103 protein-coding genes and 2 tRNA genes (2 of these 105 cut by a window edge) are annotated in these 115,343 nt (G+C 67.6%); 69 read left to right on the forward strand and 36 right to left on the reverse strand.

Translation table 11 applies throughout. From position 1 onward, the window contains the following. The 10 genes from AC1DF4_RS12185 to AC1DF4_RS12230 all read left to right on the forward strand — a co-directional run. Positions 1-81, forward strand: partial view of a bifunctional methylenetetrahydrofolate dehydrogenase/methenyltetrahydrofolate cyclohydrolase gene (locus AC1DF4_RS12185; protein WP_476913140.1) — the final stretch only. 864 nt of this gene lie to the left of the window's left edge; only the last 81 of its 945 coding nucleotides appear in the window; the start codon falls outside the window, past its left edge; the stop codon is at positions 79-81. A 216-nt stretch (positions 82-297) separates the two neighbouring features. Beyond that, complete coding sequence (locus tag AC1DF4_RS12190; protein ID WP_476913141.1) at positions 298-1,248, forward strand: ABC transporter ATP-binding protein; 951 nt, start codon at positions 298-300, stop codon at positions 1,246-1,248. A gap of 10 nt (positions 1,249-1,258) precedes the next feature. Then, the gene (locus tag AC1DF4_RS12195; RefSeq protein WP_476913142.1) at positions 1,259-2,122 is read left to right on the forward strand and encodes an ABC transporter permease; all 864 of its coding nucleotides are present in this window, start codon (positions 1,259-1,261) and stop codon (positions 2,120-2,122) included. After that, positions 2,119-2,952: an ABC transporter permease gene (locus AC1DF4_RS12200; RefSeq protein ID WP_476913143.1), complete on the forward strand. Its 834-nt coding sequence runs from the start codon at positions 2,119-2,121 to the stop codon at positions 2,950-2,952. Before AC1DF4_RS12195 ends, AC1DF4_RS12200 begins: the two co-directional genes overlap by 4 nt. Before the next feature lie 25 nt (positions 2,953-2,977). Beyond that, positions 2,978-3,334: a VOC family protein gene (locus tag AC1DF4_RS12205; protein WP_476913144.1), complete on the forward strand. Its 357-nt coding sequence runs from the start codon at positions 2,978-2,980 to the stop codon at positions 3,332-3,334. A gap of 114 nt (positions 3,335-3,448) precedes the next feature. Beyond that, positions 3,449-4,024, forward strand: a complete 576-nt coding sequence (locus tag AC1DF4_RS12210) for a hypothetical protein (protein WP_476913145.1) — start codon at positions 3,449-3,451, stop codon at positions 4,022-4,024. A 10-nt stretch (positions 4,025-4,034) separates the two neighbouring features. Continuing rightward, entirely contained in the window at positions 4,035-4,868 is an 834-nt protein-coding gene (locus AC1DF4_RS12215) for an exodeoxyribonuclease III (protein ID WP_476913146.1), read from the forward strand. Between the two features lie 19 nt (positions 4,869-4,887). Next, the gene (gene trpS, locus AC1DF4_RS12220) at positions 4,888-5,931 is read left to right on the forward strand and encodes a tryptophan--tRNA ligase (RefSeq protein WP_476913147.1); all 1,044 of its coding nucleotides are present in this window, start codon (positions 4,888-4,890) and stop codon (positions 5,929-5,931) included. 4 nt (positions 5,932-5,935) lie between these two features. Further along, a complete protein-coding gene (locus tag AC1DF4_RS12225; protein WP_476913148.1) occupies positions 5,936-6,601 on the forward strand; it encodes a 2'-5' RNA ligase family protein in 666 nt (221 codons plus the stop codon). Then, entirely contained in the window at positions 6,546-7,712 is a 1,167-nt protein-coding gene (locus AC1DF4_RS12230) for a YihY/virulence factor BrkB family protein (RefSeq protein ID WP_476913149.1), read from the forward strand. Before AC1DF4_RS12225 ends, AC1DF4_RS12230 begins: the two co-directional genes overlap by 56 nt. Here AC1DF4_RS12230 and AC1DF4_RS12235 read toward each other — a convergent pair. From AC1DF4_RS12235 to sdhC, 5 genes are all read right to left on the reverse strand, one after another. Continuing rightward, positions 7,675-8,439, reverse strand: coding sequence for an alpha/beta hydrolase family protein (locus AC1DF4_RS12235; protein ID WP_476913150.1), 765 nt, complete (start codon positions 8,437-8,439; stop codon positions 7,675-7,677). The genes AC1DF4_RS12230 and AC1DF4_RS12235 overlap by 38 nt on opposite strands. 100 nt (positions 8,440-8,539) lie before the next feature. After that, the gene (locus AC1DF4_RS12240; protein ID WP_056433008.1) at positions 8,540-9,322 is read right to left on the reverse strand and encodes a succinate dehydrogenase iron-sulfur subunit; all 783 of its coding nucleotides are present in this window, start codon (positions 9,320-9,322) and stop codon (positions 8,540-8,542) included. A gap of 1 nt (position 9,323) precedes the next feature. Next, a complete protein-coding gene (sdhA, locus tag AC1DF4_RS12245; protein ID WP_441405733.1) occupies positions 9,324-11,123 on the reverse strand; it encodes a succinate dehydrogenase flavoprotein subunit in 1,800 nt (599 codons plus the stop codon). A gap of 126 nt (positions 11,124-11,249) precedes the next feature. After that, positions 11,250-11,747: a succinate dehydrogenase hydrophobic membrane anchor subunit gene (locus AC1DF4_RS12250; protein ID WP_476913151.1), complete on the reverse strand. Its 498-nt coding sequence runs from the start codon at positions 11,745-11,747 to the stop codon at positions 11,250-11,252. Between the two features lie 2 nt (positions 11,748-11,749). After that, a complete protein-coding gene (gene sdhC / locus AC1DF4_RS12255) occupies positions 11,750-12,130 on the reverse strand; it encodes a succinate dehydrogenase, cytochrome b556 subunit (protein WP_082492811.1) in 381 nt (126 codons plus the stop codon). Positions 12,131-12,447: 317 nt separating this feature from the next. Between sdhC and AC1DF4_RS12260 the strand changes: the two genes are divergently transcribed. The 24 genes from AC1DF4_RS12260 to AC1DF4_RS12375 all read left to right on the forward strand — a co-directional run bounded on the left by AC1DF4_RS12260 (position 12,448) and on the right by AC1DF4_RS12375 (position 38,529). Next, positions 12,448-13,605, forward strand: coding sequence for a mannose-1-phosphate guanylyltransferase (locus AC1DF4_RS12260; RefSeq protein ID WP_476913152.1), 1,158 nt, complete (start codon positions 12,448-12,450; stop codon positions 13,603-13,605). 134 nt (positions 13,606-13,739) lie between these two features. Next, positions 13,740-14,939: an amidohydrolase gene (locus AC1DF4_RS12265; RefSeq protein ID WP_476913153.1), complete on the forward strand. Its 1,200-nt coding sequence runs from the start codon at positions 13,740-13,742 to the stop codon at positions 14,937-14,939. A 306-nt stretch (positions 14,940-15,245) separates the two neighbouring features. Next, complete coding sequence (locus tag AC1DF4_RS12270) at positions 15,246-15,710, forward strand: MarR family winged helix-turn-helix transcriptional regulator (protein ID WP_476913154.1); 465 nt, start codon at positions 15,246-15,248, stop codon at positions 15,708-15,710. Between the two features lie 119 nt (positions 15,711-15,829). After that, entirely contained in the window at positions 15,830-16,261 is a 432-nt protein-coding gene (locus tag AC1DF4_RS12275; protein ID WP_476913155.1) for an organic hydroperoxide resistance protein, read from the forward strand. Continuing rightward, positions 16,258-17,289 (forward strand): NADP-dependent oxidoreductase, encoded by a 1,032-nt coding sequence (locus AC1DF4_RS12280; RefSeq protein ID WP_476913156.1) that lies wholly within the window; start codon positions 16,258-16,260, stop codon positions 17,287-17,289. The genes AC1DF4_RS12275 and AC1DF4_RS12280 overlap by 4 nt, the downstream gene beginning before the upstream one ends. A gap of 270 nt (positions 17,290-17,559) precedes the next feature. Next, positions 17,560-18,669 carry a BMP family lipoprotein gene (locus AC1DF4_RS12285; protein WP_476913157.1) on the forward strand — a complete coding sequence of 370 codons (1,110 nt, stop codon included), beginning with the start codon at positions 17,560-17,562 and terminating at the stop codon, positions 18,667-18,669. Between the two features lie 168 nt (positions 18,670-18,837). Continuing rightward, positions 18,838-20,517 carry an ABC transporter ATP-binding protein gene (locus AC1DF4_RS12290; protein WP_476913158.1) on the forward strand — a complete coding sequence of 560 codons (1,680 nt, stop codon included), beginning with the start codon at positions 18,838-18,840 and terminating at the stop codon, positions 20,515-20,517. Beyond that, positions 20,510-21,913: an ABC transporter permease gene (locus AC1DF4_RS12295; RefSeq protein WP_476913159.1), complete on the forward strand. Its 1,404-nt coding sequence runs from the start codon at positions 20,510-20,512 to the stop codon at positions 21,911-21,913. Before AC1DF4_RS12290 ends, AC1DF4_RS12295 begins: the two co-directional genes overlap by 8 nt. Then, positions 21,910-23,238, forward strand: coding sequence for an ABC transporter permease (locus tag AC1DF4_RS12300; RefSeq protein ID WP_476913160.1), 1,329 nt, complete (start codon positions 21,910-21,912; stop codon positions 23,236-23,238). The genes AC1DF4_RS12295 and AC1DF4_RS12300 overlap by 4 nt, the downstream gene beginning before the upstream one ends. A 2-nt stretch (positions 23,239-23,240) precedes the next feature. After that, a complete protein-coding gene (locus AC1DF4_RS12305) occupies positions 23,241-23,645 on the forward strand; it encodes a cytidine deaminase (RefSeq protein ID WP_476913161.1) in 405 nt (134 codons plus the stop codon). Continuing rightward, a complete protein-coding gene (locus tag AC1DF4_RS12310; RefSeq protein ID WP_476913162.1) occupies positions 23,642-24,964 on the forward strand; it encodes a thymidine phosphorylase in 1,323 nt (440 codons plus the stop codon). The genes AC1DF4_RS12305 and AC1DF4_RS12310 overlap by 4 nt, the downstream gene beginning before the upstream one ends. 232 nt (positions 24,965-25,196) lie before the next feature. After that, positions 25,197-25,832 carry a DedA family protein gene (locus AC1DF4_RS12315; protein ID WP_476913163.1) on the forward strand — a complete coding sequence of 212 codons (636 nt, stop codon included), beginning with the start codon at positions 25,197-25,199 and terminating at the stop codon, positions 25,830-25,832. Between the two features lie 115 nt (positions 25,833-25,947). Further along, entirely contained in the window at positions 25,948-26,694 is a 747-nt protein-coding gene (locus AC1DF4_RS12320) for a DedA family protein (protein ID WP_476913164.1), read from the forward strand. Between the two features lie 114 nt (positions 26,695-26,808). Next, positions 26,809-27,963 (forward strand): adenosine deaminase, encoded by a 1,155-nt coding sequence (locus AC1DF4_RS12325; RefSeq protein ID WP_476913165.1) that lies wholly within the window; start codon positions 26,809-26,811, stop codon positions 27,961-27,963. Between the two features lie 67 nt (positions 27,964-28,030). Next, a complete protein-coding gene (locus AC1DF4_RS12330) occupies positions 28,031-28,654 on the forward strand; it encodes a MazG nucleotide pyrophosphohydrolase domain-containing protein (RefSeq protein WP_476913274.1) in 624 nt (207 codons plus the stop codon). A gap of 158 nt (positions 28,655-28,812) precedes the next feature. Then, a complete protein-coding gene (gene eno / locus AC1DF4_RS12335) occupies positions 28,813-30,093 on the forward strand; it encodes a phosphopyruvate hydratase (RefSeq protein ID WP_224048898.1) in 1,281 nt (426 codons plus the stop codon). 204 nt (positions 30,094-30,297) lie between these two features. After that, positions 30,298-30,987, forward strand: coding sequence for an FtsB family cell division protein (locus AC1DF4_RS12340; protein ID WP_476913166.1), 690 nt, complete (start codon positions 30,298-30,300; stop codon positions 30,985-30,987). Positions 30,988-31,088: 101 nt separating this feature from the next. Next, positions 31,089-31,814, forward strand: coding sequence for a DUF501 domain-containing protein (locus AC1DF4_RS12345; RefSeq protein WP_476913275.1), 726 nt, complete (start codon positions 31,089-31,091; stop codon positions 31,812-31,814). Further along, positions 31,811-32,758, forward strand: a complete 948-nt coding sequence (locus AC1DF4_RS12350; protein WP_476913167.1) for a Ppx/GppA phosphatase family protein — start codon at positions 31,811-31,813, stop codon at positions 32,756-32,758. The genes AC1DF4_RS12345 and AC1DF4_RS12350 overlap by 4 nt, the downstream gene beginning before the upstream one ends. A gap of 174 nt (positions 32,759-32,932) precedes the next feature. Beyond that, entirely contained in the window at positions 32,933-34,321 is a 1,389-nt protein-coding gene (locus AC1DF4_RS12355; RefSeq protein ID WP_476913168.1) for a S8 family serine peptidase, read from the forward strand. A gap of 38 nt (positions 34,322-34,359) precedes the next feature. After that, entirely contained in the window at positions 34,360-35,829 is a 1,470-nt protein-coding gene (locus AC1DF4_RS12360) for an NAD(P)/FAD-dependent oxidoreductase (RefSeq protein ID WP_476913169.1), read from the forward strand. 110 nt (positions 35,830-35,939) lie between these two features. After that, positions 35,940-36,887 (forward strand): N-acetyltransferase, encoded by a 948-nt coding sequence (locus AC1DF4_RS12365; RefSeq protein ID WP_476913170.1) that lies wholly within the window; start codon positions 35,940-35,942, stop codon positions 36,885-36,887. A gap of 32 nt (positions 36,888-36,919) precedes the next feature. Beyond that, positions 36,920-36,993: transfer RNA gene (locus tag AC1DF4_RS12370), tRNA-Leu, on the forward strand. A 177-nt stretch (positions 36,994-37,170) separates the two neighbouring features. Next, positions 37,171-38,529 (forward strand): ABC transporter substrate-binding protein, encoded by a 1,359-nt coding sequence (locus AC1DF4_RS12375; RefSeq protein WP_476913171.1) that lies wholly within the window; start codon positions 37,171-37,173, stop codon positions 38,527-38,529. 602 nt (positions 38,530-39,131) lie between these two features. Here AC1DF4_RS12375 and AC1DF4_RS12380 read toward each other — a convergent pair. From AC1DF4_RS12380 to AC1DF4_RS12395, 4 genes are read right to left on the reverse strand one after another with little or no spacing between them, the layout of a single operon-like run. Continuing rightward, entirely contained in the window at positions 39,132-39,905 is a 774-nt protein-coding gene (locus tag AC1DF4_RS12380; RefSeq protein ID WP_476913172.1) for an ABC transporter ATP-binding protein, read from the reverse strand. Next, positions 39,902-41,005 (reverse strand): ABC transporter ATP-binding protein, encoded by a 1,104-nt coding sequence (locus AC1DF4_RS12385; RefSeq protein WP_476913173.1) that lies wholly within the window; start codon positions 41,003-41,005, stop codon positions 39,902-39,904. Before AC1DF4_RS12385 ends, AC1DF4_RS12380 begins: the two co-directional genes overlap by 4 nt. Further along, complete coding sequence (locus tag AC1DF4_RS12390) at positions 41,002-41,970, reverse strand: branched-chain amino acid ABC transporter permease (RefSeq protein WP_476913174.1); 969 nt, start codon at positions 41,968-41,970, stop codon at positions 41,002-41,004. The genes AC1DF4_RS12385 and AC1DF4_RS12390 overlap by 4 nt, the downstream gene beginning before the upstream one ends. Before the next feature lie 9 nt (positions 41,971-41,979). Beyond that, positions 41,980-43,263 (reverse strand): branched-chain amino acid ABC transporter permease, encoded by a 1,284-nt coding sequence (locus AC1DF4_RS12395; RefSeq protein ID WP_476913175.1) that lies wholly within the window; start codon positions 43,261-43,263, stop codon positions 41,980-41,982. Positions 43,264-43,782: 519 nt separating this feature from the next. Between AC1DF4_RS12395 and AC1DF4_RS12400 the strand changes: the two genes are divergently transcribed. Further along, positions 43,783-44,706 carry a Bax inhibitor-1/YccA family protein gene (locus AC1DF4_RS12400; RefSeq protein ID WP_476913176.1) on the forward strand — a complete coding sequence of 308 codons (924 nt, stop codon included), beginning with the start codon at positions 43,783-43,785 and terminating at the stop codon, positions 44,704-44,706. Between the two features lie 109 nt (positions 44,707-44,815). Here the strand turns inward: AC1DF4_RS12400 and AC1DF4_RS12405 are convergent, their stop codons facing one another. Beyond that, positions 44,816-46,054, reverse strand: coding sequence for an acetyl-CoA C-acetyltransferase (locus AC1DF4_RS12405; RefSeq protein ID WP_476913177.1), 1,239 nt, complete (start codon positions 46,052-46,054; stop codon positions 44,816-44,818). Positions 46,055-46,074: 20 nt separating this feature from the next. Next, on the reverse strand, positions 46,075-47,235 hold the full coding sequence (gene galK, locus AC1DF4_RS12410) for a galactokinase (protein WP_476913178.1): 1,161 nt from the start codon (positions 47,233-47,235) through the stop codon (positions 46,075-46,077). A gap of 88 nt (positions 47,236-47,323) precedes the next feature. Here galK and AC1DF4_RS12415 point away from each other — a divergent pair, with 88 nt between their 5' ends. The 4 genes from AC1DF4_RS12415 (at position 47,324) to AC1DF4_RS12430 (ending at position 51,554) form a co-directional block, all read left to right on the forward strand. Then, entirely contained in the window at positions 47,324-48,313 is a 990-nt protein-coding gene (locus AC1DF4_RS12415) for an aldose 1-epimerase family protein (protein ID WP_476913179.1), read from the forward strand. A gap of 61 nt (positions 48,314-48,374) precedes the next feature. Further along, entirely contained in the window at positions 48,375-49,649 is a 1,275-nt protein-coding gene (locus AC1DF4_RS12420; protein ID WP_476913180.1) for an AI-2E family transporter, read from the forward strand. Between the two features lie 33 nt (positions 49,650-49,682). After that, a complete protein-coding gene (ilvA, locus tag AC1DF4_RS12425) occupies positions 49,683-50,921 on the forward strand; it encodes a threonine ammonia-lyase (RefSeq protein WP_441405764.1) in 1,239 nt (412 codons plus the stop codon). Positions 50,922-50,930: 9 nt separating this feature from the next. Further along, positions 50,931-51,554 (forward strand): rhomboid family intramembrane serine protease, encoded by a 624-nt coding sequence (locus AC1DF4_RS12430; protein WP_476913181.1) that lies wholly within the window; start codon positions 50,931-50,933, stop codon positions 51,552-51,554. Between the two features lie 133 nt (positions 51,555-51,687). Here AC1DF4_RS12430 and greA read toward each other — a convergent pair whose 3' ends face one another. Together greA and AC1DF4_RS12440 are read right to left on the reverse strand one after the other, a co-directional pair. Continuing rightward, positions 51,688-52,182, reverse strand: coding sequence for a transcription elongation factor GreA (gene greA / locus AC1DF4_RS12435; protein ID WP_346924763.1), 495 nt, complete (start codon positions 52,180-52,182; stop codon positions 51,688-51,690). Positions 52,183-52,347: 165 nt separating this feature from the next. Then, positions 52,348-52,725, reverse strand: a complete 378-nt coding sequence (locus AC1DF4_RS12440; RefSeq protein ID WP_476913276.1) for a DUF4307 domain-containing protein — start codon at positions 52,723-52,725, stop codon at positions 52,348-52,350. Between the two features lie 202 nt (positions 52,726-52,927). On the opposite strand from AC1DF4_RS12440, the gene mca reads away from it, so the two are divergent. From mca to AC1DF4_RS12455, 3 genes are all read left to right on the forward strand, one after another. Continuing rightward, positions 52,928-53,833 carry a mycothiol conjugate amidase Mca gene (gene mca / locus AC1DF4_RS12445; RefSeq protein ID WP_476913182.1) on the forward strand — a complete coding sequence of 302 codons (906 nt, stop codon included), beginning with the start codon at positions 52,928-52,930 and terminating at the stop codon, positions 53,831-53,833. A gap of 110 nt (positions 53,834-53,943) precedes the next feature. Further along, positions 53,944-54,276, forward strand: coding sequence for a hypothetical protein (locus AC1DF4_RS12450; RefSeq protein WP_476913183.1), 333 nt, complete (start codon positions 53,944-53,946; stop codon positions 54,274-54,276). Next, positions 54,254-56,461, forward strand: a complete 2,208-nt coding sequence (locus tag AC1DF4_RS12455; RefSeq protein ID WP_476913184.1) for a thioredoxin domain-containing protein — start codon at positions 54,254-54,256, stop codon at positions 56,459-56,461. Before AC1DF4_RS12450 ends, AC1DF4_RS12455 begins: the two co-directional genes overlap by 23 nt. Positions 56,462-56,471: 10 nt before the next feature. Here the strand turns inward: AC1DF4_RS12455 and AC1DF4_RS12460 are convergent, their stop codons facing one another. Beyond that, positions 56,472-57,044, reverse strand: coding sequence for an alpha/beta fold hydrolase (locus AC1DF4_RS12460; RefSeq protein WP_476913185.1), 573 nt, complete (start codon positions 57,042-57,044; stop codon positions 56,472-56,474). Between the two features lie 122 nt (positions 57,045-57,166). Here AC1DF4_RS12460 and AC1DF4_RS12465 point away from each other — a divergent pair, with 122 nt between their 5' ends. Next, positions 57,167-57,835 carry an HAD family hydrolase gene (locus AC1DF4_RS12465; protein ID WP_476913186.1) on the forward strand — a complete coding sequence of 223 codons (669 nt, stop codon included), beginning with the start codon at positions 57,167-57,169 and terminating at the stop codon, positions 57,833-57,835. A 135-nt stretch (positions 57,836-57,970) separates the two neighbouring features. Here the strand turns inward: AC1DF4_RS12465 and trhA are convergent, their stop codons facing one another. Further along, on the reverse strand, positions 57,971-58,693 hold the full coding sequence (trhA, locus tag AC1DF4_RS12470; RefSeq protein ID WP_476913187.1) for a PAQR family membrane homeostasis protein TrhA: 723 nt from the start codon (positions 58,691-58,693) through the stop codon (positions 57,971-57,973). Positions 58,694-58,845: 152 nt separating this feature from the next. Here trhA and AC1DF4_RS12475 point away from each other — a divergent pair, with 152 nt between their 5' ends. After that, positions 58,846-59,607, forward strand: a complete 762-nt coding sequence (locus AC1DF4_RS12475; RefSeq protein WP_476913188.1) for an isoprenyl transferase — start codon at positions 58,846-58,848, stop codon at positions 59,605-59,607. Between the two features lie 233 nt (positions 59,608-59,840). Then, entirely contained in the window at positions 59,841-61,283 is a 1,443-nt protein-coding gene (locus AC1DF4_RS12480; RefSeq protein WP_476913189.1) for a PhoH family protein, read from the forward strand. Positions 61,284-61,611: 328 nt separating this feature from the next. Here AC1DF4_RS12480 and lepB read toward each other — a convergent pair whose 3' ends face one another. The 5 genes from lepB to AC1DF4_RS12505 all read right to left on the reverse strand — a co-directional run bounded on the left by lepB (position 61,612) and on the right by AC1DF4_RS12505 (position 65,954). After that, positions 61,612-62,094, reverse strand: a complete 483-nt coding sequence (gene lepB / locus AC1DF4_RS12485; protein WP_476913190.1) for a signal peptidase I — start codon at positions 62,092-62,094, stop codon at positions 61,612-61,614. A gap of 4 nt (positions 62,095-62,098) precedes the next feature. Then, on the reverse strand, positions 62,099-63,703 hold the full coding sequence (locus AC1DF4_RS12490; protein WP_476913191.1) for a multicopper oxidase family protein: 1,605 nt from the start codon (positions 63,701-63,703) through the stop codon (positions 62,099-62,101). A gap of 145 nt (positions 63,704-63,848) precedes the next feature. Continuing rightward, positions 63,849-64,379, reverse strand: coding sequence for a hypothetical protein (locus AC1DF4_RS12495; RefSeq protein WP_476913192.1), 531 nt, complete (start codon positions 64,377-64,379; stop codon positions 63,849-63,851). A 48-nt stretch (positions 64,380-64,427) separates the two neighbouring features. Further along, positions 64,428-65,078: a GNAT family N-acetyltransferase gene (locus AC1DF4_RS12500; protein ID WP_476913193.1), complete on the reverse strand. Its 651-nt coding sequence runs from the start codon at positions 65,076-65,078 to the stop codon at positions 64,428-64,430. 48 nt (positions 65,079-65,126) lie between these two features. Next, the gene (locus AC1DF4_RS12505) at positions 65,127-65,954 is read right to left on the reverse strand and encodes a hypothetical protein (protein ID WP_476913194.1); all 828 of its coding nucleotides are present in this window, start codon (positions 65,952-65,954) and stop codon (positions 65,127-65,129) included. A gap of 59 nt (positions 65,955-66,013) precedes the next feature. Here AC1DF4_RS12505 and AC1DF4_RS12510 point away from each other — a divergent pair, with 59 nt between their 5' ends. The 3 genes from AC1DF4_RS12510 (at position 66,014) to AC1DF4_RS12520 (ending at position 67,873) form a co-directional block, all read left to right on the forward strand. Continuing rightward, a complete protein-coding gene (locus AC1DF4_RS12510) occupies positions 66,014-66,577 on the forward strand; it encodes a prepilin peptidase (RefSeq protein WP_476913195.1) in 564 nt (187 codons plus the stop codon). A 41-nt stretch (positions 66,578-66,618) separates the two neighbouring features. Beyond that, positions 66,619-67,089, forward strand: coding sequence for an NUDIX hydrolase (locus tag AC1DF4_RS12515; protein ID WP_476913196.1), 471 nt, complete (start codon positions 66,619-66,621; stop codon positions 67,087-67,089). Between the two features lie 115 nt (positions 67,090-67,204). Then, a complete protein-coding gene (locus AC1DF4_RS12520) occupies positions 67,205-67,873 on the forward strand; it encodes a vWA domain-containing protein (RefSeq protein WP_476913197.1) in 669 nt (222 codons plus the stop codon). A gap of 115 nt (positions 67,874-67,988) precedes the next feature. Here AC1DF4_RS12520 and AC1DF4_RS12525 read toward each other — a convergent pair whose 3' ends face one another. From AC1DF4_RS12525 to AC1DF4_RS12535, 3 genes are all read right to left on the reverse strand, one after another. Next, the gene (locus AC1DF4_RS12525; RefSeq protein ID WP_441405783.1) at positions 67,989-69,425 is read right to left on the reverse strand and encodes a class II fumarate hydratase; all 1,437 of its coding nucleotides are present in this window, start codon (positions 69,423-69,425) and stop codon (positions 67,989-67,991) included. Positions 69,426-69,511: 86 nt separating this feature from the next. Continuing rightward, the gene (locus AC1DF4_RS12530) at positions 69,512-70,126 is read right to left on the reverse strand and encodes a carbonic anhydrase (protein ID WP_476913198.1); all 615 of its coding nucleotides are present in this window, start codon (positions 70,124-70,126) and stop codon (positions 69,512-69,514) included. A 9-nt stretch (positions 70,127-70,135) separates the two neighbouring features. Continuing rightward, positions 70,136-70,882 carry a DUF4245 domain-containing protein gene (locus AC1DF4_RS12535; RefSeq protein WP_476913199.1) on the reverse strand — a complete coding sequence of 249 codons (747 nt, stop codon included), beginning with the start codon at positions 70,880-70,882 and terminating at the stop codon, positions 70,136-70,138. A 206-nt stretch (positions 70,883-71,088) separates the two neighbouring features. Between AC1DF4_RS12535 and glpX the strand changes: the two genes are divergently transcribed. Continuing rightward, on the forward strand, positions 71,089-72,111 hold the full coding sequence (glpX, locus tag AC1DF4_RS12540; protein ID WP_186329239.1) for a class II fructose-bisphosphatase: 1,023 nt from the start codon (positions 71,089-71,091) through the stop codon (positions 72,109-72,111). A 489-nt stretch (positions 72,112-72,600) separates the two neighbouring features. Here glpX and AC1DF4_RS12545 read toward each other — a convergent pair whose 3' ends face one another. From AC1DF4_RS12545 to AC1DF4_RS12565, 5 genes are all read right to left on the reverse strand, one after another. Then, positions 72,601-73,593, reverse strand: coding sequence for a lipid II:glycine glycyltransferase FemX (locus AC1DF4_RS12545; RefSeq protein ID WP_476913200.1), 993 nt, complete (start codon positions 73,591-73,593; stop codon positions 72,601-72,603). 4 nt (positions 73,594-73,597) lie between these two features. Beyond that, positions 73,598-74,884, reverse strand: coding sequence for a mannose-6-phosphate isomerase, class I (gene manA, locus AC1DF4_RS12550; protein WP_476913201.1), 1,287 nt, complete (start codon positions 74,882-74,884; stop codon positions 73,598-73,600). A 56-nt stretch (positions 74,885-74,940) separates the two neighbouring features. Further along, entirely contained in the window at positions 74,941-76,590 is a 1,650-nt protein-coding gene (locus tag AC1DF4_RS12555) for an LCP family protein (protein ID WP_476913202.1), read from the reverse strand. A 10-nt stretch (positions 76,591-76,600) separates the two neighbouring features. Continuing rightward, positions 76,601-77,125 (reverse strand): 5-(carboxyamino)imidazole ribonucleotide mutase, encoded by a 525-nt coding sequence (purE, locus tag AC1DF4_RS12560; protein WP_476913277.1) that lies wholly within the window; start codon positions 77,123-77,125, stop codon positions 76,601-76,603. Between the two features lie 92 nt (positions 77,126-77,217). Next, a complete protein-coding gene (locus AC1DF4_RS12565; RefSeq protein ID WP_476913278.1) occupies positions 77,218-78,366 on the reverse strand; it encodes a 5-(carboxyamino)imidazole ribonucleotide synthase in 1,149 nt (382 codons plus the stop codon). Positions 78,367-78,689: 323 nt separating this feature from the next. Between AC1DF4_RS12565 and AC1DF4_RS12570 the strand changes: the two genes are divergently transcribed. After that, positions 78,690-79,253 carry a GtrA family protein gene (locus AC1DF4_RS12570; RefSeq protein ID WP_476913203.1) on the forward strand — a complete coding sequence of 188 codons (564 nt, stop codon included), beginning with the start codon at positions 78,690-78,692 and terminating at the stop codon, positions 79,251-79,253. A 34-nt stretch (positions 79,254-79,287) separates the two neighbouring features. On the opposite strand, the gene AC1DF4_RS12575 is transcribed toward AC1DF4_RS12570, so the two are convergent. Next, positions 79,288-79,992, reverse strand: coding sequence for a TIGR03089 family protein (locus AC1DF4_RS12575; RefSeq protein ID WP_476913204.1), 705 nt, complete (start codon positions 79,990-79,992; stop codon positions 79,288-79,290). 350 nt (positions 79,993-80,342) lie between these two features. On the opposite strand from AC1DF4_RS12575, the gene AC1DF4_RS12580 reads away from it, so the two are divergent. The 3 genes from AC1DF4_RS12580 to AC1DF4_RS12590 are packed head-to-tail and all read left to right on the forward strand — an operon-like array spanning position 80,343 to position 86,087. After that, positions 80,343-80,885 carry a WhiB family transcriptional regulator gene (locus AC1DF4_RS12580; protein WP_476913205.1) on the forward strand — a complete coding sequence of 181 codons (543 nt, stop codon included), beginning with the start codon at positions 80,343-80,345 and terminating at the stop codon, positions 80,883-80,885. A 29-nt stretch (positions 80,886-80,914) separates the two neighbouring features. After that, positions 80,915-84,337: a glycosyltransferase family 2 protein gene (locus AC1DF4_RS12585; RefSeq protein ID WP_476913206.1), complete on the forward strand. Its 3,423-nt coding sequence runs from the start codon at positions 80,915-80,917 to the stop codon at positions 84,335-84,337. After that, positions 84,324-86,087, forward strand: coding sequence for a DUF5719 family protein (locus tag AC1DF4_RS12590; protein ID WP_476913207.1), 1,764 nt, complete (start codon positions 84,324-84,326; stop codon positions 86,085-86,087). The genes AC1DF4_RS12585 and AC1DF4_RS12590 overlap by 14 nt, the downstream gene beginning before the upstream one ends. A 48-nt stretch (positions 86,088-86,135) precedes the next feature. Here the strand turns inward: AC1DF4_RS12590 and AC1DF4_RS12595 are convergent, their stop codons facing one another. Further along, positions 86,136-86,672: a metallopeptidase family protein gene (locus AC1DF4_RS12595; protein ID WP_476913208.1), complete on the reverse strand. Its 537-nt coding sequence runs from the start codon at positions 86,670-86,672 to the stop codon at positions 86,136-86,138. Positions 86,673-86,778: 106 nt separating this feature from the next. On the opposite strand from AC1DF4_RS12595, the gene AC1DF4_RS12600 reads away from it, so the two are divergent. The 6 genes from AC1DF4_RS12600 to AC1DF4_RS12625 all read left to right on the forward strand — a co-directional run bounded on the left by AC1DF4_RS12600 (position 86,779) and on the right by AC1DF4_RS12625 (position 93,349). Then, positions 86,779-87,168: a DUF3499 domain-containing protein gene (locus AC1DF4_RS12600; protein ID WP_441405798.1), complete on the forward strand. Its 390-nt coding sequence runs from the start codon at positions 86,779-86,781 to the stop codon at positions 87,166-87,168. Positions 87,169-87,250: 82 nt separating this feature from the next. Then, positions 87,251-87,481 (forward strand): Trm112 family protein, encoded by a 231-nt coding sequence (locus tag AC1DF4_RS12605; RefSeq protein ID WP_476913209.1) that lies wholly within the window; start codon positions 87,251-87,253, stop codon positions 87,479-87,481. Between the two features lie 114 nt (positions 87,482-87,595). Beyond that, positions 87,596-89,083: an adenosylhomocysteinase gene (gene ahcY / locus AC1DF4_RS12610; protein ID WP_476913210.1), complete on the forward strand. Its 1,488-nt coding sequence runs from the start codon at positions 87,596-87,598 to the stop codon at positions 89,081-89,083. A 127-nt stretch (positions 89,084-89,210) separates the two neighbouring features. Then, the gene (locus tag AC1DF4_RS12615; protein WP_476913279.1) at positions 89,211-90,443 is read left to right on the forward strand and encodes a L,D-transpeptidase; all 1,233 of its coding nucleotides are present in this window, start codon (positions 89,211-89,213) and stop codon (positions 90,441-90,443) included. A gap of 139 nt (positions 90,444-90,582) precedes the next feature. Beyond that, positions 90,583-91,782: a L,D-transpeptidase gene (locus AC1DF4_RS12620; protein WP_476913211.1), complete on the forward strand. Its 1,200-nt coding sequence runs from the start codon at positions 90,583-90,585 to the stop codon at positions 91,780-91,782. 157 nt (positions 91,783-91,939) lie between these two features. Continuing rightward, positions 91,940-93,349, forward strand: a complete 1,410-nt coding sequence (locus tag AC1DF4_RS12625; RefSeq protein WP_476913212.1) for a TIGR01906 family membrane protein — start codon at positions 91,940-91,942, stop codon at positions 93,347-93,349. Between the two features lie 97 nt (positions 93,350-93,446). On the opposite strand, the gene AC1DF4_RS12630 is transcribed toward AC1DF4_RS12625, so the two are convergent. Both AC1DF4_RS12630 and AC1DF4_RS12635 read right to left on the reverse strand, forming a co-directional pair. Then, positions 93,447-95,276: an AMP-dependent synthetase/ligase gene (locus AC1DF4_RS12630; RefSeq protein ID WP_476913213.1), complete on the reverse strand. Its 1,830-nt coding sequence runs from the start codon at positions 95,274-95,276 to the stop codon at positions 93,447-93,449. 57 nt (positions 95,277-95,333) lie between these two features. Continuing rightward, positions 95,334-97,046, reverse strand: a complete 1,713-nt coding sequence (locus tag AC1DF4_RS12635; RefSeq protein ID WP_476913214.1) for a dolichyl-phosphate-mannose--protein mannosyltransferase — start codon at positions 97,044-97,046, stop codon at positions 95,334-95,336. 245 nt (positions 97,047-97,291) lie between these two features. On the opposite strand from AC1DF4_RS12635, the gene rsmI reads away from it, so the two are divergent. Both rsmI and AC1DF4_RS12645 read left to right on the forward strand, forming a co-directional pair. Then, a complete protein-coding gene (gene rsmI, locus AC1DF4_RS12640) occupies positions 97,292-98,113 on the forward strand; it encodes a 16S rRNA (cytidine(1402)-2'-O)-methyltransferase (protein ID WP_476913280.1) in 822 nt (273 codons plus the stop codon). 191 nt (positions 98,114-98,304) lie between these two features. After that, positions 98,305-99,804 (forward strand): NAD-dependent succinate-semialdehyde dehydrogenase, encoded by a 1,500-nt coding sequence (locus tag AC1DF4_RS12645; protein ID WP_476913215.1) that lies wholly within the window; start codon positions 98,305-98,307, stop codon positions 99,802-99,804. A 24-nt stretch (positions 99,805-99,828) separates the two neighbouring features. On the opposite strand, the gene AC1DF4_RS12650 is transcribed toward AC1DF4_RS12645, so the two are convergent. The 3 genes from AC1DF4_RS12650 to AC1DF4_RS12660 are packed head-to-tail and all read right to left on the reverse strand — an operon-like array spanning position 99,829 to position 105,025. After that, positions 99,829-102,351: a transglutaminase TgpA family protein gene (locus AC1DF4_RS12650; protein WP_476913216.1), complete on the reverse strand. Its 2,523-nt coding sequence runs from the start codon at positions 102,349-102,351 to the stop codon at positions 99,829-99,831. Further along, on the reverse strand, positions 102,348-103,856 hold the full coding sequence (locus tag AC1DF4_RS12655) for a DUF58 domain-containing protein (RefSeq protein ID WP_476913217.1): 1,509 nt from the start codon (positions 103,854-103,856) through the stop codon (positions 102,348-102,350). The genes AC1DF4_RS12650 and AC1DF4_RS12655 overlap by 4 nt, the downstream gene beginning before the upstream one ends. A gap of 11 nt (positions 103,857-103,867) precedes the next feature. Beyond that, positions 103,868-105,025 (reverse strand): AAA family ATPase, encoded by a 1,158-nt coding sequence (locus AC1DF4_RS12660; protein ID WP_476913218.1) that lies wholly within the window; start codon positions 105,023-105,025, stop codon positions 103,868-103,870. 335 nt (positions 105,026-105,360) lie between these two features. On the opposite strand from AC1DF4_RS12660, the gene AC1DF4_RS12665 reads away from it, so the two are divergent. From AC1DF4_RS12665 to AC1DF4_RS12685, 5 genes are all read left to right on the forward strand, one after another. Further along, on the forward strand, positions 105,361-106,248 hold the full coding sequence (locus AC1DF4_RS12665) for a TatD family hydrolase (RefSeq protein ID WP_476913219.1): 888 nt from the start codon (positions 105,361-105,363) through the stop codon (positions 106,246-106,248). A gap of 281 nt (positions 106,249-106,529) precedes the next feature. Next, positions 106,530-107,711, forward strand: coding sequence for a transglycosylase family protein (locus tag AC1DF4_RS12670; RefSeq protein WP_476913220.1), 1,182 nt, complete (start codon positions 106,530-106,532; stop codon positions 107,709-107,711). Between the two features lie 161 nt (positions 107,712-107,872). After that, positions 107,873-108,784 (forward strand): 16S rRNA (adenine(1518)-N(6)/adenine(1519)-N(6))-dimethyltransferase RsmA, encoded by a 912-nt coding sequence (gene rsmA, locus AC1DF4_RS12675; protein ID WP_476913221.1) that lies wholly within the window; start codon positions 107,873-107,875, stop codon positions 108,782-108,784. An 81-nt stretch (positions 108,785-108,865) separates the two neighbouring features. Continuing rightward, complete coding sequence (locus AC1DF4_RS12680; protein WP_476913222.1) at positions 108,866-109,828, forward strand: 4-(cytidine 5'-diphospho)-2-C-methyl-D-erythritol kinase; 963 nt, start codon at positions 108,866-108,868, stop codon at positions 109,826-109,828. A 106-nt stretch (positions 109,829-109,934) separates the two neighbouring features. Continuing rightward, positions 109,935-111,761 carry an ABC-F family ATP-binding cassette domain-containing protein gene (locus AC1DF4_RS12685; RefSeq protein ID WP_476913223.1) on the forward strand — a complete coding sequence of 609 codons (1,827 nt, stop codon included), beginning with the start codon at positions 109,935-109,937 and terminating at the stop codon, positions 111,759-111,761. 446 nt (positions 111,762-112,207) lie between these two features. Here AC1DF4_RS12685 and AC1DF4_RS12690 read toward each other — a convergent pair whose 3' ends face one another. Next, positions 112,208-112,807: a TetR/AcrR family transcriptional regulator gene (locus tag AC1DF4_RS12690; protein ID WP_476913281.1), complete on the reverse strand. Its 600-nt coding sequence runs from the start codon at positions 112,805-112,807 to the stop codon at positions 112,208-112,210. A gap of 214 nt (positions 112,808-113,021) precedes the next feature. Here AC1DF4_RS12690 and AC1DF4_RS12695 point away from each other — a divergent pair. The 3 genes from AC1DF4_RS12695 to AC1DF4_RS12705 form a co-directional block, all read left to right on the forward strand. Continuing rightward, positions 113,022-113,093: transfer RNA gene (locus AC1DF4_RS12695), tRNA-Gln, on the forward strand. A gap of 211 nt (positions 113,094-113,304) precedes the next feature. Continuing rightward, positions 113,305-114,795, forward strand: coding sequence for a bifunctional UDP-N-acetylglucosamine diphosphorylase/glucosamine-1-phosphate N-acetyltransferase GlmU (glmU, locus tag AC1DF4_RS12700; RefSeq protein ID WP_476913224.1), 1,491 nt, complete (start codon positions 113,305-113,307; stop codon positions 114,793-114,795). A gap of 5 nt (positions 114,796-114,800) precedes the next feature. Beyond that, positions 114,801-115,343, forward strand: the 5' portion of a protein-coding gene (locus AC1DF4_RS12705) for a ribose-phosphate diphosphokinase (protein WP_056433181.1). 438 nt of this gene lie beyond the right edge of the window; the window shows 543 of its 981 coding nt (coding positions 1-543); it begins with the start codon at positions 114,801-114,803; its stop codon lies beyond the right edge, outside the window.

Below are 115,343 nucleotides of genomic sequence, written 5' to 3' on the forward strand. Positions count from 1 at the left end.
CTGCTGGCCAACGTGGTGGAAACCGCGGAACGCCATGCTGCCGCAGGCAGCACCTCCGACGGTACCGCCGGCCACGCCTAGTCCCGGAACCTGAACGTCCTGGACCGCAGGGCGCCCCTTCTTCGAGGAGGCGGCGCCCTGCGGCGTTTAAGCACCGGAGATAACGGAACGGCAAACGTCCGGATTTTTTACGAAAAGACTCTTTCATAGTTCGGCCGTTTCCATTACCGTGTTCGGGTGCCTGAACTCGTCTCGAAGCAAACCCCACCCACGGAAGCCTCCTCAAAGGACGCCCCATTGAGCAGCCCCTCCACTACCGGCGCTCCGCAGTACGTCATCACTGCCGAAAACCTGACCAAACGCTACGGCGACGTCGTCGCCGTCGACGGCATCTCCTTCTCGGTGCCAGCCGGAGAGGCGTTCGGCCTGCTTGGCCCCAACGGTGCCGGCAAATCCACCACCATGAAGATGATCGGCGGGGTGTCCCAGCGGACCTCCGGAAGCCTCAGCATCATGGGCCTGGATCCCGACCAGAACGGCCCGGAAGTGCGCGCGCACCTGGGCGTCGTCCCGCAGCAGGACAACCTGGACGAGGAACTTAAAGTCCGGGACAACCTGCTGGTCTACGGCCGGTACTTCGGCCTGCCCATGAGCTACCTCAAGCCCAAGGCCGACGAGCTGCTGGAGTTCGCCCAGCTCACGGACAAGGCCAAATCCAAGGTCGATGCGCTCTCCGGCGGCATGAAGCGCCGGCTCACGATCGCGCGCTCCCTCATCAACGAACCCCGGATCCTGCTGCTGGACGAACCCACCACCGGGCTGGACCCGCAGGCCCGCCACATCCTCTGGGACCGGCTGTTCCGGCTCAAGGAGCAGGGCGTCACCCTGATCCTCACTACCCACTACATGGACGAGGCGGAGCAGCTCTGTGACCGGCTGATCGTGGTGGACAAGGGCAGGATCATGGCCGAGGGCTCGCCCGCCAGCCTGATCCGCGAGTATTCCACCCGCGAGGTCCTGGAACTGCGCTTCGGCTCGGAACGCAACGCCACGGTCGGCACCGAACTGGAGGGCATCGGCGAACGGTTGGAAACCCTGCCGGACCGCGTCCTGATCTACGCGCACGACGGCGAGGCCGCACTCGAAGAGGTCTCCGCCCGCGGACTCCGCCCCGTGACCTCGCTGGTGCGCAGGTCTTCGCTCGAGGATGTCTTCCTGCGCCTGACGGGCAGGAGCCTCGTTGACTAAGAAAGCAGAGTTGACCGCATCAACTCAGGCGGCCGGCACGACGGCGGCCCCCGCACTGCGCGCGCATTCGCCGGAGATCTCCGCGGCGAAGGCCCGGAAGTGGGGCGCCTTCTACTACGCCGAGCAGGTCCTGCGGGTGATGAAGGGCTACGGCTGGACGATCGTCATGTACGGCGTCGGGCAGCCCGTTGCCTACCTCTTTGCGATGGGCGTCGGCCTCGCCACCCTCGTGGACACCAACAGCACGGCGGCCTTCGGCGGGGTCAGCTACCTCGTGTTCATTGCCCCGGCCCTGTTGATCTCGGCCGCCGTCATGACCGCCGCGAACGAGTTCACCTTCCCGGTGATGGACGGCTTCAAATGGCGCCGGGTCTACTACGGACCGCACGCCTCGCCGCTGACGCCGGAGCAGATTGCGCTCGGACAGATCATCGCCGTCACGGTGCGCCTGCTGCTGCAGTCGGCCATCTACTTCGGCGTGGTCGCGTTGTTCGGAGCCTCGCCGAGCGCCTGGGGCTGGGCCTCCATCCTGGTGGCAACGCTCGCCGGGCTCTCCTTCGGCCTCCCGCTGATGGCCTACGCGGCCTCCATCAAGGAAGACAAGGGCCAGTTCGCCATGGTGATGCGCTTCATCGTGATGCCGCTGTTCCTGTTCTCCGGCACCTTTTTCCCGCTGGACACCCTGCCCCTTGCAGTGCGCTGGATCGGCTGGATCTCCCCGATCTGGCACGGCACCGAGCTGGGCCGGGTGCTCAGCTACGGCTACCAGGAACCCCCGCTGCTGACCATCGCGCATGTCGTGTTCCTGCTGGCGCTGTGCGTCGTCGGCTGGGTTCTGACCAAGCGCCAGTTCGTGAACAGGATGGGCGGATGAGCGCCGTCATTACCAGCCACAGCGTCACCGAGGCGGCCCGCAACCGGCACTTCGGGTCGCTCTACTCCCGCAACGTCCGCGCCGTCGTCGCCCGCGGGCTGATGGCCACCAAGAGCAGTAACTGGATGGTCATGCTCTCGGGCTTCTTCGAGCCGGTGCTGTACCTCATCTCGATGGGTGTGGGCCTGGGCGCGATCGTCGGCTCGGTGCAGGGGCCCGGGGGCGGGGAAATCTCCTACGCCGCGTACATCGCCCCGGCACTGCTGGCCGTGTCCGCGATGAACGGTGCAGTCTACGATTCCACCTGGAACGTGTTCTTCAAGATGAACTTCGCCAAGCTGTACCAGGGCATGCTGTACACCTCCCTGGGTCCGCTGGACGTTGCCATGGGCGAGATCTTCCTGGCCCTGCTCCGCGGCCTGATGTACGCCACCGGTTTCACCGCGGTGATGGGCCTGATGGGTCTGATCACCACCCCGTGGGCCATCCTGATGATCCCGGCCGCGGTGCTGATCGCCTTCGGCTTCGCCAGCTTCGGGATGGGCATCACGAGCTTCATGAAGACGTTCCAGCAGATGGACTGGATCAACTTCGTAATGCTGCCGATGTTCTTGTTCAGCGCCACCTTCTACCCGCTGAGTGTCTACCCGCAGTACATCCAGTGGCTCATCCAAGCCATGCCGCTGTGGCACGGAGTGGAGCTGCTGCGGCAGATCAGCGTGGGCGTCTTCACCCCGGCTACGGCCGTCCACATCGGCTACTACCTCGTAATGATCGTGCTGGGCGTGCTGCTCACCACCGGCCGGCTGCGCAAGCTGTTCCTCAAATAGCGTTCCTTCGGAAAAGGAGAACCCCGTGATCGGAAAACTGCGGGCACTCGTGATCGACTGCGAGGACCCTGACGCCCTGGCCGGCTTCTACCAGGAGATGCTGGGCATGGTCCGGGTGCACGAGGAAGACGGTTTCATCTCGATTGGCGACGCCGCCGGCCTGCCGTCCGTGGACTTCCAGAGGGTGGACCGGCTGGTCCGTCCGCAGTGGCCCGACGCCGACCACCCGCAGCAGATGCACGTGGACGTGCTCGTCGAGGACCTCGACGCCGCCGAGGCGGCGGTCCTCCGGCTCGGGGCCACAAGCCTCAACGCCGGCACGGAGACCTTCCGGGTCTTCACGGACCCCAGCGGCCACCCGTTCTGCCTGGTCTTGTCGTAGGGCGCCGTGTTTTCCTGAAACCGGTGTTGTCGTAAAACCTGTCTTGTTCAAGGCGCCCGTTCGCCCCGGGTGGAAGCGGCCCGGGGCGTCCCGGCGGTTTGCGATAATAGGCACATGCAATCTCTGGGCAACTCCGAGTCTTCCAAGCCGTCCGCGTACAACTCCGCCACCGGCAAGTTCTCCCTGTTCCGCATCAGTGGACCCGGGATGATGGTGTTCATCATCGCCTTCGTCGTCGCGGTCATCTTTGCCGCGAACCAGAACGACGTCGTCGGCTGGATCGTGGCGATCATCGCCGGCTTCTGGCTTGCCCTGGCCTCCTTTGTGGTCTTCAGCATCCAGAAGGCGGCCAAGAAGGCCGGCGCCAAGCTCACCGAAGCACAGAACGCCTTCAACGCGGCGGCCGGCCGGGCGCCGTCGTCGGGCAGTGTTGACCACGGCAGCACCCGCGTTGTGGAGGTCCGCCGCGAAGCGGACGAAGTGCGGGACCTGAAGCTGGACCACTCGTTCAAGATTGTGCAGGTGCAGGTCCGCGTCGTCGAGCAGGAGCGGGCGAAGGGCGCCGCCTCGGACGAGGACACCATCCGCCGGGCCCTTGAGACCATCGAGATCACCGCCACCAACGCCCGGGACATGATCAAGTCTTCCGGCGGTGCGGACGAGCCCGTCTCCGGAACCATTGTCGACTAGAGTGGATCGGGTGAGTTCGGCATTGAAGAAGGACAACCTTCGCATCGCGTCAGTCAACGTCAACGGCCTTCGCGCTGCCTACAAGAAGGGCATGGCGGAGTGGCTTGAGCCCCGCGAAGTGGACATCCTCTGCCTGCAGGAGGTCCGCGCGCCCGACGCGATCGTCCACGAGCTGCTCGGCGAGGGCTGGTACATCCTGCACGCTGAAGCCGAGGCCAAGGGCCGCGCCGGTGTCGCCATCGCCTCCCGCGCCGAACCACTCCAGACCCGCGTCGGCATCGACGACGACTACTTCGCCACCTCGGGCCGCTGGGTCGAGGCTGACTACATCGTCCGCAATGCGGAGGGGGAAGCCTCCCAGCTGACCGTCGTCAGCGCCTATGTGCACTCCGGCGAGGCGGGCACCCCGAAGCAGGACGACAAGTTCCGCTTCCTCGACGTGATGGTTGACCGGCTGCCCGAGCTGGCCAAGCACAGCGACCACGCCCTCGTGGTGGGCGACCTCAACGTTGGCCACACGGAACTGGACATCAGGAACTGGAAGGGCAACGTCAAACGTGCCGGCTTCCTGCCGGAGGAGCGCGCGTACTTCGACCGCTTCTTCGGCGAGGAGATCGGCTGGAAGGATGTTCACAGGGGCCTGGCGGGCAACGTCGACGGCCCCTACACTTGGTGGTCGCAACGGGGACAGGCCTTCGACAACGACACCGGCTGGCGCATTGACTACCACATGGCCACGCCCGCCCTCGCTGCTGCCGCAGTCTCAGCCGTTGTTGACCGGGCACCGTCCTGGGACACCCGCTTCTCCGACCACGCCCCGCTGGTAGTGGACTACCGGCTCTAAGTCCGAAGGTTTTATCAACATGACTAGCTCAACCGTTGCTGCCGCAAAGAAGCGCATCCTCTCCGGCGCCAAACCCACCGCGGATTCCCTCCACCTGGGCAATTACATCGGTGCCGTGCGCAACTGGGTGGACATGCAGTCCGAATACGATGCGGTGTTCTTCATTCCGGACCTGCACGCCATCACGGTCGACTTTGAGCCCTCCGAGCTGGCCAAGCGGACCCGTGTGGTGGCGGCTCAGTACATCGCGGCGGGGATCGATCCCGACAAGTCCATCTTCTTCGTGCAGTCACATGTTCCCGAACATGCGCAGCTGGCTTGGGCGCTGAACTGCATCACGGGCTTCGGCGAAGCATCCCGCATGACGCAGTTCAAGGACAAGACACAGAAGTCCGGAGCGGAAGCGGCGACTCTGGGCCTCTTCGCGTATCCGACCCTGATGGCCGCCGACATCCTGCTGTACCAGACTGACCTGGTGCCGGTAGGCGAGGACCAGCGTCAGCACCTTGAGCTGACACGCAACCTGGCGCAGCGCTTCAACACGCGCTACGGGGAAACGTTCACGGTACCTGAGGCAACCATCCTCAAAGCCAGCGCGAAGATCTACGATCTCCAAAACCCCGCCGCCAAAATGTCCAAGACGGGCGAGTCTCCTAACGGATCCATCCAGTTGCTCGAAGACCCCAAGATCGCGGCCAAGCGCATCAAGTCCGCCGTGACGGATGCCGGGACGGACATCCGTTTCGACCCGGAAGGGAAGCCGGGCGTTTCGAACCTGCTGACCATCTATTCGACGTTGACCGGCAAGACCGTTGCAGAGCTGGAAGCCGAGTACCAAGGCAAGATGTACGGCCACCTGAAGACGGATCTGGCCGAGGTCATGGTCGACTTCATCACGCCGCTGCGGAACCGCACCAACGAGTTGATGGCCGATCCGGCAGAGCTGGACAGGCTGCTGGCCCAAGGTGCGGAGCGTGCGCGCGAGATCGCCTCGGTGACGCTGGCGCGGGTCTACGAGCGCATGGGCTTCCTGCCCTCCCTCAGCTTGGCCGGAGTCCGCTAGGCCGATGTCCTCCGTCAGCAAAGTCACCGCTAACGAGCCGAAACGCGCCACCGCGCGTGCCGTCAGCAGCGCTGCTCCGGACGTCCAGGACACGCAGGACAACGGACACCGCAGCGAAGGCATCAGCATCGGCGTGATCCTGGGATTCCCGGCGGAGATTGCCGAGGAGCTCCAGCGCTGGCGTGCCTCTTTCGGTGATCCCATGGCAGGGGTCATCCCGGCGCACATCACGCTGGTGACGACCACCATGACGCAGGACTGGGAAGCGACCCGCAGCCACGTGCGTGACATCGCGGGCCGGCAGGAGCCCTTCAACGTGACCATCGCGGGGACGGGATCGTTCCGGCCAGTGTCCCCGGTGGTTTTCCTGAACGTCGAGGACGGCTTCGGGGACTGTGTGAGCCTGCACCGGCAGCTGCAGTCCGGTCCGCTGGAGCGCGAGCTGCCGTTCGACTACCACCCGCACGTCACGGTGGCCCACGACGTCGCCCCGGAAAGCCTCGATGAGGCTGAAGCGGTCCTCAAGGATTACAGGGCCACGTTCCCGGTGGCTAGCATGGGACTCTACGAGCACGACGACAACGGCATTTGGCAGCTACGGGAAGAGCTTGATTTTGGGACCAAACTTGACCACGACAGAGGCCCGGACGGCACCGCAGACGCCCGATAAGCCGCCGCTTCCCACCGATCTGGCCGGGCTGAAACTGGAAGTCATCCGCAAGAGGGTCGAATGGGGCAAGGTTCGGCGCTCCGGCGGCGGGACAGTCGCGGCCCTGACGGCGCTGATGATGTGGCTCCTGGCCAAGCTCAACATGCTCCTGCCAATGCGCGCATACTCGCACTACCTCCGCCAGCGCGGCCCCCTGTTGAGTGCCGGCATCGGTTTCCGGATGTTTTTCTCCATCACAGGCCTGTTGGCCACCGGCTTGTCCCTGGCCGGCTTGGTCCTCAGCGACCGTCCGGCCCTGCTGGACCAGGTCATCAAGAGTGTGGCCGCCGCCGCGCCGGGCCTGCTGCAGGTCAACGGCAGCGAGGGGCTGGTTGATCCCTATGAACTGCTGAACCCCACCAGCCTGGGCTGGGCCGCCGGGATCGCCGCCCTGGTTACGGTGTTCACGTCGCTGGGCTGGATCAGCGGCATCCGCGACGGTACGCGGAGCATGATGCAGCTCGGACCTCTGGTGATGAATCCGATCCTGCAGATCCTCAAGGACATCGGCACGCTGCTATTGCTGGGGGTGGCCCTGGTGGTCAGCTCCGCAGCCTCGCTGATCTTCGGCACGGCCGCCGGATGGGTGACCGAGCAGTTGGGCCTCGATCCGATAGTGGCCGGGCCGCTGACGACCTCCGTCACTATCCTCGTGCCGCTGCTGCTCGGCTGGGGCACGGCCCTGATTATGTACCGGGTGGCTGCGGGGCTGAAGCCGGCCTGGCGCTCCCTGCTGGAGGGGACCACCCTCGCCGCGGTGGGCACCACGATTCTGCAGATCTTCAGCACCCAGCTGCTGGCCAGCGCGGGCAAGAACCCCATTCTGGCCCCTTTCGCTATCATCATCGGCCTGCTGATCTGGTTCAACCTGGTCAGCCAGGTTTACGTGATCTGCGCCGCGTGGGTGGCGATCCGGGAGGAAGACCTCAAGGCCGGGCCCGCCGCCGCGACCACCGGGTGGGGGGCCCGGCGCGTCCAGCCGGGCAAGACGCCGGTGGAACCCCGGGGCCGCCGCAGGTCGCTGGCCGCCGCGTTCAGGCGTCGAGGTACTGGTCGGCCCACGCCGAAATAATCTTCGCGGCCCTGGCCGCCTGGCCCTTGGCCGTCAACAGGTGGTCGCTGCCCTCGAGGGACACGAAGCTGCGCGGATGCCGCGCCGTCTGGAAAATCGTGCTGGCGTTCTCGATTCCCACGGTGTTGTCCGTGGGGGAGTGCAGCACCAGGAGCGGCTTCCCGAGCCGCCGGATGCAGTCCGTGAGGTCCGCATTCTCAAGGTCCTCCACGAAGTGTCGGCGGATCTCCACCCTTTTGCCGCCCAGATCCACTTCCGCGCTTCCCTCACTGAGGATCCGGTCCAGGGCGGCGTCGAAGACGTGCGCCACGTGCTTGGGCGAGAACGGCGCCCCTACCGTCGCAACGGCGTCGAGCTCCGGGATCGCGCCGGCGGCGGCCAGGACGGCGGCCCCGCCGAAGGAGTGCCCGACGAGCAGCGAGACGGGCCGGCCGGTCTCCCGCATGAATTCGGCCGCCTTGACGGTGTCGGCCACCTTGTGGCTGAAGGACCCCTCGGACCACAGGCCCGCGGATTCGCCGAGGCCCAAGTTGTCGAACCGGAGCATGCCCACCCCGTTGTCCGCCAGGGCCTTGCACATCCGCGACGCCGAGGGACTGTCCTTGCCCAGGGTGAAGCCGTGCGAGAACACGCCCCAGCCCTTCACCGGGCCCTCCGGGACATCGACGATGCCGGAGAGCAGTTCGCCGGTGGAACCCTGGAACGAGACTTTTTCGGAGCGGGACATACTGTCCCCTTTCGTTGAGTGGGGGAACGACGACGGCGCCCCCACCCAAAAGGTGAGAGGCGCCGTCGTCTGTTGCTTTTTGGTTCTTGTAGAGCTAACGCTAGATCTTGCGGGACAGGATGGCCTGCTTGACCTCGGCGATGGCCTGCGTGACCTGAATACCGCGGGGGCATGCCTCGGTGCAGTTGAAGGTGGTGCGGCAGCGCCACACGCCTTCCTTGTCGTTGAGGATCTCCAGGCGCATGTCGCCGGCATCGTCGCGGGAATCGAAGATGAACCGGTGGGCGTTGACGATCGCGGCCGGGCCGAAGTACTGGCCGTCGGTCCAGAACACCGGGCAGGACGAGGTGCACGCGGCGCAGAGGATGCACTTGGTGGTGTCGTCGAACCGTTCGCGGTCCTCGGCGGACTGCAGGCGTTCCTTGGTGGGCTCGTGGCCCCGGTTGATGAGGAAGGGCATGACCTCACGGAAGGACTGGAAGAACGGCTCCATGTCCACGATCAGGTCCTTCTCCACCGGGAGGCCCTTGATCGGCTCGACCGTGATGGGCTTGGACGTGTCCAGGTCCTTCAGCAGGGTCTTGCAGGCGAGGCGGTTGCGGCCGTTGATGCGCATGGCATCGGAGCCGCAGACGCCGTGGGCACAGGAACGGCGGAAGGAGACGCTGCCGTCCATCTCCCACTTGATCTTGTGCAGGGCGTCGAGGACGCGGTCGGTGCCGTACATGGTGACCTTGAAGTCATCCCACGTGGCGTCCTCGGAGACCTCGGGGTTGTAGCGGCGCACGCGCAGCGTGACGTCGAAGGACGGGATCTCCCCGCCGCCACCGATGTGGGCGGGCAGTTCGATCTTGGAGGCTGGCTCAGCGAGTTCAGCGGTCATCTTAGTACTTCCTCACCATCGGCTCGTAACGCGTAAAGACCACCGGTTTGGTGGCAAGCCGGATGCCGGCAATGGCCTCCGCGGAGCCATCCGCCGGAGCATGCTCATCCTTGTACGCCATGGAGTGCTTCATGAATTTTTCGTCGTCGCGCTCGGGGAAGTCCTCGCGGAAGTGTCCGCCGCGGGATTCCTCGCGGTGCAGGGCCGCCACGGTCATGACCTTGGCGAGTTCCAGCAGGAAGCCCAGTTCCACGGCCTCCAGGAGATCCAGGTTGAAGCGCTTGCCCTTGTCCTGGACGCTGATGCGCTGGTACCGCTCCTCGAAGGAGGCGATGTCCGTCAGGACCTGGTTCAGCGTCTCGGCAGTGCGGAACACCTGCATGTTGGCGTCCATGGTGTCCTGCAGTTCCTTGCGGATCGCAGCGACCTTCTCGGTGCCGTCAGAGGTGCGGACGTGGTTCAGCAGGTCCAGCGTGTAGGCTTCCGGGTCACCTGGGAGTTCCACGAAATCGGCGGTCTTGGCGTACTCCGCGGCGGCGATGCCGGCGCGCTTGCCGAAGACGTTGATGTCCAGCAGCGAGTTGGTGCCCAGGCGGTTGGAGCCGTGCACGGAGACGCAGGCAACCTCACCGGCGGCGTAGAGGCCCGGGACGACGGTGTCGTTGTCCTGGAGCACCTCGGCGCTGATGTTGGTGGGGATGCCGCCCATGGCGTAGTGCGCGGTCGGGAAGACCGGAACCGGCTCCGTGTACGGCTCGACACCCAGGTAGGTGCGGGCGAACTCGGTGATGTCCGGCAGCTTGGCGTCGATGTGCGCCGGCTCAAGGTGCGTCAGGTCCAGGAGGACGTAGTCCTTGTTCGGGCCGCAGCCGCGTCCCTCACGGACTTCGTTGGCCATGGAGCGGGCCACGATGTCGCGGGGGGCGAGGTCCTTGATGGTCGGGGCGTAGCGCTCCATGAAGCGCTCACCCTCGGAGTTACGCAGGATCGCGCCTTCGCCGCGGGCAGCCTCGGAGAGGAGGATGCCCAGGCCTGCGAGGCCTGTCGGGTGGAACTGGAAGAACTCCATGTCCTCGAGGGGGATGCCGCGGCGGAACGCGATGCCCATGCCGTCGCCGGTCAGGGTGTGTGCGTTGGACGTCGTCTTGAAGACCTTGCCGGCGCCGCCGGAGGCGAACACCACGGACTTGGCCTGGAAGACGTGCAGCTCGCCGGAGGCGAGGTCATAGGACACGACGCCGGCAACGCGCTTCTGCTTGTACGGGGTGCCGTCCTCGCGGACCGCGTCTTCCTCGACGGTCAGCAGGTCAAGGACGTAGTACTCGTTGTAGAACTCGACGTTGTGCTTGACGCAGTTTTGGTACAGGGTCTGCAGGATCATGTGGCCGGTGCGGTCGGCGGCGTAGCAGGCACGGCGGACCGGGGCCTTGCCGTGGTCGCGGGTGTGGCCGCCGAAGCGGCGCTGGTCGATCCTGCCCTCGGGCGTGCGGTTGAACGGCAGGCCCATCTTCTCCAGGTCCAGGACGGCGTCGATCGCTTCCTTCGCCATGACCTCGGCTGCGTCCTGGTCAACCAGGTAGTCGCCGCCCTTGATGGTGTCGAAGGTGTGCCACTCCCAGTTGTCTTCCTCGACGTTGGCCAGGGCTGCACACATGCCGCCCTGCGCCGCGCCGGTGTGGGAGCGGGTGGGGTACAGCTTGGTCAGTACTGCTGTTCGGGCGCGCTGACCGGATTCGATCGCCGCGCGCATCCCGGCGCCACCGGCACCGACGATGACGACGTCGTACTTATGGACCTGCATACCAGACGCTCTTTCTCTCAAAATTCGCTAACAACACCGGCAGGCGGAGCCTGCCCGGTGAAATCTCGTGGAAATCCGTGGCCTGCACGGGGCAGGCAGGGATCGGTTGCCTCAAGGGCTGCGCCGCTACGGCGCGGGGCAGAACCCGCCGGGCAGCTGGACGCCGTTGACCACGGGGCACGGGTCAAAGGTGAAGATGACCAGGGTGCCGAGGATGATGATGACGGTGGTGGCTGCGTAGAGCACGATCTTCAGCCACAGACGCGTGGCGTCCTTTTCGGCGTAGTCGTTGATGATGGTGCGGACACCGTTGGTGCCGTGCAGCATTGCGAGCCACAGCATGGCCAGGTCCCAGATCTGCCAGAACGGGTCGGCCCACTTGCCGGCCACGAAACCGAAGTCGATCGCGTGGATGCCTTCGCCCACCAGCAGGTTGACGGTCAGGTGTCCGAAGATAAGGACCACGAGGACGACGCCGGAAAGCCGCATGAAGAGCCATGCGAGCATTTCGAAGTTCCCTTTGGAACTGCCGTTGCGGCGGTACTGCGGTGCAATCCGGTTGCTGCCTACCTTTGCGCTGGGCGCCTTTGCACTGCGCGGGCTCTGAATTTCAGTTGCACTCATGGCTAGTGACCTCCAAGGGCGAGGGAAAGGTGGCGGATGGAGAAGCCCACCATGACGACTGCCCAGAGAATCAGCACCGTCCACAGCATCTGGCGCTGGTACTTAGCGCCCTTCTTCCAGAAGTCGACGGCGATGATCCGCAGGCCGTTAAAGGCGTGGAACACGATCGCTGCGACAAGGCCCGTTTCACCCAGGGCCATCAGGGGGTTCTTGTAGGCGCCGATCACGGCGGTGTAGGCCTCGGGGGACACACGCACCAATGAGGTGTCCAGCACGTGGACCAACAAGAAGAAAAAGATCACTACACCGGTAATGCGATGTCCAACCCAGGACCACATGCCTTCACGGCCGCGGTACAAGGTGCCAGCTGGTTTTGTCGGCACTGAATAAACCTCCCTGCAACACAGCGGCGCTGGCATGGGATCCACGCGGGGGGAACGCCTGCTGCGAGAGCACTCGTAAGCTCAAGCCTAAATCTAGGCTTCGCTTACAGCTTATTCAATTCAGCCACCGGTCGGTGACGGCGCCCCGGCGGGGTTTTGCCCGAGTTTTGAGACTAACGCCACATTCCGTAGTCGCCCGGCGGCCTCCCCTGGGCTGGGGTGCACCCGCCCGGTTGCCCTGTCGGGTTACACGTTCCGGTGCGGCGTACGCCACTGAATCAAGGACGGGTGCACCACGTTCGGCTAAAGTAGCGGTGATGACTACAGACAAAGTGACACGCCAGGACTCTCCGCAGCATTCGGCCCAAGGCTCGGCCCTGGACCGGTTTATTGCGGTGATTCCGGCCGGCGGCGTGGGGACCCGCCTTTGGCCTCTGTCGCGGGCAGCAGCCCCCAAGTTCCTTCACGACCTCACGGGCTCGGGCAGCACCCTGCTGAGGTCCACCTACGACCGGCTCGAGCCGCTCGCCGGCAAACACATGCTCGTAGTGACGGGCATGGCCCACCGCGACGCGGTCTGCCGCCAGCTTCCGGAGATTGACGAAGCGGACCTGGTGCTGGAGAGCGAGCCCAAGGACTCCGGCGCAGCCATCGGTTTGGCCGCGGCCATCCTGCACGAGCGCGATCCGGACACCATCATGGGCTCCTTCGCGGCGGACCAGGTGATCAGCCCCGACGGACTCTTCCATGACGCCGTCCGGGAGGCCATCCACGCGGCCGCGGCCGGCAAGATCGTCACGATCGGCATCAAGCCCACGCACCCCTCCACCGGCTTCGGCTACATCCGGGCCGGGAAGAACCTCGGCGTGGGCGGAGCGCCCAGCGCCCAGGCTGTCGTCGAATTTGTGGAGAAGCCCAGCGAAGAGGTCGCCCAGGAGTACCTCGATAGTGGCGAATACGTCTGGAACGCCGGCATGTTCGTGGCTCCCGTCTCGCTGATGCTCAAGCACCTCGAAGCCAACCAGCCCGAGCTCTTCGCCGGGGTCCAGGAGATCGCCCGGGCTTGGGACACCCCGCAGCGCGACGAGGTCAAGGCCCGCGTCTGGCCCACCCTGCCCAAGATCGCGATTGACTACGCCGTGGCCGAACCCGCCGCCGCCGCCGGCGACGTCGCCGTCGTGCCCGGCACCTTCCGCTGGGACGACGTCGGGGACTTCGCCTCGGTAGGCCGGCTCAACAGCGCCAAGGAAGTCAAGGACGTCACCGTGATCGGCGACGGCGCACGCGTCTTCACCGAGGACGCCAGCGGGGTGGTGGTCTCCGACACCAAGCGCGTGATTGCGCTGATCGGGATCAAAGACGTGGTCGTGGTGGACACTCCCGATGCCTTGCTCGTAATGCACAAGGAACACTCCCAGCGCGTGAAGCAGGCCGTTGATGCCCTGAAGGCCAGCGGCGACACGGACGTCCTCTAGTTATTTTGACGTCCGCTCGTTTTCCGGCGTCCTCCGGGCCCTTCGGCCCTACCGGGGGCGCCGGAAGTGTTTCGCGATCCGTAACGCGCCGTACGCGATGCCGCTATTTTTTCTGCGCTCGCTAGAGTTATTCTGTGCGCAACTACTCAACTGAAGCTGAGCCCACCACGCTGGTGGGACCGTGGCTCGAGCCCCTGCTGCCGGAGCTGATCGCTTTCCGGCGGGACCTGCACGCACACCCGGAACTCTCCTTCAAGGAATTCCGGACCACGGACAAACTCGCAAAGCGCCTCGAGGACGCGGGTCTCAAACCCCGGCGCCTCGAAGGGACGGGCCTGACAGTCGACATCGGGGATGGTCCGATCGCCACCGCCCTGCGCGGCGATATTGACGCCCTGCCCATCATCGAGGAAACCGGCCTGCCGTTCGCTTCGAAGAACCACGGTGTCACCCACGCCTGCGGCCACGACGTGCACACGGCGACCATGCTCGGCGCCGCCCTGGTCCTGCAGAGGATGCACGAGGTGTCGCCGCTGCGCGGTTCCGTCCGGATCATCTTCCAGCCGGCCGAGGAAACCATGCCCGGCGGAGCCCAGAGCTGCATCGAGCAGGGCGTCCTTGAGGGTGTTCCCCGGATCCTGGCACTGCACTGCGACCCCCGGATCGACGTGGGCAAGATCGGTACCCGGATCGGTGCCATCACCTCGGCGTCGGACACCATCAAAATCGAACTGACCGGCCGCGGCGGCCACACCTCACGCCCCCACCTGACCGAAGAGCTCGTATTCGCCCTGGCACAGATCGCTGTTAACGTTCCGGCGGTACTGTCCCGCCGCGTCGACGTCCGCAGCGGCGTCTCGGTGGTCTGGGGCCACATCTCCGCCGGCTCCGCCCCCAACGCCATCCCGGCCAGCGGCTACATGGCAGGGACCATGCGCTGCCTGGACCGCGACGCCTGGCACAGCGCCGGCAAGATCCTCGACGAAGTGGTGCAGCAGATCGCGGCACCCTACGGCGTCGACGTGCACCTGGAACACACCCGCGGCGTGCCTCCCGTGGTGAATTCAGAACACGAGACCGCCCTGATCGAAGCCGCGGCCCGCGCCGAAATCGGCGAGAGTTCAGTGGTCCTGACGCCGCAGTCCATGGGCGGCGAGGACTTCGCCTGGTTCCTCGCGGACCTCCCCGGCGCCATGATGCGCCTCGGCACCAAGACCCCCGGCGGCGAGGAGTACGACCTGCACCGCGGCGACTACATCCTGGACGAACGCGCCCTTGGCCTCGGCATCCAGGTCCTCACCGCCGCAGCCCTTCGCACCATCCGCGACCTCTAGCTCCTGCAGCTACCCGCGACTCTGGCCTCCGCGGGCCGCCGATGTATCGGCTCCGAGTGTTCCTTCTGCTCACTCCTCCACTCCGGGGCAGGCCGCCGCGCTGAGCTTCCCCGCCTTTGCCGGCACGACGCCGGGACGCGCCGGCGGTGCGGGCGGACACGCCGTCGGCGCCTTGCGAACCTGGGGAAGTCCGGCGGGGGCCTGCGGCATTAGCCCCTTGCACGTCGGAGGCGAGGCTACAGGTTGGGCTATTAGGTTGTGCACAACTGAATTGTGCACAATTCAGTTGTGCGGTACGCTGGGTCCATGACCACGCAAGAAGGAGCCAGCCCTGCCGGCCCCGGGGCCCCGCGCCTGAACAGGCAGCTGTGCTTCGCGATGTACTCCGCCTCACGGGCCGCCACCGCCGCCTACCGGCCGATGCTTGACGAGCTGGGCCTGACCTACCCGCAGTACCTGGTGATGCTGGTGCTCTGGGAGGAGGATCCGCGCAGCGTCCGCGAACTGGGGGAGGAGCTGGGCCTCGACTCCGGCACGCTCTCCCCGCTGCTCAAGCGGCTGGAAGCGCTGGGCTTCGTGGAGCGGCGTCGGTCTGCCGCGGACGAGCGCCGGGTGGAGGTCTCCCTCACCGAGGCCGGGAAAGCGTTGAGCGCACGGGCCACGGGCATCCCGCAACGGCTCGCCGACGCGGCCGGGCTTTCGCCCGCAGAACTCGACCAGCTGCGCGAGACCCTCGGTCGGCTCGCCGCCGCGCTGCACACCCCCCGCTAGAGCCCCCATTCAAGCCTCGCGCCGCCCGCTCCCTGCGCCGCAAGCCGCCGACGTCGAAATCGCCGGAGGCGCGCGAGCTCGCCGCCGGCCACCAGATTTTCCCAACAGATTGGATCCCCATGAAGACTCTCTACACAGCCGAGGCCCTAGCCTCGGGCGACGGCCGCGACGGCACCGCCGTCACCAAGGACGGAAAGCTCAACGTGGCCCTGGCCAGCCCGGTGGAACTCGGCGGCGACGGCGCAGGCACCAACCCGGAGCAGCTCTTCGCCGCCGGGTACGCGGCCTGTTTCCACTCGGCCCTGCGCCTGGTCGGACGCCAGGCGAAGGCAGACCTGACGGATTCCGCCGTCGCCGCCCGGATCCACCTTGGCGCCCTCGGCGACGGATCCGGCTACGGCATCGCCGCCGAACTCGAGATTGCACTGCCCGCCGTGGACCGAAAGACGGCGGAGGCCCTCGTGGCCAGGGCACACGAAGTCTGCCCCTATTCCAATGCCACCCGAGGCAACATCACTGTCGACATCAAGATCCTGGAGGTCGCCGCATGAGCGCCAGCACCGAAACCACCGCCCTTCCCGCCGCCACCCGCGAAATCCAGCTGGCGTCCCGCCCGCACGGCCGCCCCGTGCCGGAGAACTTCCGCCTGGCCGAAACCGCGCTGCCCGAACTCCAGGACGGGCAGGTCCTGGTCCGCAACCTTTTCATGTCCGTGGACCCCTACATGCGCGGCCGGATGAACGACGTCAAGTCCTACTCGCAGCCGTTTGCCCTGGACACCGCTCTCGACGGCGGCGCCGTCGGCGAGGTCATCGCGTCCCGGTCCGCGGACCGTAAGGTGGGCGACGCCGTCGTCCATTCCCTGGGCTGGCGGAACTACGCCGTGCTCGACGCCGGAGCAACCACTCCCGCCCGCACCGACCTGGCCCCCGCGCAGGCCTTCCTGGGCGCACTGGGCATGACCGGCCTGACCGCCTACGCAGGCCTCCTGAAAGTCGCGGAGTTCAAGGCCGGCGAAGTCGTCTTCGTCTCCGGCGCGGCCGGTGCAGTCGGCTCGCTGGTGGGGCAGATCGCCAAGGCCATGGGGGCGTCCCGTGTCATCGGCAGCGCCGGCTCCCCGGAAAAGGTGGCACGGCTGCTGGAGCTCGGCTTCGACGCGGCCTTCAACTACCACGACGGCCCGGTGGGCGCGCAGCTCGCCGAGGCCGCCGGCGAACGCGGGATCGACGTGTACTTCGACAACGTCGGCGGGGAACACCTGGAAGCCGCACTGTCGGCTCTCACCGTGGGCGGCCGTGTGGCCATGTGCGGCGCCATCTCGCAGTACAACTCGACCGAGCCCACCCCGGCACCGCGGAACCTCATGCAAGCCATCGGCAAGCAGCTGACCCTCAAGGGATTCCTGGTCGGCGGCTACTGGCAGCACATGGCCGAGTTCGTCGGGACCATGTCCGGCTGGCTCGCCGACGGCACCGTGCGCTACGACGAGACCATCGTGGACGGACTGGAAAACGCCCCGCAGGCCTTCATGGATCTCCTCGACGGCGCCAACACCGGCAAGATGCTGGTCCGCCTCTAGCCCTGTCCGCACACAGCAAAGCCCGCACCGGAATTGCCGGTGCGGGCTTTGCTGTCTGTACTGCTTGGTAACAAGTTCTCAACAATCTGGGGAATCACTGTGAACTGTGCTACCTCGACGTGTCACAGGACACTAAAGTGGCTTGCATCAGTGCGCCTCGGCGCAGTGCTGCGAAATCCATCAGTGAAAACAGCGTTTCAGCGGCAATCCCGCCAACAGACACTCATTGAGCTCCCGTCGTAGCGCCTACTCTTTCTTCCTGGAGGAAAATTGAAGAACTCTCTGCGTGCAACCTTTAAGCGCGGTTCAATGGCCGGAGTCGCCACCGCCGGCGCGGCTGCACTTCTGCTGACCGGTTGCGGGGCCGCCCCGACGGCCAGCAGCACCGCGTCTGCCACGGCCAGCAACTACACAGGCTGCATCGTCTCCGACTCGGGTGGATTCGACGACCAGTCGTTCAACCAGTCCTCCTACGAAGGGCTGAAGAAGGCGGAGAAGGACCTGGGCATCAAGGTCAACCAGGCCGAGTCCAAGACCAACAACGACTTCGAGCCGAACCTCCGCGCCATGGTCACCGCCGGCTGCAACCTGACCGTCACGGTCGGCTTCCTGCTCGGCGACGCCACCAAGTCCCAGGCCACGGCCAACCCGAACAGCCACTTCGCCATCATCGACTTCGGCTACGAGACCCCGATCAGCAACGTCAAGCCGATCATCTACGACACGGCCCAGGCTGCCTTCCTGGCGGGCTACCTCGCAGCAGGCACCACCAAGACCGGAACGGTCGCCACCTTCGGCGGCATCAAGATCCCCACCGTCACCATCTTCATGGACGGCTACGCCGACGGTGTCAAGTACTACAACGAGAAGAACGGCAAGGACGTCAAGGTTCTTGGCTGGGACAAGGCCAAGCAGGACGGCTCCTTCACGGGTGACTTCGAAAAGCAGGACAAGGGCAAGCAGTTCACCCAGAACTTCCTGGACCAGGGCGCGGACATCGTGATGCCCGTCGCAGGACCGGTCGGCAAGGGCGCCGGCGCGGCCCTGAAGGAAGCCAAGGCAGCAGGCAAGGACGTCAAGCTCATCTGGGTTGACTCCGACGGCTTCCTCACGGCACCGGACTACAAGGACATCATGCTCTCCTCCGTCATGAAGCTGATGGGCGAAGCCGTCGAGACCGTTGTGAAGGAAGACACGGAAGGCAAGTTCAGCAACACTCCGTACGTTGGCACCCTCGCGAACGACGGCGTGCAGCTGGCTCCGTTCCACGACCTCGACTCCCAGGTCCCGGCCCAGCTCAAGTCTGACCTGGACCAGATCAAGAAGGACATTGCCTCCGGCAAGCTGAAGGTTGAATCCGCAGCCAGCCCGAAGGTCTAACCTCCTTTAGCTAAGCGCCACGGCCCGTACGGTCATCCACCGCACGGGCTGTGGCGCTTTTCGTTGAGCGGACTGACTCCGCTTCCGGCTGCAGGCACTACGCTGGTTCTGCAGCCCCATCATCCGTCCGGGCTCCAACCGCCGGACACTTCGAGATTGGTCAGAGTTTTGAAACTTGAACTCAAGGGGATCACCAAACGCTTCGGCTCCCTGGTAGCCAACGATCACATTGATGTGGTTGTTGAACCCGGGCAGATTCACTGTCTGCTCGGCGAGAACGGCGCGGGCAAGTCCACGCTGATGAACGTCCTGTATGGACTGTACGAGCCCACTGAGGGCCAGATCCTCATCGACGACAAACCCGTCACCTTCCGCGGCCCGGGCGACGCCATGGCGGCGGGCATTGGCATGGTGCACCAGCACTTCATGCTGGTCCCGGTTTTCACAGTTGCCGAAAACGTCGCCCTCGGCGCGGAAACCACCAAGGCCGGCGGATTCCTGAACCTGGACGACACCCGCCGAAAGATCAAGGAGATCTCCGACCGGTACGGCTTCGACGTCGACCCGGACGCCCTGGTCGAGGACCTTCCTGTCGGCGTGCAGCAGCGCGTCGAAATCATCAAAGCCCTGGTCCGCGACGCCAAGGTGCTCATCCTCGATGAGCCCACCGCCGTGCTGACCCCGCAGGACACCGATGAGCTGCTGGACATCATGCGCCAGCTCAAAAGCCACGGCACCTCAATCGTCTTCATTTCGCACAAGCTCCGTGAGGTCAAGGCCGTCTCCGACACCATCACGGTGATCCGCCGCGGCAAAGTGGTCGGCAGCGCCGACCCGGGCGCCTCGACGACGGAACTGGCCTCCCTGATGGTGGGCCGCGCCGTGAACCTGACCCTGGACAAGGCCCCCGCCAAGCCGCAGGAAACCACCTTCCAGGTCAAGGAACTCACCGTGATCGCCCCCAGCGGCCAGCATGTTGTGGACGGCATCAGCTTCGACATCGCACGCGGCGAGATCCTCGCCGTCGCCGGCGTCCAGGGCAACGGCCAGACGGAACTGACAGAGGCCATCCTGGGCCTCCAGGAACGCGCGCACGGCTCCATCCTGCTGGACGGCGAGGAACTGCTGGGCCGCAGCGTTAAGGACGTGCTGAACTCCGGCGTCGGCTTCGTGCCCGAAGACCGCTCGGTCGACGGCCTGATCGGCACCTTCTCGATCGCCGAAAACCTGATTCTGGACCGCTACGACAAGGCTCCGTTCGCCAAGGGCATCAGCATGAGCCCGGCCAAGGTCCTGGAGAACGCCAAGACCCGCATCGACGAGTTCGACGTGCGCACGCCGTCGGGTTCGCTGGCGGCCGGCACCCTCTCCGGCGGCAACCAGCAGAAGGTCGTGATGGCCCGGGAGCTCTCCCGGCCGCTGCGGCTCTTTATCGCCTCCCAGCCCACCCGCGGCGTGGACGTCGGATCCATCGAGTTCCTGCACAAGCGCATCGTCGCGGAGCGTGACCACGGCACCCCCGTGATGATCGTGTCCACAGAACTGGACGAGGTGATCGAACTCGCCGACCGGATCGCAGTGCTCTACAAGGGCAAGCTGGTCGGGATCGTCCCGGCAGGCACAGGACGCGACGTCCTCGGCCTCATGATGGCGGGCCTGTCCCCGCAGGACGCCCTCGCCGACGCCGCGAGCAAGCAGGCAGCCTCCCATCCCGGAGAAGTTCCCGCTGAGCAACCGGCCGAAAATGCCGCCGAGAACGCGGCCGACCCCGAAGCAACGAACCAGGCGCCCGCCGCCCAGCCCGTGCAGGAGCCCCGCTCCGGCGCCGTAGGAGACGACCATGAGTGAGAACAACGAGCCGCGACACTCGGCTGAACCGGATCCGGACCGGATTCCCAAAACCCAGTCCCCGGCCGGGGAGCCCCAGGACCCCCTGGAGGACGACGCCGATTTCGTCACCACGCTGGACACCGCCGGCGGGGCGATGCGGCCGTCGGCTGTCCCGGTCTCTGCCCAGAGCGGAACGCTGCCGGGGGCGGAAGAACCGGACTCGGTGCTGCGCAAGATCTTCACCGGCAACGGCATTGTGACCATCCTGGCCGTCCTCCTAGCCCTGATCCTCGGCGGGCTGCTCATTGCCAGCACGGACAAGGTCGTGGCGGCCACGTCGTCGTACTTCTTTGCCCGGCCCACAGACTTCCTCGCCGCCGTCTGGTCAGCCGCCACCGGCTCCTACGTCGCGCTTTTCCAGGGCTCGGTGTTCAACCCGCGGGGGAGTGGCGTCGGCGGACAGTTCGCTCCGCTGATGGAGACCCTCACCATCGCCACCCCGCTGATTACCGCCGGCCTCGGCGTCGCCCTGGCCTTCCGTGCGGGCCTGTTCAACATCGGTGCCCAGGGCCAGATCATCATGGCCGGCATCCTCGCCGCCTGGGTGGGCTTCGCGCTGCACCTGCCGGTGGGGCTGCACCTGTTGCTCGTCCTGCTCGCCGGCGTCGTCGGCGGTGCCATCTGGGGCGGACTCGTCGGTGTGCTCAAGGCGAAAACCGGAGCGCATGAGGTCATTGTGACCATCATGTTCAACTACATCGCCCTCTATTTCCTGCGCTACCTGCTGGACACGGATCTGTTCCAGCGGCCGGGAGAGACCACCCCGATTTCCCCGATCCTGGACCCGTCCGCGGTGTACCCGCAGATCTTCGGCAGCCAGTACCGGCTGCACCTTGGCTTCCTGCTGGCCATCGCGGCCACAGTGTTCGTCTCGTGGCTGCTGAACCGGTCAACGATCGGCTTCGAATTCCGCGCCGTCGGCGCCAACCCCAAGGCGGCACTGACCGCCGGAATCAACGTCCCCCGCGCCACCATCCTGGTGATGACCCTGGCCGGTGGCCTGGCCGGACTGGCCGGCGTCGCGCAGGTGGCGGGCACCGAAAAGGTCCTGACCGACGGTGTTGCGGCAACGTACGGCTTTGATGCCATCACCGTCGCACTGCTGGGACGTTCGACGCCGTGGGGCACGTTCGCCGCCGGCATCCTGTTCGGTGCCTTCCGCGCCGGTGCGGTCCAGATGCAGATCCAGACCGGCACCCCGATCGACATCGTCCTGGTGGTCCAGTCGCTCATCGTGCTGTTCATCGCGGCGCCGCCGCTGATCCGGGCGATCTTCGGAATGAACCCGCGCAAGAAGAAGGCCGCAACCGCCGGCAAGACCCAGAAGGCAGCAACCACCGGAGGTGCAGCATGAGCACAACAGCAACAGCGCCCGTCCCGGGTGGCCCGCAGGGAAAGCCGGAGCAGGCAAAGGAACCTAAGCAGACAGTGTCCGCCAAACCCGTCACCTGGAAGCTGCCGGTCACGCTGTCGGTGCTGGCCGTGCTCGCTTTCATCTTCTTTGGCTTGCTGGGCCCGCAGGCAACCGCCAAGTTCGGGGTTTCCTCCGGTGGCGACTTCTTCCAGCTCCCGGCGATCGAACTACCCGCGTTCCTGTCCGGGATCGTCCTCTCCTTGATCCTGGTGGGCCTCGCCGGCTACGCCCTGGTCCTGAAGGCTAGAGCGAACCGGCGGCCTCCGCGCTGGCTGCCGGTGGTGTTCACCGTAGTTTTCGTCGTTGCCTTCCTGATCTGGGTCGTCGGCGGCGCAAGGACTCCCAGCATCTCGCTGGCCGGCCTCATCGCCGGGTCCGTGACCCTCGCCGTGCCGATTGTCTTCGGTTCCCTCTCCGGTGTCCTGTGCGAACGCGCCGGCGTCGTGAACATCGCCATCGAAGGCCAGCTCCTGGGCGGTGCCTTCACCGCCGCGATCGTCGCCAGCATGACCGACAACCCCTATCTGGGCCTGCTTGCCGCCGCTGTGGCCGGGGCACTCGTGTCGATGGTCCTGGCGGTCTTCAGCATCAAGTACGTGGTCAACCAGATCATCGTCGGTGTGGTGCTGAACGTGCTGATCTCGGGCCTCACCGGCTTCCTGTTCAGCACCGTGATGCAGGCGAACAAGGAAATGTTCAACTCGCCCGGCCGGCTTCCCATCATCGAGATCCCGGTCCTGTCCAGCATCCCGGTCCTCGGCCCCATCCTCTTCAAGCAGTCCGTCGTGGGCTACCTGATGTACGTGGCCGTGATTGTCGTGTGGATCGGGCTGTTCAAGACGAAGTGGGGCCTCCGGGTCCGCTCCGTCGGTGAACACCCGCAGGCCGCCGACACGCTGGGCATCAAGGTCAACGCCACCCGCTTCTGGAACGTCACGCTCGGCGGCGCCGTCGCCGGAATCGGCGGATCGTTCTTCACCCTCGTGGCGATCGACAGCTTCACGAAGGAGATTTCGGGCGGCCGCGGCTTCATCGCCCTCGCCGCGATGATCTTGGGCCGCTGGAACCCGATCGGGGCGTTCTTCGCCGCGCTGCTGTTCGGCTTCGCCGACAACCTGCAAAGCATCGTGACGATCATCGGCACCCCGGTGCCGAGCCAGTTCATGGCCATGCTGCCGTACCTCGTGACCGTGTTCGCCGTCGCCGGACTCGTCGGCCGGTCGCGGCCGCCGGCCGCGAGCGGCATACCGTACGTCAAGGGTTGACCATGGACAGCGCCGACGTCGACTGGGCGGCCCTCGAGGCCGCCGCGGTCGCCGCTATGAAGAACGCCTATGCGCCGTATTCGAAGTTCGCGGTGGGGGCAGCAGCCCTCACCGCGGACGGCCGGATCGTCAGCGGCTGCAACGTCGAAAACGCCAGCTACGGACTGACCCTGTGCGCCGAATGCGCCCTCGTGGGCAATCTGCACATGACCGGAGGCGGCCTGCTCCGCGCCTTCTACTGCGTGGATGCCGGCGGCAACGTCCTTATGCCCTGCGGACGCTGCCGGCAGCTGCTCTACGAATTCCGGGCTCCCGACATGGAGCTCATGACCACCCAGGGAATCAAGACCATGGACCAGGTCCTTCCCGATGCCTTTGGCCCCCAACACCTGGAGGAACCCCGGTGACACCAACTCCCAAGACGACCGAAGCTTTCGACGCCGTCGACATCATCCGCATCAAGCGGGACAAGGGTGTGCTCAGCCCGGCCCAGATCGACTGGACGATTGACGCGTACACCCGTGGCGCCATCGCCGACGAGCAGATGGCAGCCCTGAACATGGCCATCCTGCTCAACGGCATGGACCGGGCCGAGATCTCCCGCTGGACGGCGGCCATGATCGCCTCCGGCGAGCGGATGGACTTTTCCAGCCTGCGGCGGCCCGACGGCGGCATGAAGGCGACGTCGGACAAGCACTCCACGGGAGGTGTCGGGGACAAGATCACCCTGCCGCTGGCACCCCTGGTCGCGGTCTTCGGCGTGGCGGTGCCGCAGCTGTCGGGCCGCGGCCTGGGCCACACCGGCGGCACCCTGGACAAGCTCGAAGCCATCCCGGGCTGGCGCGCGGACCTCAGCAATGAGGAAATGATGGCCCAGCTCCAGGATGTCGGCGCGGTCATCTGCGCGGCCGGCGCCGGACTGGCCCCGGCCGACAAGAAGCTCTACGCGCTCCGCGACGTCACCGGGACCGTCGAGGCGATCCCGCTGATCGCATCCTCGATCATGAGCAAGAAGATCGCCGAAGGCACCGGCTCGCTGGTGCTGGACGTCAAGGTCGGCAGTGGAGCCTTTATGAAGGACGAGGCGCGCGCCCGGGAACTCGCCGAGACCATGGTCGCATTGGGCAAGGACGCCGGCGTCAACACCGTCGCGCTGCTGACCAACATGAACACGCCCCTGGGCCTCACCGCGGGTAACGCGATCGAAGTTCAGGAATCCGGCGAGGTCCTTGCCGGCGGCGGTCCGGAAGACGTCGTCGAACTCACGGTCCGGCTCGCGGAGGAAATGCTGGCGTGCGCCGGCGTCCGCGACGCCGATCCCCGGGCTGCCCTGCGCGACGGCCGGGCCATGGACGTCTGGAACCGGATGATCGAGGCGCAGGGCGGCGACCCGCGGGCCAAACTTCCGGTCGCCAAGGAATCCGAGGTCATTTACGCCGCGGCCGACGGCGTCCTGGTGGAGCTCGACGCGATGGCCGTCGGTGTGGCAGCCTGGCGCCTCGGCGCCGGACGCGCCCGCAAGGAGGACCAGGTCCAGGCCGGAGCCGGGGTGCGGATGCACGCCAAGCCCGGCGCCACGGTCAAGGCGGGGGAGCCGCTCATGACGCTTCTGACAGACACCCCGGAGAAGTTCGAGCGCGCCAAGGAAGCACTAGAACACGCCGCAGTGATCGCTCCCGAGGGCTCCCGGCCCGCGCAGAAGCTCATCATCGACCGCATCGCCTAACCCCGGCTGACCACCGCCGCACCCGCGTTGCCCTATCACCTACGGTCCCTGTGCATCAGGTTTGGCCGCCACAAGTGATAGGGCGACGGGTGTGTCCGTAAGGCAACAGGGGCCGGCGGTACACTAACCCCACAGCAGTACCCTTGAAGCGCAGGCCCGGCTCCGGCCGAGCCTGCGCTTGAAGTATCTCTACTCGACGGACCTATCTGGCCCCGCCGGGCGTTAGGAAACTGTGCAGGCAATCAACGACTTCATCCTGGCCGCCGCGGGGCAACCCTGGGTGCTCTTCCTCGTGTTCGCGTGCTGTGTGATAGACGGCTTCTTCCCGCCCATTCCGAGCGAATCGGTCGTCGTGGGGCTCGCCGCGGTGGCCGCCACCGCCGACGTCCCCAACCCGGCGTTCCTGGCCGCGACAGCCGCCGCCGGCGCCTTTCTCGGCGACAACATCGCCTACGTGATCGGGCGCCGGACAGGAACGCAGCGCTGGGCCTGGATGCGCGGCCCCCGGATGCAGAGGGCATTCCGGTGGGCCGGCACCGAGTTGCGCAAACGTCCCGCCTCGCTGATCCTCGTGGCGCGCTTCGTGCCGATCGGCCGCGTCGCCGTCAACCTGACGGCCGGCGCCACCCACTTCCCGCGGTCACGCTTTATCGGGCTGACGGTGCTCTCCGCGGTGCTCTGGGCGTCGTATTCCGTCGCCATCGGCCTTTTCTTCGGCCAGTGGTTTGAAGAAAACCACTTGCTTGGGGTCATCGTCGCCGTGATCTGCGCGATCGGTCTGGGGATCCTGGTGGACCTGGTCATCAGCAGGCTGCGCGGGACGCTTCCCGAAGACGCCGGGCAGCCGGTCCCTCCGGCAGAGCCTTAGAAGGCGCAAAGCCCGAAACTGAGAAGATTTGTCCCGGCCGAAACGTAGCGCATCCTTGCCGGTCATGGGACACTGAAGAGCGCTTTTTCGTCACTTTCCTAGGAGCAACGCCCGCGTGGAATTTATCAATGAGGCTATACTCCATGCCGCGGGACAGTGGTGGATTTACCCGATTCTTACGCTCTTCTGCTTCATCGACGGTTTCGTTCCGATTCTGCCGAGTGAAACCCTGATCGTCGCCTTGGGTGCCCTCTCTGTCACGTCCGGCCAGCCGAATATGTGGTGGGTTATGGCCGCGGCCGCCGTCGGGGCCATTGCCGGCGACAACATGGCCTATCTCCTCGGCCGCCATGTTGGCGTCGAGCGCTTCCGGTGGATGCGCAAACCCAAGGTCCAGCGCGCCCTTGCCTGGGCGCGCTATGAACTCGACAAGCGCGGCGCCATGCTGATCTTCACGGCGCGCTACATCCCGGTGGGACGCGTGGCCGTCAACTGGATCGCCGGCACCACGGCCTACCCCCGCCGCCGGTTCGTCATCCTCGACGTCTTTGCCTCCATCACGTGGGTGGCCTACTCGGCGGGCATCGGCATCATTGCGGGCAACTGGGTCCACGAACACCCGCTGCTGGGGGTCGGGATCGCCATCGCCTTCGCGATCGTGCTGGGCATCGTGATCGACCACCTGCTGACCTGGCTGCACCGCTGGCGCGACACGAGGGGGGCTGCCGCGGCGGCCAGCCGGGCGGCGGGCCTCGCAGCCGATGCCAAGGCGGCACACGCCAAGACTGCGCAGACCATGACCACGCATACCGCGCCCGCTGCGCCCGCGCCGCTGGCGGCACCGGCCGACGTCGAGGCCTGATTCCGGCGGTCGGCCGCGGGCACAGGCTTGCCGGTTGCCCGGCCAGCTGACGGTTCGCCGCGCGCACGGCACCACCGGCTGGTGTTGCCCGGCGTCCGACCCTAAGGTTGGAACGTGACTGAGATAATTCTTGACGCTGCCCCTGACCTCGAATTCGACCTGAAGGGCCTCCCCAAGGTTTCCCTTCACGACCACCTGGATGGCGGACTCCGTCCGGCCACCATCATTGAACTTGCCGAGGCCGTGGGACACACGCTGCCCTCCACCGATCCCGTCGCCCTGGGGGAGTGGTTCCGCGAATCCGCCGACTCCGGCTCGCTGGTCCGCTACCTCGAGACGTTCGACCACACCGTTGCCGTGATGCAGACCAAGGAAGGTCTCTTCCGCGTCGCCAAGGAATTCGTCGAAGACCTCGCCGACGACGGCGTCGTCTACGGTGAAGTGCGCTGGGCACCCGAACAGCACCTGGCGAAGGGCCTGAGCCTGGACGAGGTCGTCGAGGCTGTGCAGGCCGGCCTCGACGCCGGTGTCGACGCCGTCGCCGAGACCGGCCGCGACATCCAGGTCGGCCAGCTGATCACCGCCATGCGCCATGCCGACCGCGGCCAGGAAATCGCCGAGCTCGCCGTCCGCCACCGCAACAACGGCGCCGTCGGCTTCGACATTGCCGGCGCCGAGGACGGCTTCCTGCCGTCCCGCTTCAAGGACGCCTTCACGTACCTGGCCCAGCACAACTTCCCGGTCACGGTCCATGCCGGTGAAGCTGCCGGACTCGAGAGCATCCAGTCCGCCCTGGTCGACGGGCGCGCCCTGCGCCTGGGCCACGGCGTCCGCATCGCCGAGGATGTCACCGTTGAATTCGAAGAGGACGAGGACGCCGCCGGCAGCGACCAGCTCGACGACAACATCGGCATGGTCACGCTCGGTGAGCTCGCCAGCTGGGTCCGCGACCGCGGCATCGCACTGGAGATCTGCCCCTCCTCCAACCTGCAGACTGGAGCCATCGCCGGCTTCGGCGAGGGAATCGAAAGCCACCCGCTGGACATGCTCTACCAGCTCGGCTTCAACGTCACGATCAACACCGACAACCGGCTCATGAGCGGCGTGACCCTCACGGACGAGTTCGAACTGCTGGTCGAGACGTTCGACTACGACCTCGACGACCTGCTCGAGCTCACGCTGAACGCGGCCGAGGCCGCATTCCTGCCGCTGGAAGAGAAGGAAGCCCTCGTCGAATACATCAACGAGGCCTACGCCGACCTTGGCTAACGAAAAATCCACCGCGGTGGGCGCGCTGGCCGGCTGCATCGCCGAACTGCGCGCCCACTGCCCCTGGATGGGTGCACTCACCCACGAATCCCTTGTGGAGTACCTCCTCGAGGAGGCCTACGAGGTGGCGGAAACCATCGAAACGGACGGCGGCGACGCCGAGTTGAAGGCCGAACTGGGCGACGTTCTGCTCCAGGTGGTCCTGCACGCCCGGCTCGCGCAGGAACGCAACTCCTTCGACCTCGACGACGTCGCCCGCGGCCTCACCGCCAAAATGATCCGCCGCAACCCGCATGTGTTCCGTCCTGACGGATCCCTGCAGGAGTCCTTCCCGGCGACGGTGGAGGAAATCGTCCGGACGTGGGACGCCGTCAAACGCTCGGAGCAGGTCCTGCACTCCGGGTCAGCACACTCCGGCGCTGGACCTTCCCGCGGACCCCTCGACGGCGTTCCCGGTGCCCTGCCGGCGTTGGCCCGGGCCCAGAAACTCCTGGACCGCGCCGAGCGGGCCGGCTCCGTTGTCCCGCTGTCCACGGCGCCGGTTGACGTCCCGGCGTCGGAGGAGGATCTCGGGGACCTGCTCTTCGCCATCGCGGCCAGCGCGCGTGCCCGGGGACTCGACGCCGAACGCGCCCTCCGCGGCGCGAACCGCCGCTTCCAGGTGAGCCGGCCACCGCCGCCGTCCCCGTAGACCGCCAAAATGACGTCCGGGGAATGGATAGGTTTCTGTAACTTATGCCACTCTCGACTAGGCTGTGTAACGACGAGGACGTCGGTTTTTCAGCTTGATTCCCAGCTTGATTTCCCATCAGATTCCCAGCAGATCGCTTCACCCAAAGGAGCCTATCCATGGCGCTTATCGATGCCATCCACGCCCGCGAGATCCTCGATTCCCGTGGCAACCCCACCGTAGAAGTTGAAGTCCTGCTTTCGGACGGCCAGATCGGCCGCGCGGCAGTTCCCTCCGGCGCCTCCACCGGCGAGCACGAGGCCGTGGAGCTCCGCGACGGCGACAAGGGCCGTTACCTCGGCAAGGGCGTCCAGAAGGCCGTTGACGCCGTCATCGACCAGATCGCCCCGGCACTCATCGGTTTCGACGCCACCGACCAGCGCAGCATCGACCAGTCGATGATCGACCTGGACGGCACCGCCAACAAGAGCAAGCTCGGCGCCAACGCCATCCTCGGCGTCTCCCTGGCCGTCGCCAACGCAGCCGCGGCCTCCGCCGACCTGCCGCTCTACAAGTACCTCGGCGGACCGAACGCGCACGTCCTTCCCGTGCCGCTGATGAACATCCTCAACGGCGGCTCGCACGCCGACTCCGACGTCGACATCCAGGAATTCATGGTTGTCCCGCTGGGTGCCGAGACCTTCTCCGAGGGCCTGCGCTGGGGTGTTGAGGTCTACCACGCCCTCAAGGCTGTCCTGCAGGCCAAGGGCCTGTCCACCGGCCTCGGCGACGAGGGCGGCTTCGCGCCGAACCTGCCGTCCAACCGCGCAGCCCTGGACCTCATCCAGGAAGCCATCCGGAACGCCGGCTACACCCCGGGCCAGGATATTGCCCTCGCCCTGGACGTGGCCTCCTCCGAGTTCTTCAAGGACGGTGCCTACCAGTTCGAAGGCAAGTCCCTCAGCTCCTCCGAGATGAGCGCCTACTACGCCGAGCTCGTTGCCGACTACCCGCTGGTTTCCATCGAGGATCCGCTGGACGAAAACGACTGGGAAGGCTGGAAGACCCTCACCGACGCCATCGGCGACAAGGTCCAGATCGTGGGTGACGATCTCTTCGTCACGAACCCGGAACGCCTGCAGACCGGTATCGATTCGAAGACCGCCAACTCGCTGCTGGTGAAGGTCAACCAGATCGGTTCCCTGACCGAGACCCTGGATGCCGTCTCCCTCGCCCAGCGCGCCGGTTACACCACCATCACCTCGCACCGCTCCGGCGAGACCGAGGACACCACCATTGCCGACATCTCCGTTGCCACCAACGCGGGCCAGATCAAGACCGGTGCCCCGGCCCGCTCCGAGCGCGTTGCCAAGTACAACCAGCTGCTGCGCATCGAAGAGGAACTCGACGACGCCGCACGCTACGCCGGCCGGAGCGCTTTCCCGCGTTTCAACGGCTAGTAACCGCACGAACCGTGAACCGGTGGCTATGGTTGAAAGACCATGGCCGCCGGTTCTTTTTTGGCATCTGGTTCCGTGTCGGTGCCCGGCCCGGGCCACGGCGACCAGCACTGAGCAGCCCGATCAACACTGATCAGAACCGAACAGCACTGAACCAGCAAGCCGCAAGCCGGCCCGGTGGGCACCGGGCATTACAGGAGTGACATGGCTACCCGCCGACCCAAGGTTCCCCGGGCCACGCCTGCGGCCCCGAAGTCTCCGGACACTGGCGACGGCGGCGACGTCATCCAGGCTGATTTCGGCAGTTCCCGCGGTATCCAGCAGGAACCGGCCGGTGGGGCCGCCCCAAACTCCCGGACCGGCAACGCCGTCGCCGCCCGTCCGTCAGCAGCGCCGTCCGCCGCAACGCCGCCGGGCGGTCCCGGTCAGGCGAAAGCAAAGCAACACCCGAGCAGGAACGGCACGGGTGCGGGGGACAGCGCTGCGCCAGCCGAAGAGCACCCCGTTCCCGCCAAGGCCTTCTCGGGCCGCATGCTGGCGCTGCTCGTCGTCATGATTGCCATCACCATCATGCTGGCGCCCACGGTCAAGATCTTCTTCGAGAAGCGTGCCGAAATCGCCGCGCTTCAGGCGGACATTGCCGCTAAGCAGTCCCAGCAGGATGATCTCCGGCGGCAGGTCTCCCGGTGGCAGGATCCGAACTACGTGAAGCAACAGGCCCGCGACCGCATTAACATGGTTATGCCCGGCGAAACGGGCTACTGGGTTTTCGGCAGCGATCTACCTGCCGGATCGTCCGGTGGCGCTGCCGGTGCAGGATCAGCCCAAGACCCGGCCGAGCTGCCCTGGGTGGACTCCCTTTGGGAATCCATCCGGCGCTCGGCAACAGACTAAGCAGCGGCGCCCGCCGCAGGATTGTCCGCCGGACAAACCAGACAGGGCAGGAAGGTGCCGCCCCCGTGGACGAGAACCGAGTGGACGAGACCCCCACGTCAGTGGACCGGAGCACAGAGACCCCGGGCACCCCGGATCCCTCCCGCTCCCCGGGGGAATCCCGCAGGCCTTCGTCCCGCGACCTCGATGTCCTGAGCCGGCAGCTGGGGCGCCCGGTGCGCGACGTCGTCGAGATCCCTGCCCGCTGCGTCTGCGGCAATCCGCTCGTGGCGGCCACCTCCCCGCGGCTGAGCAACGGCACACCGTTCCCCACCACCTTCTACCTCACGCACCCCGTCATCACCTCGGCGGTGTCGCGGCTGGAGGCGGCGGGCCTGATGAACGAGATGAACGAACGGCTCGGAGGAGACGGCACCCTGGCCGCGGACTACCGCTCCGCCCACGAGGCTTACCTGGCGTCCCGCGCTGAGATCGGCGCCCGGTCCGGGATCGGAGCCGTGCCCGAAATTGACGGCATCTCCGCCGGCGGAATGCCTACGCGCGTCAAATGCCTGCACGTCCTGGTGGGCCATTCGCTCGCCGCCGGACCGGGCGTGAACCCGCTCGGCGACGAGGCCATCGCAGCCATCAGAGAGTGGTGGACCCAGGACAGGTGTTACTGCGACGGCGCATGGGACACCGGCGGCGAAGCCCCCTCGCAGGACCTCAGCAGGCACGGCCCGCAGGGTCTTCCGGAGATCGTGGGCAGGCCGGCCCCGGTCCGGAAGCCGCGCACCGAAGACCCCGGCAGCACGACCGACGTCGGCGGCAGCGGGGCCGGCCAGTGACCCGGGTGGCCGCCGTCGACTGCGGCACCAACTCGATCCGCCTGCTCATCGCCGACGCGGATACGGACGGCGCGACGCCCCGGCTGGCCGACGTCGTGCGCGAAATGCTCGTCGTCCGGCTCGGCCAGGGTGTGGACGCCACGGGCGAACTCGCCCAGGAGGCCCTGGACCGGACCTTCGCAGCCGCCGCGGACTACGCCGGGCAGATCCGCCGGCACGGGGCCGCCAAAGTGCGCTTCGTCGCGACCTCCGCCACCCGCGACGCCGGCAACCGCCGGGTTTTCGTCGACGGCATCCGCGAGATCCTCGGCGTGGAACCCGAAGTCATCACCGGGGACGAGGAAGCCGCGCTGTCCTTCGCCGGCGCCAGCAGCGTCCTGCCCTCCCGGGGCGAGGATCCCGTCCTCGTGGTCGATCTCGGCGGCGGCAGCACGGAGTTCGTACTGGGTAACGCCGACGGCGTCATCGCCGCCAGGAGCGTCGACATGGGCTGTGTCCGGATGACGGAACGCCACCTGCGCAGCGACCCGCCGACGGCGGAGCAGATCGCCGCGGCGGAGGCCGACGTCGACGCCGCCATTGATGAGGCGGCACGCACCGTCCCGCTGGACCGCAGCGCCGCCGTCGTCGGGGTGGCCGGTTCCATCACCACCATTACGGCCCACGCTCTGCGGCTGCCGGAATACTCCGCTAAGGCCATCCACGGTACTGAACTTTCGCTGGATGACGTGCGCAGGGCTTGCTCCGAGCTGCTCGCGATGTCACACGCAGAACGGGCCGCGCTGCCCTACATGCATCCCGGCCGGGTGGACGTGATTGGGGCAGGCGCACTCGTCTGGCGGCGCGTCCTGGAGCGGCTGGCCGAAGCCACGGACGGCAGGGTCGTTACGGCGGTCACCAGTGAACACGATATTCTTGACGGAATTGCCCTGAGTATCAGCTAGGCAGCAGGGCATCAGCTTGGCCTCAGGCCGGCTGGACTGCGTGCCCGGCGGACGCCCGGCCAGCCAGCGCCCATTCCCGAACCTCGCCCAGATCCCTCCGCGTTCCGCAGCGCCACCGTAACCGCAGCGCACTCTTACCGCAGCGCCACCAGCTGTCCGGCCGATAGGACCCGAATGACCAGAGCAACAGACCGGCGCCGCCGGGCCGCCTCCGCGTTGATGGCCTTGGCCCTTGCGGGCGGCACCCTGACGGCCGCTTTGACCGGAGCCCCCGCTGCGCACGCCGACGATTGGCGGGACAAGGAATACTGGCTTGCCGAGTCCGGCATTACCAAGGCCTGGGAGGTCTCCAAGGGCGCCAACGTCAAGGTCGCTGTGATCGACAGCGGCGTGGACGGCAAGCACCCTGACCTGGCCGGCGTGCTGGCCGGGGGCGTCGATGTGTCCGGTGCAGGGACCGCGGACGGCCAGAAGAGCATCGGGGCAAAGCCCGAGCACGGAACCCTTGTTGCCACCATGCTGGCGGGCCGCGGGCACCAGCCCGAGGGGTCGACGGCAAAGCCCAGCCCGAGTGCCGGACCGACAGTCGGTCCGGACGGAATCGTCGGCGTCGCCCCCGAGGCGCAGCTGTTGTCCGTCTCAACCTGGCTCGGGTCGCCGAACCCCGGCGGCAAGAGCGACCAGGACCAGATACCCCAGGCTGTCCGTTGGGCCGTCGACAACGGCGCCCGCGTCATCAACATCTCGCTCGGCAGCACCTCACCGGAATGGCCGCAGAGCTGGGACGCGGCGTTCCTGTACGCCGAGCAGAACGACGTTGTGATCGTCGCCGCCGCGGGCAACCGCGGGGGCGGCAACGTCCAGGTCGGGGCCCCCGCCACCATTCCCGGCGTGCTGACCGTCGCAGGGCTGGACCGCAAAGGAACCGCCAGTATCGATTCCTCGTCCCAGGGCATCAGCATCGGCGTCGCGGCCCCGGCGGAGAATCTGATCGGCGGGCTCCCCGGCGGCGGCTACGCGGAATGGGCCGGGACCTCGGGTGCCACCCCCATCGTCGCCGGAGTCGCTGCCCTGATCCGCTCCAAATGGCCCGAAATGACGGCCAGCCAGGTCATCAACAGAATCGTCAGCACCGCGAAGGACGCCGGCGCCCCGGGCAAGGACCCGCTGTACGGCTTCGGGATCCTCAACGCCGAGGCGGCGCTCAAGGCCGACGTCCCCGAAACCCGGATCAACCCGCTGGGTTCGATTTCGGACTGGATCCGGGTCCACCGGCGGGGCAACCTCGCCACCACACCGCCCGCCACGTCGGCGGTTCCGTCCAGCGCGGCGCCCACCCTGCCGGAGGCCACAGTCCCGGTCGCGGAGCCCCCGTCCGGGCTGGACAGCGCCGTGCCGGCCATGGTGGTGCTCGGCTTTGGCGGACTGTTCCTGTGCATCGTGGGAGCCGCGGTCTTCCAGCTGCGCCGCGCGGTGCGGACGAACCCCAAGGGAGGCCCCGACGGACCCGGAAACCCGGAAACCGGAGTGCTCGATTCGGTGGATTCCACCCCGAAACCGTAGTTAGTGAAGTTTTTCACAAAGTACGGTATTCTTGGGGAATGGCATCCTCCCCTCAGCTCCAGGACCGTCCCAGGGTACTCGTCGTCGGCGGCGGGTACGTCGGCCTGTACGTAGCCCTCAAACTGCAGAAGAAGATCGCGAATGCCGGTGGCATCGTCACCCTCGTTGATCCCCTGCCCTACATGACCTACCAGCCCTTCCTCCCCGAAGTTGCCGGCGGCAACATCGAGGCACGCCACGCCGTCGTCTCGCACCGCAAGCACCTCAAGCAGACCGAGCTCATCCAGGGCCGCGTCACCTCGATCGACCACGCCAACCGCACCGCCGTGGTTGCCCCGGCCGACGGCGGCGCGACCTTCGAGGTTCCGTACTTCGACGTCGTGGTGGCCGCAGGCGCAATCACCCGCACGTTCCCGATCAAGGGACTCGCTGACAAGGGCATCGGCCTGAAGACCATCGAGGAAGCCGTTGCCCTCCGCAACGGCGTGCTCGAGCGGATCGAAGCCGGCTCGCTCATGACCGACCCGGTGGAGCGCGCCCGCGCACTGACCTTCGTCGTCGTCGGCGGCGGCTTCGCCGGTATCGAATGCATCACCGAGATGGAAGACCTGGCCCGTGCCGCGGTCAAGAACAACCCGCGCATCAAGCAGGAGGAAGTCCGCTTCGTCCTGGTCGAGGCCATGGGCCGGATCATGCCCGAGGTCACGGCCAGCCAGGCCGAATGGGTTGTGGAACACCTCCGCAGCCGCGGCATCGAAGTCCTGCTCAACACCTCGCTGGACAACGCCGAAGGCTCCCTGAAGCTCATCAACCTCCCGGACAAGACGCCGGCGCAGGAATTCGAGTCGGACACCCTGGTCTGGACTGCCGGCGTGCAGGCCAACCCGATGATCCGCTCCACCGATTTCCCGCTGGAGCCCCGCGGCCGCGTCCGCGTCCTCCCGGACCTGCGCATCGCAGGCGACGAGGGTATCATCGACAACGCCTGGGCAGCCGGCGACATTGCGGCCGTGCCGGACCTCACGGGCAGCGGCCTGCCGGACGGCACCTGCGTCCCGAACGCCCAGCACGCGCTGCGCCAGGCCAAGCGCCTCGCCAAGAACCTGTGGGCCTCCCGCTGGGACAAGCCGCTCAAGGACTACAAGCACAAGAACCTGGGCGCCGTCGCCGGCTTCGGCGAGTGGAAGGGTGTGGCCAACCTCAACATCGTGGGCCGGATCGGCCTCAAGGGCCCGCTCGCCTGGCTGGCACACCGTGGCTACCACGGCCTGGCCATGCCGACCGTGGAGCGCAAGCTCCGCGTGATCTTTGGTTGGATCCTGGCGTTCTTCGTTGGCCGCGACACCACCCAGCTGGTCGACCTGGATAACCCGCGCGGCGCTTTCGTGGCCGCCGCAACGCCGGCCCCCAAGCCGGCTGAGGCTCCGCCTGCGGCTCCGGCTGAGAAGCCGGCGGCAGATGCCGGCAAGCCTGCCAACAAGGAAGCGGTTTCGGCCGACTCCAAGTAGCCGCAGCAGCATTCGACGGCGGCCGTTCCCTTGCGGGGGAGCGGCCGCCGTCGCCGTTAACCCGTCATCCGCCGCCCGGGACCCGGGCGGGCCGAGCCTAGACTGGCTCCATGACCGCTGAAAAGGACCTCCATACCCTGCTGGCCACGATGCACCCGGAACTCCGCGAGGGGGAGTTCGTTTACGTCCTCTGGCCGCACGGCAGGCCCCTGGCCGGCGCGGTCGCCGCTGCCGTCCGTGAGGCGGAAGGCCTGACCGTCGTGCTGCCGCGGGCCGAAGCCGACAGCCTGGGACTGCCTTACGACTTTGTCGGTGCCTGGATCACCCTTCAAGTGCGCTCCTCGCTCGAAGCCATTGGCCTGACAGCAGCCGTAAGCGCTGCCCTGACCGAGGCAAAGATCAGCTGCAACGTCCTCGCTGGCTTCCACCATGACCACATCCTGGTCCCGGTGGCGGACGCTGACCGGGCTCTCGAGGTGCTGCACGAACTGGTCGCCGCCAGCGGGGAACAGAAGCCGGCCCCTGAGCTGGTGCTGCGCAGCGAGCAGCCCGCGGACCGGCCCGCCATCCTCGCCCTCACCGCCGCGGCGTTTGCTGTTTCCCCGGTCACTGGGCTGCCGGTCGAGGGTGAACCCGAAGAGGTGGAACTCCTGCGTGCGCTCTTCGACTGTGAGGAATACCTGCCGGATTTCAGCATCGTCGCGGTGCAGGGCGGCGAGGTCGTCGGGCATGTGATCAGCACCCGTGGCCGGGCGGGGGAGCTGGCGCTCCTGGGCCTGGGCCCCATCGGCGTCGTGCCGCGCGTGCAGCGCCACGGCATCGGCAGCGCTCTCATGAAGGAAACGATCGCCCGGGCCAACGCCGCGGGGGAGCGCGGCATCGCGCTGCTGGGCGACCCGGAGTACTACTCGCGCTTCGGCTTCGTGACGTCGACCTCGCTTGGCGTGGAGGCCCCCGATCCGGCCTGGGGTGTGCACTTCCAGCTGCTCCCGCTGGCCCTCTGGCCGGGCGGCGTGAGCGGAACATTCCGCTATGCCAAGCCGTTTGGCAGCGCCTAGCCAACGGCCCGGCGGGATACCATGGACCGGGCGCCCCAGTAGCCCAATTGGCAGAGGCAGCGGACTTAAAATCCGCGTGTTGTGGGTTCGAGTCCCACCTGGGGCACGCTTCTTGGCGCGCCCGGGTCCGGCGGCCAGATTTCCTCTATGCAACGAGTGTTATAAGGATGTGACCGTAGTCACTTTGGTTCGGGCCGAAATTGCATTAGCTTGAAGTTAAATCAGGAACACCTGATCTTTCGCATCAAAGGCCGTTCGCACCTTTAGATCGAGGAGATTGTAAATGACTTCACTCCCCCAGGTGGCGCCGCGCATCGCTAAGCTCACCGCGCTTAGCATCGGCGTCGCCCTTCTGGCTACGGCTTGTGGTGGCACATCCACGCCGTCGTCGACCGGAACCGGAACCGCTAGCGCCAACGCCGCCGGCATCGCTTGCCCGGCACCCAGCGCTGGAGCTGGTGCCGGTACAACAGCCGCGACCAACACCGGACCGGTTCCCGCAGCAACCACCACCACCGACACCGCCCTGAAGATCGGCTCGCTCCTGCCGACCACCGGTTCGCTGGCCTTCCTCGGCCCGCCCGAAATCGCGGGTGTCAACCTTGGCATCAAGGAAATCAATGATGCCGGCGGCGTGATGGGCAAGCCTGTAGAGGTCATCCACCGCGACTCCGGTGACACCAAGACCGATATCGCCACGCAGTCCACCACGGCTCTGCTGGGCCAGGGTGTCAGTGCGATCGTCGGTGCTGCATCCTCCGGCGTTTCCAAGACCGTGATCAACCAGATCACCGGCGCGGGCGTCATCCAGTTCTCCCCGGCCAACACCTCGCCGGACTTCACCGCCTGGGACGACAAGGGCCTCTACTGGCGCACCGCCCCCTCGGACGTGCTCCAGGGTAAGGTCCTCGGCAACTACATGGCCACCTGTGGCGCACAGACCGTAGGCATGATCGTATTGAACGACGCTTACGGAACCGGCCTTGCGAAGAACGTGAAGTCGGCGTTCGAGGCGGCAGGCGGCAAGGTCGTTGCAGAAGAACTGTTCAACGAAGGCGATTCCCAGTTCAGCAGCCAGGTGGACAAGGTCCTGGCCGCGAAGCCGGATGCCATCGCCCTGATCACCTTCGACCAGGCCAAGAGCATCGTTCCGCTGATGACCGGCAAGGGCGTCAAGCCAACCCAGATGTTCCTCGTCGACGGCAACATGTCCGACTACAGCAAGGACTTCCAAGCGGGCACGCTGAAGGGCGCCCAGGGCACCATCCCGGGTACCTTCGCCAAGGACGACTTCAAGAAGAAGCTGCTGGCCATCGATCCGGCGCTGAAGGATTACAGCTACGCAGGTGAGTCCTACGACGCCGTGAACCTGATCGCACTGGCCTCCGAAGCCGCCAAGAGCACGAAGGGCGTCGACATCGCCGCCCAGCTCAAGGCAGTCTCCGAAGGCGGCGAAAAGTGCAGCGACTTCCCGTCCTGCATCACCCTGCTCCGCAACGGCAAGGACATCGACTACGACGGCCAGTCCGGCCCCGTAACGTTCTCCGAAGCCGGGGACCCGACGGAAGCCTACATCGGCATCTACGAGTTCCAGGATGACAACACCTACAAGGCATCCAAGGAAGAGTTCGGCAAGCTCTAAGCCCGACTTTCCCTAGCCGCAGAAGACCCCCGTCCACCGGACGGGGGTCTTCTGCGTTGCCGGGGCGGTGGGAAAGGCTGCGTCACGTACGGCAGGCTTTCGCCCGGCCTTGGAAGGCCCGACGGCGGGAATCCAGCGCTGCGTCCAGGCAACCCGGCCAAAAGACTGCGCCGCGTGACGCCGTCGTCGTTTCCCAGGGACTGGCGGGGCGGTGGGGGAGGCGTCACTCAGGGCAGGCTTTCGCCCGGCCTTGGACGGCCCGACGCCGGGAATCCGCTTCTGTGTCCCGGCAACCTGGCCAAAAGGCTGCGCCGCGTGACGCCGTCGTCGATCTGGAGGGAGAGCGGCAGGTGAGACAACCGCTGAGGGCGACGGAGGCAGGTGCTTGTGAAAGCGCCGTTGTTGGTGGGCCCACGGTGGTAGGGTTCCCTGCCCGAGCTTGCGAGGGGAGGGGCCGCCGGGGAGGAACGAGCGCAGGCGCCGAGCAAGTGGCTGCGGAGGCGCCCGGAGCCTCCACAGGCGGCTTAGTCCGGAACCAAACGCGCCAGGCACGCAGAAGGGCCGCCACCGGCTGGTGACGGCCCTTCTGCGGGGATGAAACGCTAGTCGACTGTGTCGGCGAGGGTACCCAGGTACAGCTGGATGACCTTCGGGTCCTTCATGAGCTCCCTGCCCGTGCCTGTGTATGCGTCCTTGCCCTGATCCAGGACATAGCCGCGGTCACAGATCTGCAGGCAGCGTCGCGCGTTCTGCTCCACCATGATGACCGAGACGCCGGCGCGGTTGATCTCGTGGACCCGGAGGAAGGTCTCGTCCTGCTTGACAGGGGAGAGGCCCGCGGACGGCTCGTCGAGCAACAACACGGCGGGATCCATCATGAGGGCCCGTCCCATCGCCACCATCTGGCGTTCGCCGCCGGAGAGGGAGCCGGCGCGCTGGGCACGCCGCTTGCCGAGTTCCGGGAACAGGCTGGTGACGAAGTCGAAGCGCTCGGAGAAGTCCTTCGGCCGCTGGAACATGCCCATCTGGAGGTTCTCCTCGATGGTCAGCGCCGCGAACACGTTGTTGTTCTGCGGGACGAAGCCGATGCCGCGGCTGACCAGCTTGTTGGCCTTGAGCCCGGTGATGTCCTGGCCGCGGACCACAACGGAACCCGAGTGGACCTTGACCAGGCCGAACATCGCCTTCAGCAACGTCGACTTGCCGGCACCGTTAGGGCCGATGATGCCGATCAGCTCACCCTTGCGGGCTTCGATGCTGCAGCCGTTGAGGATGTTGACGCCCGGGATGTAGCCTGCCACCAGATTGGTGACCTTGACGACCGAATCCTGGTCCTGCACGGGCTTTGCGGCGGCTGCCGCGCTGGTGGCGCTCATTCTGTGTCCTTCTCTGTGCGGGTCGGCTCCTCGGCACTGCGCCGGCCGCGCGCCGGACCGCTGGTGTCCGGGGCAGCGGGCGAGTCCGTTTCACCGGCGACGACGTCGAGCGAAATGATGCCGGCGTTTTCGGTGCCGACAATCGATTCCTCATCGGCGACCAGTTCGGCGGCAAGCTCCTTGATGCCTTCCGAGTCACCGAGATCCACGTCGTGGTGGGCGCCCAGGTAGGCGTCGATCACGGCCGGGTTCTTCATGACCTCGCCGGGCGGGCCTTCGGCCACAATCTTGCCTTCGGCCATGACCACGACCCAGTCGGCGATGTGCCGGACCATGTGCATGTCGTGCTCGACGAACAGCACGGTCATGCCCTCGGCCTTGAGGTTCTTGATGTGGTCCAGGAGTGACTGCGTCAGCGCCGGGTTGACGCCGGCCATCGGCTCGTCGAGCATGACCAGCTTGGGCCGGACCATCAGCGAGCGTGCCATTTCCAGCAGCTTGCGCTGGCCGCCGGAGAGGGACGCTGCGTAGTCGTCCTTCTTGGCATCCAGCTTGAATTTCTCCAGCAGCACGTTGGCTTCTGCAGTGATCTTCTTTTCCTGGCCGCCCCAGATGCCCTTGAACAGTGCCTTGGAGAGCCGCTCGCCGGACTGGTGGGAGGCGCCGAGGCGCATGTTCTCCATCACCGTGAGCTTGCCCATGACCTTGGTCAGCTGGAACGTGCGGACCATGCCCATCCGGGCCACCTTGTACGAGGAGACCCCGGCGAGGCTGTTGCCCTCGAACTGCCACTTGCCGGTGTTCGGAGTGTCGAAGCCGGTCAGCAGGTTGAACAGGGTGGTCTTGCCGGCGCCGTTGGGGCCGATCAGCGCCGTGATCTTGTGCCGCGGGATCTCGAGGTATTCGACGTCGACGGCGTTGATGCCGCCGAAGCTGCGGGTGACGTTCTCCGCCACCACGATCGGGTCACGCTTCTTGCAGCCGGGCGCAGTCTCCCCGGCGGCGATCGGACGCGTATCCGTCATGTAGTCAATATTCTCCGGGTTTCCCGGATTTCCCGGATTTTCCGACTGCCGTGGTTCTTCGCTTTGCGTGCTCATGCGAACGCCAGCTCCTTCTTATTGCCGAGGACACCCTGGGGCCTGAAGATCATCAGCAGCATCAGTGCGACACCCACCAGGATGTAGCGCAGCTGGCCGGCCTGGACTGTGTTCAGCCACGTGATAGTGCCGGATTCGATCAGGCCGTACAGGATGCCTTGAGTAAGGGACAGCACCACCCAGAAGATCATGGCGCCGACGACCGGCCCCAGCACCGTGCCCAGGCCGCCGAGCAGCAGACAGGTGTAGAGGAAGAACGTCAGTTCTGTGCCGTAGTTCGCCGGCTGGACAGCGCCGCGGGGGAGCGTGAAGATCATGCCTGCGAGGGCGCCGAGGACACCACCGATGATCAGGGCCTGCATTTTGTAGGCGTAAACGTTCTTGCCGAGCGAACGGACGGCGTTTTCGTCCTCCCGGATGCCCTTGAGAACACGTCCCCAGGGGCTGCGCATCAGCAGCCACACCAGGGTGCAGAACAGGGCCACGACAGCCCAGGCGACGATCCGGATGAAGAAGTCGCGGTTGTTCATGCCCATGTAGGAACCCGGAGGGAACGGGTTCATGGCGTAGAAGTCACCTTCGAATGCGGCCAGGCCGTTGGCCGAACCGGTGATGGCGGTCAGCTGGTTGGTCGTGACGATGTAGCGCACGATTTCCGCCGCCGCGATCGTCACGATGGCCAGGTAGTCGGCCCGGAGCCGGAGGGTGGGAATACCCAGCAGCAAAGCAAAGATGGCCGAGCAGACCACCGCGACCAGCAGGCCCACGAAGAATGGAACGCCGAACGTGAGGGTAGAGATGGCGAAGCCGTAGGCCCCCACCGCCATGAAGCCGGCCTGGCCGAAGTTCAGCAGGCCCGAGTAGCCGAAGTGAACCGCCAGGCCGAGGGTGGCAAGCGCGTACGCCGCCGTCGTCGGGCTGAACAATTCACCGGCAGCACTGGAAAAAATGAATCCGAAATCCATGGCTGTCTCCTAACCCACGCGCTCGCGCCGGCCCAAGATGCCTTGGGGCCGGATCAGAAGGACAATAATCATGATGAACAGTGCTCCAACGTATTTGAGGTCGGCGGCGAGGCCGAACACGGTGGTCAGCTCCACGAAGATACCGACGATGATGGATCCGATCAGGGCACCCCATACTGTGCCGAGACCACCCAGGGTGACGCCGGCGAAGATGAGCAGCAGGATCTGCGACCCCATATCGAAGGTGACGCCGGGACGGTAGTACGCCCACAGGATGCCGCCGAGCGAGGCGAGCATGCCGCCGGTGACCCAGACAATCCGGATCACGGAGTCGACGTCGATGCCGGAGGCAGCCGCCAGTGCCGGGTTGTCGGCGACCGCGCGGGTGGCCTTTCCGAGCCGGGTCTTGAGCAGGATGATGCCGAGCAGGGCAATGACAACGGCGCTGATCACGAGGGACCACAAGTTGTTGGGGGAGATGGAGATCGGACCGATCAGGATCTCCGCGCTCTGCGCGAACGGCAGCTGCTGGGTTGCGCCGCCGAAGAAGAACTGGATCACATACCGGACAGCCAGGGCGAGGCCGATGCTGACGATCATCATGGGAACCAGGCCGGTCCCGCGGCGCCGCAACGGCTTCCACAGGCCCGCGTCCTGTACGTAGCCGAATAGACCACCGCCGAGGAGGGCAAGCAGGATGGCCAGCCAGAACGGCAGGTTCATGGCGTTGAAAGCGAAGACCAGGACCGCGCCGAGGGTCACCATCTCACCATGGGCGAAGTTGGTCAGCCCGGTGGTGCCGAAGATCAGCGAGAGCCCCACGGAGGCGAGGGCGAGCAGAAGCCCGAAGCTCAGGCCGGCCACCAGACGGTTGATCAGGTTCTGGCCGAAGTCCTGCTGCTGCACGACGATGCCTTCGCCGAAGGCGAAGATCACCGAGAGGTTGGAGGTCTGGCTGAACGTGACCTGGCGGGGGTTTTCCTGGCCGTCGGCGAGCTTGATGCCTTCCGGGAGTGTGGATTCATCCAACTCGACCTCGTAGGTTCCCTGGGTGGGCACCCCGATGGTCCAGGAGCCGTTGGCGCCCGACTTGGCCGTTCCGGTGAAGTCGCCGCCCTTGGCGGTAATGGTGACGTCAGCGATCGGCGCGCGGTCATCGCCGCGCAGGAAGCCGCTGATGCTGTTCTGGAACGTGGTTGCCGACGGGGATGGTGTCGGAGAGGGGCTCGTGGCCTGTGATGCCGGCGCGACGATCAGCAGTAGCGCGGCTACGGCGGCAAAAACGGCCCCCACAGCTTTCAGCAGTCTGCCGCGCCGTCTCTGCGACAGGCCTCTCGGTGTGCTTCTCAAAATGAAAACCTCCACATGGGGGTGGTGTGGGTTGCGCCATTGCAACCGCTGCGAACAGTCAGGGCGACGGGGTGGTGCGTGGTGCGATGCGGTGGAGCGGTCGGGCTTGTGATGTCCGTCACCCTATTTGGCCCATGTTACAGCCCGTTCGGGTCAAAGAATGCCGTCGCGAGCAGGCAGAACGTCGCGATCGGGTAACAACCGTGAAGCCCGCGAGGTGGGGTGATTTACCTGTCCTAAAGTAAACTTTTGTTGATCAGGAGTACGCCTAAACAGTCGGTCCACGCCCTGCAGGAAAGGGGTGCGGGAAGGCGGCCCCGAGGTCACGGTTGGGTTGCGGCGAGAGCCGCCCGGGAACTAACACAGCACGTCGGCTGTTGGAATTGGTAGCGTGTTGTAACCGGGTACCGACGGTTCACACCACCGGCTCATCATTCACCCCCTATTTGGAGGACACCCGCAATGGCACTTGGCGGAAACCCAGTCTTCAACGGAAAGAACTTCCGTGGAGCAATCCAGGCACCGCCTGCCCCGCAGGCTTACGGACAGGGCCCCTACGGCCAAAACACCCACGGCCAGGGTCAGTATGGCCAGGCCCAGTATGGCCAGACCCAGACCGGTTGGAACCCTGCCCAGCAGGGAATGGGCCAGGACCAGCTCCAGGACATGTACAACCGGCCCGCCGCCGGCCCCGCCGATACCGGCCGCATGACCTATGACGATGTCATCATGAAGACCGCGGCCTGCCTTGGCGCAGTCGTTGCCGGTGCTGCCGTCACCCTCGTGGTGGCTGAGGGCCTGGCCTACATGCTGATGATCGTCGGCGCGCTGGGCGGTTTCGTCCTCGCCCTCGTCAACACCTTCAAGAAGCAGCCCTCGCCGGCCCTGATCCTGGCCTACGCTGCGCTCGAGGGCCTTTTCCTCGGCGGACTGACGCGGATCCTCGACGGGATGTACCCGGGCGTCGGCCTGCAGGCCGTGATCGGCACGCTCTCCGTGTTCGCCGTAACCCTGGTGCTCTTCAGGAGCGGCAAGGTCCGGGCCACGCCTAGGGCCATGCGCTTCTTTATGATCGCCATGATCGGCTACGCCGTCTTCGCGCTGATCAACATGGTCATGATGTGGACCGGCGTCGTCGATTCCCCGTTCGGCCTGCGCACCGAAGTTGAAATCTTCGGCATCCCGCTGGGCGTCTTCATCGGCTTGCTGGCAATCGGCCTCGCCGCGTTCTCGCTGATCATGGACTTCACCAGCATCGAAGCCGGCGTCCGCAACGGCGCCCCGCAGCGCTTCTCCTGGACCGCGGCCTTCGGTCTCACGGTGACCCTCGTATGGCTGTACGTTGAGATCATCCGCCTGCTGGCCATCCTCCGCGGCAGCGACTAGCAGCCGCGGCTGATTGCCGCGGCCCGAGGAGACAAACGAGAGAAGCCCTGCCGGATGGCGGGGCTTCTCCCGTTATGCGGGCACCTTTTGCGGCAGCGGCGGGGCCGGCTCAGCCCAGCCGCTCCAACACCACGGCCATGCCCTGGCCGCCGCCGACGCACAGCGTCGCCAGCCCGAGGGTCGCATCACGTTCGCGGAGGCCGTTGATCAGGGTGGTGGTCATCCGGGCGCCGGTCATGCCGAAGGGGTGCCCCAGCGCGATGGCGCCGCCGTGGACGTTGAGCTTGTCATGATCGATCCCGAGTTCCCTGGCGCTGGCGACGACCTGCACCGCGAAGGCCTCGTTGAGTTCCACGAGGTCGATGTCCTGGATCCCCAGCCCGGCAAGCTCCAGGGCCCGGCGGCTCGCCTCCACCGGACCCATGCCCATGAGTTCGGGGGAGAGGGCACTGACGCCTGTGGAGACAATCCGTGCCAGCGGATCCAGCCCTAGTTCGCGTGCCCGGACCTCGCTCATCACGACGACGGCGGCCGCTCCGTCATTCAGCGGGCAGGCGTTGCCGGCCGTGACCGTGCCCTCGGCGCGGAAGACCGGCTGCAGGGCGCTGACCGCTTCCAGTGTGACGCCGGCCCGCGGCGAGTCGTCCCGGCTGATCACGGTGCCGTCCTTGCGGGTGTAGGGCGTGATCTCCCGGGCATAGAAACCGGACGCGGCAGCTGCTTCGGCGCGATTCTGGCTCAGCACCGCCCAGGCGTCCTGGTCCGCCCGGCTGATGCCGAAGCTGGTCGCGACGTTCTCCGCCGTCTGGCCCATGGCGATGTAAATATCCGGCATGCGGCCGCCCAGCCGCGGATCCGTCCACGGGGTATTGGACCCGGCCCTGGCGGCAGTACGCTGCCGTGCGGCGTCAAAGAGCGGGTTGTGCGTGCTTGAGTCCGTCTCTCCGGCGCCGGCCCAGTCGCGGTAGCGGGACACGGCCTCCACCCCGGCTGCGACGAATGCGTGCCCTTCGCCGGCCTTGATGGCGTGGAAGGCCATCCGGAGGGTCTGCAGGCTCGAGGCGCAGAAACGGTTGATGGTGGCGCCAGGGACGTTGTCCAGCCCGGCCAGGATGGTGACCACCCGGGCCATATTGGAACCGGCTTCGCCGCTGGGCTCGGCGCAGCCCAGGTAGAGGTCATCCAGTCCCCGGCCCGTGGCGTCCGCCGCGTCGAAGGCCGGAATCCGGGCCAGTGCTGCGGCCACCATGGCGGCAGCGAGATCGTCGGGCCGTTCATCCTTCAGCGAGCCTTTGAAGGCCCGTCCGATCGGGCTTCTGGCAGTGGAAACAATGACCGCTTCTGACATGCGCCCAGCCTACGCTCCGCCTATGCCAGCCGCATCGCCCCGGCCGCCGGGCGGACGCTGAAGATGTCCGGCGCGGTGTATCCGGCCTCCGCGAACGCGCGTCCGACGGCGGCACGCACCTGCTGTTCGGCTGCTGCCGGGGTGAGTGCGATGGCGGAGCCGCCGAAACCGCCGCCGGTCATCCGGGCGCCGATTGCACCGGCTGTGCGAGTGGTCTCGACGGCGAGGTCCAGCTCGGGGCAGGAAATCTCGAAGTCGTCCCGCATCGACGCGTGGGAAGCGTCCAGCAGGGGACCGATCGCCTCCGGCCCGGTGCTTTCAAGGACCCCGACCATCTGCAGGACCCGCTCATTCTCCGTCACCACATGCCTGACCCGGCGGAACGTTACCGGGTCCAGCAGGCCGCCCGCCTCGGCCAGGTCCTCAAGCCCGACGTCGCGCAAGGCACGCACGCCAAGGACTTCGGCACCGAGCTCGCAGGAGGCGCGCCGGTCTGCGTAGCCGCCGCCGGCGTGGGAATGCGACACTTTCGTGTCGATCACCAGCGTGACCAGGCCGGCGCTCTCGGCGTCGAACGGCACCAGCCGGACGCCCTGGTCGCGGCAGTCGAGGAAGAGCGCGTGCCCGGCCGCCCCGCGCAGGGACGCTGACTGGTCCATAATGCCGGTGGGGGCGCCGACGAAGTCGTTTTCCGCGCGCTGGGTGGCCAGGACCATGTCCGCGGCGCCCAGACCCGCCCCGGCAAGCTCGTTGACCGCAGTGATGACGGCACATTCAATGGCGTGGGACGAGGACAGCCCGGCTCCGCGGGGAACATCGGAGTCCAGCAACAGGTCCAGGCCGCCGACGTCGAGTCCGCGCTGCTGCAGCGCCCACAGGACACCCAGCGGATACTTGGTCCATCCCCTCGCGGTGCCGCGGCTCAGGGAACCGGCATCCGCGGTGGTCAGTCCCTGGTTGCCGAAGGTGGACAGCAGCCGGATCGTGGGGTCCGGACGCAGGCGGACCGCCACCCGGGCAGTCCGGTCGATCGCAAAGGGCAGCACAAAACCCTCGTTGTAGTCGGTGTGCTCGCCGATCAGGTTGACCCGGCCCGGCGCCTGCCACACCCCGTCCGGCGGCGCGCCGAAGACGGACTCGAACCTGCCCGCCAGCCGCCCGGCATCGAGGGGAAGCGTCATGCCGTGCCGTCAGCGGCGGCGGTCCTGGAAAAGCGCGTCATGGGTCCACGGTATACGCCGCGGCGTGACGCTGGGTACGGTGGTGACCATGGACGTTCAGACCCCCGCTTTCCCGGACTCCCCCCACAGCGACAGCCCCGCCGATGGCACCGGCCCGGACGCCTCAGCCCGGCGCTACGCCACGGGCCGGCAGTACGAGCTGCGGCGCGGCGACGCGCTCGCCGTCGTCACCGAACTGGCCGCCGGGCTGCGGCTGTACAGCCGCGGCGGCACGGCCCTGACGGAAAGCTACGGGGACGGGGTAATTTCGCCGGGCGCCGCCGGCATCACCCTGGCGCCGTGGGCGAACCGCGTGGAGGACGGCGTCTGGTACCTGAACGGCAAGAAACAGCAGCTGGACATCACCGAGGTGTCCCGCAACAACGCCAGTCACGGGCTGCTGCGCAACGCCTCCTATGCGCTCGTCGACGAATCCGAGTTTTCGGTCACGCTCGAAGCGGCCGTGTTCCCGCAGCACGGCTATCCCTTCCTGCTGCGCCACCGCGTGAACTACGAACTGGCCGCAGACCTGGGCCTTGTGGTCCGGCAGTCGCTCATCAACGACTCCCAGGAGCCGGCCCCGTTCGTCCTCGGCGCCCACCCCTACCTCCGGCTGGGGGAGCTGCCGAGCGAGGAACTCACTGTCACCGTCCGCGCCGGCACGAGGCTCGTGACGGACCAGCGCCTGATCCCGCGCGGCACGGAACCGGTGGGCGGAGACTTCGACCTCCGTGCCGGGCGGCTGGTCGGTGAACTGGACCTCGATTCCGCCTACACGGACCTGGAGTTCGACGCCGGCATCGCCCGCCACACGCTGAGCGCAGCCGACGGGCGCAGCGTGAGCCTCTGGCAGGACGAGTACTGCAGTTACGTCCATGTCTTTGTCACCACGGAGTTTCCGGGCAGGACCAAGGCAGTGGCGATCGAGCCCATGACCGGTCCGGCCAACGCCTTCAACAGCGGCGACGGCCTCCGCTGGCTGCCTCCGGGCGAGCGGTTCGCCATGACGTGGGGGATCAGCGCGTCCCTCGAACAGTGAGCGGGGACCGGGTTTCCCATCCGAGTTTCCCATCCGGGGAGTGCTGGTGAATCATGGGGCTATGACGCCAGCTGACGATTCCGCCCCGCGAGAGAACCCCGACGTTGCCCGCGCTGGCGCTGGGAGCGCCGCTGGCAGCGCTCCGGTACAAGGGCGAATTGTCACGGACCGGGAGATCGACCAGGACATCCCCTATGGCGTCCGGATCGCCGCGTCCTGGTCCTGGCGCCTGGGACTCATCATTCTCATGGCGGGTGCCCTCGTGTGGCTGCTCAGCAGGGTCAGTTTCCTGCTGATCCCCGTGATGGTTGCCGCGCTGCTGGCCGGGCTGCTGGCACCCGTGAAGAACTGGCTTAGGCGGAACGGGGTTCCCAACGGGCTCGCCGTCGCCATGACCGTTGTCGGCTTCATTGGCGTGATCGGCGGTGCCCTGGCGCTTGTTGGCCGGCAGCTCGTCGCAGGTTTCGCCGAGCTGTGGAGCGAAGCGCTGACCGGGATCCAGAAGATCCAGGCCTGGCTCGCAGACGGCCCCCTTCACCTCTCCGCGGCGCAGATCGACCAGTACCTGAAGGAAGGCACCGCGGCGCTGCAGAACAACAGCAGCAGCATCCTGAGCGGAGCACTCTCCTTCGGCAGCACCGCCGGGCACTTCGCCGCCGGAATGATCCTGGCGCTGTTCATCCTCATCTTCTTCCTGCTGGAAGGCGAACGCATCTGGTCCTTCCTCGTGCGGCTGTTGCCCCGGAAAGCCCGTGCCGCCACCGACGGAGCCGGCCGCGTCGGCTGGGCCTCGATGGTGAGCTACGCCCGGATCCAGATGTTCGTCGCCTTTGTGGACGCCGTCGGGATCGGCGTCGGGGCCGCGATCATCGGGGTGCCCCTGGCCCTGCCGCTGGGTGTGCTCGTGTTCCTTGGTTCCTTCATCCCGATCGTCGGCGCCCTCGTCACCGGCGCCGTCGCCGTCCTGCTGGCACTCGTCGCCAACGGCTGGGTCAATGCGCTGATCATGCTGGGGATCGTCCTGCTGGTCCAGCAACTGGAGAGCCACATTCTCCAGCCGCTGGTCATGGGAAAGGCGGTTTCCCTGCACCCGGTGGCCGTCATCCTGGCCGTCGCCGCCGGCTCCTACCTCGCCGGAATTCCCGGAGCCCTGTTCTCCGTTCCCATCCTCGCCGTAGCAAACTCGTCGATTCGCTACATTGCCGGCAGAACGTGGGAACATGAAAGTGCGCTGGCCCGACTGCCGGGCGCAACCTCCGGCCGCAGCGATGGCGCTGCCCCCGACAACGGTTCCCCAGGCAGCGATGCCGGACGGGGCACCGGGTCCGCACCCTGATCCGAAGACTGATCCGAAGAAGGAGACTAGTTCGTGAACACCCTTGAGAGCCTGCCCGTCACGCTGGACGATGTCCTGGAGGCGCAGAAGCTGCTCGACGGGATTATTACGCGGACGCCGGTTGAATCCTCGCGTGCCCTGGGCAGCATGGTCGGCGGCGAAGTCTTCCTCAAGTGCGAGAACCTGCAGCGGGCCGGCTCCTTCAAGGTCCGCGGCGCCTACGTCCGGATGGCCAAGCTCGCCCCGGACGAGAAGAAGCGCGGAGTCGTGGCGGCCTCGGCCGGCAACCACGCCCAGGGTGTGGCCGTCGCGGCCAAGAGCCTGGGCATCAAGGCCCGGATCTATATGCCACTGGGCGTCGCGCTGCCCAAACTCGCCGCGACCCGCAGCCACGGGGCCGAGGTGGTCCTGCACGGCCACAACGTCGATGAGGCGCTCGCCGAAGCGAAGCGCTACGCGGACGAGACCGGCGCGGTCTTCGTCCACCCCTTCGACGACGTCGACGTCGTCGCCGGCCAGGGCACCGTCGGTCTGGAGATCCTGGAACAGGTCCCTTACGTCGACACCATCCTGATGGGCGTCGGCGGCGGCGGGCTCCTCGCCGGCGTCGCCGTGGCCGTCAAGGCCCGCGCCAAAGAGCTGGGCCGGGAGATCCGGATCATCGGCGTGCAGGCCGAAAACGCCGCCGCCTACCCGCCCTCACTCGCCGCGGACGCCCTTGTCCCGCTCAAACGTGTCTCCACCATGGCCGACGGCATCGCCGTCGGCCGGCCCGGCCAGCTGCCTTTCAGCATCATCCGGGAACTCGTCGACGACGTCGTCACTGTCAGCGAGGATGCCCTGGCCCGGGCCCTCATCTTCCTGCTGGAACGCGCCAAGATGGTGGTTGAGCCTGCCGGGGCGGTGGGCGTCGCGGCGCTGATGGAAGGCAAGATCGAGAACCCGGGCACGGTCGCCGTGGTGCTCTCCGGCGGCAACATCGACCCGATGCTGATGCTCAAGGTCATCCAGCGGGGCCTCTCCGCCGCGGGCAGGTACATGACCGTGCGCATGATGCTGGACGACCGTCCCGGCTCGCTGGCGACGATCGCCCGGATCATCGCCGAGAACGACGCCAACGTCACGGGCCTGGACCACACCCGCGTGGGTGGCTCCATCAGCATGGGGGACGTGTCCATTACCGTGAACCTGGAGACCAAGGGCCACGAACACTGCGAGAAGGTCCTCGCGGCGCTCCGGGCCGAAGGCTTCCAGCCGATCGTGGTGCATTAAGGGGACAGGATGCTCGACTCCACCCGGAACGGCAGGCCGCGCGCCGTCGATACCGCCGCGGTGCGCGCCCGCAAGGGACTGCTCGTGGTGGGATCGTTTGTCCTGGTGCTGTACGTCATTGAGATCATCAACGCCCTCATGCTCCGTTCGCTCAACGGCACGTTTGGGCTGCGCCCACGCAGCCCCGACGGGCTCCTGGACATCCTGACGTTCCCGCTGCTGCATGCCAACCTGGCGCACCTGTTCTCCAACACGCTGCCGTTGATCATCTTCGGCTTCCTGGTGCTGCTGTCCGGGCGCCGGGTGTTCTTCATCACCCTGGCCCTGAGCTGGCTGGTCTCCGGTGCCGTGGTGTGGCTGATCGGCGGGTTCAACATCACGGTGGGCGCGTCCGGGCTGGTGTTCGGCCTCTTCGCGTTCCTGCTGGTGCGCGGCTTCTTCAACCGCAACTGGTGGCAGATCCTGCTCTCCGTGGTGCTGTTCCTGACCTACGGCGGGATCCTGTTCGGCATCCTGCCCACGGTGGCGGGCTACGTTTCCTGGCAGGCGCACCTCGGCGGCGCCATCGGCGGGGTGATCGCCGCCCTCATCCTTAGCGCGCCGCGGGCCGGAACACCGCGCACCGGCCAGTAGCGCACCAAGCCAGCAGCGCACCGCGACCAAGACACCGCGACACCGCGCCGCAAGGACAGCGACACAAAGAACGACGCCGGCCCTCCCGCGTGGGGAGGACCGGCGTCGTGCGTTGCGCTGCAGTGAGCAGGTGTCAGCCGGCGTACGGCTTGGCGGAGATGATCTCCACCGTGATGTCCTTGCCGTTCGGAGCGGTGTAGCTGAGCTTGTCGCCCTCCTTGTGGCCGACGATGGCAGCACCCAAGGGTGACTTCTCGCTGAAGACGTCGAGATCCGAGTCGCCGGCGATTTCCCGGGAGCCGAGCAGGAAGGTCTCCTCGTCGCCGGCGATCCTGGCCACGACAATCATCCCGGGCTCGACAATTCCGTCGTCGGCCGGGGACTCGCCCACGTGGGCGTCCCGGAGCAGCGCGGTCAGCTGGCGGATGCGGGCTTCGATCTTGCCCTGCTCCTCTTTGGCCGCGTGGTAGCCGCCGTTCTCCTTGAGGTCGCCTTCCTGGCGTGCGGCCTCAATCTTCTGAACGATTTCCGCCCGGCCGGGGCCGGAGAGGTGGTCCAGCTCTGCCTTCAGGCGGTCAAAAGCTTCCTGGGTAAGCCAAGCTGCAGTTGCGCTGTTCGTGGTAGACACGGACTTCTCCTTTATGGTCAAACAAACAAAGACCCCGCCACGGTGGCCACTTTTGGAACTCAGCAACCAGCTCAGCGGGGGAAAGGTATTGATCCATTGTAGTCAATCCTGTGGATAAACCAAAGAACCCTGCGGTGTGGATCACACCGTGTTACTGACGCGGCGCTATTTGCCGGCGTCGGGGATCCAGCAGCTGTCCACGACACCGGACACGGCCTGGGACTCGGTGCGCACCGTTGCCCGGTGGGCTGTGGTGCGTCCGCCGTCGGAACCGGCGTCGGCGGCGTTGGCGGGGATATCCAGAACCTTCCAGCCGACGACGGCGAACTTGGAATCCAGCGCTTTGACCGAACATTTGGCCGCGGTGGCCGGTTCCTTGGTGACCTGGAAATCGATTTCGGCCAGGGTAGCGTCAGGAGTGCTGTAGCCGATGTCCTTGAAAGTGACGCTCCCGGTCGCGTTCGACGTCGAGATCCAGGCCATAAAGGCCATTCCGGCCACAAGGGCACCAACTAAAATGATGCGTTTGGTTTTGCCACTCAGCGTTCGCTTTTGGCCGCCGTAACGATTGGCTAGGCTGGGAGATGCCGGGGCAGGCGCGGCAGGCTGATCCTTGGAAGTCACCAGTCCAGTTTAGTGTGGATCGGGAGGGGCGGCCGCCGCGCCGCCGTTCGGGCCCGATACACCTGCCTGAAAATCCGTACCCGTAGATGAAAACCGTAGATGAAAGAGGAGCCGTCCCACGATGACAGCGTCCACCAGCCCGTCAGCGCCGCTTCGACTGTTGGCTGTCCATGCTCATCCCGACGACGAATCCAGCAAGGGCGCCGCCACGATGGCCAGCTACGCCGCGGCCGGCGTCGAGGTCCTGGTGGCGACCTGCACGGACGGCTCCCGCGGCGATATCCAGAACCCTGCGGTGGACGGCATGCCGCACCCCAAGCGGGACATGGCCGGCGCGCGCAGGCTTGAGATGGAGCACGCCGCCAAGGTCCTCGGCGTCCGCCAGCAGTGGCTGGGCTTTGTCGATTCCGGGCTTCCGGAAGGCGATCCGCTGCCGCCGCTGCCGGCAGGCTCCTTCGCCACGCTGCCGCTGGAACGGGCCGCCGCCCCGCTGGTCCGGCTGGTCCGCCGCTTTAAGCCCCAGGTCATCCTGAGCTACGACGAGAACGGCGGCTATCCGCACCCGGACCACATCATGGCGCACCGCGTCGCCGTCGAAGCCTTCGAAGCCGCCGGGGACCCGGCCCGCTACCCGGGAACCGGCGAGGCCTGGGCACCGAGCAAGCTGTATTACGACCGCGCGTTCAGCCCCGAACGGTTCCGTGCCCTGCATTTTGCGCTGGAGGAATCGGGCCTGCAGTCGCCGTACGCCGAACGGCTCGCCGCCTGGCTCGAAGCCGACGCGGAAGGCCACACCCCGCCCGCGCCGACCCACCCGACCACCACCCAGATCGAATGCGGTGATTTCTTCGAGGCACGTGATGACGCGCTGCGGGCACACCGTACCCAGGTGGACCCTGAAGGCTTCTTCTTCGCGGTCTCCCCGGCGATGCAGCGGCGCGTATGGCCGTGGGAGGACTACTCGCTGATCCAGTCCCGGGTTCCGTCGGAGCTGCCCGAAAGGGACTTCTTCGCCGGGCTAAGATAGACATAACCGGCATTTCTATGACGCGTAGAAGACGTTGTGGAACCAGTTCAACGCAGTTCCGCGGCCAGCCGCCGTCGGGCCGCCATCCAGCCCCATAGAAGGTCCTTACCGTGCATTCCTTGCTTATCGCCCTGGCAACCACCCCCGCGCCCGCCCCGTCGCCGTCGCTGCGCGAGGGGCTGTCCCAGGACCAGGTGACGCCCGGCCTGCTGGGCTTCCTCCTGACCGCTTTTATCGTGGTGCTGACGGCCCTCCTGATCGTCGACATGGTGCGGCGCATCCGCCGGGTCCGCTACCGTGCCCAGGTGGAGGAGGAGCGCGCGGCCGCTGCCGAGGCTTCGGTCAACGACGGCGCTCCGCTGGCCAACGGTGCCGGGGATCCCGCCGGCCAGTCCGGCAACCGTCCCGAGGTCAACGGTGATGCAGGGCCCGGAAGCCGCTGACGGCGGTTCGTCTCCGCACGTACCCGAGGCCTTCAATGCCTTGGGCGGAGAGCCCTCTGCCTATCTCCGGCAGCATGCCGGAAACCCAGTCCACTGGCGGCCATTTGGTGACGAAGCGTTTGCGTCCGCAACGGCCCGCGGCGTACCGGTTTTCCTCTCGATCGGCTATGCGGCGTGCCACTGGTGCCACGTCATGGCCCATGAATCCTTCGAAGACCAGGACACCGCGGACTTCCTGAACGCCAACTTCGTGGCCGTGAAGGTGGACCGTGAGGAGCGCCCCGATGTCGACGCGGCCTACATGGCCGCGACCCAGGCGCTCAGCGGCGAAGGCGGCTGGCCAATGTCCGTCTTCCTGCTGCCCGACGGGCGGGCCTTCTACGCCGGCACCTACTATCCGCCCCGGCCGCTGCCGGGCAGACCGTCCTTCCGCCAGGTGCTGGAGGCCGTGGCGGACGCGTGGCAGGAACGCCGCGGTGCCGTGGAACAAAACGCCGACACCCTGGCCCGCGGCCTCGCCGCTTCGCGGCCCGGGGCCGCCGTCCGCTTGGACGGTGTGCCGGAACCGTTCGATCCGTACCTGCCAGGGGAAGCCGTGGAGGCCTTGGCCGGTGACGAAGACACTGCCTATGGCGGCTTTGGCGGCGCTCCGAAGTTCCCGCCGTCGGCCGTCCTGGAATTCCTGATCCGGCACGCGGCGGGTGCCTCGCCGGCCGTCGACGCCGGTACCCCGGCGCAGGCCCGCGATTTGGCGGGCCGGACGCTCGCGGCGATGTCCCGTTCGGCCCTGTTCGACCAGCTCGACGGCGGCTTCGCCCGCTACTCCGTGACCCGCGACTGGTCGGTGCCGCACTTCGAGAAAATGCTTTACGACAACGCCCAGCTGCTGCGGGTCTACGTCCACTGGGTCCGGCTCGGCGGCACGCCCGGGTACCCGGCCGCGGAAGCCGCCGACGTCGCCGGCCGCACCGCTGGCTGGCTGCTGGCATCCCTGGGGCTGGGCGCTGACGATGCCGGGAACGGGCAGCTGCCCGAGGCCCTTGCCTCGTCCCTCGATGCCGACACAGTCGTGGACGGTGTCCACACGGAGGGTGCCAGCTACCTGTGGACCCCGGCAGCCCTTGCGTCTGTGCTGGGACCGGCCGACGGCGGGGCCGTCGGCCGCCTGATGAACGTCCAAGCCGCCGGCACTGTGACTGCGGACGGCTCCCCGCTGCACCCTGGCCGGGCGCTCAGTGCCGGCGAAGCGGAACTGTGGCAGCGGGTCCGGCCGGTGCTGCTCGCCGGGCGCTCGCGACGGCCGCAGCCTGCCCGGGACGACAAGGTGGTGGCCGGCTGGAACGGCCTGGCCGTTGCCGCCCTGGCCGAGGCCGGCGCGGTTCTGGGCCAGCCCAGGCTCGTGGCCGCGGCCGGGCGCATCGCGGAGTACCTGGCGCGGGTGCACTGGCGGCCGGGTGCCGACGTCGGCCCCGGCATGCTGGTAAGGGTGTCCCATGACGGCGTGGCGCGGGGGATCGGCGGGCTCCTGGAGGACTACGCGTTCTGCGCCGAGGGCATGATCGCGCTGTACGCGGCCTCGGGCCGGACCCGCTGGTACCGGCTGGCCGAGGACATCCTGGCGGCGGCCTGCGCGCGCTTCGCCACGGACGGCACGCTCCAGGACTCCGCGGGGGAGTCGGCACAGCTCGCCAACGCCCAGGGCGGACGGGCGCCGCTGGATCCGTTCGACGACGCCACCCCCAGCGGAGCCGCCGCCTTCGCCGGAGCGCTGCTGTCCTTCTCGGCCCTGTCCGGCTCAGCCGAATACCGGGCCCTCGCCGGCAACATCCTCGCACTGCTCCCGCCGCTGGCCACCCGAGCGCCGCGGGCGGCAGGCTGGCTGCTGGCGACGGCGCAGGCCGCGCTTGCGGGCCCGGTGGAGGCCGCCGTCGTCGGGCCCGACACCCCGGAAAGGGCGGCGCTGCACCTGGAGTTGCTGCGCTCGCCGAGCCCTGGGCTGGTGATCGCCCTGCAGCCGGATGCGGACGAGCAGGGGCCGCCCCTGCTGCGCGGCCGGGCGGCGGCCCCGGACGGATCGCCGCTGGTCTTCCTGTGCCGCGGCATGGTCTGCGGGCTTCCCGTGGGTTCGGCCCGGGCAGTGCGGGAGCGCCTCGGCAGCATGGGGGACGATCAGACTTCTGCCTAACTCAACGGGTCTAACTCATTGGGGGCCCGGACCTGGCGCCGATCGCCTTTGCCACGTCGCTCAGATCGTTGTTCAGTTGGTGGTCGCGGCCGGGCAGCCGGTGCACCAGCGCCTGCGGGATCACCCCGGCATACAGGTCCGCGTGCGACGGCGGGACGGTCTCGTCCCCGAGACCGTGGAACACGTGAACCGGCACCCCGCGCGGAAGCCTCGTTCCGAGGTCCTTCGGCAACTCGAAGTCGTCGGCGGGCCAGCCGCCGTCGCCGACGAACGGCGCGGCGATCAGCACTATCGCCGCCAGCGCGCACCCCGGGGGCTGCCCGGCAAGTGCGCTAATGAGGATTGCCGCACCCACCGAATGGCCCACCACGACGGCGCCGTCCTCCAAGGCCGCCAGCTCACGTCGGATGGCCGTGCTCCACGCAGCCGGATTCGGGTCGTCTTCGTCAGGCATCCGCGGGTACTGGACCTCGTACCCGTCGCCAAGCCCCCGCAACAGGCTCTCAACCAGCTTGTTGTCCCAATCGTCGTGCGTGCCCGCGCCACCACCCTGGATGAACAGGATCTGCCGAGCCATTGTCATGGCGGTCCTCCTTCGCGCCGTGTCGCGGTGTGTGGCCCTATCTCAACACCCGAAGCCGGCTGGCCTCAACCCCCTCGGGGTTCTGCCGTTGAGGCGCGGGAACGGCTGGTTACACTGGCGGAATGACTCCTCACCCTTTCGAACTCGTGGTTTTCGACTGCGACGGCGTCCTGGTCGATTCCGAGGTCATCGCAGTGCGGGTGGACCAAAGGGTGCTGGCCGACCTCGGCTGGGAACTGGAACTGGACGAAATCGTGGAGCGCTTCGTCGGCAGGAGCGAGGCCCACTTCGTTGCCACGCTCGAAGAGCAGCTGGGCGTCGAACTGGCTGAGGGGTGGGACCGGAAGTACGAGCCCTGGTACCGGACGGCGTTCGAGCGCGACCTCGTGGCGGTCGATGGCGTCGTGGAAGCGCTCGATGAGCTCCGGCTCCCGCACTGTGTGGCCTCCAGCGGGACCCATGCCAAGATGCGGCGGACGCTCGGGCAGACCGGGCTGTGGCACCGCTTCGAGGGCCGGATCTTCAGCGCGACGGAAGTCGCCAACGGCAAACCCGCCCCGGATCTGTTCTTGCACGCCGCCGGGACGCTCGGCACCGCACCGGAGCGGTGCGCCGTCGTCGAAGACAGCGCCCACGGCGTCCAGGCGGCCCGGTCGGCCGGGATGCATGTCTTCGCATACGCCGGCGGGGTGACCCCGGCGGAGCGGCTGGAAGGGCCCGGCACCACGGTGTTCTCCGACATGCGGCAACTGCCCGGACTCATCGGGGCCGGGCGGCCCTCGCCCTCCTGAGCCGGACGTCGACGCCGGAAATTCCCCACTTTTGGAGTCGGCGCCCGGAGTGTCGGGCAGAATGCCGGTGAGTCGCGGCGTCGCTGTCTGAAAGGTGGGGAGAGTCCGCGCAGGCGGCGGGACCAGCCGCGGATTTCAGCTCAGGACGGCGATTGCAATCGCGATGTAGTGCGCTGCGAAGGCGAAGACCGTCAGGGCGTGGAACAGCTCGTGGAAACCGAAATGTGAGTAGCTGATGTTCGGCTTCTTCAGCGCGTAGAAGACAGCGCCGGTGATGTAGAGGGCGCCACCGACGCAGATCAGCACCGCCGAGGCCACGTTGGCTGCGAAGAAATCCGGCAGGTAGAACAACGCGCCGCAGCCCAGGGCGATGTAGATCGGCACATAGAGCCAGCGCGGGGCGTCGGTCCACAGCAGCCGGAACAATACGCCGAGGATCGCCCCGGACCAGATCACCCACAACAGCAGCTCGGCCTTTGGCCGGTCCAGGAGCGCCCAGGCCAGCGGCGTGTAGCTTCCCGCGATCACCAGCATGATATTCGTGTGGTCCAGCCGCTTCAGCACGATCTTGACGCGCGGGGACCAGTTGCCCCGGTGGTAGATGGCGCTGATGCCGAACAGCAGGACCCCGGTGAACGCATAGACGGCACACGCGATCTTCAGGTCCGGCGTCGGGGCCAGCAGCACGAGCACCAGGCCGGCGGCCAGCGCCAGGGGAGCCGTCACCGTGTGGATCCAGCCCCGCCACTTCGGCTTGATCATCAGGAGCTCCGCCAGCCGGACCGCAGCCTCGTCGATCGGGCCGGTTCCACGCTCCGCAGGCTGCTCCGGCCGGGGCTCGGAAGTGTTGCTTTCCATGCCGCAATAATAACCTACGGTCCAGTAAGTTACCCACTAGTAACAAAGTCTTCCAGGTGGAATCGCAACGACCTTGTGCCTTGGCGTGTCTTCCGGCGGGTAGCCTAGGATGTGCACTGCAGTCGTACAAGGAAGCCAGGTGAAATCTCCGGATGGAAATGCCCGGGTTCCTCTATGGCTTCTACGAGCGCAAGCTCCAGCGGTCCCTGGATCCGGAGCGCATCCCCCGGCACATCGGCGTCATGGTGGACGGCAACCGCCGCTGGGCCCGGCAGTTCAACGCACCGACCAGCCAGGGCCACCAGGCCGGCGCCGACAAGATCCACGAGTTTCTCGGCTGGTGCCAGGAACTCGGCGTCAAAGTGGTCACCCTTTACATGCTCTCCACGGACAACATGAACCGCTCGGGCGAGGAGCTCGACCTGCTCATGGGCATCATCGCCAACACCCTGGACCGGCTGGACGAGGACGCCGACATCTCGGTCCATGCGATGGGCGCCCCGGAACTGCTGCCGGACTACCTGGCGGCGCGGCTCAACCGGCTCACGGCCCGCACTCCGGCGCGGGAGAAACTCCATGTCAACGTCGCCGTCGGCTACGGCGGACGCCGCGAAATCGTCGACGCCGTCCGCGAACTGCTGCACGACGCCGTCGCGCGCGGTGCGGACATCGGGAAACTGGCCGATGAGCTGAGCGTCGACGACATCTCACGCTTCCTCTACACCCGCGGCCAGCCCGATCCGGACCTCGTGATCCGCACTTCCGGGGAGCAGCGGCTCTCCGGCTTCCTGATGTGGCAAAGCGCGTACAGCGAGTTCTATTTCTGCGAAGCACTGTGGCCGGCGTTCCGGAAAGTGGATTTCCTCCGGGCCCTCCGCGACTACGCCGGCAGGCAGCGCCGCTACGGCTCCTGAACCGTTAACAGGTGTTCACGCGATGGCAACAAGAATCGCCGAAAAATTGGCACGGAAACGCCATGCCCCGGACGTACGTTAATCCCATCAGCAGGCAAACCGCCGGCTGATCGGGGAGGCCAGTACATGGAGCGGACGTTCGCACCGGGTGTATGGGAGGCCGCGTCCGGCCTCCAGGCCGAGCCGCCTCACCAATAACAATTCCGGGCATGCGTCCCGGGGCTGGAGTCGATGTGGCTATTTCTGAACAACTGCCCGACGTCGTGACCGACCAGGGACAGAAAGCTACCTCTCGCGCCAAGCGAGCCACCTCAAAGACCGGTGCAGCGTCCAGTGACGCCGCAGCCGGTCTTGCTGTTTCCGGGGAAGGGACAGCAAGCACGGAACCGGCCCGGAGCTTCGTGATCGACACCTCGGTGCTGCTCTCGGACCCGAGGGCCCTGTTGCGGTTCGCGGAGCACGAAGTCATCCTGCCGATCGTCGTCATCACCGAACTCGAAGGCAAGCGGCACGACCCCGAGCTCGGCTATTTCGCCCGCAAGGCGCTCCGGCTCCTCGATGACCTGCGGGTGGAACACGACGGGCTCGACCGGCCCATCCCGCTCGGCCACGACGGCGGCACCCTCATGGTGGAGCTGAACCACATCTCCGCCGAGGTGCTCCCGGCCGGCTTCCGCGGCGGGGACAACGACAGCCGGATCCTCGCCGTCGCCAAAAACCTCGCCAACGAGGGCCGCGACGTCACGGTGGTGTCCAAGGACCTCCCGATGCGCGTCAAGGCCTCGGCCATGGGGCTACAGGCTGATGAGTACCGCAACGAACTCGTCAAGGACTCGGGATGGACCGGCGTCGCTGAAATCGACGCCGGCGAGGAGGAAATCTCCACGCTCTACGGCCACGAACCGGTCTTCATTCCGGAGGCAGCCGAGATGCCGACGAACACGGGCCTGGTGATCCTCTCCCAGCGGGGGTCTGCACTTGGCCGGGTGGGCGCCGACAAGCAGGTCCGCCTCGTCAAGGGTGACCGCGACGTGTTCGGGCTGCACGGGCGTTCGGCCGAGCAGCGGCTGGCGATCGACCTGCTGATGGATCCTTCCGTGGGCATTGTGTCCCTCGGCGGGCGTGCGGGCACGGGGAAGTCCGCCCTCGCCCTCTGCGCGGGCCTCGAAGCCGTCCTGGAGCGCAGGGAACACCGCAAGGTGATCGTTTTCCGGCCGCTCTACGCCGTGGGCGGCCAGGAACTCGGCTACCTGCCGGGCTCCGAGGCGGAGAAAATGAACCCATGGGCGCAGGCCGTCTTCGACACACTCGGCGCCCTGGTCAGCCAGGAAGTCGTGGAGGAGGTCATGGACCGCGGCATGCTCGAGGTGATGCCGCTGACCCACATCCGCGGCCGTTCCCTGCATGACGCCTTCGTGATCGTGGACGAGGCCCAGTCGCTCGAGAAGAACGTCCTCCTCACCGTCATGAGCCGGATCGGGCAGAACTCCAAGATCGTCCTCACCCACGACGTCGCCCAGCGTGACAACCTCCGGGTCGGCCGGCACGACGGCGTCGCCGCCGTCGTCGAAACGCTCAAGGGCCACCCGCTCTTTGGCCACGTCACCCTCACCCGGTCCGAGCGCTCGCCGATTGCGGCGTTGGTGACGGATCTGCTGGAGGGGGCGGAGATCTAGGTTCCCCTGGTGCGGGGCCGTGGTCGGGTTTGCCGGGCCGCGGCCCTTCGCCGTGCTGCTGTGGTTGGGTTCGCCGGGCCGCGGCCCTTCGCCGTCGCTTAGACACGGCCCATCGGACCCGCTGCGGTCGCTGGGCGACCTTCGGGGCCCGATGCGCCGCGATGCGCTCCTTTGCGAAGAACCGCGGTCCGGCGGGTGCTTCCGTCACCTTTCGCGGAAACCCACGAAGAACCGCGGTCCGGCGGGTGCGTCCGGCACCTTTCGCGCTAGAACCGCGGTCCGGGCGGGTGCTTCCGTCACCGTTGCCGTCCTGTTGGTTTGGGTCCGGTTACCGGCCCAGGACTGTGCCTTGGACTGCTGTGATGGGGATGGGGCCGAAGTCTCGGGAGTCTACTGAGGATTCTCGGTTGTCGCCGAGGACGAAGAGGCGGCCGGCCGGGACTGTTACGGTGCCGAAGTAGACGCCGTCGATGGTTCGCTGGTCGACGAAGGGTTCTTTGGCTGCGGTTCCGTCCACGTAGAGGACGCCGTCGAGGATGGCGACGGTCTGTCCTTCCGTTGCCACCACGCGTTTGAGCAGGACCGCTTCGTTGGGCATCTCGCCGTCGTCCGGTCCGTTGAAGACCACCAGCTGGCCGGGCTGGACCCCGGCCAGGCGGGGGAGGGCTTTGTTCAGCCAGACGATGCTGCCGGCCGCGACGGTCGGTGCCATGCTGTCCGAGCTGACCGTGATCGGTTCGACCACCCAGAGCCGGAGCGCCAGCAGTCCGCCCAGGCAGAGGGCGGCGCCGGCCACGGTGCGTCGTTGCACCGGCTCAACCCTGGACTGGGTCCCAGACGGCCGGGGCCGCCGTGATCGGATCGTTCGGGTCTGCCTCATTGGCTCCGAGCCCCACCCGGAACTGGAGCATCATGGCGTGGTCCTCATGGGTCAGGTTGTGGCAGTGGAGCATGTAGCGTCCCCGGTGCGGGCCGAAGTGGACCAGCAACCGCACGGTTTCCCGTTCACCGACGTAGACCACGTCCTTGGGGCCCTTCTCGTGGGCGAACGGCGGTTTGCCATTCCGGCTAAGGATCTGGAAGTCCACGAGGTGCATGTGCATGGGATGGAACCAGCCGTCGGAGCTGTTTTCCAACTCCCAGATTTCCACGGCGTCCAGGGCGGGATCGGCCATCACCCGCTTGAAACCGCTCGCGATGACTTCTTCCCAGGTCAGGTCGTCGATCATCCAGATATTGGTGACGTCGTCGTGCCTGATCCGGAACCTGCGGGTCTTCGTGGAATCCGCTGCGGTGAGGTCCATCGGATGGCTGGTGGCGAGCGTGGTCGGGATGGTGTTCCACGTGGGGTCCGCCGTGTTGACGGCGTCCCCCACGACGTCGAAGGCCATGATCTTTCCGGTGTTGTCGAAATCGCGGTTGTTGTCGTTCGACGAATTGCGCAGTTCGATCCGGGTCCCGGTGGCGTATTTGCGGAAGTCAATCAGGATTTCGTAGCGCTCGGCACTGCCGTGGCGCCAGGACGCGAGTGTCTGCGCCACGGGCACCAGCCCTGCGTCCGTGGCCACCAAGGTGACAGGGTCTCCGGTGCTGAGCTTGAAGTTATAGGACCGGGACACGGATGCGTTCAGGACCCGGAAGCGGTAGACGCGTTTCTGGACCTTCATGACCGGCCAGGGCTTGCCGTTGACCAGGATGACGTCACCCCACAGGCCCGAGTGCTCGCGGTCGTCATAGCCCAGCGCGCCGTTGGCCGCAAACATGGCGTCGCTGATGGTGAGGGGGACGTCGAAATTGCCTTGTGGGAGCAGCCCCTTCTCGACCGGATCGCTGATCAGGTACTGGCCGGCCAGCCCCGAATAGACGTTCTGCGCCGTGAAGTGCACAGAGTGATCGTGGTACCAGAGGGACCGCGCCGGCTGGTTGTTCGGGTAGTGGTAATCCTTGTAGAAACCGGGCAGCGTGAGGTCGTTCGCGTAGCCGTCAAACTGCGGAAGGGACGCGGAGCCGTGCAGATGGGTCGATGTGGGCATGGCATGGCCCAGCGTCGGGTGCTTGGCGGGCAGCTGGTTGCGGACACGGACGATGGACCGGGTTCCCTTGTCGATCCGGATGGTGGGGCCCGGGAAGATGCCGTTGTAGGCCAGAATCGGAGTGCTCAACCGGGAGAGGATCTTAGCGCTGCCCAGCCGCTGCGTCATGGTGTAATGGCGCGTGGTGACGCCGTCCGCGCCGACAGTTGTCTGGTACGCCAGGGGCGGCGGAATAGTCAGCGGTACCCGGAAAGGCCGGGGCATGTCACTGTCACTGAGCTTGCTGGCAGACTTCGCGCTGACGCCCGAAATGGGTACTGTCACGATGCCCGCCCCGACCACTCCGATTCCGCCGAGGATGAGCGCCTGCCTCCGTGTTAGGGACATGTTGATCAGCTTCCTTTCAAAATCGGTGTTTCTTCCGACAGAGTGGGCCAAGGAGCTTGGAAAAACCTACGGACCGGGTGTCTACGGGTGCGGCCTGTGGGACCGTGCCAAAGCCGGCTTTCCGGGCAGGTCGATCGGGCTCAGGCTAGCCGGTGTGGTGTGACAGGCCCAGGGACAGCCGCGAGCCACCGGGCCCGTCGAGGACCAGGGCGACGGCCTTGTCCGGGAGTTCGAAGATCAGGGTTGCGGCGACTGCCTCGCCCTGTTTGAGGTCCGCGGCGGCCGGTGATTGCCAGAGCGGCCGGAACTGCTCCCGGCCCAGGCCCGAGACGCTGAAGTCGCCGGTATCCAGCCGCAGGCCGCCGGGCTCCAGCGCGGTGATCCGGACCACGAGCCGGACCCTGTGGGTGCCTTCCGCGGGTGCGCCGTCCAGCGCGTCGTCATTATCTTCCGGTTCCCAGCCGTCGTCTTCGACGGGGACGATCTCGCCGATGCTGGCCATGCCGCCCGGAATAGAGGCGGACGCGCCCAGCGGAACGCTTGGTTCGGGTCGCGCGGTGAGGAACAGGTACGCCAAGGCAAGCCCGATGAGGCTCAGCATGGCGACGGGAATCAGTATGAGACGCCGGCGTTTGCCGCGCGCTGCTGGCTTCGCTTCGAGCTCGGTGGCGGTCATGCGGTCATTGAAGCCCGCCCGGCTTGGGAAAAGCCGGTGCCGGTGGCGTTAGCCTCCGATGCCCAGGAATTTCGCCGTAGCGTCGTGGCCCGCTACCTGCAGGTTCCAGTCGGGGCGCTTGAAGGTCGCCGGGATGAGGCGGACCTTCTGGGCTTCCTGGCGCTGACCGCCCCAAGCGGCACGGGTGACTCCGTTCAGTTCGTAGCCGAGGGAACGTGACACGCCCAGCGACTGCTGGTTCCAGGCTGCCGCCTCGGATTCCGCGACCTCCGCGCCGAGCCAATCGAAGGCATAGAGGGCGACGGCGGCGCGCATCTCCTTGCCGAATCCCCGGCCGTGCACGCTCCGCCGGAGCCAGGAACCCGTGCTGACCGTCTTCAGGGTGGCGAAGTCCTTGGCCTCGACGTCCTGGCAGCCGATGAACTCGCCGTCGTGCCAGATGCCCAGCAGCAGCGTCCATTCCTGCGGCGACATGGTCCCCCGGCACCGCCAGTACCACTGCGCCATGTTCGGGCCGAGCTCCTCTGCAGGGGCTTCCGCCCATGGTTTGCTGAACGGGCTGCGGCCGGGTTCGTGGATGCCGCTCAGGGCCGCCTGCACCGCCGCCGGGATCTCCTCGTCACGGATGGGCCGCAGCGTGAGGCGGGGAGTGGTCAGGGTGAGGCCGAAGGGCGGCCAGTAGCGGGCAAGCTCAGTCATCCGGGAAGCCTAGCCGAGCGCGGGTCTCCCAGCGAGTCACACGGGCGGTCAGCCTGCCGGGAGTTCCCAGCTGATGTGCCGGCGGACATCCGTGAGGTTCATGGACTCGGCGAGGAACAGGTCGTCCAGCATGTATTCGTCCACGGCCAGGATCCGCAGCCAGTGCCCGTATTCCTCGGGTCCGTCCCCTCCCTGGCCGCCGTCCAGCCAGCGGCTCGCGACGCAAACGCCCGTGCCGGCGTCGACCCTCACCAGCGTGCGGCCTGGCCGGCACAGCGGCGAGGCGGGGTCGCTGGGGCGGTACCCGGGGTTCGGGGTGACGGTGACTTCCAGGGCGGGGCGGCCCTCGTGCAGGATTTCGGTGATGGTGCCCAGTTCCACGGGGTTGGAGTTGGGGAATTCGAGCGGCACCGGGGAGTTGCCCGCCAGTTCCACCGGATCCAGCGCGGCGGCGAAGCGCCCGTTCCCAAATCCGGGTTCGCCGTACGCAGCCTCGGGCCGGCGGCGGACCAGCCCGTGGTCGTCGTAGACCGGGGTGACGAGGTGGGGCGGCAGCAGCCAGGTCTTCCTGGTGGAGCGGGTGTAGAAAACGTCGCGGGAGTCATTGATTCCGGTGCTGCTTTGCAGGACCAGCCCGTCCGCGGTTTCCAGCCGCAGGGCTCCGGGGCGGCGCAGCCACGCCCGGACCAGGTCCGGAGCCGCTGCTGCCTCAGGGGTCCCGGGAGCGGCGGCAAGGGGCCGGTCCAGGTACTCAAAGCGCAGGGAATGCCACTTCCACGGCGAGGAACGGCACAGGTTTCGGAATGCGGCCGCCTGCTCCGCGGCGTCCCCGGGCGGGCGCGGCTCGCGCCGGTTCGAGTTGTCCCATGCGGCCATATCCACAGTTTACGCGCGGGCCCGGCGCTGGCGGCCGGAATTTCCAGTAGCATCCGAGGGTGATCCAACGACTCGGCGGACTGGGGGAAGTGACCCCGCTGGCCTTCTGGCTGGTGCTGCTGGCCTGCGCCTACCTGGCGGTCGCGGCCGTGCGGCTCACGGTCATCGACGTCCGCCACCATCTGCTGCCGGACCGGATCGTCTTCCCGGCCTATGCCGTCGCCGGGGTGCTGCTGCTCGGCGCAGCGGCGGTCCACGCGGCGTCGGGAGCCCCGGCCTCGGCGGCAGTTCCCGACGGCGGAGCCGGGCTCTTCGGGGTACCCGGGCTCCGCATAGTGGCCGGGGGAGCAGCGTTGTGGCTGTTCTATTTCCTGCTGCGCGCCGTCTACCCGCCAGGGATGGGGTTCGGCGACGTCAAGCTGGCGGGCGTCCTCGGGATGTACCTGGGGTTCCTCGGCTGGCCGCACGTCTTTGCCGGGACCTTCGCCGCGTTCCTCTTCGGCGGGCTGTGGAGCCTGGCCCTGCTGGTCTCGCGGCGCGGCACGCTGAAATCGAGCATCCCCTTCGGGCCGTTTATGCTGGCGGGCGCCGCCGCGGCCATGGCCCTGCTGCCGGCGGCCTGAACCGCTGCCCGCTCTCCCGCGCACTTGGCTAGGCTGGCGGGATGGCTACCCCCGACTTCATTCTTAAGCTCCGCGCCAAGATCGGCCACGAGACCCTCTGGATTCCCGGCGCCCGGGCCGTGGTGTTCGACGACGCCGGCCGGGTCCTGCTCGGCCAGCGGGCCGACAACGGCCAATGGGGGCTGATCACCGGGATTCTGGAGCCCGGGGAAGAGCCGGCGACGGGCATGCTGCGGGAAGTCCTGGAGGAGACCGGCGTCGTTGCCGCCGCCGAGCGGCTCGTCTCGGTGGCCGCCGTCGGGCCCACCACCTATCCCAACGGGGACGTCTGCCACTTCCTGACGCTCGTGTTCCGGTGCCGCTACGTCTCCGGGGAGGCGCGCGTCAACGACGACGAATCCCTCGCCGTGGGCTGGTTCGGGGCGGAGGAGTTCCCGGCGCTGATGCCCGGGCATCTGGAGAGCATCGAACGTGCTGCGCAGCCGGACGGAGCCGCCCACTTCCGGGGCTGACGGCTAACACTTCGGAGTTCACTAATCCTGTCGGTGCCCCGCAGTAGCCTGCTCCTGTCCAGCCAGACGCTGGGGAGAGTTGGTCCGGGTGCGCCCGGACCGGAAATGGGGAAGCATGACAGACGCTGCACTGACACACGTTTACGTTCTCCTGGACCGATCGGGGTCCATGAGCGCCATTGCCGACGACACGGTGGGCGGGTTCGCGGCCTTCGTGCGGGACCAGCAGTCCGTGGCCGGCCGCTGCCGGCTCTCCCTTGCCCAGTTCGACGACAGCTACGAACGGGTCTATGCCGCAGTGGACATCCAGGACGTTCCTCCGCTGGATCTTCAGCCGCGCGGCAGCACGGCCCTGCACGACGCCATGGTCCGGCTGATCGGTGAGGCCGGCGCGGAGCTGGCCGCACTCCCGGAGGACCAGCGCCCCGGCACGGTGCTGGTGGCCGTCCTGACCGACGGCCACGAGAACGCCTCACGGGAGGCCACGGGCGCCATGGTCAAGGAGCTGGTGGAACGGCAGCAGAGCCGGTGGGGCTGGCAGTTCACCTACCTGGGGGCCAACCAGGACGCCGTGCTGACCGCTCACGGGCTCGGCATCCGGGCCGAGGACGCCCTGACGTACGCCGCGGGGAACGTGGATGCGGCCTTCTCGGTTCAGTCGGCCAAGACGCGACGGCTGCGGGAGGCGCGGATCGGCGGGGCGAGCATGGCCGACGCTGCTGCCGCGGCGGCCTACACGGAGGACGAACGGGAGGCTGCCGGGGGAGGCACGCCGCAGCCGTAGAAGGCGTGCGCCGGCAACACGCACGACGGCGGCCGGCGCCTTTCGCCAGAAAGGTGCCGACCGCCGTCGGACGCTGCGCTGCCGCGCCGGACGGGCGCGGCGGCGGGCGTGGGTGCTAGGCCTTGTGCGGCGGACGGGTCATGGACATGACGTCCAGGGCGGTGTCCAGCTGCTCCTCGGTCAGTTCGCCGCGCTCCAGGAAGCCCATGGCCACAACGGTTTCGCGGATGGTGAGGCCTTCCGCCACGGACTTCTTCGCGATTTTTGCCGCGTTCTCGTAGCCGATGAACTTGTTCAGCGGCGTGACGATGGACGGGGACGCCTCGGCGAGGAAGCGGGCACGCTCGACGTTGGCGGTGATGCCGTCGATCATCTTGTCGGCCATGACGCGGCTGGTGTTGGCCAGCAGGCGCACGGATTCGAGCAGGTTGGCGGCCATCACGGGGATGCCGACGTTGAGCTCGAACGCGCCGTTGGTGCCGGACCAGGCGATGGCCGTGTCGTTGCCGATGACCTGGGCGCAGACCATGATCGAGGCCTCACAGATGACGGGGTTGACCTTGCCCGGCATGATCGAGGAGCCCGGCTGGAGGTCCGGGATCGCGATTTCGCCGAGGCCGGTGTTGGGGCCGGAGCCCATCCAGCGCAGGTCGTTGTTGATCTTCATGAAGGAGATCGCGATGTTGCGCAGCTGGCTGGACGCCTCGATCAGGCCGTCGCGGTTGGCCTGGGCCTCGAAGTGGTCGCGGGCCTCGGTCAGCGGCAGGCCGGTGTCGGCGGAGAGCAGTTCGATGACACGCTCCGGGAAGCCGGCGGGGGTGTTGATGCCGGTGCCGACGGCGGTGCCGCCGAGCGGAACTTCGGCGACGCGGGGGAGGGAGGCATTGATGCGCTCGATGCCGTAGCGGACCTGTGCGGCGTAGCCGCCGAACTCCTGGCCCAGCGTCACGGGGGTGGCATCCATCAGGTGCGTGCGGCCGGACTTCACGACGTCCTTGAACTCGACGGCCTTGCGCTCCAGGGACTCCGCGAGGTAGCCCAGCGCCGGGATCAGGTCGTTGATCAGGGCCGAGGTGGCGGCCACGTGGACCGAGGTGGGGAAGACATCATTGGAGGACTGCGAAGCGTTGACGTGGTCGTTCGGGTGGACCACCTTGTCGCTGCCGCCGGCCTTGAGCGCCCGGGTGGCCAGTTCGGCCAGGACCTCGTTGGTGTTCATGTTCGACGAGGTGCCCGAGCCGGTCTGGAAGACGTCGATCGGGAAGTCGCCGTCGTACTTGCCGGTGGCAACCTCGTCGGCGGCGTCGGCAATGGCCTGGGCGAGCTCGCCGTCGAGCACGCCCAGTTCTGCGTTGGCCTGGGCAGCGGCCTTCTTCACCCGGGCCAGGGCTTCGATGTGGGCGCGCTCCAGGGTCTTGCCGGAGATCGGGAAGTTTTCGACGGCACGCTGCGTCTGGGCGCGGTACAACGCGTTCACGGGGACGCGGACTTCGCCCATCGTGTCGTGTTCAATGCGGAACTCTTCAGTGTTCAAATCTGCTGTGGAAGTCATGGAGCTAGCTTATTGGGCGGAGGCGTTCCACCGAAAACCATGAACTGCCCGCTACCGGGCAGGCTGAGCACCGCGGCGGTAGGAACTCAGATCTCACCGATTCCGGAAACGATGTCCGCCCGGCCGTCGGCCAGGCTGTAGGCGAGGCCGATTACTGCTGCCCGGCCGCCTCCGACGGCATCCGAAATCACCCGCGAGCTGTCCACGAGCCGCTGCGATGTCTGTTTGACGTTCTCGACCACCATGTCGTTGACGTCGGTCTGGTTGTTCCGCAGGGACGTCAGCACCGACGGCGTGATGCGCTCAACGAGGCTGCGCATAAAGCCTACGGGCATCTGTCCGGTTTCCACCGCCGCTTTCGTGGCCGTCACCGCGCCGCAGCTGTCGTGCCCGAGGACCACGATCAGCGGCACGCCGAGGACGCTGACGCTGTATTCGAGGGATCCGAGCACGGCGTCGTCGATCACCTGGCCGGCGGTGCGGACGACGAAGGCGTCCCCGAGCCCGAGGTCGAAGATGATTTCAGCGGCCAGCCGGGAATCCGAGCAGCCGAAGATCACAGCGAAGGGGTGCTGGTTCTCCACGAGGGAGGAACGGCGCGACGCGTCCTGGTTGGGATGGGACGATTCGCCGGAAACAAAGCGCTCGTTGCCTTCGCGGAGTCGACGCCAGGCAAGTGCGGGGGTGAGATAGGTGGCCACGGCCCTACTTTACGGCGAAGAGGAGGGGGAGGGTGAAACTGTTGCTTCCGCGGTGGTCCCGGGTGACGCGCTGCCCGCGGCGACGGGATTTTCCTCGATCGCCTTGACCACGGCGGTGGCCAGCACCGCGAATTCGTCCAGTTGGGCGGACCCGGTCAGGATAACTGTGGTCCCGCCGACGTCGTGAAGCACCATGCTCTTTTCGCCCTTGCCGGTGTCACGGAGTTCCCAGTCCCGGCCTCCGGCGGTGCGGGTGCCGGTGACGGGTGCGCTCTTGACCTGCTGGAGCAGCCAGGTGGGATTGGACTGCCGCGTCTGCACCAGGCCGATGAAGGATTCCTTGGGGGTGAGGAAGCCGACCTCCCACGTGGGGACGCCGCTGCCCGTTCCGGACTCCCAGCGGGCGTAATTCGCGCGGAATGTTTCGCCGGTTTCCGGGGCCGCGGGTGTGAATCCCGCCACATCTGCAGCGTTCCGCGCCACGGCGCTGACGTTGATGTCCGGGCGGTAGCCGTCAGACTTTGGCGACGGATTCATCAGGACGATCGGCAGGAACGTGGCGATGCTCAGGACCAGCGCAATGATCATGCCGATCACGGAAGCGTTCGCGCGCTTCGCCGCTCCCGGGGTCAGGACGGGCTTGACGGGCGGCTGGCCGGCCGCGCCGGGCGCTTCCCGGCCGGCGGTGCCGGCGGGGGAAGCTGGGGCTGCGGGGGGCGTTTCCTGCAATTCACTCACCCCTCTATAGTCGCCCATTCCGGGCCGATCTCACATTCGGTGGTGCCGGGCGGGGGAGGTCCTGCCGTTTCACGGAATGGTCATTCCAAGACGCAGCTTTTCGCCGCGACTATGATCAATAGCAGACGAGATCACTAACCAACGAATCACCGCGACGGATCGACCTGTCCGTGCGGCTTCAATGATCGCCACTCGAAGAAGAGGTTCACGTGACACCAGCGCCAATGACCCAGAAGTACTCCACGCTCTCCCCGTCCCTCGCCGTCGGCATCGACGAGCCGGACCGCAACCTTGCTCTGGAACTGGTCCGCGTCACCGAAGCCGCCGCCATCGCCGGCGGCCACTGGGTCGGGTTCGGGGACAAGAACAAGGCCGACGGCGCCGCCGTCGACGCCATGCGCTCCTTCCTCCAGACTGTCCACTTCAACGGTGTTGTCGTGATCGGCGAAGGTGAAAAAGACGAAGCCCCGATGCTCTTCAACGGAGAGCGCGTCGGTGACGGCACCGGCCCCGAGTGCGATGTCGCCGTCGACCCGATCGACGGAACCCGCCTGACCGCCCTGGGCATCAACAACGCCCTGGCCGTCCTCGCCGTCGCCGAGCGCGGCTCCATGTTCGACCCCTCCGCGGTGTTCTACATGGAGAAGCTCGTTACCGGTCCGGAAGCCGCCGACATGGTCGACCTGCGCCTGCCGGTCAAGCAGAACCTGCACCTGATCGCCAAGGCCAAGGGCGTCAAGGTCAACCAGCTCAACGTGATGATCCTGGACCGCGACCGGCACCGCCCGCTCGTGGAGGAGATCCGCGAGGCCGGTGCGCGGACCAAGTTCATCATGGACGGCGACGTCGCCGGCGCCATCGCCGCAGCCCGCTCCGGCACCGGAGTGGACGCCCTGATGGGCATCGGCGGTACGCCGGAAGGCATCGTCGCGGCCTGCGCCATCAAGTCCCTCGGCGGCGTGATCCAGGGCCGGCTGTGGCCCACCAGCGACGACGAGAAGCAGAAGGCGATCGACGCCGGCCACGACCTGGACCGGGTGCTCTCCACCAACGATCTGGTCTCCAGCGACAACTGCTACTTCGCCGCCACGGGCATCACCGACGGCGACCTGCTCAAGGGCGTGCGTTACTCCAAGGACAAGGTCCTCACGCAGTCCATCGTGATGCGCTCCAAGTCCGGCACCATCCGTTTTGTGGATGGCGAGCACCAGGCCAGCAAGTGGGAAGGCTACGCGCGCAAGGGCTAGCACCTGCCGCAACAGCCTGATCACCCGGATCCCGGGGCGCGTTTCGCGCCCCGGGATCCGCCGTTTCCGGGAGCGCCGGCCCCCTCGCCGCACGTGACCTGGACTGGAAGATGCGCCACTCCGTCGAGGACGGTCGCCAGCGCCTGCGAAGCACAGAAGACAGCAGTCTCCGCCGGAAGCTAGTGCCCCAAACCCGCATTCTCCCGAACAGGACATGCCCAGTGGTCAGGCCCAGGGTCGGACATGGTGGGAATATGTCCACCCGCCCAGGCTGACGCGGGGCATGTCCGGTGGTGGGACTCAGGTTCGTGCTGTCGCCGGGGGACATGCTCGGTGCTGGTGCCCAGGTTCGTGCTGTCGCCGGGGGACATGCCCAGTCCTCAGGCCCAGGGGTGGACATAGGGGGTCTATGTCCACCCGCCAAGTCCAGCGCGGCGCATGTCCAGTAGGGCGGGGTGGGTCAGGCGCTGGACATGCCAGGACGGGTGACTAGCGGCGGAGTGTGCTGCGCAGCCGGGCGGGCACGGTCCGGGCCGCCTGGGCGCCGCGGCGGGCGGCCTGCGCGCACTTCCTGGCCAGCTGGTACCCGCTGTAGCGGAACTTCCTCACCGGCAGATCCCAGGTTCCGGGGTACACCACCTCGCGCCCGCCGAACGACTTCTTGAAGGCCGTGAAGCCGGCCCATTTGTGGTCGGGCTGGTCCGCGGGGGCGACGCCCCAGAGGTCCACATGCTTCAGGCCCTTTTCCTTGGCATCGGCCATCAGCGTGACCAGCAGCGGAATCCCGGCGCTGAGCTTCCTGTGCGTATCGTCCAGTGCCGCGTGGGCATAGGTGCGGGTGTCTGCGGAGTCGTAGGCCAGGGCGGCAGCGATGGGCTCGCCCTCAAGCTCAGCGACGAAGAGTGTCGCGGCACCGGCAGGCATCAGTGAACGGGCAACCTGGGTCAGGTATGCGTCGCTCTGTGGCTTGAAACCGTTGCGGGCCGCCGTCATGTGCAGGAATGCCAGCAGGACCGATATCTCGGCGGGATCCTGGCTGGAGCGGAACGTCACGCCCTTCTTGTGGATGTTCCGGTACAGGTTGCGGTTTACCGGCTTCATGTCCGAGAGGACGTCCTTGAATTCCCGGTCCAGGTCCACAACCCAGCTCAGTTCGGGCTGCTGGTTGGCAGGGGCAGGACGGAGGCCGCGCGTGCGCAGGACGGCATCGGCGTCGGCGGCCGTGAAGCCGGCATCGACCGGTTCAATCCGGACAAACACCGCCCCGCGACTGCGGGCCAGGTCCGTCAGTGCCGCCAGAGCGGCGTCGAACGCGGTCAGGGAAGCGGCTGCCGGGCCGTAGGGCGCGTAGAGGAGTTTCCCCGCGGGGTTGCTCTCCTCGATGGCCAGGAAGCTCCAGCCGGGGCCGGAGTGCTGGTGTACGGTCCGTCCCAGTCCGCGCTGGAAGTCGGCCCACGGCGGGCTCTGCAGGAAGTGGTCCACGGTCTCAGGCTTTCAGGGCGGTCGTGACGGCAAAGGCAAGGGTTGTGCCCGTGGCACCGGACATGGCGTGCGCATTCACCGGTGCCTCGGCTGCCGGCAGGAAGGCGCTGGCACCGCGTTCCAGCCGCAATTCGCCCTTGGGGGAGTCGAGGAGCACGGACCCCGATACCACGATGATGACCGCGGCTCCCGACTGCGCCACCGGTACGGGTTCCGCGCCGGGTTCCAGTTCGATGCGCTGAAGCTGGAATTCACTGAACGGCGGCCGGAAGACCTCCTGCCCCAGCATCGTGGTCTCGGGGCTGAGCATCGGGACGCCGACGGCCTCAAAGGAGATGGTGCGGAGCAGTTCAGGCACGTCCACGAACTTCGGAGTCAGTCCGCCCCGCAGCACGTTGTCGGAGGAGGCCATGACCTCGATGCCGAGCCCGTGCAGGTAGGCGTGGACGTTGCCGGCCGGGAGGTAGACAGCCTCGCCCGGCGCCAGCGAGATCCGGTTGAGCAGCAGCGAGATCAGGACACCCGGATCGCCCGGGTACTGCGCGTTGAGCGTCACGACGGTGGCAAGTTCCGCTTGGTGCGGCGCCGTCGGGGCGCCGGAGGTCAGGGCCGCCACAATCGCTGCCGCCGCTTCGGTCACTTCGTCGCCGCCGGCGATCAGGCGCTCGAAGGCCGAGCGCAGGGCGGTGTGCTCCTCGGGCTGCGCCAGATCCTCCAGCAGCAGCGGAACGAGAGGAGGAAGCTCGAGGCCGGCGAGTTCAAAATCCGCCACCAGCAGCTCGAAGACGGCGCGCGCGTCCGACGCCGGCCGGAAGCCGCACAGCGCCTCGAACGGTGTCAGCGCGTAGATCATCTCCGGCTTGTGGTTGTCGTCCTTGTAGTTGCGTTCCGCTGCGCTGTGGTCGACGCCGGCGGCCTCTTCGCGGGCGAACCCTTCCCGTGCCTGCTCGAGGGTGGGGTGCACCTGGAGCGAGAGGGGGCTGTCGGCGGCCAAAACCTTGAGCAGGAACGGAAGCCGGGGGCCGAATTCGGCCACGCTGTCGCTGCCCAGATGGTGCTCCGGGTCTTCCCCGATCAAGGTATCCAGCGCCCGGCGTTCGCCGTGGCCCTCGACCGCCGCGTGCGCGCCCGCGGATCCGGCCGGGCTGAGCGCCACCGACGGTGAATCCGGGTGCGCGCCGATCCAGAGTTCCGCCTCGGGGCCGCCGGAAGCCGGCCTGCCAAGCAGCCCGGCGATCGCCGTCGTGGAGCCCCAGGCATAGGGCCGGAGGACGTTCTCGAGTTCGTACACTGCCTGGGGGTCCCAATCTGTTGCGGAAGGCTGCTAAGGAAAGTGTGGCCGCGGAACTAGAGCGGCGCGCACTGGCCGTTCGTGGCGACCAGGTTGCGGATCGACTGTTCGTCGCCGTTGAGCTTGAACTGGTTCAGCATTTCTTCGGTGATCGGCTCGCCGTCCGGAGTCGTGGTCACCGGAGTGAAGTCCGACGGCGGCGGCGGCGCGGGCTGGGTGCCGGGCTGTGCGCCCGGCAGCGCCCCGGCTGCTGACAGCGGTCCGGGCGCCGGGTACTGCTGGCGGATGCCGTCTTCGGCGGCGCCCGCCGAGGGGGCGGGCGCGAGGAGCGCGTCGACCTTCTGGTGGATCTGGTCGAAGTCCGGGACGGTCGAGAAGGAGGCGTCGAAGTCGGGCGGTCCGATAGTCAGCCGGCTCATTTGTTGGCCCTTCGCCTTCATGGCGAGGTCCACGAAACTCCCGAGTTGGCTGGAGGAAATGTTGGAGTCGACCACCTTGGTGCCCGCCTTGACGATGTCCTCGAACTTGGACAGCAGGGTTGCCGGATCGAGCTGCTTGAGCATGGCCTGCTGGACGCACTGCTGGCGGGCAATGCGCGCGTAGTCGTCCACGAATTCGCGCGAACGACCGTACCAGAGGGCGTGGTAGCCGTCGAGCGTATTGTCGCCTGCCGGGATCCAGCCCAGCGGCATGCCGTGGATTCCGCTGGCCTCGTCGATCGTCTCGCCGCTGATCGGGACCCAGCCGCCTGCCTTGATCCGGATGCCGCCCATGGCATCAATCAGCCTGGCGAAGCCGTCCATGTCGACCAGCACGTAGGCCTGGACCCTGATGCCCAGGCTTCCGGACACCGCTTCCAGCGTGGCCTGAGCGCCGGGGTCCTCCACCCCGGGGTACAGGTCCTTGTGTTCGTTGGTGACCTCGGTGTTGATGGCGTTGATGAGGCATTCATTGCCGCAGTCGTAGCCGTCGGGATAGATCGTGCGCATGGGCGAGTCTTCGCTGAACTGCGCGTTTTGCAGATTGCGGGGGACGGAGATGATGGCGGTCGCGCCGGTCTTGGCATCCACGCTGATGACCGAGAGGCTGTCCGGCCGGCGGCCGGTACGGTCGGCTCCGGCGTCGCCGCCCATCATCAGGAAGTTGTACCGGCCTTCGGAGGGTTCCATCGCCGGTCCGGAGGAGAAAATATCGGAAATGGCGCCGCGGCTGACGTTGAGCAGGTAGGCGGCGTAGCCCAGCGATCCGCTGCTGAGGATCATCGCCAGCACCAGCGTGACCACGACGGCGGGGCGCGCCTTCGGGGCCAGCAGCACGGGGCGGATCAGCCGCAATGTGTTGATGAAGAGCAGGGCCCAGCCGACGGCCAGCGCCACGAGGCCGATGATGAGCACCAACGAGGCAACGGAGTTGGTGAACAGGTTGATCAGCGTCGACCGGGATGCCACAAGGAGCACTGCCGCAAGGACGGCCAGCACCCAGACGGTGAGGGTGATGCGCAGCGCGATCCGCCCCAGCCGCCTGTCCCCGGCAACGGTCTGGGCGCTGCCGGGCACCAGGAGGGTCATCAGGATCAGCAGGAACGCACGCTTGGTCAGGACCGACGCAGACGCTCCGGCGGGATAGCGGACCGGATCCGTGAGGGACGGTGCAGACGCACGCTTCTGTGGCGCCGGCAGGCGGGAGGGGGCATACCTGTTGGTCATCTGGTGGTCCTTAACGGCTGCCCCGGGCGACGGCGTTTGCGTCGGCGAACACTTCGCTCGCCTTCTGCCGCAGGTTCGCGCCCTTCCGGGTGGCGACGTCGTTGAGCTCCTGGGCGAAGTCGACCAGGGCGGCGCGGAGCTGTCCCGCCAGGGGATCCGTGCCCGAAGCCAGGATGCGCACAGCCAGCAGGCCGGCGTTCCTGGCCCCGCCGATGGAAACGGTCGCCACGGGAACCCCGGCGGGCATCTGGACGATGGACAGCAGGGAGTCCATGCCGTCGAGGGTTTTGAGCGGTACCGGGACGCCGATGACCGGCAAGGGCGTGACCGAGGCGAGCATGCCCGGCAGGTGGGCGGCGCCGCCGGCGCCGGCAATGATGACACGGAGGCCGCGCTCATGGGCCGTCTGGCCGTAGCGGATCATTTCGAGCGGCATACGGTGTGCGGAGACCACGTCGGCCTCGAACGGGATCCCGAACTCGGCAAGGGCCTCGGCCGCTGCCTCCATCACGGGCCAGTCGGAGTCCGAGCCCATGACGAGCCCGACGACGGGGCCATCGGCCCCAGCGTCCGCCGTTGCCGGGGACTGGGCGCCGGACTGGGCCGGGCTGCTGCTGTTGCTGGCGCTCATGCGTTCTCCTCGTGGGCTCCCGCTGCGGTGCGGGGCTGCGCCCTTCCGTCCCGGATGATGTTGGCGACCGTGGTGGCGCGTTCGCGCACCGAGTCGACGTCGGCCACGGAGCCGCCGACCAGGTTGACGTGGCCGATCTTGCGGCCCGGCCGGACGGCCTTGCCGTAGCAGTGGACCTTCGCCGCGGGTTCGCTGGCCAGGGCCGCGGGGTAGGCGGAGAACAGATTCTGGTTCTCGCCCCCCAGGAAGTTCTTCATCACAACGACCGGGCTGAGCAGGTCCGTGGCACCGAGCGGCAGATTGAGGATTGCCCGGAGGTGCTGTTCGAACTGGCTCGTCACCGAGCCGTCCTGCGTCCAGTGGCCGGTGTTGTGCGGGCGCATGGCGAGTTCGTTGATCAGGAAGCCTGCTCCCACACCGGGCGTCTCGAAGAGTTCCACGGCCATCACACCGGTGACGCCGAGTTCGCTGGCGATCCGGAGGGCGGCGTTCTCCGCCGCGGCCGCGACCTCCAGCGGGATGTCGAGGGCCGGGGCAATGACTTCGTCGCAGACGCCGTCGACCTGGATCGTGTGAACAACTGGCCAGGCCCGCGCCTCGCCGTCGGGGGTCCGGGCCACGAGGGCAGAGAGCTCGCGGCTGAATTCCACTTTCGCCTCCGCGAGCAGCGGCGACATCGACTCGAACCAGTCGGAGGTTTCCGCCGCGTCTTCCGCGGAGTCCACGATCCGCACGCCCTTGCCGTCGTAGCCGCCGCGCGGGGTTTTCAGGACGACCGGCCAGCCCGTCTCTTCGCCGAACGCAATCAGCCCGTCGACGTCGTCCACCGAGGCCCACCGGGGGTTGGGCAGTTCGAGCCTGTCGATGGCAGCCCGCATCACCAGCTTGTCCTGCGCGTTGACCAGGGCGTCCGGTCCCGGGTGGACGTTGACGCCCGCCCGCTGCAGGGAACGCAGGTGCTCTGTGGGGACGTGCTCATGGTCGAACGTCAGGACGTCCAGGCCGCGGGAAAACTCAAGGAGATGGTCCAGATCGGTGTAATCACCGACCGGGGCGTTGGCCACGGCCGAGACGGCCGAGACGTCCTCGCCTTCGGCAAGGACACGGAGCTCGAAGCCCAGGGCTGTGGCCGCCGGGGCCATCATTCGGGCGAGCTGGCCGCCGCCAACCACACCGATCACAGGAAAAGTCACAAGTCCCAGCCTACCGAAAGCCTCGCCATATCCCGGCTTTTTGAAATTCCCGTGCGGGTGCCGCCGGGGATTCAGCCGCATTCAGGAGGGGACAGGTCAGGGCCGTGCCGGCGGTGCAGCCGATGGCCGGCCGGCCGTTCGAGGCCGTCGGCTGGCGGCTTCCCGCCGGGACAGTTCCGGTCCGCGGACTGCGCCACGGGGCCGGTTCCCGGCTTTCGGCGCTAAAATGGGCCGTTGGGCCTTTGGCCGACAGTTCACGAAGGCCACGGAGGGTCATGATTACTACACTTACGGAGCGCTTGCACGGGCTCGCGTCGCTTTTCTGGCGCGAAGTGGCCAAGTTCGGTGCGGTGGGCGGTGTTGCGTTCATCATTGATAACGGACTCACTTACTACCTGATGCATGGCCCGATGACGGACAGCGAGGCCAAGGCCCGGTTCGTCGGCGCCAGCATCGCAACCGTCTTCTCCTGGATCGCGAACCGCTTCTGGACCTTCCGACACCGCCGCCAAGACAATGTGGTCCGCGAATTCCTCATGTTCATCCTGATCAACGGCATCGGCATCGGCATCTCCACCGGATTCACCGCCCTCGCCAAGTACACCTTCGGCGTCACGGACAAGAACATGCTGTTCGCCGCCGGGGTCGTTGGCATCCTGGTAGCCACCGTGGTGCGCTTTTTTGCTTACCGCTTCCTGGTCTTCAACAAGGAACTCGACGAAGAGCCGGAGTTCTCCCACGACCACGAGATCATCGAACGGCACCCCCACACCAGGCCGGAAGTCCGCGTCGAGGGCGCTGCCGTCAAAGATCCGGAGCTGCCGGGCCCGCACGTCTAGGCAGGCCGCGGACAGCGGGGGTGCGGCACGCCGCTCAGCTGCCGTTGACGCGCTCGTCGGCGAGCAGCTTCTCCGTCACCACGACGTCGGGGTGCACCAGCACCACTGATCCGTCGCCGTGCCACGCACCCAGGGACTGGGCCAGGGCGGACTCGAGGCCGTCGCCGGCGGGCACCAGCAGGCGCACGCCGTCGTCGCGCGCGGCCGCGAAGCCGTCCAGCAGGTCACCGTGGGTGTGGGCCGTGCCGGTGGAGGCCAGCACGGCACGCCGCGTTGTTTCCGGATCCACGTGCGCCATAAAAACGTCCCCGTGGGAGCGCACCTCGGCGGCATAGTCGACGACGCCGGTGGGCAGCGCGCCGGGCCACCGCATGGCCAGCGCCGGCAGCGCCACTGCCACGACGGCGTCGAACGCCCCCTGCGCCGCTCCGGGGGCCGGGTCTGCGGTGGCCAGCAGTTCAGCTTCGGCATCGCCGAAGACGACCTCCATGCCGAGCTGCCAGGCGGCCAGGGCGAGGATCACGGACTTCCAGTGCGCCGGCAGGTCCAGGCGCAGCCGCGTCCCGGGTTCGGCGTCGAGCTCGTCCTGCAGGAGGTTGCTCGTCTTCGCCACCCAGTTATCCAGCACCCGGCCGGACAGCTCCACGCGCTCGGCGTCGGGGCCGTACCAGGTGAGCCGCGGCGAGGTGGCCTGGCCGGAACGCAGGGCTGTCATCAGTTCGATTGCCGGGATGCTCATGGCTTCATCTTGCCACGGCGGTCCCGCTGTGATCTCCGTCATACCCGGAACGAAGGCCGCCGGCCGCCGCGCGTGGCCCACCTCGAAAAGTTTCCCGAAAATTCAACAAAAACCTCCCGAAGTGCTCAGTACCCTGATGATTCCGCGGGTTCTGCGGGGCTGGCCCGAAAAAACACGGGCGTGGCGTGCCCCGGAATTAGGTCTCAAGTTGATTATTATCTCCGCCGTGGCTTGACTCCCGGATACTTACACACGTGTAATTAGGTATCGAAGGCCAATGCGCAGAAACCGGCACACAACCGAGTGTCCGAGGGTCAGGCATAGGCTGCAAAATCAGAGAGGGAACGCCAATGGGGCTAGCAGAGCGTATCCATGAAGAGGCCGTCGTTGCTGGGCAGGCCACGGCCAAATACCGTTCACGCGGGGTGCCGAGTGACTGGTATGTAGATCCGGCCGATCCGGACGCCGCGGACCGGTACAACGAACACACCAACGACTCGCTGCAGGACCAGGCGACTGCCTTCCTCGCGGCGCACGACGAACTTCTGGCCGGTCCGGACCAGGACAACGATCTTTCCGATCCGCCGATGGAGCTCCAGACCCTCCATTCGGGAACCACCGCGCAGCCGGTATGGATCGGGCTGCCCTTCCAGCAGGACTTCGACGATGAAGGCGAACTGGGCTGGCAGACGGACGCGCTGTGTGCACAGACCGACCCGGAGGCATTCTTCCCCGAGAAGGGTGGCTCCACCCGCGACGCCAAGAAGGTCTGCGGGGCGTGCAATGTCCGCTCGCAGTGCCTCGAATACGCCCTGTCCAACGACGAGCGATTCGGAATCTGGGGTGGCCTCTCCGAGCGCGAGCGGCGCCGGCTTAGGAAGCGAGCGATCTAATTCTTCAGGAAGTACGAGTCACCGCCGTCGTGGTTTCCCACGACGGCGGTGATTTTCTCCCCAGGACCCTCGCTGCGCTGGCGGCCCAGACCCGGCCCGCGGACACCTGCATCGGGGTGGATACCGGTTCCCGCGACCATTCCGCGGCCCTCCTCGAACAGGCCTTCGGCACAGCCAACGTCACCGTCTTCAACCAGGCCCGCAGCGGCATGGGCGCTGCGGTGCAGGCGGGACTCAGCGCACTGGCCGCCGGAGGGGACGGCGGCGGCGACGGCGCGTCCGGCAGGCGTGCCGGTTCCGGTACGCCTGCCGCGCCGGCCGCCGCCGAATGGATCTGGCTGCTCCACGACGACGCGGCCCCCGCCCCCGAAGCCCTTGCCGAGCTTCTCCATGCCGTGGAGCGCGCGCCGTCCGTCACCGTGGCCGGCTGCAAGCAGTTGGACTGGCATTCCGAGCGGCGGCTGATCGACGTCGGACTCTCCACCAGCCGCTGGGCGGAACGGCTGACCCTCATCGACGCCGACGAGCTCGACCAGGGACAGTACGACGGCCGCAGCGACACCTTTGCCGTCAACTCCGCCGGCATGCTGGTCCGCCGCGACGTCTGGGAGGACCTCCGCGGCTTCGACCCCGCCCTGCCGGGCACCGGCGACGACGTCGACTTCTGCTGGCGGAACCGGCTGGCCGGACACCGCGTCGTGGTGGTCCCCAGCGCCCGGATGCTCCACGTCTCACACCGTCCGAACGCCATGGGCAACGCGACGGCGGCCCGCAAGGCCCAGGTTCACTTGCGGCTCAAGCACGCCTCCGCGTGGAAGGTGCCGCTGCACGCAGCCGGCGCCCTGCTCGGGAGCCTCTTCAAACTGGTCCTGAGCATCGCGGTCAAAGACCCGGGCCACGGCTTCTCGCAGCTCCTGGCCACGTTCGGTGCACTTGGTCGTCCCGCGGCCGTGTTCCGCGGCCGTCGCAACGCTGCCCGGACCCGCCGGATCCGGCGCTCGGTCATTAAAGGGCTCCAGACTCCGCGGCGTGAGGTCTGGGCCCACCGCCGCTCCCTGATGGAGGCCCTCGGATCCGACGACTCCGGGGAAGGCCTTACCGGGAACGACCCGCTGGCCGAGCAACCGACCGGCGACTCGGCCGACGACTTCGCAGCCCTCACAACCTCGGAACGGGGCTGGGTGGGCAACGGCGCGCTGCTCGCCATCCTGATCACCACCGCCGCCTCCCTGGTCGGCCTGCTGAGTCTGTTCCGGGCCGAGGCAGTCTCCGGTGGCGCGATGATTCCCGTTTCGCCGCGGCTGGGGGAGGTCTGGAGCCATGCCTCCGGCTGGTGGATCACCCTCGGCGCAGGACTTCCCGGCCATGGCGATCCCTTCGGCTACGTACTGTGGGTTCTCGGCGTCCTCGGTGCCGGCAACGCCAACGGTTCGCTCGGCTGGCTGCTGATTCTGGCCATGCCGCTCTCCGCCCTCGGCGCCTGGTTCGCCGCCGGCGCCCTGACGCAGCGCCGCCGCCTGCGCCTTGTCGCCGCCCTCGTCTGGGCCGGAGCTCCTGCCCTCCAGGTGGCACTCAACCAGGGCCGCGTGGGAGCCCTACTTGTCCACGTGATGATGCCGCTGCTGGTGCTCGCCCTCCTGCGGGCCACCGGCTCCGCAGCAGGACGCGGCCGCTACGCCGTCCCGGCCCCCGGGGAGCGGCGCTTCACCGAACCGCCCCCGGCCAAGCCCGGAATCAACGGCACGCCGTCCTGGACCGCCGCCGCAGCAGCCGGCCTGGCGCTGGCCGTCGTCACCGCGGCAGCCCCCTCGCTGCTGCTGCCCGCCGTCGTGCTCGTGGCACTCTGCGGCACACTTCTGGGCCGCCGCGGCCGCACCGTATGGTGGGCGCTGCTGCCCAGCCTTGCGTTGTTTCTGCCGTTCCTGGTCTCGACTCTTGACCGTCCCCGCGCCGTGCTCGCGGACCCCGGCCTGCCGCTGGCCTTTGACGCCGCACCGCTCTGGCAGCAGGCCCTGGGCCAGCCGCTGCGCTTCGCCCCCGGGGGCGGCCTCACCGGCCTCCCGCTGTTCGGCCCGGACGCCGCCGTGCCGTGGGCGCTCCTGCTGGCGCTGTTGATCGGCCTGCCCGTCCTGCTCCTGGCCGTCACAGCGCTGTTCCTCCCCGGCCGGCCGCCGCGGGTTGCCCGCGCGCTCTGGACGGCGGCCCTCCTGCTGCTGGCCGGCGGGTGGCTCAGCAGCCAGGTCGCCACCGGAGCCAGCGCCGACGTCATGGTTACCGCCTTCACGGGACCGGCCGTATCGGCCGCCGCCTTCGCCATCCTGGGCGCGGCACTGGTCGGCGCGGCGGGCCTGCTGGACTCCGCCGACCGTGCCGCTGCCGCGCCGGCGGGCCGCAAGATCCTGCTCCGCACCACCGCGGTCACCGCCATGGTCCTCCTGCTGGCCGGACCCCTCGCCGGCCTCACAGTGTGGGCCGCGCAAAACGTCCTGACGCCGGCCGCCGGCGCCCCTGCCACGGAGGCGTCCGCCACATCACCCGGAGCTGACAGCACCGACCCGCTCTTTACCAAAGCACTGGGCACTCCGAGACTCGTGCAGCCGGCCGAGTCCCGGACCCTCCCGGCCACGGCCATTGACCGCGGCGAGGGGCCGGAACAATCCCGCACGCTCCTGATCTCCACCGGCGAAAACGGCTCATTTGACGCCACGCTCATGCGCGGTGCCGGAACCACCCTTGACGCCCTGTCCACGATTGCCGCCGCCCGCCCGATCATGGGGGAGCCGGGGCAGGAGACGGTCCGGGATGACGACGCCGTCGCGGCGTCGCTCCGCAACGTCGTGGCCTCCATCGTGGCCGGCCAGGGCGTCGACCCGCGCGAAGAGCTCGAGCAGCTCGGCGTCGGCTTCGTAGTCCTGCGGGCCGCCGACACGGCGGCCCAGCTGACCGCGAGCCGCATGGACGCCGTCCCCGGACTCGTCGCCGTCGGCAAGACCGACGTCGGCTGGCTTTGGCGCATCAGCCCACTGAACCAGCCGGTGATCCAGGCTGCCGACGTCGCGCACCGCGTGCGGATCGTCGACGGCGCCGGATCCACCGTCGGGCTGGTCCCGTCCGGGGCGGTGTCCGCCGATGCCGCGGTCCCCGCCGGGCCGGAAGGCCGGCTCGTGGTGCTGGCAGAACGCGCCGATCCCGGCTGGAGCGCCTGGCTCGACGGCCGCCGCCTCACGGCCACCACGTCCGGCTGGGCGCAGGCCTTCACCCTGCCGGCGACGGGCGGGCAGTTGAGCCTCCGCTACGAAGCGCACTGGGCCATCTGGGCGGGCGTGGCCCAGGCCGTGATCATCGGCCTGACCGCTCTGCTTGCCATCCCCATGCCTGCCCGCCGGCCGAACACCGGCCTCTCCAGGGACGAAGGCTCACTGCGTAAGGAACATCACCATGCCCAGGGATGACACCCCCGCGACCAACGCCCCGGAAACCCCCGGCGGCGCCGGCAACTCCGCCGAGGTGCCCGAAACCACCGGCAACCCCGCCGGCCCGACGTCGGAACGGTCCGGCCGGTCCGCGCCCCGGGCAGCCGCGCCGCTGCTGTCACGCTGGAAGGCACTGCCGCACGCCGGGCGGCTGGGCGGAGTCCTCTCCGCCGTCGTCCTCGTCGCCGCCGGAGGGGGACTCGTTTCCGCCACGGCGCTCTCGCCCCAAGGCCCCGGCAGCAGCCGGACGGTCGCGGCTCCGCTGGCGGCGGTCCCCGCGGGCAGCAGCATCGGGGTCTGCCCTGGGCCGGCGCGGCTACTCGAAGGCGCACCCGTGGGCACCGATCCGCAGTTCAGCCCGGAATCCGCGACCGCCAAGAGTGACGTGAATGCCGTGGTGCTGGGTTCCAGCGCCGGCGTCCTGCCCGGCAGCCGCCTTGCCTCGCTCAAGGGCGGCACCCTGATTGAACTCGCCAAGGCCGCACCGGCGTCCGCAAGCCCAACGGCCACCGCCACCAGGCCGGCGAACGGCACTCCCGTCCCGCTGGCCGGCGTGGTGTCCCAGAGGGGCGTTGATGATGTGAGTGTCCTGAGCGCTGATTCACAGGACGGCAGGCAGGCCTCCGCTGGAGCTGTCATGCGCTATGCCGCCGAGGACGGGGACCTCCGCGGTTCGGCGGCCGCGGCGTGCCAGCAACCCGCCAACGATCTCTGGCTCGTCGGCGCGAACACCGCGCTCGGCCGGACGGCCGTGCTGAACCTCACCAACACTTCCGGCAGCCCGGCCACCGTCAGCTTGGACCTCTTCGGAGCCAAGGCCCAGATCCAGGCCCCGGGCAGCCGTGGACTCCTCGTGGCCCCCGGCACCACCCGCGCCGTCATCCTGGCCGGGCTCGCCCCGGGGGAGGAAAGGCTCAGCGTCCGGGTCCGCAGCGCCGGAGGGCCGGTGGCCGCGGTCATCCAGCAGAGTGTGCTGCGGGGTCTCACCCCCGGCGGAGTCGAGTTCATCGCGCCCGCCACGGCACCGGCCGTACGCCAGGTGATCTCCGGCGTCGACATCCAGGACCCGGCCGGGCTGGCGGATCTCACCGGGAAGCCCGGCTTCGCGGATGCCGGGCCGGCGCTCCAGATCACGGTGCCCGGGTCGGCCGACGCTGTCGTTGCGATCAAGCTGTTCGGACGGGACGGCCAAAAGGCTTTGCCCGGCGGCGGAGTGGTCACGGCCAGGGCCGGAGCCGTGACCGAGGTCCCGCTCGCCGGAATGCCGGCAGGGTCCTACACGGTGGCCGTCAGTTCCGATGTCTCCTTCACCGCAGCGGCCCGCGTCACCAGGGGCCTGGATCCCGAGGATGCCTCCGACTTCGCCTGGTCCGCAGCCTCCGCGAGGCTGGGAAGCCAGCACGTCGTGCCGGTGCCCGGCACGGGCGACCGCTACCTCGTCTTCGGCGCGCCCGAGGGCCGGGCGACGATTTCCTACACGCCGGTTACGGCGGACGGAAAGATCCGCGCGGCCGCAGCAGCCGACATCGCCGGCGGCACCACAGCCTCCATCAAGGTCCCTGCCGACGTCGGGGGCTCACCGATCGTCGGCTACGTGGTGTCCGCGGCGGGAGATCCCGCTTTCGGCGCCGTCCTGCTGCAACAGGAGGGCAGGCCGGACATCGCCACTGTTGCGATTGCGCCCGGGGCGACGGGCCAGGAGCAGGTCCCGGTCACGCTGGGTTACTGACCGGCCCCGGCCGTCCAGTTTCGGGAGTGGTCTTCCGGCCGCGATGGCCTAGTAACGCCGGCGGTAAACCGGGTCCAGGGATTCGGGCGGCACATCGAGCATCTCCGCCGTGTACTCCACCACGACGTCATGGACCAGGTCCTGGAGTTCTTCCCTGGTGCCGCAGGCCTGCTCGACAACCCGGCGGTACAGGGTGATCACGGGGCCCTCCTCCGCTGTCGCGGGAGTGTAGGCGCCCATCGGGGCGGGAGCCCGGTCCGCCACGAGCTGCTCGAGCCCGGGCGGGATCTCGTCGACGGCGAAGCGGACGCCGTCCAGCGGTTTGCCCCAAATGTCGTGCAGCCGCTCGGCCGAGTCCAGGACGAAGTCGTCGAAGCGGTCCGAACGCGTGCGGTAGCCGGGCAGCGTGGGCAACATGATCTCGCCGCGGAGCCCGCGGCCGTGCCGGTTCCTCCGCCGCTGCCGGAAGCCCCTCGGCGTCACGGTGCGTCCGGTGCCGGATGGTGCGGAACCGGCGTCGTGGCGTCCGGCGTCGGGTTCAGCCAAGCGGACCGTAAACCCCGGATCATGGTGCGATGACTGCATATCTCGACTCTAAACCCGGCGAATGGTTTACGCGATACGGCCCGCCCGACCCGCCGTCAGCGCGTCGGGCGGCGTCCGGGGGCCCGGGGGAGTAGTCTGTGATGTCGTGGGTGCAATTCGTCTTTGTTCAAGGTCAGCCTGCCGCAATTCGGCGGTGGCCACTTTGACGTACGTCTATGCCGATTCCACCGCCGTCCTGGGTCCCCTGGCAACCTACGCCGAACCGCACTGTTACGACCTGTGTGAACAGCACGCCGGATCGTTGACCGTCCCACGCGGCTGGGAAGTCCTGAGGCTGGCCATGCCCGCCACCCCGGCAGGACCCGGCCCCGATGACCTCCTGGCCCTCGCCAACGCTGTCCGGGAGGCGGCCTCCCGGCCGGCCGCACCGGAATCCGGCCCGGGCCAGCGCGGCATCCACGCCGCCCTTGAAGCCCCGGCCCCGGCCGAGGGCACCCGCCGGGGGCACCTGCGCGTCCTGCGCGAACCTTCCTAGGCTGCAACTGGCGGTAGGCTGGGAACTGCAAAATCCGTAAGCCACCGGCGCCTGCTGCGGCGCCCACCAGGGAGCGTTCACCATGCCGAAGATCAGTCCCGAACTGTTGTCTGTCCTGCGATGCCCCGTCACCGGTTCTCCGTTGCTGCAGGAAGGCGAGGAACTCGTCACCACGACGGGCGGCCCCTCCGGAGAGAAGCTGCGCTACGCGATCGAGGACGGCATCCCGCTGCTGCTGCCGCCGGAACTCCTCCCTGCCGCCGCCGCGGCGCCGGCTTTCCAGCACGACGCCGGCCAGCCCGCCGCGGGCTAGCCTGCCGGCCCATCGCTGCACCTTTCGGCACCGAAGTACTTTCCAGCCACCGATAAGCACGTTCCCAGGCAGCCGGGTTCCGGACCGGCCCGCCGGCCACAACGAAGGAAACACATGACTCTCGATTACAAGATTGCGGACATCTCCCTGGCCGAGGCAGGCCGCCACCAGATCCGCCTCGCCGAGCACGAGATGCCCGGCCTGATGTCCCTGCGCGAGGAGTTCGGCGCCAGTCAGCCGCTCAAGGGCGCCCGGATCGCCGGCTCCCTGCACATGACCGTACAGACCGCCGTGCTGATTGAAACCCTCACGGCCCTCGGCGCCGAGGTCCGCTGGGCCTCCTGCAACATCTTCTCCACCCAGGACGAAGCAGCGGCCGCCGTCGTGGTCGGCAACGGAACGGTCGAGGACCCCCAGGGTGTTCCCGTGTTTGCCTGGAAGGGCGAGACGCTGGAGGAATACTGGTGGACAGCCGAGCAGATCCTGACCTGGCCAGGCGCTGACAGCAACCCGGACCTGGGCCCGAACATGATCCTCGACGACGGCGGCGACGCCACCATGCTGGTCCACAAGGGTGCCGACTTCGAGGCGCTCGGCGCGGTCCCGGCCGCCGCAGAGGACGAGTCCGAGGAAGGCCGCGTCTTCCTCGACGTGCTGCGCGCCTCGCTGCAGGCGGACCCGCAGAAATGGACCCGGATCGGATCCCGACTGCTGGGAGTCACCGAGGAAACCACCACCGGCGTGCACCGCCTCTACCAGCTCGCGGAACAGGGCAAGCTGCTCTTCCCGGCCATCAACGTCAACGACTCCGTCACCAAGAGCAAGTTCGACAACAAGTACGGCATCCGCCACTCCCTGCCGGACGGCATCAACCGCGCCACTGACGTCCTGATGGGCGGCAAGGTCGCCGTCGTCTGCGGCTACGGCGACGTCGGCAAGGGCGCCGCGGAGGCGTTCCGCGGCCAGGGCTCACGCGTCATCGTCACCGAAATCGACCCCATCTGCGCGCTCCAGGCAGCCATGGACGGCTACCAGGTCGCGAAGCTGGAATCAGTCCTCAGCGAGGGCCACATCTTCATCACCACGACGGGAAACAAGGACGTCATCATGGCCGAGCACATGGCCGGGATGCGTGACAAGGCGATCGTGGGCAACATCGGCCACTTCGACAACGAGATCGACATGGCCGGGCTGGCCCGGATCCCGGGCATCAAGAAGGTCGAGATCAAGCCCCAGGTCCACGAGTGGGTCTTCGAGGCTGACGCGGCCACGGGAGCGGGCAGCCGTTCCATCATCGTCCTGTCCGAAGGACGCCTGCTGAACCTTGGCAACGCCACCGGACACCCGTCCTTCGTGATGAGCAACTCCTTCGCCAACCAGACGATCGCCCAGATCGAACTCTTCACCAAGCGCGACCAGCCGGAGGGGGAGCGGGAGTACGACAAGCAGGTCTACGTGCTGCCGAAGATCCTTGACGAGAAGGTCGCCCGGCTGCACCTGGACGCCCTCGGCGTTGAACTGACCGAGCTGTCGAAGGAGCAGGCCGCGTACCTCGACCTTGAGGTGTCCGGCCCGTACAAGCCGGACCACTACCGGTACTAGGAGCCGCGACTGCCACGAGGGCCCCGGGCTTCCGTCCGGGGCCCTTTTCGTGACCGGATCGTGCCGGGACCGACGGCAGGTCGCGCCCTAAATTCACCTATGCTTTCAAGGTAACGTCTGGAAGGACCTGAGTATTGTGAACGCCCCGAGAAGCCGCACCGGCCGCAAGCTCGCCGTGCTCGGGGCCGTCTGCGCCCTCGCCGCGGCCGGCGGTGTGTTCGCGGCGGGCCCGGGACTGGCCCGTGCATCCTTCGCGTCCGAGGCCGCCTCGCCGGAACGCTCGACGCCGGGACTCGCCTTTCCGGTGGTGGCGCCGGCGCAGCTGGACGTCGTCCCTGCGGACGAAGCGAAGCAGGTCAACCCTGCCGCGCCCGTCACCCTGAAAGTCATAAATGGCCGCATTGACCGCGTCTCGCTCACTAGTGGCTCGGGTGACGCCGTGGACGGAACCCTCAGCGCAGATGCTTCCAATTGGACGGCGACTGCACCGCTGAAGTTCAACACCCGTTACAGCTACACCTTTTCCGTGGTGGACGGCGCCGGCCGCAAGGACAGCATGACGCGGACCTTCAGCACGGTCTCCACCGCCAACGAAGCCGACGCCGCCATCTACCCCCTGGACGGCATGAGCGTCGGAGTGGCCCAGCCGCTGCAGATTACCTTCAGCGAGCCTGTCCTGAACCGGGACGCCGTGGAAAAGGCCATCAAGATCAGCTCCACCTCCGGGCAGGCGGGGGATTTCCATTGGTTCAGCAACTCGATGGTCAGGTATCGCCCGGAGAATTTCTGGACGGCAAACAGCACCATCACGATGGACATCCAGCTGTTCGGCGTGGAGCTCGGCAACGGGCAGGTCGGTAACTTCAACAAGAAAGTCACCGTCCACATCGGCGACAAGAGGGTCGCCATCGCGGACGCGGCGGCGCATACGTTTACGGCCAGCATCAACGACCAGAAGGTCGGCCAGTGGCCCGCGACCATGGGAGACACCCGGTTCCCCTCGGCCAGGGGGTATCTCGTATTCATGGAGAAGTACCGCGTGGAGCACATGGATGCGTCCACGATCGGGCTCAAACCGGGCGACCCTGCCTACTATGGCCAGCTGGACGTCAACTTCGCCACGCGCCTGACCCCGAGCGGGGAGTTCATCCACCAGGCCACGGACTCCGCCATGCCTTACCTCGGCGTAGCAAACCTCTCGCACGGCTGCATTGGCCTGGGGCCGGACGGCGCGCAGTGGGTCTTCGAGCACATGACAACCGGCGACGTGGTCCAGGTTGTCAACACCGACGGCGACTTCGCCGCCGTGGACGACGGCTTCGGGGACTGGAATATCCCCTGGGCGCAGTACGCCAACTGATATGGCCCGCTGCAGGGCAGCGAACGGCGGAAAGACACTATTGGGGGGACCTTACATGGACGAGATGACGACGGAACCTGGCATGCGGCCAAGACGCGGCGATCCCGCTGCCGGCCAGAGCCGCAGGAGAAGCGGAAAGATGCTGGCTGTGCTGGCGCTCTGCGCCGCGGTCGGAGCCGGCGGGATCGGCATCGCAACGGCTCCGGGGCGGGCCGACGCGGAAATGCCTTCAGAGTCAGCGGCGCCGATGCGGAACGTGTCCGGCCTCGCCGCACCTGTCGTGAAGCTGGTGGAGCTCGGCGTCACCCCTACCGACGACGCCAAGGCCGTCAACCCGGCCGCCACGCCCTCGGTCAAGGCCGTCAACGGCATAGTGAAGGACGTCGTCCTGGTACCGGCAGCCGGGGGAGACCGCGTCCCGGGGACCACGAGCCCGGACGGCTCGACCTGGACCGCCGAGGATCCGCTGGAATTCGACACGAAGTACAAGTACAGCTTCACTATCGTGGACCAGGCTGGACGCGAAACGAAGAAGGCGCAGACCTTCGCCACCGTGGCCAAGGCCAATGAGGCGGATGCCGCGGTGTACCCGCTCAACGGCACCACCGTAGGCTCCGGCCAGCCCATCGAAATCGTCTTCAGCGAGCCGGTGCTGAACAAGGAGGCCATGGAAAAGGCCATCACCGTCACGGCATCCTCCGGCCAGCCCGTGGCCTGGCGCTGGTATTCGGACCGCCGCGTCCGGATCAGGCCCGAAGCATTCTGGGCTGCCAACAGCGAGATCACCGTGGACCTGAAGCTCTTCGGCGTGGATTTCGGCAACAAAATGATCGGCAACTCCGACACCAAGGTCGCGTTCAAGGTCGGGCCGCAGCGGCTCGCCGTCGTTGATGACATCACCAAGACCATGAAGGTGTACTTCGACGGCCAACTGGTCAAGACCGCGCCGGTCACGCTGGGAGACAAGGAGTGGCTCTCACCAACCGGGTTCGCCGTCATCATGGAGCAGGAGCGCAACTCCAAGTTCAACGCCGGCAGCATCGGGCTGAAGCCCGGCGACAAGGGCTACTACCCGCCCCTGACGGTGGAATACGCCAACCGCCTCACGAGCTCCGGCGTCTACGTCCACCAGGCCCTCGAATCGGCCTGGGGTGCGGTGGGCAGGTTCAACGTCTCGCACGGCTGCGTCGGGCTGCTCCCGGCGGACGCCGCCTGGTTCTTCAACAACATGAAGACCGGTGACGTGGTCCAGACCCTCAACACCGGGGCCCCGGCCGTGGAGCCGCTCGAAGGCTTCGGCGACTGGAACATCCCCTGGGCGCAGTACGCCAAACGCTGACCGCAGGGGACGCTCCCCGGAACCTGCCGCTGAATCCCCGTGCTCCACGGGGTGGCACCTCGCCCACGGCGAGGCTGTGGCGGTAGGCTCGGAAGCAGATATGTAGCGTTGCCGGGCCCCGGCCGGTGGCGCGGACGCCTACGGAAGCGAAGCTGCAGTGACTGACTCAAGTCCCACCCCTCCGAATCGACAGGATCCGCAACTGGATCCGGCCGATGACGCTGACGAACCCGCGTTCGAATGGATGAAGCCGAGCTCCGCGGACAAGCGCTCCGCCGCGTCTTCTGCCGGCGCAGCAGGAACGGATGCCGGCGGCGCTCCGGAAACCGCGGCCGCGTCGGCGACAACAACGCCGTCCCCAACCATGCCGGCCACCACGACGGCGGCCTGGAGCCAGGCCGGCAGCCGCGCGGACCGCAAGGCCGCGGAAGCCGCCGTCGAACCGGTCCCCAGGGGGAACGGCACACACTTCAGTGAGCCGCTGCCCACCTCCGCGCTGCAGGTCCGCCCGCCGGAGGAGGAAGTTCAACGCCGGAACGCCGAACGGGAACACGCGGCGAACGCCAAGCCGGTGGCCCCGCGCGTGATGCAGGTCCTGCTTGCCGTGTGCTTCCCGGTCATCCTGCTGGTGCTCGCTGTCCGCGCCGTCGCCAGCCCTCTGTTCCTCTGGGTGGAATACAACCGTCCGGGTTTTCCGGGCGACGGCTATGGCTTCAGCAGCGACGACCGCATGACGTACGGCTCGTATGCCGTGGACTACCTCAGCAACTGGTCAGGACCGCGGTACCTTGGCGAACTCGTCAACCGCAGCGGCGACAAGCTGTTCGGGGAAGGCGAAGTCAGCCACATGGCCGACGTCAAGCTCGTCATCCTGTCCGCCTTCGGCGCCGGTGCCGTGCTGATCCTGCTGAGCCTGATCGCCGTGATTTACTTGCGGCGCCGCAGCCCCGGGGGAGTCCGGCGCGGGCTGTTCGCAGGGTCCATCATCACCCTCGTCATCATCATCAGCCTCGGCGTGCTGGCCGCGCTTGGCTGGGAACAGTTCTTCACCCAGTTCCACAGCGTCTTCTTCGCCAGCGGCACCTGGACGTTCTCGCTGCAGGACACCCTGATCCGGCTCTTCCCGGGCCAGTTCTGGGTTGACGGCGGGATCGTCGTCGCCGGCCTGGTGCTGATCGCCTCACTCGTCACGCTCATCCTCACCTGGCCGACGCGCAAGCGCCGCGGGCTGCCGAAAAAGGGTGCCGCGGAAGTGGAAACGGATCCGGCCGGGGACGAACCCACTGAGGCCGACCCCGAAGCCGCTGTCCCCGCCAAACGGTCCCGCTTCCGGCGGGACAGGACAGGCAAGTCCGGAGGATCCACCGCCGGCGGTGCAGCCACCGCAGACGCGCCCGCCACTGAAGAAACGGCGGATGAAACTGCGGATTCGGCCGCCGGGAACACCGCCACAGCCGCCTCGGCAGTGAACCGCCCCGGCACAGCATCCTCGGGGACCGGGGATTCGGGGAGCCCGGACTCGGGGACGCGCGACACCCCGATGCGGGGTCACTCCAGCACCGTCTAGGCGCAGGAATCCACGCCTGTTAGGCAAGAAGAAGCGGGCGGCACCCAGGAGCCGCCCGCTTCTTCTTGCCTGCTTTCTGTCCTTGTGAGGCTGGGCGTCAGCCGTAGATCCGGTTGATCTGTGCCGCGAAGTCACGGACGACGGCGGCGCGCTTGAGTTTGAGCGAAGGGGTCAGGTGTCCCGATTCCTCGGTGAAGTCGGCGTCCAGCACAACGAAGCTGCGGATGGACTCGGCCTGGGAGACAAGGGTGTTGGCCTCGTCCACGGCGCGCTGCAGGGCGACGCGGACCAGGTCGTTGCCTTTGGCCTCGGCGGGGCTCATCACGGGCACCTTGTGCACGGCGCACCAGTTTTCCAGTCCTTCCGGGTCCAGGTTGATCAGGGCCGACACGAAGGGCCTGCCGTCCCCGATTACCACGGCCTGCAGGACCAGTTCGTGTTCGCGGATCTTCTCCTCTAGAGGTCCGGGGGCGACGTTCTTGCCGCCCGCCGTGACCAGCAGGTCCTTCTTCCGGCCGGTGATCGTCAGGAAGCCGTCCTGGTCCAGGGACCCGAGGTCGCCGGTGCGGAAGAACCCGTCCACAAACGCCTCCGCATTGGCCGCGGCGTTGTTGTGGTACCCCTTGAAGACGCCGATGCCCTTGACCAGGATCTCGCCGTCCTCGGCGACCCGGATGGTGGTTCCGGGCACCGGGATGCCGACAGTGCCCACCTTGGACCGCGTCGGCGTGTTGGCCGTGCACGGTGCCGTGGTTTCGGTGAGGCCGTAGCCTTCGAGGACGGGGATGCCGGCGCCGCGGAAGAAGTGCGCGTCGTGGGGGCTCAGCGGGCTTGCCCCGGAGACGGTGTAGTGGAGCTGGCCGCCGAAAGCCTGGCGCAGCTTGGGGTACAACACCCTGTCGAAGAGGGCATGCTTGGCCCGGGTCACCAGTCCGGGGCCGGCACCGGCGCCGCGCGCGGCAGCGTCGAGGGCCCTGGAGTAGTCGATGGCGACGGCGGCGGCCGCCTCGAACAGGCGTTCCTTCCCCGCGAGGGCCGCCTTGTGGGCCGCGCCGGCATAGACCTTCTCGAAGATCCGGGGCACCACCAGCAGGAACGTCGGCTTGAAGCTGGCCAGGTCCTCCAGCAGTTCCTTGGCGGTGGCGGTGTGGCCCACGGTTGTCCCGGCGCTCAGGCAGATCACCTGGACAGCGCGGGCCAGGACGTGGGCCAGCGGGAGGAACATCAGGGTCCGGGTGCGGGGCTGCAGCAGAATCTCCGGAAGGAACAGCACAATGTTCCTCGCGACCAGGGCGAAGTTCCCGTGCGTGACTTCGCAGCCTTTGGGCCGGCCCGTGGTTCCGGATGTGTAGACGAGTGATGCAACGTCCGCGAGCCCGGCCGCGGACCGGTGCCGCTCCAGTTCGGCGTCGCCGACTCCGGTGCCTGCCGCGGCCAGGCTGGCGAGGTTGGGGGCGTCGCCGTCGTAGTCCATCCGCACAACGGGGAGAATGGTGTCGCCCAGCAGTCCGGAGCTGTCCAGTACCCCCTGGACCAGGCCGGCCTTTGCCTCGTCTTGCGCGAAGATGCGCCGCGCCGCCGAGTCGTGCAGGATCCATTCGATCTGGCTGGCCGAGGATGTTTCATAGATGGGGACGGTGACGCCGCCGGCGAACCAGATGGCAAAGTCCACCACGGTCCACTCGTACCGGGTGGCTGACATGACCGCCACGGTTTCCCCGGGGGTGATGCCGCCGGCAATCAGGCCCTTGGCGAGTGCCCGGACCTGGTCCAGGAACTGCTGTGCGGTGACATCGGCCCAGCCGGCCGGTCCTTTGCGGGAGTAGAGGGCGTGCACCGGGTCCTTGGCGTGCTGCTCCAGGAGCAGGTCCGTTACGTTGCTGCCCGGATCGAGCTCGACGAGCAGTCCGGTGCTTGCTTCTCTCACAGCCGTTTCTCCATTCCGGTCCGCCTCGTGCCAGCGGACGTCCCCTGCAATCCTGCCCTAGATCCAGGACGGCATCCACATCCGGAACCGCCAATCCTGGTAGGTAATGGTCTCGGCGGTCCACACCGGATAGAAGAAGGCCGAGACGACCACGGCCGTGACCACAAAGAGAGTTACGAGGAAGAGTCCGGAACGCCGCCGCCACGGCGGGTCCGTGCGCTGCCCCAGGACAAGGCCCAGCCCGTAGGCGAGGGCCAGGATCAGGAAGGGCTCGAAGGACACGGCGTAAAAGAAGAACATGGTGCGTTCCGGGTACAGGAACCAGGGCAGGTAACCGGCGGCCACGGCCGCGAGGACAGCGCCCGCACGCCAGTCGCGGCGCCCGGCCCACCAGAAGAGCAGCACGCCCAGGCAGACGGCGGCACCCCACCAGATGACGGGGTTGCCGACGGACAGGATCGCCGTTGTGCAGCTGGCCGTATCGCACCCCGGGCTGCCCTGCTTGGGGGATTCGTAGAAGAACGACGTGGGCCGGCCAAGCACCAGCCAGCTCCAGGCGCTGGCCTCGTACGGGTGGTCCGAGCTGAGCCCTTGGTGGAACTTGTAGGCTTCCAGATGGTAGTGCGCGAGGGACCGGACGGCGTTCGGCAGCCAGCCCCATTCCGCGGAGGGGACCGTCTCGGCCCAGTTCCGGAAGTAGGCGTCCTTGGAGCGGAACCAGCCGGTCCAGCTGGCGGCATACACCAGGGCGGCCACCGGGACGATGCTGAGGAAGGCTGGAATGCCGTCCTTGAGGATCCCGCCGCTGATCCAGCCATGGATTCCAGCGATCCGGCGCGCGCTCAGGTCCCAGAAAACCGTCAGCAGCCCGAAACCGGCCAGGAAGAACAGCGCCGACCACTTTGTGCCGACAGCCAGTCCCAGGCACACCCCGGCCGCGAGCCGCCACCAGCGGATGCCCAGCCAGGGGCCGGACGCCAGCTGGAGCAGGCCGGGCCGTCCGTTCGGGGAGGCTGCGGCCTGCCGGCCAAGCCGCCTGGCAAGCCGGCGGCGGCCGTCGTCGCGGTCCATCAGCAGGGCGCCAAACGCGGCGAGGACCCAGAACATCAGGAAGATATCCAGCAGGGAGGTCCGGGACATCACCAGATGGTGTCCGTCCACGGCCAGGAGCACACCGGCGACCGCCCCGAGGGTCAGCGAGCGGAAGAGTTTCTGGGCTATCAGGGCCAGGATGAAAATGGACAGCGTGCCTGTCAGAGCCGCCCCGAACCGCCAGCCGAAGGGATTGTCCGGGCCGAAGAGCCACATGCCGGCGGCGATCATCCATTTGCCGACCGGCGGGTGGACGACGTACTCGGGGCCGGCCAGCAGCACACCGGGATTGCCGGCGATGAAGGCGTCATTGGCCTTGTCCGGCCATGCCCGTTCGTAGCCGCTGACCAGGAACGAGTAGCCGTCCTTGACGTAGTAGGTCTCATCGAAGACCAGGTTGCGGGGCGAATCCAGCCGGACGAAGCGCAGGATTCCGCCGAGGGCCGCGGTGATCACCGGTATGAGCCAGAACCACAGCCGGAGCGAGGGCGGATAATCCCGCCAGCTCCGGATGTTGCCGATCAGGCGGTCCTTCAGGGCCTCGGTGGTGAATGCTTCCGCCGGGCGGCTGACCCAGTGGTGCCCCTCCAGGTTGCGTCCGGGGCTGGTGGCTGAGGGCGCCGATCCGGTGGAACCGGCGTCGACAGGCCGCGTGGGGGTCTGCGTCACGATGCCCATGCTACCTTTTGCGGCTGTGGTCTCCGGCCGTGCCGTTCGCCCGGTTCGTCAGTTCCGTTCACCACCCGCGTCCGTCGGCCCGCGTCAGGTGCCGGCAGTAGGCTGGTCGTGTGGACCCTAAACTCAGCACCTCCCCAAATCTTTCCGGCGACGACCTGGGGCTGCCCGACGACGTCGAGAATGGCGCCGGTCCCGGTGAAAGCCCCGGGACGGCGCCGGCAGCCCAAAGCGGCGGTCCCGGGCGGATTGTGCTGGCCGCGACCCCGATCGGCAACGTCGGCGACGCCACCTACCGGCTGATCGAGCTGCTGACGACGGCGGACATCGTCGCCGCCGAGGACACCCGGCGGCTGCACCGCCTGGTCCAGAACCTGGGCATCACCGTGGCGGGCAGGATCATCAGCTACCACGAGCACAACGAGGCCGCCAAGACCGGCGAACTGCTGGACCAGGTGCGCGCCGGCAAAACCCTTGTCATGGTGACCGACGCCGGCATGCCGTCCGTCTCGGACCCCGGCTTCCGCCTGGTCGAAGGGGCCGTGGCCGCCGGGTTGACGGTCACGGCCGCCCCCGGACCGTCGGCGGTGCTCACCGCCCTCGCGCTCTCCGGCCTGCCGACGGACCGCTTCTGCTTCGAGGGGTTCCTGCCCCGCAAGGCCGGAGAACGGTCCTCCCGCCTCGCTGATCTCGACGCCGAGCGCCGCACCATGGTCTTTTTCGAGGCACCGCACCGGCTGGAACCCATGCTCCGTGCGCTGCGTGAACGGTTCGGCGCGGACCGGAGTGCCGCCGTCTGCCGGGAACTGACGAAGACCTACGAAGAGGTCATCCGCGGCACCCTGCGCGAACTGCTGGAGTGGGCCGAATCCAACGAGGTGCGCGGCGAGATCGCCGTCGTCGTGGGCGGCGCCCCGCAGCGGGAGCCGGGCAGGCCGGAAGACCACGTGGCGGACGTCAACGCGCTGATTGCGCAGGGAATCCGGCTCAAGGAGGCTGTCGCCGCCGTGGCCGAGGATGCCAGGGTCAGCAAGCGGGAACTCTACTCCGCCGTGCTCGCAGCCCGGTAGCCGGGCCGGTCCGCGGCCGGAACGGCCGCTGTGCAGCTGCACAGCGAACCCCGTGCGACGTAGTGCGGGGATGCGTAGACAGCCCGGAGAACACGGCAGTACCGTGGCAGTAAATCCAGCGCATCCGAATGGTCATTCGGACAGTGCTGAATCCCAACCAATTCACCCAACCGCTGACGAGGGAGTCAACCGTGACTGTAACTGCCCAGCCCATTGTTACCGCGGAGCGCGAGAGCGCCCTGCTGGCCACTGTTCCCACCGGCCTGCTCATCGACGGCCAGTGGCGCCCGGCCGCGTCCGGCAAGACTTTTGACGTGGAGGATCCCTCGACCGGCAAGGTCCTGCTGAGCCTTGCCGACGCCGGGCCCGAGGACGGTAAAGCGGCCTTGGATGCAGCGGCCGCCGCCCAGGATTCCTGGGCGAAGGTCCCGCCACGTGAGCGCGGAGAGATCCTGCGTCGTGCCTTTGAGCTGGTGACCGAGCGCGCGGAGGACTTCGCGCTGCTGATGACCCTGGAGATGGGCAAGCCGCTGGCCGAGGCCCGCGGCGAGGTCACTTACGGCGCGGAGTTCCTGCGCTGGTTCTCCGAGGAGGCCGTCCGCGCCTTCGGCCGGTACTCGGTGTCCCCGGACGGGAAGTCCCGGCTGCTGGTGACGAAGAAGCCGGTGGGCCCGTGCCTGCTGATCACACCGTGGAACTTCCCGCTGGCGATGGCCACCCGCAAGGTCGCCCCCGCGGTCGCCGCGGGCTGCACCATGGTGCTGAAGTCAGCGAACCTGACCCCGCTGACCTCGCAGCTGTTCGCCGCCGTCATGGTGGAGGCCGGGCTGCCCGCCGGCGTGCTCAACGTGATCCCGACCTCCACCGCCGGCGCCACCACGGGCCCGCTGATCAAGGACTCCCGGCTCCGGAAGCTCTCCTTCACCGGGTCCACCGAAGTCGGCCGCCGGCTGCTCTCGGACGCCTCCGAGACGGTCCTGCGGACCTCGATGGAGCTCGGCGGGAACGCCCCGTTCGTGGTGTTCGAGGACGCCGACGTCGACGCCGCCGTCGCGGGGGCGATGCTGGCGAAGCTGCGGAACATGGGCGAGGCCTGCACCGCGGCCAACCGGTTCATCGTGCACGAGTCCGTCGCGGATGAGTTCGCCGAGAAGTTCGCCGCGAAGATGTCCGGCATGACGACGGCCCGGGGCACCGAGGCGGAGTCCAAGGTCGGCCCGCTGATCGACGCCAAGAGCCGGGACAAGGTCCACGAGCTCGTCTCCGATGCCGTGTCCGCCGGTGCGGTGGCCGTGATCGGCGGCGCCGCGGTCGAGGGGCCGGGCTACTTCTACCAGCCCACGATCCTCAAGGGCGTCACCGAGGGCACCCGTATCCTGTCCGAGGAGATCTTCGGGCCGGTCGCGCCGATCATCACCTTCGACACGGAGGACGAGGCCATCCGGCTCGCGAACAACACCGAGTACGGCCTGGTGGCCTACGTCTTCACGCGGGACCTGAACCGCGGGATCCGGATGGGTGAACGCCTCGAGACCGGCATGCTGGGCCTGAACGCCGGTGTGGTCTCCAACGCCGCGGCACCCTTTGGCGGGGTCAAGCAGTCCGGCCTGGGCCGCGAAGGCGGCCTCGAGGGCATCGAGGAATACCTCTACACCCAGTACATCGGCATCGCCGACCCATACGCCGGCTAAGAACCCCGGCGGCCGGAGGGCCTTTCAGCTCCGGCGCACCCAGCGCACCCGGTGCACCGCCCCGCGGGTCCTTGACCAGGCCCGCGCCAAGGCGCGCCGGGTGCGCTGTGCTGTGCGGCGCGCGGCGCGGAACGGCGCTGTGGCGGCCCGCCGCCAGGCGGCCATGATGGAGGGCGGAAGCCACGCCGCACGGACCTGGACCAGCGGACCGGCATGGGAACGCAGCGCAGCGCGGACCGCTGCGATCCGGTGGGCGCCCGACGTTTCCGGGACGCCGTCGCCGTCGGGCCCGGACGGCGGGCGCCCGTATTGCCGGCGTTCGAAGTCAACAGTGAGGGATTTGACGGCCTGGTGGCTGTCCGCGTCCAGGCCGTCCGGCTCTCCGAGGGCCCCCGCAGCGCGCAGCCGTTCGGAGAAATGACGCGGAGTCTCACTGGTCTGTGGCGCCACACCGTAATCCATGGCGAGGTCACGCAGTTCCGCCCAGGCCTGCAACGCTGCTGCGCCGTCTCCCCGGGCACCGTTGAGCCGGCGCCGGCGGAGTGCCGTCCGCGCCAGGTGCGGGGACGCCAGCACCAGGCCGAGGAGCAGCAGTGCCCCGGCGGAGTAGAGCACGGGCAACATCACGCTTACCGGGTCCGCCTGCGGGGCAGAGCCCGGGAGCGGCAGCGGCGCCACGTTGGGCAGCGGCGTGGGGTTGGGGGAGTTGCCCGGGAGGAGGCCATCGTTGTTCTCGTTCGTGCTGGCGCCGCTGGGCGCCTGGGCTTCCGTGGCATAGGGCGGGACCACTCCGCGCGAAGGGGTCGGCTCGAAGGGGACCCAGCCCAATCCCTGGAAATACAGTTCCGGCCAGGCATGGGCATCCCGGGCATCGACCTCATATTCCGGCAGGGCACCCTGGCCGCCGATAGAGACCGTGGCGCCGGTTGCCCGCCCGGGGGCATAGCCCACGGCGATGCGGCTGGGGATGCCTTCCAGCCTGGCCATCACGGCCATGGCCGAAGCGAAATGGATGCAATATCCGCTCTTTTGGGTCAGGAAGTCCGCCAGTACGGACAGTCCGTTGCCGTCATAGCCGCCTTGCACCGGGGACTGCAGGGAATAAGAGAAATCGACGGAGCGCAGGTAACGCTGGATGGCCATGGCCCGTGTGTACGCAGTGGTACTTCCCGCGGTCACGGCATCGGCGGTGGTGCGCACGATCTCGGGGACGTTGTCCGGCGTCCGGATGAACTGCTCAGGGACGCCCTGCGCCGGGCCCGTGGCCTGGGCCAGCAGGTCCGGGGTGAGCTGCGGGGCGACCGAGAGCACCACATACTGCTGGTCACGGGTGTTGGCGTCGACCCCCTTGATGCTCAGCGTGGACGGATCCCAGCTCCAGCGGCCGCTGAGGCCGTTGACGGCCTCCGGGGCGTAGGGCACCGGCAGGTAGGGACTGGTGAACTGGCCGGTGTTGACCGCGGTGACCACCCGGACCTCCGTGGCGATGGACTCGAATCCCGAGTCCATCCGCCCCGTGCCCATCCGGCGCGTATCGTCGCGGTCATCCGGTGCCCAGTTGTCGCCGTTGAAACTGTCCACGGTCACGGAACGCAAGTACGGGGTGCTGGGCGCGTTGGTGGCAAAGGTGATGCGGCCGTCGCCGGTGGGGCTGCGCAGGCTGTTGCCAAGGCTGATCATCGGGTTGAGCCCCGAGGCACTGCCGAAGGGATTCAGCCGCGAGCCTTGCGGGAACGTCCCCTGGTCGAACCCCGGGACCACCAGCTGGAGCAGCAGGGTGGCCGTCAGCGCCACGGCTCCTGTCAGGGCCCCGCGCCGGAACTGGCCAGGATTTCGCGCGGTGTCGGCGCCGGTCCGCGGGTCGGGCGCGAACCAGTGGCTGCAGCCGAGGATCAGGAGGTAGCCGGCGGCGGCCGCGGCGAAGCCCAGCGCGCCGACGCTCTGCGGCTTGATCATCGCGGGAACGATCAGGATGGCGAGGATCCCGAGGCCGCTCGTGGCCGGCAGGGCCAGGGGATAGGCGAGGGCATCGACCAGGATGACCAGCAGCCCCAGGGCGGCGCAGACCAGCAGGACGATCCCGGCATTCGGGGCCACCGGCGCGCTTTCCCCGAGCACCGTCTCACTGGCCCGGCGCAGGTACCGTCCCAGCTGCGTCATGGTGGCGCCCGAGGGGATGAAGCCAAGGATGCTGTGCGGGCGGAAAAAGGTGAACGTCAGGATCAGCGTAAGCGCCGCCAGCGCACCGGCCATCACGAACACGCTGCGCCACCGGAGCGCGCGGAGGCCGGCCAGGGTGAACGCCACCGTGAGGACCGTCGAGAGGACGGGGGAGTACCAGGCCCATCCCCGCAGCACGCCGTTCAGGCTTAGCGCCGCACCTCCGACGGCGACTGCCACGGCGAGGGCCATGAGCCAGGGCTGTGCGCCGACCTTCGTCCGGGCTCTCCGGGTCCCCGGGAAGGCACCCGGCCCCGGAGGGGCGCCGCCCCCCGCGGACGCTCCGGACTGGCCGGAGTGCGCGCTGCGTTGTGGTGTCAGTGTCATGGCCTGACCCCCGCGCCACGCCGCACATCGGTTGCAGCTGCCAGCGTCTCTGCCCCGCCCTCGTCGAAGGCAGCCCACGCCGCGGGCAGGGACGCCGAGGGGGTCACGGCGACCGCCCGCCAGCCGCCGAGCCGGAGGGTTTCGAGCACATCGTCGGGTTCCCGGGACCCCTCCGTGACCACCAGGGCAAACGCGTTAGCGGCAAAGCCGGCAGCCGGGGACAACGCGCGGGCCTCGGCCGGCGTGAGGTTTCCCAGGATCGCCAGCACCGGCCCCCGCATCCGGTGGGCGGCCAGCTTGTCCATGAGCCGGTCGTCGAACGGCTGCGGGCCGGCCTCCGCCCCGAAGGGGTGGTGGCCGTGCGCCCGGGGGGAGCCTGCGTCCCTGGCGTCCCTGCGGTGGTGGGGCCCGGTCAGCTGGATCGCGGCCAGGCTCTCGGCGACGGACTGCAGCCCGGAAGCGCCGATGTACTCCTCGGCCTCCGGCTCGGGTGCTGATGGCGAATGCTGGAACGCGGGTTCGCCGGCGGCGTCGAGGAAACGCAGCGCGTAACTTCGCTCGGACAGATGGGCGCCGATGGACATCGCGGCCGTCACGGCCCACTCGAAGGAGTCGCTGGTGATGAGGTCGTGGCCGTCCGGGACTCCAGGGCCACGCTGATCGGGTACGCGGGAATCGGTCCCGCGCGGGCTGGCGCCGAAGGGGAGACGGGGACGTGAATTCGAGCCGGCAGAAAATGCGCCGCGGGTGAAGGCCGGGAACCGCTGGTCCAGGATGATGGTTGCCTCGGGAGTCGTGACGGACTCCTCCTGGCGGACCATCAGCTCCCCGTGCCGTGCCGTCGCGGCCCAATGCACGCGGCGCATGGGATCGCCGTGACGGTATTCCCGGGTCATGACGTCGTCGTCGCTCGGGTTGGCGCGGACGCGGGTGGCGGTGACGCCGTCGTGCCCCCGGGCGCCCGCCAGCCCCGTCACGGGCAGTTCGACGGCGGCGGGCGTCACGGTGAGGATGTCGCCGTCGTCGATGGCGTGGCGGTGCAGGGACAACCCGAAAGGGTCGCTGAACTCGGCCGTGACCGGCCCGATCACGAACTGGCCGCGTTTCCCGGACCGCAAATGGTATTCGTACCGGCTGGTCCCGCCCGCGGACGACCGCGCCGGGAACCGGAATACCGGGGATTCGCCGAACCGGGGAGGCAGGCGCTCCTCCATGAGGGCGTGGCCGGAACCAAATCCGGTCCGGGCCACGGCGAGCCGGACCGTCGTCGTGGCAGCAGTTTCGACGCTGGCGGGGTTGAACTCCCGGTAGACCTGGAAATTCGGCTTGAGCACCCGAGTTCCTGCCAGCGAAAGCACCGGCAGGACAAACAGCAGGACGGCCAGCGTCAGCAGGTCCCGGCGTCCCATCACTTGGGCCGCGAGAAGGAAAACCACGCCCGCGCCCAGCAGGCCCCAGCCGCGGGAAGTGAAGATGTGCCTCGGGAACCGGTCAATCAGCGCCACGGCAAGGCCACCTAGCGGCGGTTCGGCAGCGTGGCCGCCGGGGCGGCCGCCATGGCGGCGGCCTTGTCACGGGCGGCACGGCCGGCGGATGCGGGCGCCGCCGCCGCCATCTCCGGGCTGACCGGGAGCTTCGCCAGCACGGCACGGATCACGCTCTGGGCGGTCTCGCCCGAGCTCGCAGCTTTGCGGTCCAAAATGATCCGGTGGGCCAGGACGGATTCGGCAACGCTGACGACGTCGTCCGGCAGCACAAAGTCCCGGCCCTCCAGGGCCGCGGTGGCCTTCGCCGCGCGCAGCAGCTGGAGCATGGACCGGGGGCTGGCACCGAGCCGGAGCATCCCGCTTTCCCTCGTCGCACGGCCCAAGGACACGGTGTAATCCTTGATCGACTGGGAGACATAGACCTGCCGCACCGTGGCGATCATGGACGCGACCTCGCCGGCGGTGACGACGGCGGTGACCTTGGTCAGCGGGGACGTCGACTGGTGGGTTTCCAGCATTTCCATCTCGGCGTCCTTATCCGGGTACCCCATGGAGATCCGTGCCATAAAACGGTCCCGCTGCGCCTCCGGGAGCGGGTAGGTGCCCTCCATCTCAATCGGGTTCTGGGTGGCCACCACCATGAAGGGCTCATCGAGCTTGTAGGACTTGCCGTCCACGGTGACCTGGTGTTCCTCCATGCATTCCAGGAGGGCGGACTGCGTCTTGGCAGACGCACGGTTGATTTCGTCTCCGATGACGATGTTCGCGAACACCGCCCCGGGCCGGAACTCGAAAGACCGGGAGGCCTGGTTGTAGATGGACACGCCCGTGACATCGGAGGGGAGCAGGTCAGGGGTGAACTGGATGCGGCTCACGGAACAGTCGATCGTGCGTGCCAGGGTCTTCGCCAGCAGCGTCTTGCCGACGCCCGGGACGTCCTCAAGGAGCAGATGGCCCTGGGCCAGCAGCACGGTCAGGGCCAGTTTGGCCGCTTCCGCCTTGCCATCGATCACGGTGTTGATTGCGGTCAGGATGCGCTCGCTGGCGGAACTGAAAGCCTCCGCGTCCATGGCCACCGGCGGCTGGGCCGGACGCCGGGTACCCGGGCGTGATGTCACGGCAGAGTCTTCCCTGATGTCCTGGCCCTCAGGGAGGGCTTCGTCTAGGGAGATGCGGTGGTAGTCCATCGGTAGCCTTTCAGCCCTGGTGGTTTCCCGGGACGGATCGGCATGGAGCATGCCGGTCCACTCGTCGGGTGGTTGCCTGTGTTCCTGACCGTCTGTGTTCCTAGCCGTCTGTTCTCTGACCATTGTTTACATCCGTTGTAATAGCCAGTGTTTATAACAGAGTACTAACACAACTGCCGGGCCTGACAGAGAGTTCCGGTGAAATATCTGCCGGCCCCCACGGGGAAACGGCGCGGGAAACGGCCCGGCAAGCGGCACGGGAAATGGCGCGGGCAGGTTAACTCCCTCCGCCGGCCGGGTTCAGCCGGCAAGAGGACCGCCGATAGGGTAGAAAGATGTGCAATCCGCTGACTCCCGTCCCGTTCCGCGCGCCCGGCAGCGACGGCGCCGGCAGGCAGGGCTACCCGCCGGCGCCGGAGCCGCTTCCGGTTGCGGTCATGGACAACCACACGCACCTGGATTTCCCGACGGAGGGACTGAAGGTCGGCATCGGCGACGCCCTGGATGCTGCCGAAGCCGTCGGGGTCCGGGGGGCCGTGCAGGTGGGGTGCGACCTCGAATCGTCCAGGTTTACGGTGCAGGCGGTCGAGCTGGATGCGCGGCTCCTGGGTGCCGTCGCCCTGCACCCCAATGACGCTCCGGAGTACGCGGCCCGTGGCGAACTCGAGGCGGCCTTGGCCGAGATCGAAGCCCTCGCGGCGCACCCGCGGATCCGGGCCATCGGCGAGACCGGGCTGGATTTCTTCCGAACGGAGGGCGAAGGGCTGGCCCACCAGCGCTATTCCTTCCGCCGGCACATCGATATTGCCAAGCGCCTCGGGCTGACGCTGCAGATCCACGACCGGGACGCCCACGACGACGTCGTCCAGGTTCTGCGGGAGGAAGGCGCCCCTGAACGGGTGGTATTCCACTGCTTCTCCGGCGGGGACGCGCTGGCCCGGATCTGCAACAGTGAGGGCTGGTACATGTCATTCGCCGGGACACTGACGTTCAAGAACGCCGCCAACCTGCGTGCCGCGCTCGCCATCGCCGAGCCGGAACGGATCCTTGTTGAAACCGACGCCCCGTTCCTCACGCCGCACCCCCACCGGGGGCGGCCAAACGCGAGCTACATGGTGCCCTACACCGTCCGGGCCATGGCCGAATTGACTGGATGGGAGCTCTCGGAACTGTGTGCGCGAATCGCCGGAAATACCGAGCAGGCGTACGGGTCCTGGGACTGATGTGACGAAAGTAAACGTGGAATATTAGATACCGGGTATGCGCAATTTGTTGGTTGCTTTATAACGCTCCGGTTACAGTGGACAACTATTAGCCGGGGTCGGGGAAGGCCTTCGGATATTTTCACTCCTGCAGGGCGCGCATCGTGGCCAACGAACCATGGGCGCGCTCTCGTTTGTGAGTGTGGCAGTGCACACAGCTGCCGCGGACATAACGCACCCCTGCGGTGCCGCCACACGGCTGTCCGCGGCGGATGAATCTGTGCGCTTTTCCCCGTGCCCGGATGGTTCAAGAGATACGGGCAATCGTGGTCAAGTTCTTTACATCGGATGGCAAGTTCAGCTTCGTCAAGGTCGGCACTCAGCTCGTCGTTCTTGTGGCGCTCGTGCTGGGACTCGTCGCCTTCGTGGGCAACAACAAGACAGTCACCCTCAACGTTGACGGCAAAGTGAGTTCCGTCCAGACCTTCGGCGGCACTGTCGGCCAGGTCGTGAAGGGTGCCAACCTCGAACTCCAGGCCGCCGACAGGGTCACGCCTGCAGCTGACTCCCATGTCCAGGACGGGTCCGTCATCAACGTCAACCTCGCCAAGGCCGTCAAGGTCAGCCTGGACGGCGCGGAACGGACCATCAACACCACTGCGCCCACGGTCGAGGGCCTCGTGACGGAACTCGGCGTCGCCAGCGCTTCCGAACTGTCCGTTCCGAAGGAAGCGCAGCTCGCCGTCTCCGGTTCCTTCGTTTCCATCTCGACGCCGAAGACCGTGAGCGTCGTCGCTGACGGCAAGGCCGCCAAGACCACGACGACGGCCGCCGACGTCTCCCAGCTGCTCGCCGACGCCGGTATCACGCTGGGCGCCAGTGACCGCGTCTCGCAGCCGGGCAACGCGCCGGTCGTCAATGACATGGTGATCAAGGTTTCCCGCGTGGACGTCAGCAAGACGGCGGACGAGACCGCGGCAGTCCCGTTTGAAACCCTCACTACGGAAGACGCCGCTATGACCAAGGGCGAGAAGAAGGTGACCCAGCGTGGTGTCGCCGGGAGCATCAACAAGAGCTTCAAGCTCGTGCTCGTCGACGGCCGCGAAGCCTCCCGCACACTGGTTGCCCAGTCCGTCAGCACCCAGCCGGTCACCGAGAAGGTCACCGTCGGCACCAAGCCCAAGGCTGCTGCAGCCCAGGCCGGCGGCGCAAACACCGGAGCCGCGGCCCCGGCCATGATGAATGAGGCCATGTGGGACAAGATCGCGCAGTGCGAGTCCGGCGGCAACTGGTCCATCAACTCCGGCAACGGCTACTACGGCGGCCTGCAGTTCGACGTCAGGACCTGGCTCGGTTCCGGTGGCGGCGCGTACGCGCCGAATGCTGCCGGGGCCACCAAGGCCCAGCAGATCGACATCGCCAACCGGGTCTACGCGCAGCGCGGCCTGCAGCCGTGGGGCTGCGGTTGGGCAGCCTCACGCTAAAGGCGCACGCCAGACCCTCCAGCTCCGGCTGAGGGGGGATTGACTCTCCACGGCGTCCGCAGCAGTTGACCACGGCTGCGGACGCCCGGCACAGGCCGGGTCCGGTTTTCCGGGCCCGGCCTTCGCCATGCCCGGCCCGGGCAACGGGATAGGATACCTAGGTGACTGAACCGACCCCCTCCGCGCCAGGCAGTACGCCAACCGGTACGCCAGCAAACGCACCCGCACCGCTGATGGGGGCCTCGGACATCCGCCGGCTGGCCGAGGAGATCGGGGTCCGGCCCACCAAGACCCTCGGCCAGAACTTTGTCATTGACGGCAACACCATCCGCAGGATCGTTGCTGCCGCCGACATCCACCCGGACGAGACCGTCCTGGAGGTGGGGCCGGGGCTGGGGTCGCTCACCCTGGGCCTGCTGGATGCCGCCCGCTCGGTCGTCGCCGTCGAAATCGATCCCGTCCTCGCCGGCAAGCTCCCCGCCACCGTCGCCCAGTGGCGGCCGGACGCTGCCGGCAATTTCCACCTTGTCCTGGCCGATGCCATGCGCGTCACCGAACTCCCCGTGGAGCCGACAGCGCTCGTGGCAAACCTCCCGTACAACGTTGCCGTCCCGGTGGTCCTGCACCTGCTGCAGCACTTCCCGAGCCTCCGCCACGGACTGGTCATGGTCCAGGACGAGGTTGCCGACAGGCTCGCAGCCGGGCCCGGGTCCAAAACCTATGGCGTCCCCTCGGTCAAGGCGGCCTGGTACAGCAGCATGCGCAAGGCCGGCGTCATCGGCATGAACGTTTTCTGGCCCGCACCCAAGATCCACTCCGGCCTCGTGGCGTTCACCCGCCGGGAACCACCCGTCACCACTGCCACCCGGGAACAGGTGTTCGCCGTCATCGATGCCGCCTTCGCCCAGCGCCGCAAGACCCTCCGCGCCGCACTGGCCGGATGGGCCGGCAGCGCGGCGGAGGCCGAGCGCTGCCTTCGGGCCGCAGGCGTCGATCCCACCGCGCGGGGCGAAGTGATCGACATTGCGGCGTTTTCCCGGATCGCCGAAGCACGGGAACTGCCGGTTCAGTGAGCGCCGCGGCAGGTCCCGGACGGTGAACCCGGCCGGGGGCTGTGCTTGGAGCCTGACCCTGCCATGCCATAGCGTGGAGCCATGAACGCAGTGAGAGGGCGCTTTGCCGCGAGGACTGTCCGGGTCAAGGCTCCCGGCAAGGTAAACGTCTCACTGGATGTGGGCCCCCTGAGGCCGGACGGCTACCACTCGGTGGCAAGCGTCTACCTCGCCGTCTCCCTCTACGAAGAAGTCGCCGCCACGAGCACGGACACCGGAGAAATAACCGTCAGCATCAGCTCGGCGAGCACCCTCGACCTCGACGGCGTCGACATTCCCCTCGATGAGCGCAACCTGGCCTACAAGGCCGCCGCCATCATGACCGACGTCTCCGAGCACTCCACCGGCGTGCACCTCGAAATCACGAAGCGGGTACCCGTGGCCGGCGGCATGGGAGGCGGCTCAGCCGACGCGGCCGCCACCTTGCTCGCCTGTGACGCGCTATGGAACAGCGGGCTGTCCCGCGACGAACTCGCCCACCTCGCCGCGGAACTCGGCGCCGACGTGCCGTTCTCCCTGCTCGGCGGAACGGCTGTCGGACTCGGTCTGGGCGACGAACTCTCGCCGGCCCTCGTCAAAGCCCAGACCGACTGGGTCCTGGTGTCCGCGGACTTCGGCCTGCCCACCCCGGAGGTCTACCGGACCCTGGACCGGCTGCGCGCGGCCGAGGGGGCTCTGGCCGACGAACCCACGGGCGTGGACCCGATGATCCTCCACGCCCTGCGCAGCGGCGACGCCGACGCCCTGAGCCGGGTGCTGGTCAACGACCTCCAGCGCGCGTCCATTGAGCTGGCGCCCAGCCTCCGGGAAACTCTCGGGCTCGGTGAATCCCTGGGGGCGATCGCCGGAATTGTCTCCGGCTCCGGACCGACGGTCGCGCTGCTGGCACACAGCCCCGCGGCAGCCGAGGGCCTGGCCGATGACCTCCGGCACCACGGCCTCGACGCCATGGCGGTGCACGGTCCGGTTCACGGGGCACGCATCATCTCCGATACGCTCCTTTAATACGTTTGTCGTCATCCGCACGACGTATTTGCCTCGGGCCGATCCGGCCTGACCAACTTTTGCTCGATATATCGCTTGTCATTTTTCTCTAGGAAAGCAGTTCCCAGTGGCACACCTGCTCGGCGGCGAGAACCTCACGGTCTCGTATGCAACCCGTACCGTCCTCGATGGCATCACCCTCGGCCTTGAAGAGGGCGACCGGATCGGCATGGTGGGCCGCAACGGCGACGGCAAGTCAACCCTCATGAGGCTGCTGGCCATGCGCTCCACCCCGGACTCCGGCCGGGTCACCAAGCGCAGCGAAGTCAACATCGGCTACCTGGACCAGAGCGACGTGCTCGACGGCGACCTCACCGTCGGCGCCGCGATCGTCGGGGAGCAGGCCGACTACGAATGGGCCAGCAATCCCCAGATCCGCGAAGTCATGGGCGGACTCGTGTCCGACGTCGACTGGCACGCCAACGTCCATGCGCTCTCCGGCGGGCAGAAGCGGCGGGTGGCGCTGGCCAAGCTGCTGATCGAGGACCACGACGTCATCATGCTCGACGAGCCCACCAACCACCTCGACGTCGAAGGCGTCGCGTGGCTCTCCCGGCACCTGAAGACCCGCTGGCGGGCCAACCAGGGCGCCTTCCTCGTGGTCACCCACGACCGCTGGTTCCTCGATGAAGTCTGCAACAAGACGTGGGAAATCCACGACGGCATCATGGACCCGTTCGACGGCGGCTATGCCGCCTATGTGCTGGCCAGGGCCGAACGCGACCGCGCCGCCTCCGTGACGGAAGGCAAGCGCCAGCAGCTCGTCAAGAAGGAACTCGCCTGGCTCCGGCGCGGCGCGCCGGCCCGCACGGCCAAGCCCAAGTTCCGGATCGAGGCGGCCAACGCCCTGATCGCCGATGTCCCCGAGCCGCGCGACTCCACGGCGCTGAGCAAGATGGCCACCGCCCGGCTCGGCAAGGACGTCCTGGACCTCGAGAACGTTTCCCTCGACTTCCTTGGCGGCGACGCCGGGCAGAAGCTCTTCGACAACATCACCCTGCGGCTTGCGCCGGGTGAGCGGCTGGGCCTCGTGGGTGTCAACGGCGCCGGCAAGACCACCCTGCTGAAGCTCCTCAACGGCGAGATCCAGCCCACATCCGGGAAGGTCAAGCGCGGCAAGACCGTGGTCACCGCGGTCCTCACCCAGGAGGTCAAGGAGCTCGACGACGTCTCGGACCTGCGCGTGATCGAAGTGATCGAACGCGAAAAGCGCTCCTTCAACGTCGGCGGCAAGGAATTCACCGCCGGCCAGCTCGTGGAGCAGCTCGGCTTCACCAACGAGAAGCAGTGGACCCCGGTCAAGGACCTCTCCGGTGGCGAACGCCGGCGCCTCCAGCTCCTGCGCCTGCTCGTGGGGGAGCCCAACGTGCTGATGCTCGATGAGCCCACCAACGACCTCGACACCGACACCCTCGCCGCCGTCGAGGACGTCCTGGACGGCTGGCCGGGCACGCTCGTGGTCGTCAGCCACGACCGCTACCTGCTGGAACGCGTCACGGACCACCAGATGGCGCTCCTCGGCGACGGCAAGATCCGCGCCCTGCCCCGCGGCGTCGACCAGTACCTGGAACTGCGCGAAGCGGCGATGGCCGGCTCCACCATCACCGGCGGCGGCAACCCCGTCACCGCCGCCAGCGGCGGTGCCGCCCCCGTTGCCGGCCCCTCGGAAGCCGAGAAGCGGGACGCCCGCAAGGCCAAAAACCGGATCGACCGCCAGCTGGGCAAGCTCAAGCAGCAGGAAGACAAGATTCACGCCCAGATGACCGCCGCAGCCGCCGACCCCTCCGCCGTCGGCCAGCTCGCCGGGCTCAACAAGCAGCTCAAGGACCTCTCCGTCGAACGCGAAGCCCTCGAGCTCGAATGGCTGGGAGCCCTGGAAGTCCTCGGGGAGTAGGCCGTCCAGTCTGGCTGGCTGGAGTGCCGGAGCCGGCCCGTCGACTCGCCTTGGGTGCCGGAGCCGGTCCTTCCGCGTCGCTTAGACACGACGCAAAGGGGACGCTCCGGTCGCTGGGCGACCTCCGCGTCCCGATGCGCCGCGATGCGCTCCTTTCGGAAGGACCGCCTCCGGCGCGCGCAGCGTCACCGTACCGCTGCGCAACAGTCCCCGAACGGAAGTGTCGGCAATAGCGGCGCGGGGGACCTTCGCCAAGTGGGGTGGTTGGCTGCCCCCGAACGGAAGTGTCGGCAATAGCGGCGCGGGGGACCTTCGCGTAGTCGCGCATCGCGGCGCATTGGGCTCCGAAGGTCGCTCAGCGACCGCAGGGGCCCTTTTGCGTCGTGTCTAAGCGACGGCGAAGGGCCGCTGCACCGCGTAGGTGACCACACGGGGCGGTGGCCGGGCTAGTCTTCGCTGCGGAGTTCGGGGTCTTTTTGCAGGCCGGTGAGGCCGTTCCAGGCGAGGTTGACCAGGTGGGCGGCGACGTCGCGCTTGTCCGGGGTCCTGCTGTCCTGCCACCACTGGCCCGTCATGGCCACCATGCCGACCAGCATCTGCGCGTACATGGCCCCGTCGGCCGATGTGAAGCCGCGGCGGGCGAACTCGTCGGCCAGAATGTATTCCACACGCGCCGTGACGTGTGAGAGCAGGGTGGAGAAGGCCCCTTCGGGTTGGGTCGGCGGGGCGTCGCGCATGAGGATGCGGAAGCCTTCGGTGCGGTCCTCGATGTAGCTCAGCAGCGCCAGCGCGGCCCGTTCGACCAGGACGCGCGGTTTGGCTTCCTCGGACAGCGCGTCGTTGATGGAGCTCAGGAGGATCCGGAACTCGTATTCGACGACCTGGGTGTACAGGCCTTCCTTGGAGCCGAAGTGCTCATAGATCACGGGTTTGGAGACGCCGGCGGCGGCGGCGATTTCCTCGATGGTGGTTCCGTCCAGCCCGCGGAGCGCGAACAGTCCGCGGCCGATGCCGATCAGCTGGCTGCGGCGCTGGGGACCCGTCATCCGGATCCGGGGTACGTAGTCGGCGGACCTAACCGGCCTGCCGCTGCGGCCCTCCGCCCCTCCGGATACCCCTGCGCTGTTGCTCACAGCACCATCATGCCCCAGATCAGCCACCGGGAGGGGCCAGCCCGCCCTGCACGCCGCAGCAACACCGGGCGGCAACGCAGTATGGCAGAATTGATTCTCGTGCCACAGGCTCAGCGCCTTGGCATGGTCCGCCCTGGTGTAATGGCAGCACCCCGGCCTTTGGAGCCGTGGAGTATAGGTTCGAGTCCTATGGGCGGAACTGGTGCCCGTCGCGGGGCCGGTAAACGGCACCCGGCGGACGCGGGCCGGTGCGAGTCCAGTAGGATGAATATGGCGCCGCGGCCGGACTCCGGCCCGCCCGGGCCGCGCGGATCCGGTAACCGTGGTGCACCACCCAGCCTCAGCCGCCGGCCACCCAGATCCACCGAACAGCGGCATGAGCTAAGCCACTGAGCAAGGAGAGCCCGTACGTGAGCCCCGAGAATACCGGCCCAGCCGCCGTAATCGTCCTAGCTGCAGGTGCCGGTACCCGGATGAAGTCCCGTACCCCCAAGATCCTCCACGAGATCGGCGGCCGCTCCCTCGTCGGCCACGCGCTGCACGCCGCCCGCACCATCCGGCCGCAGGAACTGGCTCTCGTCGTCCGGCATGAACGCGACCTCGTGGCTGCCCACATCGCCGCCGTGGACCCGGCCGCCCTGATTGTCGACCAGGACGAGGTGCCGGGCACCGGCCGCGCCGTCGAAGCCGCCCTCGATGCGCTCGACGCGCTCCACCCCCAGGCGCAGCTCAGCGGAACGGTGGTGGTCACCTACGGCGACGTCCCGCTGCTCACCGGCCAGCTGCTCGGCGAGCTCGTCGCCAGCCACGAGGCCGGGCGCAACGCCGTCACCGTCCTCACCGCCGTCCTGGATGACGCAACCGGCTATGGCCGTATCCTCCGCGCCGCTGACGGAACGGTCACCGGCATCCGGGAGCACAAGGACGCCACGGACGCCGAACGCGAAATCCGGGAGATCAACTCCGGCATCTACGCCTTCGACGCCGCCGTGCTGCGCGACTCGCTGGCCCACGTCACCACCGACAACGCCCAGGGCGAAAAGTACCTCACCGACGTGCTGGGCCTGGCCCGCGCCGCCGGGGGCCGCGTCGCCGCCGTCGTCACCGAAGATCGCTGGCAGGTCGAGGGCGCCAATGACCGGGTCCAGCTCTCGGCCCTCGGCGCCGAGCTTAACCGGCGCACCGTCGAGGCGTGGATGCGTGCCGGCGTCACCGTCGTCGACCCGTCCACCACCTGGATCGACGCCACTGTCACCCTCGACGAGGACGTCCGGCTGCTGCCCAACATCCAGCTGCACGGCACCACCACTGTGGCGCGCGACGCCGTCGTCGGCCCCGACTCGACCCTCACCGACGTCCAGGTGGGGGAGGGCGCCAAAGTGATCCGCACCCACGGTTCAGGCTCCACGATCGGCGCCAAGGCGAGCGTCGGCCCGTTCACGTACCTGCGCCCCGGCACCGTCCTCGGTGCGACCGGCAAAATCGGCGCCTTCTACGAGACCAAGAACGTCACCATCGGCCGTGGCTCCAAGCTTTCCCACCTGGGCTACGCCGGCGACGCCGAGATCGGCGAGGACACCAACATCGGCTGCGGAAACATCACCGCGAACTACGACGGCGAGAAGAAGCACCGCACGGTTATCGGCTCCGGCGTGCGCACCGGCTCCAACACCGTCTTTGTTGCTCCCGTCCAGGTCGGCGACGGCGCCTACAGCGGCGCCGGCGCAGTGATCCGCCGCGACGTGCCGCCCGGCGCCCTGGTCTTGTCCGTGGCCAAGCAGCAGAACGCCGAGGGCTGGGTCCTGGCGAACCGCCCTGGCTCGCTCTCCGCGTCCCTGGCCGAGGCGTCCGGCGCCACCACGACTTCCTCCAGTACTCCGGCATCTACAGAAGAGGGCTAGCAAAAATGAGCGAAATTACGGCACGCGGCGAGAAGAAGCTGGTGCTAGCCGCTGGGCGCGCGCATCCCGAGCTGGCGAGGGAAATCGCCAAGGAGCTCGGCACCGAGCTGCTGCCCCTGGATGCCTACGACTTCGCCAACGGCGAGATCTACGTCCGGGCAGGGGAGAGCGTGCGCGGCACCGACGCCTTCGTCATCCAGGCGCACCCCGCACCGCTGAACAACTGGCTGATGGAACAGCTCATCATGATCGATTCGCTCAAGCGGGCCTCGGCCAAGCGCATCACCGTGGTGTCCCCGTTCTACCCGTACGCCCGGCAGGACAAGAAGGGCCGCGGCCGCGAGCCGATCTCCGCGCGCCTCGTTGCGGACCTCTACAAGACCGCGGGCGCGGACCGGATCATGAGCGTGGACCTGCACACCTCCCAGATCCAGGGCTTCTTCGACGGGCCGGTGGACCACCTCATGGCCATCCCGCTGCTCGCGGACTACATCCGCACCCGCGTCGGCGCTGACGACATCACCGTGGTTTCTCCGGACACGGGCCGC

The organism is Arthrobacter sp. 05N429 (assembly GCF_056397045.1).

Excerpts from the sequence above, each read along its gene's own strand:
- AC1DF4_RS12200 (WP_476913143.1), top strand. The coding sequence starts at position 2,119 with ATGAGCGCCGTCATTACCAGCCACAGCGTCACCGAGGCGGCCCGCAAC.
- AC1DF4_RS12210 (WP_476913145.1), top strand. The coding sequence starts at position 3,449 with ATGCAATCTCTGGGCAACTCCGAGTCTTCCAAGCCGTCCGCGTACAAC.
- trpS (WP_476913147.1), top strand. The coding sequence starts at position 4,888 with ATGACTAGCTCAACCGTTGCTGCCGCAAAGAAGCGCATCCTCTCCGGC.
- AC1DF4_RS12225 (WP_476913148.1), top strand. The coding sequence starts at position 5,936 with ATGTCCTCCGTCAGCAAAGTCACCGCTAACGAGCCGAAACGCGCCACC.
- AC1DF4_RS12235 (WP_476913150.1), bottom strand. The coding sequence starts at position 8,439 with ATGTCCCGCTCCGAAAAAGTCTCGTTCCAGGGTTCCACCGGCGAACTG.
- AC1DF4_RS12240 (WP_056433008.1), bottom strand. The coding sequence starts at position 9,322 with ATGACCGCTGAACTCGCTGAGCCAGCCTCCAAGATCGAACTGCCCGCC.
- sdhA (WP_441405733.1), bottom strand. The coding sequence starts at position 11,123 with ATGCAGGTCCATAAGTACGACGTCGTCATCGTCGGTGCCGGTGGCGCC.
- AC1DF4_RS12250 (WP_476913151.1), bottom strand. The coding sequence starts at position 11,747 with ATGAGTGCAACTGAAATTCAGAGCCCGCGCAGTGCAAAGGCGCCCAGC.
- AC1DF4_RS12260 (WP_476913152.1), top strand. The coding sequence starts at position 12,448 with ATGACTACAGACAAAGTGACACGCCAGGACTCTCCGCAGCATTCGGCC.
- AC1DF4_RS12270 (WP_476913154.1), top strand. The coding sequence starts at position 15,246 with ATGACCACGCAAGAAGGAGCCAGCCCTGCCGGCCCCGGGGCCCCGCGC.
- AC1DF4_RS12275 (WP_476913155.1), top strand. The coding sequence starts at position 15,830 with ATGAAGACTCTCTACACAGCCGAGGCCCTAGCCTCGGGCGACGGCCGC.
- AC1DF4_RS12280 (WP_476913156.1), top strand. The coding sequence starts at position 16,258 with ATGAGCGCCAGCACCGAAACCACCGCCCTTCCCGCCGCCACCCGCGAA.
- AC1DF4_RS12295 (WP_476913159.1), top strand. The coding sequence starts at position 20,510 with ATGAGTGAGAACAACGAGCCGCGACACTCGGCTGAACCGGATCCGGAC.
- AC1DF4_RS12300 (WP_476913160.1), top strand. The coding sequence starts at position 21,910 with ATGAGCACAACAGCAACAGCGCCCGTCCCGGGTGGCCCGCAGGGAAAG.
- AC1DF4_RS12305 (WP_476913161.1), top strand. The coding sequence starts at position 23,241 with ATGGACAGCGCCGACGTCGACTGGGCGGCCCTCGAGGCCGCCGCGGTC.
- AC1DF4_RS12330 (WP_476913274.1), top strand. The coding sequence starts at position 28,031 with ATGGGTGCACTCACCCACGAATCCCTTGTGGAGTACCTCCTCGAGGAG.
- eno (WP_224048898.1), top strand. The coding sequence starts at position 28,813 with ATGGCGCTTATCGATGCCATCCACGCCCGCGAGATCCTCGATTCCCGT.
- AC1DF4_RS12340 (WP_476913166.1), top strand. The coding sequence starts at position 30,298 with ATGGCTACCCGCCGACCCAAGGTTCCCCGGGCCACGCCTGCGGCCCCG.
- AC1DF4_RS12355 (WP_476913168.1), top strand. The coding sequence starts at position 32,933 with ATGACCAGAGCAACAGACCGGCGCCGCCGGGCCGCCTCCGCGTTGATG.
- AC1DF4_RS12360 (WP_476913169.1), top strand. The coding sequence starts at position 34,360 with ATGGCATCCTCCCCTCAGCTCCAGGACCGTCCCAGGGTACTCGTCGTC.
- AC1DF4_RS12365 (WP_476913170.1), top strand. The coding sequence starts at position 35,940 with ATGACCGCTGAAAAGGACCTCCATACCCTGCTGGCCACGATGCACCCG.
- AC1DF4_RS12375 (WP_476913171.1), top strand. The coding sequence starts at position 37,171 with ATGACTTCACTCCCCCAGGTGGCGCCGCGCATCGCTAAGCTCACCGCG.
- AC1DF4_RS12380 (WP_476913172.1), bottom strand. The coding sequence starts at position 39,905 with ATGAGCGCCACCAGCGCGGCAGCCGCCGCAAAGCCCGTGCAGGACCAG.
- AC1DF4_RS12385 (WP_476913173.1), bottom strand. The coding sequence starts at position 41,005 with ATGAGCACGCAAAGCGAAGAACCACGGCAGTCGGAAAATCCGGGAAAT.
- AC1DF4_RS12390 (WP_476913174.1), bottom strand. The coding sequence starts at position 41,970 with ATGGATTTCGGATTCATTTTTTCCAGTGCTGCCGGTGAATTGTTCAGC.
- AC1DF4_RS12400 (WP_476913176.1), top strand. The coding sequence starts at position 43,783 with ATGGCACTTGGCGGAAACCCAGTCTTCAACGGAAAGAACTTCCGTGGA.
- AC1DF4_RS12405 (WP_476913177.1), bottom strand. The coding sequence starts at position 46,054 with ATGTCAGAAGCGGTCATTGTTTCCACTGCCAGAAGCCCGATCGGACGG.
- galK (WP_476913178.1), bottom strand. The coding sequence starts at position 47,235 with ATGACGCTTCCCCTCGATGCCGGGCGGCTGGCGGGCAGGTTCGAGTCC.
- AC1DF4_RS12415 (WP_476913179.1), top strand. The coding sequence starts at position 47,324 with ATGGACGTTCAGACCCCCGCTTTCCCGGACTCCCCCCACAGCGACAGC.
- AC1DF4_RS12420 (WP_476913180.1), top strand. The coding sequence starts at position 48,375 with ATGACGCCAGCTGACGATTCCGCCCCGCGAGAGAACCCCGACGTTGCC.
- AC1DF4_RS12430 (WP_476913181.1), top strand. The coding sequence starts at position 50,931 with ATGCTCGACTCCACCCGGAACGGCAGGCCGCGCGCCGTCGATACCGCC.
- mca (WP_476913182.1), top strand. The coding sequence starts at position 52,928 with ATGACAGCGTCCACCAGCCCGTCAGCGCCGCTTCGACTGTTGGCTGTC.
- AC1DF4_RS12455 (WP_476913184.1), top strand. The coding sequence starts at position 54,254 with ATGCAGGGCCCGGAAGCCGCTGACGGCGGTTCGTCTCCGCACGTACCC.
- AC1DF4_RS12460 (WP_476913185.1), bottom strand. The coding sequence starts at position 57,044 with ATGACAATGGCTCGGCAGATCCTGTTCATCCAGGGTGGTGGCGCGGGC.
- AC1DF4_RS12465 (WP_476913186.1), top strand. The coding sequence starts at position 57,167 with ATGACTCCTCACCCTTTCGAACTCGTGGTTTTCGACTGCGACGGCGTC.
- trhA (WP_476913187.1), bottom strand. The coding sequence starts at position 58,693 with ATGGAAAGCAACACTTCCGAGCCCCGGCCGGAGCAGCCTGCGGAGCGT.
- AC1DF4_RS12475 (WP_476913188.1), top strand. The coding sequence starts at position 58,846 with ATGGAAATGCCCGGGTTCCTCTATGGCTTCTACGAGCGCAAGCTCCAG.
- AC1DF4_RS12490 (WP_476913191.1), bottom strand. The coding sequence starts at position 63,703 with ATGTCCCTAACACGGAGGCAGGCGCTCATCCTCGGCGGAATCGGAGTG.
- AC1DF4_RS12495 (WP_476913192.1), bottom strand. The coding sequence starts at position 64,379 with ATGACCGCCACCGAGCTCGAAGCGAAGCCAGCAGCGCGCGGCAAACGC.
- AC1DF4_RS12500 (WP_476913193.1), bottom strand. The coding sequence starts at position 65,078 with ATGACTGAGCTTGCCCGCTACTGGCCGCCCTTCGGCCTCACCCTGACC.
- AC1DF4_RS12505 (WP_476913194.1), bottom strand. The coding sequence starts at position 65,954 with ATGGCCGCATGGGACAACTCGAACCGGCGCGAGCCGCGCCCGCCCGGG.
- AC1DF4_RS12515 (WP_476913196.1), top strand. The coding sequence starts at position 66,619 with ATGGCTACCCCCGACTTCATTCTTAAGCTCCGCGCCAAGATCGGCCAC.
- AC1DF4_RS12520 (WP_476913197.1), top strand. The coding sequence starts at position 67,205 with ATGACAGACGCTGCACTGACACACGTTTACGTTCTCCTGGACCGATCG.
- AC1DF4_RS12525 (WP_441405783.1), bottom strand. The coding sequence starts at position 69,425 with ATGACTTCCACAGCAGATTTGAACACTGAAGAGTTCCGCATTGAACAC.
- AC1DF4_RS12535 (WP_476913199.1), bottom strand. The coding sequence starts at position 70,882 with ATGGGCGACTATAGAGGGGTGAGTGAATTGCAGGAAACGCCCCCCGCA.
- glpX (WP_186329239.1), top strand. The coding sequence starts at position 71,089 with ATGACCCAGAAGTACTCCACGCTCTCCCCGTCCCTCGCCGTCGGCATC.
- AC1DF4_RS12555 (WP_476913202.1), bottom strand. The coding sequence starts at position 76,590 with ATGACCAACAGGTATGCCCCCTCCCGCCTGCCGGCGCCACAGAAGCGT.
- purE (WP_476913277.1), bottom strand. The coding sequence starts at position 77,125 with ATGGGCTCGGACTCCGACTGGCCCGTGATGGAGGCAGCGGCCGAGGCC.
- AC1DF4_RS12565 (WP_476913278.1), bottom strand. The coding sequence starts at position 78,366 with ATGATGGCCCCGGCGGCCACAGCCCTGGGCTTCGAGCTCCGTGTCCTT.
- AC1DF4_RS12570 (WP_476913203.1), top strand. The coding sequence starts at position 78,690 with ATGATTACTACACTTACGGAGCGCTTGCACGGGCTCGCGTCGCTTTTC.
- AC1DF4_RS12575 (WP_476913204.1), bottom strand. The coding sequence starts at position 79,992 with ATGAGCATCCCGGCAATCGAACTGATGACAGCCCTGCGTTCCGGCCAG.
- AC1DF4_RS12580 (WP_476913205.1), top strand. The coding sequence starts at position 80,343 with ATGGGGCTAGCAGAGCGTATCCATGAAGAGGCCGTCGTTGCTGGGCAG.
- AC1DF4_RS12590 (WP_476913207.1), top strand. The coding sequence starts at position 84,324 with ATGCCCAGGGATGACACCCCCGCGACCAACGCCCCGGAAACCCCCGGC.
- AC1DF4_RS12595 (WP_476913208.1), bottom strand. The coding sequence starts at position 86,672 with ATGCAGTCATCGCACCATGATCCGGGGTTTACGGTCCGCTTGGCTGAA.
- AC1DF4_RS12605 (WP_476913209.1), top strand. The coding sequence starts at position 87,251 with ATGCCGAAGATCAGTCCCGAACTGTTGTCTGTCCTGCGATGCCCCGTC.
- ahcY (WP_476913210.1), top strand. The coding sequence starts at position 87,596 with ATGACTCTCGATTACAAGATTGCGGACATCTCCCTGGCCGAGGCAGGC.
- AC1DF4_RS12620 (WP_476913211.1), top strand. The coding sequence starts at position 90,583 with ATGCTGGCTGTGCTGGCGCTCTGCGCCGCGGTCGGAGCCGGCGGGATC.
- AC1DF4_RS12635 (WP_476913214.1), bottom strand. The coding sequence starts at position 97,046 with ATGGGCATCGTGACGCAGACCCCCACGCGGCCTGTCGACGCCGGTTCC.
- AC1DF4_RS12650 (WP_476913216.1), bottom strand. The coding sequence starts at position 102,351 with ATGACACTGACACCACAACGCAGCGCGCACTCCGGCCAGTCCGGAGCG.
- AC1DF4_RS12660 (WP_476913218.1), bottom strand. The coding sequence starts at position 105,025 with ATGGACTACCACCGCATCTCCCTAGACGAAGCCCTCCCTGAGGGCCAG.
- AC1DF4_RS12665 (WP_476913219.1), top strand. The coding sequence starts at position 105,361 with ATGTGCAATCCGCTGACTCCCGTCCCGTTCCGCGCGCCCGGCAGCGAC.
- AC1DF4_RS12670 (WP_476913220.1), top strand. The coding sequence starts at position 106,530 with ATGGTTCAAGAGATACGGGCAATCGTGGTCAAGTTCTTTACATCGGAT.
- AC1DF4_RS12680 (WP_476913222.1), top strand. The coding sequence starts at position 108,866 with ATGAACGCAGTGAGAGGGCGCTTTGCCGCGAGGACTGTCCGGGTCAAG.
- AC1DF4_RS12690 (WP_476913281.1), bottom strand. The coding sequence starts at position 112,807 with ATGACGGGTCCCCAGCGCCGCAGCCAGCTGATCGGCATCGGCCGCGGA.